Below are 115,343 nucleotides of genomic sequence, written 5' to 3'. Positions count from 1 at the left end.
ACCCTGGCTTCGCCAATACTTGTCCACGCTCAATTCCTTCACGGTCAACACCACGAAGCAGAGCTCCTATATTATCACCCGCTTGACCTTGATCTAAAAGCTTGCGGAACATTTCAACGCCTGTAACTGTCGTCTTAGACGTTGGACGAATACCGATAATCTCGATTTCCTCTCCAACTTTAATAATACCACGCTCAACACGACCCGTAACAACGGTTCCACGACCCGAAATCGAAAATACATCCTCTATCGGCATCAAAAATGGTTGATCAACTGGACGTTCAGGAGTTGGAATATAATTATCAACTTCACTCATTAAAAGACGAACGGCATCTTCACCAATGCTTTTATCCTTATCCTCAAGAGCTGCCAACGCAGAACCCTTAACAATTGGTATATCATCGCCTGGAAAATCATATTTGGATAAAAGTTCCCGAACCTCAAGCTCTACAAGCTCCAAAAGTTCTGCATCATCAACCTGATCAACTTTATTAAGAAAAACAACAATCGCTGGAACACCAACCTGACGCGCAAGCAAAATATGCTCACGTGTCTGAGGCATTGGACCATCAGCTGCCGAAACAACCAAAATAGCACCATCCATCTGTGCTGCCCCTGTGATCATGTTCTTTACATAATCAGCGTGTCCTGGACAATCAACGTGCGCATAGTGACGATTTTCTGTTTCATACTCAACGTGTGCTGTAGAAATAGTAATTCCGCGTGCGCGTTCCTCTGGGGCAGCATCAATTTGGTCATAGGCTTTAAATTCACCAAAATATTTCGTAATCGCTGCTGTCAACGAGGTCTTCCCATGATCAACGTGACCAATCGTACCAATATTAACATGCGGTTTTGTTCGTTCAAACTTGCTCTTCGCCATTGCTATTAATCTCTATGTTTTATTCCCTATTTTTGTTAGCACCTAGGGGACAGTCCTGCAAAATTGAGTCTGACCAGACTGTAACCAGCCCAATCACCACAACTCTTAGGCAAAGACCCCACCCAATCTATAAATGGAATATCCTCCATCATACCTATTTGCCCAATCACCAACAACCATTTGGAGCGGGTAGCGGGAATCGAACCCGCGTATTCAGCTTGGAAGGCTGCTGCTCTACCATTGAGCTATACCCGCATGACCCACGTACTAACTCTCCTTCGATGAATGGTGGAGGGGGTTGGATTCGAACCAACGTAGCATACGCAACGGATTTACAGTCCGCCCCCTTTAACCACTCGGGCACCCCTCCATTACACCGGTAAAGTCGCGCGATGAGATATCACGGCAACCATCTTGAATACCTCTTTAGTTCAATCTGATTGCGAAGTGGTTATGACGATTACTATTGTATCTGTCAACAGAATAAATACAATTTTGTACAAAATTCCTGCTCATAACTTTAAATCATAGATTTTTTCTCTCTATTTTTCTTATTAACACGCTATAAAGAAGTTATGAAAAAAACAACATCACAAAATTCTCATTATGCTCGTTTACGTCGCCGATATCGCGATACAAAAGGCTCTCCTTCTCGATCTTTTACACCCCTAAAGAAGAAAGCTGCTTCTTTACAGCAAGGGATAATCCATCTTTATGGCATTCACTCTGTTCAGGCTGCCTTAGAAAACCCAAAAAGAATTTTAAAATGTCTTTACGTTACACAAAATGCCTTAAAACGATTAAATATATCCGAATCAGATTATCCTTGCTCTGTTACATTATGCACCCCTAAATATCTTGATTCGCTTGTTGGAAGTGAGGCTGTTCATCAAGGTGTTGTTTTGGAAACTCTCCCCCTCAAACCATGTGAACTGTCGGAACTAACCAATACTGATTTGGTCATTGTCATGGATCAAATTACCGACCCACATAATGTTGGCGCTATTATGCGCTCTGCAGTTGCATTGAAAGCTAAAGCACTTATTACAACTTGCCGTCACTCTCCCCACGAAAGCGGTGTTCTTGCGAAAGCAGCATCTGGAGCTCTAGAAATGATTCATTATATTACCGTACGAAACCTCGCTGAAGCTCTTCAAGAACTTCATCAAACAGGTTTTACAAGCTTTGGTCTCGATTCAGAAGGTGACAAACCTCTAGAAACAGCATTAACAGGGAATAAAATTGCTCTTGTTTTAGGAGCAGAAGGTAAAGGTTTACGTAAAAAAACACGTGAAACCGTTTGTGCTTTAACACGCCTTGATATGCCTGGAAATATTAAATCATTAAATGTTTCAAATGCTGCAACAATAGCGCTTTATGTGGCACATAAATATCTTAGATTCTAGTTTTTAATTTTTTTTGTGAAACATCAAAAAAACCAACCAACAAAAAACCCGCAAGAAAGCCGCCAATATGAGCTTCCCATGCTATTGAGATATCATTTTCTTCAAATAAAATAGAAGAAATACCTATGATAAAATCAGCTGTCAGCCATACACTCATATAAACAAGCACCCCCTTAGAACATAGAGCTTTTTTGATGGACAATAAGGGTCCAAGAAGTTTTTCGTTCTGCACATTGATAGCTAGATAACCACTAGAAAAACCGTAACGTGCAATAGCACCCATCATTCCAGATACGGCACCTGAAGCCCCAATAAGTGATATGGTACTTTCTTGATGAAATGCAAAATAAGTCAAAACAGAAATAACTGCCGTTAACACCCAAAAAATTAAAAAACGTAAAACACCAAAATGCCTTGCTAAAGGAGAGCCAAAAACCAAAAGCCAAACCATATTAAGAGCAACATGTTTAAAACTACTATGCATAAATGAATAACTCACCATGGTATAACAAAATGCTACAGGATCTCTCTTAAATAATGCTGGTATAAATGAAAAAAACTCAAGACTTTCAACATAAACCTGATGAGAAAAAAAATACTGAGAAATGCAATAAAGACAAAAACAAAATGCTATCAAAACAACGATAATAAATGGAACATTCAACAAGGATTCTTTAGTTTTTTTCGGCAATCGGGAAACATCATTATGTTGGTGACTAGAAACTTTCATTATGTAAAATCTCGTATTCTTTTATGTAAAATCTCGTATTCTTTAGAGAATGGGTTATTCTTTATACAAAATAAATATACCACTCCCCGTGATGCAGAATCTTTTCAACGCCTCTCGAAGTCCCTTTTTAAATTTTCAATAGCTCTACATGGAAACACGTGTATTTTATACAAAAGATTTTAAATAATCTTAAATCTCGATTTTCCATTAATGTATCTTGCATTGCTTCTACTCTTTGAATGAAAAACGACATCTCTATGAGAAAAAAACTACCAATACAGCGTTCTCTAGATATACTAATTAGTGTTTCATGATGAATTACTCTCTTGATAGTCTGTTTCCCTCATAAATGCGAAAGCGTCAGTTCATCTCTTTAACAAATATAAATAAGCCTTTCATTTCAATCTCTAACAGATATAATTCAAGAACTCTCTCCTATGAAACACTGAAAAAATATGTTTGATTTTAAAAAGTTCATGAAGAAAATTTTTATTCCTTTCTTAGACAATCTTATTTACATATCCGCCACTTGTAACGCACAAGAGAACAGTTTGAATTAATTCAATATAAAAAATTTTAAATGAGACAATCATAGGAATTTAAAACTCTTATTAAGTTCTAAAATGATAAAGGACCATTATAAATCAATGTGTTATAAATAGATAACACACTCATCATTGAAGAGGAAGGTCTTGAGAATTTTGCTTGCAATCCTTTAACCAGACATCATAAATAGGATGCTCAACAGCATTCAAACCAGGACTATCTGCAAACATCCATCCTGTAAAAATACGTCGTATTTTTTTATCTAATGTCACTTCATTGACTTCAACAAAACCAGTTGTACGCGTTGGTTCATCTTTAGAGCTCGTATAACACGCACGTGGCGTTACCTGTAATGCACCGTACTGATAAAACTCACCAAGAGTAACTTCAAAACGTGTGGTCCGCCCGGTGATTTTGTCAAGACCCGCAAAAACAGCAATTCCATTGCTAATACGCTCAGCCTGCACTCCACTATTTAAGGATAAAAACACTAAAATTCCCATTAAAAAAAAATATAAAAAACGCTTCCCCCCTAACATAAAAAAATCTTATCATATCAAAATCAATCATACCTTAAAAATAATTCTTTTCATAACATAGAGTCAAATAAGATAAAAATACACGCGTACATTAAAACATTTTATTTTTTAGGTGACCACGCATCATAATCTTCATGCACACAAGAACGCTCTCTATTGGAGGTGATTGCCCCCTTTGGTCGATAGCTCTTACTTGTTCCTGTCATATTTGCAACATGAGGCTTTTCCCATTCATAGGGATGATAATCTTCCTGTGTTGGTGGACACTCACAGCGATGATGAATCCAACCGTGCCAACCTGGTGGAATAGTAGAGGCCTCAGAATAGTCTTTATAGATAACCCAACGGTGCGGATAACCATCCTTATGAAGTCCTCCTTCATAATATATATTTCCAAATTGATCTTCCCCTATCCGCTTACCTTTGCGCCATGTGAAAAAACGCGTACCAATGGTATTGCCATTCCACCATGTGAAGATTTGCTTAAAAAAACGAGCCATCTGCTATTCCATTCATTTAGTGCACTGATGAAATTAATCATTGAAATAAATTTGTTAACAATTGAAGTTACCGAAAAAGTTACTAGTAAATTCAGCTACAATTCCAATATGATAGAATAATGTGCTATCCCTTAATTTCAAGAAGATATCATATGTATGGCTTCTTCTCCACCTCATAAAATTTAATCTATCCCAAGTTTCATCTTAACCAATTCATTAACAGCTTGAGGATTTGCCTTACCACCTGTTGCTTTCATTACCTGTCCAACAAACCAACCAACTAAAGCAGGTTTGTGTTTTGCTTGCGCAACTTTATCAGAATTATTGGCAACGATCTTATCAACAGCTCTTTCAATAGCCTTTGTATCCGTTACCTGCTTCATATTTCGCTCTTCTACAATTTGACGTGCATCTCCCCCCTCATTCCAAATAATCTCAAAAAGATCTTTGGCAATTTTTCCAGAAATAACGCCTTCTTTTATGAGATCAATAATGCTTCCCAATTGATTTGGCGATACTGGTGACTCTTCAATCTCACGATTACTTTTATTTAAAGCCCCTAAAAGGTCATTAATCACCCAATTTGCAACTATTTTTCCATCACGCCCACGCGCTACTTCTTCAAAATAATCAGCAATAGCCTTTTCTGTCACAAGAATGGAAGCATCATACACTGTCAATCCCATTTCCTTAACAAAACGTGCTTTTATAGCGTCAGGTAATTCTGGTAAGTCTGCTGCCAAAGAATCCACAAATCCTTGATCAAATTCTAATGGTAAAAGATCAGGATCAGGAAAATAACGATAATCATGCGCTTCTTCCTTTGAGCGCATAGAGCGCGTTTCACCTTTAGCGGCATCAAAAAGCCGTGTCTCTTGATCTATGATGCCTCCATCTTCTAAAATTGCGATCTGACGACGCGCTTCATATTCAATCGCCTGACCAATAAAGCGAATAGAGTTAACGTTTTTAATTTCACAGCGCGTTCCAAAATTTTCACCAGGACGACGAACAGATACATTGACATCTGCACGCATAGAACCTTCATCCATATTGCCATCGCAAGTGCCTAAATAACGAACAATCGTACGCAATTTTGTCATATAGGCTTTGGCTTCATCTGATGAGCGCATATCAGGTTTGGAAACAATTTCCATAAGAGCAACACCAGAACGATTAAGATCTACAAAAGACATCGTTGGATGTTGATCGTGCATCGATTTTCCAGCATCCTGTTCAAGATGCAACCTCTCAATTCCCACTTCAATATCCTCAAATTGGCCATTCGAATCTGGACCAACAGATATGATAATCTTTCCCTCTCCCACAATGGGATAGCGAAATTGAGAAATCTGATACCCCTGCGGTAAATCTGGATAAAAATAATTTTTGCGATCAAAAACAGATTTTAAATTAATATGCGCCTTTAATCCTAACCCCGTTCGAACCGCTTGACGAACACATTCTTGATTAAGAACAGGCAACATACCTGGCATAGCTGCATCAATAAGTGATACATGGTTGTTCGGCTCTGCACCAAATTTGGTTGATGCTCCTGAAAAAAGTTTCGAATTTGATATGATTTGCGCATGAACTTCCATGCCAATGATGACTTCCCAATCACCTGTAACTCCAGAAATAAAACGCTTAGAATCAGGAGTACGCGTATCAATGATGCTCATTGCTAATCCACTACCAATATTTAAAATATACTCACGGCTTATCTAAAACCATTCTCTTAAGTGCAATCCTAGGATATAAATCTTGCAAAAAGCCCGATTCTACCGGGCTCGTTTTGTTTGCGTAAATATTAAGCTTTTTTAGAAGCCTTTTTCTTAGCTGATGTTTTCTCTGTAGACGTTTCCTTCACTGCAGATTTTTTCTTTGCCGGCTTCTCTTCAAGAACATCTGATTCGTCATATTCTTTCATCAACTCTTCAACCGTCACTTCTTTATCTGTGACTTTTATCTGTGCTAATAAATGATCAATGACCTTTTCTTCAAAAATCGGAGCACGTAGATTTTCAACAGCTTCCGGAGTCCTACGGAAAAAATCCATAATCTCTTTCTCTTGCCCAGGATACTGGCGAACCTGATCAAAAACGGCTGCTTTTAGCTCATCTTCACTAACTTTAACACCAACCTTCATTCCAATTTCAGAAAGCACCAAACCAAGACGAACACGACGTTGCGCAAGGACACGATATTCCTCCCGTGCCTTTTCCTCTGTAATACCTTCATCTTCAAAACTGCGCCCAGCCTTTTTCAAATCATCATTAACCTGAGCCCATATATTGTTAAATTCAATCTCTAAAAGTTCTTCAGGAATCTCAAAATTATAATCAGCATCTAAAGCATCAAGAATTTGGCGCTTAACTTTTTGACGTGTTACTGAACCATATTGGCTTTCAATCTGCCCACGAACAACCTCACGTAAGCGATCTAGGGACTCTAAACCAACCTTTTTCGCTGCTTCATCATCAATTTTTAATTCATCTGGTTTAAAGACAGCTTTGACAGTAATGTCAAACTCTGCTTCTCGTCCCGCCAAATGTGCCGCACTGTAATTATCTGGGAATTTAACAAAAATCGTTTTTGCATCCCCAGCTTTCACACCAACCAATTGCTCTTCAAAACCAGGAATAAATTGTTTTGACCCAAGAATTAGTTGTGCATCATTATCTGCCCCACCTTCAAATGGAATACCTTCAAGCTTACCTTGATAATCTATAGTAATACGATCACCTTCTTCAGCCCCCCCCTCTTTTAGGGAATAATTACGCGTAGAAGAAAGGACGCGATTGACTTGATCATCAATATCCTTTTCAGGAATAGCTGCAATTTCACGGATAACCTTAATATGTTCGAAATCTTTAATTTCAATTTTTGGTAAAACTTCATACTTTAAACTAAAAGTAAAATCGGCTTTGCCATCTAGAATTTTTTCATCTTCATCTATATCAATTTTCGGCTGTATCGCTGCACGTTCATTGCGGTCCGCTAAAACAGAACGGGGCGCATCACTGAGTATCTCATTGAGAATCTCCGCCATGAAGGATTTACCATACATTTTTCGCAAATGCCCACTAGGCACTTTACCGGGACGAAAACCATTAAGCTTAATCTTACCCTTAGTATCATCCAATCGTTCATTCAACTTTTCTTCTAAGTCTTTCGCTGGAACCACGATCTTAATTTCGCGCTTCAGTCCTTCATTAAGCGTCTCGGTAACCTGCATTAAACACCTTCATTTTTCTAATGAGAGGGATAAACCCACTCTAATAATCATTACGTTCTAACACTTCGAGTCTTACATTTACCATGAAGCGGAATTTCAGACACGTAGAAATCCATAGCACTTAAGGGATTTGCCTTGGTGCGGATGGAGGGACTCGAACCCCCACGGTCTCCCGCCAGAACCTAAATCTGGTGCGTCTACCAATTTCGCCACATCCGCTCAAACTTACAAGCTAATAACCTTATACAAGCGGCGTTTCTATACCATTAATTACAGAAAAAAAGCAAACAAATATATTAAAAAAAATAAAATCTACGCTTTTCATACATAACTGCTTACGCTAAAAGTCAATTATGTTAAAAACATTTGATATCCCAATTCATATCATCGGTGGCGGTCTTGCGGGGTGTGAAGCAAGCTGGCAAATCGCTCAGTCAGGAATTCCTGTTGTTTTGCATGAAATGCGACCCGAAAAAAAGTCAGATGCCCATAAAACAGATAAATTGGCAGAACTGGTTTGTTCAAATTCATTTCGTTGCGATGATTCATTAATAAATGCCGTGGGCCTTTTACATGCTGAAATGCGATTAGCGAAATCGTTAATTATGAAAGCTGCTGATGCCAACAAAGTCCCCGCAGGTAGTGCCCTTGCTGTTGACCGTGATGGATTTTCAAAAAACGTTACGACAATACTCGAAAACCACCCTCTTATAACAATCAAACGTGAAGAAGTTCAAGAAATTCCTAACGCTTGGAAACATGTTATCATTGCAACGGGTCCCCTTACCTCGCCTGCACTTGCTCAAGAATTACAAGCAATAACCGGTATAGAAGCTCTTTCTTTTTTTGATGCGATTGCACCTATTATCCATACCGATAGTATTGATATCAACATTTGTTGGTATCAGTCTCGCTATGATAAAATTGGTCCTGGGGGAACAGGAAAAGATTACCTTAATTGTCCCCTCAACAAAGAACAATATGAAACATTCGTTGAAGCGTTAAAAAATGCTGAAAAAACAGAGTTTCGTAACTTTGAAAAAACACCCTATTTTGATGGATGCCTCCCCATTGAAATTATGGCTGAGCGTGGAGTTGAAACGTTAAGACATGGTCCTATGAAACCTATGGGCTTAACCAATGCCCATAACCCTACAGTTAAACCCTATGCTGTCGTTCAATTACGTCAAGATAATAAACTTGGAACGCTTTACAATATGGTCGGCTTTCAAACAAAACTGAAATATGGTGAACAAATTCGCATTTTTAGAATGATTCCCGGTCTTGAAAAAGCAGAGTTTGCGCGTCTTGGTGGTCTTCACCGCAATACCTACCTCAACTCGCCAATCATTCTTGATCAAACCCTTCGTTTAAAACAAAAAAAGCAACTACGCTTTGCAGGGCAAATTACTGGATGTGAAGGTTATGTAGAATCAGCGGCAATAGGGCTTCTTGCTGGACGTTTTGCTGCTGCCGAATATCATCATATTTCTCCTTGCCTACCCCCACAAACTACAGCATTCGGAGCCCTTTTGAATCATATTACGGGGGGACACATCATAGATGAAAAAGCAGAAACACAGTCCTTTCAGCCAATGAATATCAATTTCGGACTCTTTCCCCCTATTGCTCCTATTAAACATTCAGGAAAACGCTTACCAAATAAAGAAAAAAAATTAGTAAAAAAACAAGCCATAACAGCGAGAGCTCTCAATGATTGTACTCAGTGGTTAGCAAATAAAGAATCAAAGAGTTCCTGTTTATAAAAAACACACGATTCGCCTCTCACCTACTGAATAGATCTTTATGTCTGTCGTGAAAAAATCATTCTAAAGCCTTTTAAAGACTGTCTGCCTCAATCAATAAATACTATCCTACATTTCATCATTTATTCAATTATGTAGGTGCTGTAAAATAATTTTTGGCTATAAAAAACCTTTACCGCTATCAACAATTTAATATGATTTAATGACTAAAGATAAAATAATCATATAAATATATTATGAATAATCAAAATTAAATAGATGAAAAATACACAAGCAATACTGTATTATTTCTATTAACAGTTTTTATATTACGTAATACATATTATTTTATAAGAATAATTTTTCTGTTTTTAACTTTCTCCCTCAAAATTTGTGATATTCTCTCATTTTTTTAACTCTTGTATGATGAAGAAAAAACGCTCGCTTGTATATCACAAGCAAAATAAAGATATGAAAAAAATATTTGTAGAATAGAGCTGAATCTATCTCTCCCCTCTCAAATGCCAAGAAAAATCACAATATTGAAAGCGAAATCTGAATATCATAAGATTCTTTGATTTCAGTCTCTCTTATAATAAATCAATAAAAATTATCCTCTTGGTGTATCACAAGAAAGGTTGGCGTATAAATAAAAGAAGAAAACTATTCCTTATGCACTCGTCTCAGATATCGAGGGCTAGTCGTAACATTATAGGAACTGGGAAAAATAAGTACGGTGGCACCAACATGCGCTTTTATTAAACGTAAATGGCGGTATATAATAACTTTTATACGCTTCACAGAGTGTTTTGCCTCATACTGTTTACGGGTCTTGTTTTGAAATAAACACCGTAACACTTTAGTGTAACAAAAATTAACATTACATTTTATAAGCCATAGCAGTACTTCATTAATACAGTGCAATATTTTATTGGAAAGGCAAAAAACAATATATTTCAAGCTGACAGTATTTTATGCAATACTTAAAATCATTTTCAAAAATACCAGCAACATATGAAAATAAAAAAGCACCGCAAAAACCTCAAAGTTTTATATGAAAACACACATAATACATGTGTAAAAAAAAACCCGCTTATAAATAAATCGGGTTTTTTAATATAGCTTAAATTATTTTTTATTAACTGCTTCTTTAAGGCTTTTTCCTGCAGAAAATTTAGGTACAGAACGCGCTGGAATATCGATTTCAGCACCAGTTGAAGGATTACGCCCCTTTGTTGCAGCACGATGAGAAACTTCAAAAGAGCCAAAACCTGGAAGACGAACATCTCCCCCTGAAGCCAAAGCTTCTGTTACAGAAGCCATAAAAGCATCAACAACAGCACCAGCTTGGGCTTTCGAAACACCTGCCTTTTCAGCAACGGAGCTAACCAATTCACTTTTATTCATAAAATATTTCCTTTCCCTATATTACCTGACAACATGACTAATCATGTTATTGGTTAGTTTATTGAAAAGTACAGCAAACAGAAGTCTTATTTTTATCCAAAACATTGTTTTTTAGCAATAATCACAGTTATTCACGGAATTTTTCACTTTTTCCAACAAAAAACAGAATAATAACCTCAACAACGCCTTCTGCCACCTAAAAAATGCCGTTATAAATAAGATAAGTGAATCAGTGTGCAATCTGTATTCCTTCACTATCATTGCTTTCTGATCGGATTGGAACAGCCACTGTAGAAGATTCTTTCCATTCAATAGTGTCTGGAAAACAAACCAAAGCGTGTTTTAAAACTTCACTCACATGAGTTACCGGAATAATTTCCATATTATTTTTGACATCATCAGGAATATCAACCAAATCCTTTGCGTTTTCTTCAGGAATAAGTACTTTTTTTATTCCTCCTCGAAGAGCTGCTAGGAGTTTTTCTTTTAATCCACCAATTGGTAAAACGCGTCCACGTAAAGTAATTTCACCAGTCATTGCTATATCTTTATGCACAGCTATTCCTGTAAGGACCGAAACAATTGCTGTCACCATTGCAATCCCAGCAGATGGGCCATCTTTTGGCGTCGCACCCTCTGGAACATGAACATGGATATCGCGCTTTTCAAAAAGTGGTGGTTCAATACCAAAGTCAACAGCACGAGAACGTACATAAGATGCTGCCGCTGAAATGGACTCTTTCATAATATCACGTAAATTTCCAGTTACAGTCATCTTACCTTTGCCGGGCATCATAACTCCTTCAATGGTCAATAACTCTCCACCGACTTCTGTCCACGCAAGTCCTGTCACAACACCAATTTGATTTTCTCCTTCAATCTGATTGTAATGATAACGTTTAACACCCAAAAAATCATGAATATTACTTTCTGTAACTTTTACAGATTTTTGTTGCGTTTTGAGAATTTTTGTAACGGATTTGCGGGAAATTTTCATGAGTTCACGCTCAAGATTACGAACGCCTGCCTCACGTGTGTAAAACTGAATAACCGATCTTAGTGCTCCATCAGAAATACTGAGTTCTTTTTTAGACAAACAGTGATCTTTTAGTGCCTTTGGTAAAAGATGCTGTTTAACAATTTCCATTTTCTCACATTCAGTATAACCAGCAATACGAATAATTTCCATACGATCCATTAACGGACCTGGAATATTAAGCGTATTGGCAGTTGTGATAAACATGACATCCGAAAGATCATATTCAACTTCCAAATAGTGATCAATGAATGTACTATTTTGTTCAGGATCAAGAACTTCCAATAAAGCGGATGAAGGGTCTCCACGAAAATCTTGTCCCATTTTATCAATTTCATCAAGCAAGAAAAGCGGATTAGATTTTTTTGCTTTTTTCATAGACTGGATAATTTTTCCAGGCATCGAACCAATATATGTTCGACGATGTCCGCGAATTTCTGCTTCATCCCGCACACCTCCCAATGAGATACGAACATACTCACGCCCCGTCGCCTTTGCAATAGAGCGCGCTAATGATGTTTTCCCTACACCAGGAGGACCTAACAAACAAATAATGGGACCTTTTATCTTTGACGCGCGACTTTGTACGGCCAAATATTCAATAATTCGCTCCTTAACTTTTTCAAGACCAAAATGTTCATTATTCATGACCTTTTCAGCAAAATCTAAATTGTTTTTAATTTTAGATTTTTTACCCCAAGGCATCGCTAATAACCAATCAAGATAGTTACGTACAACTGTCGCTTCTGCGGACATAGGAGACATATTCCGTAATTTTCTCAATTCTGCCCCAGCTTTTTCCTGTGCTTCCTTGGATAGTTTTGTATTCTTGATACGTTCTTCTAATTCAGAGAGTTCATCTCGGCTATCATCACCTGCTCCTAACTCTTTTTGAATAGCTTTCATCTGCTCATTGAGATAATATTCTCGTTGGTTTTTTTCCATTTGCCGTTTAACATGCGAACGAATACGTTTTTCAACCTGCAAAACAGAAATTTCTCCTTCCATAAAGGACAAAACACGTTCAAGACGGGCCCGTACAGGTAAGAGCTCTAATATTTCCTGTTTTTCTGCAAGTTTAATCATCAAATGAGAAGCAATCGTATCGGCAAGCTTAGAAGGATTATCAATCTGGCCAATCGCATTGACAACTTCAGGAGAGATTTTTTTATTAAGCTTTACATAGTTTTCAAAATAAGCAATCACTGACCTTGAAAGAGCTTCAATCTCAACATCACTCTCTCTAGGTTCTTCTGTAACAGTTGCAAAAGCCTGATGATAACCTTCACTTAAAGAAAATTGACTAATTTTTGCACGTGTAGTTCCTTCAACCAAAACCTTTACAGTACCATCAGGAAGCTTTAAAAGTTGAAGAATATTAGCAAACGTACCAATATGATAAATATCCTCTGATTTTGGATCATCATCAGAAGCATTTTTTTGTGTCACCAATAGTATTTGCTTGTCAACCGCCATCGTTTCTTCAAGAGCACGAATTGATTTTTCGCGGCCCACAAAAAGTGGAACAATCATATGGGGGAAGACAACAATATCACGAAGAGGTAAAACAGCATAAACCCCATCTCTTACTTCATCTGTCTTTTCATCAATATATTGCATAACTCTCCTTTCTGGAGCCTATGAGCTATCTACAACAACCAGCCCACCTTTAGAAAACCTCAGCTCTTCACAGTACATGAAGTGGTAATTACTAATACATAAATCAAGCATTATAATGATATTATTAGAAACACCCATCAAATACCGTTCATTACCACCTTTTATATTGTGCATCGCACAATGTCATGCTGATACATTTTCTTTATCGTCTGCACGCTCTGAGTAAATATAGAGAGGACGCGCTTTCCCATCAACGACATCACTCGAAATAACCACTTTTTGAACGCCTTCAAGAGCCGGTAGCTCAAACATTGTCTCAAGAAGGATCTTCTCCATAATAGAACGTAACCCACGAGCACCGGTTTTACGTTCAATTGCTTTCTTTGCAATAACACGTAAAGCATCTTCATGAAATGCTAACTCAACATTCTCCATTTCAAAAAGACGCTGATATTGCTTTACTAACGCATTTTTAGGTTGTGATAAAATTTGCATGAGAGCGTTAATATCTAAATCCTCTAAGGTAGCGACTATAGGAAGGCGCCCAATAAATTCTGGTATTAAACCAAACTTTATAAGATCTTCAGGCTCTAAATCACGAAAAATTTCACCAACACAACGCTCATCAGGAGCCTTAACGGTCGCAGAAAAACCAATAGAAGTTTTTTCACCTCGCCCTGAAATAATCCGTTCTAAACCTGCAAAAGCTCCCCCACAAATGAATAAGATGTTTGTGGTGTCAACCTGAAGAAACTCTTGTTGCGGATGCTTACGTCCACCTTGAGGAGGAACAGAAGCAATCGTTCCTTCCATAATTTTTAATAATGCTTGCTGAACTCCTTCCCCCGAAACATCTCTCGTAATAGAAGGATTATCTGCTTTACGAGAAATCTTATCAACCTCATCAATATAAACAATACCACGCTGCGCACGTTCAACATTATAATCTGCTGCTTGAAGAAGCTTAAGAATAATATTTTCAACATCCTCACCCACATAACCTGCTTCAGTCAAAGTGGTCGCATCCGCCATCGTAAAAGGCACATCAATAATACGTGCTAATGTTTGTGCAAGATAAGTTTTACCACAGCCCGTAGGACCAACAAGAAGAATATTTGATTTAGCTAACTCAATATCATTGCTTCTAGACTGATGCGCCAACCGTTTATAATGATTATGAACAGCAACAGAAAGAACACGCTTTGCATGCTGCTGACCAATAACATAGTCATCAAGAACTGTTATAATTTCCTGTGGCGTAGGGACACCATCACGCACCTTAATCCCAGAAGACTTATTTTCTTCCCGAATAATATCCATGCAAAGCTCTACACATTCATCACAGATAAATACAGTAGGCCCCGCAATGAGCTTACGCACCTCATGCTGACTCTTGCCGCAGAACGAGCAATAGAGAGTATTTTTTGATTCGTTCCCACTATTGCTAATTTTGCTCATTTTTCGTTCCTTTCACCACGATATATGAATACTTTGCCTTTTCAAAGGAGGCTTTTCATCATGAAAACTAAAAGACATATAGAAAACCATGCATGTCTCAATATTTTTAGGTGTTTCTTTTATTTTGCGATATTTTTTATAAAACTCTTTGATTTAAAGTAGTTGTTTTTTCTATAAAAATTCTTAATCTTTTTCTTCTTCTTTAGTTTCTGCACGATATTGTATAACATCATCAACTAAGCCAAACGCTTTGGCTTCTTCTGCTGTCATAAAATGATCGCGATCGAGAGTTCTCTCAATAACCTCATAACCTTGACCTGTATGTTGAACATAAATTTCATTTAAACGCCGTTTCATCTTTATAATATCTTGCGCATGTCGCTCAATATCTGAAGCTTGACCTTGAAAACCACCAGATGGTTGATGCACCATAATACGTGCGTTTGGCAATGTAAAACGATGACCTTTTGCTCCAGCTGTTAACAATAAAGACCCCATAGATGCCGCCTGCCCCATGCAAAGCGTAGAAACAGGAGGCCGAATAAACTGCATAGTATCATAAATAGCCATACCAGATGTTACGACACCACCTGGAGAATTAATATAAAGACTAATTTCTTTTTTAGGATTTTCCGCTTCCAAGAAAAGCAATTGTGCACAAACAAGCATCGCCATACCATCTTCAACAGGACCATTAATAAAAATAATTCGCTCCTTTAAAAGACGAGAAAAAATATCATAGGCCCGTTCACCACGATTGGTTTGTTCAATAACCATAGGAACAAGGCTTAATGCTGTTTTCATTGGATCACTCATATTTTCACTTTCCGTTCATATAACAACCGCTCTTTACACATTCAATGTTTTTATCCATACGTTAACATTACTCTCTTGCGCAAGCTACAATCAAGAGCTGTTTAAGATAGATTAAAATCTCAATAGTTAAAATAGCAATAATAACTCTACCTAAACAAATGATGAACATCAGAAATGCGAGATACCGCCAAATGGTAAAAACTTCCTTCCTGAGGTCTTTTCGTTGTCTTTGTCTTTCTGTGAATATGAAAGCCTATCAAGCGTGAATCTGTAAGCGGCTTTACACCAAAAGCAGGTTCAAAAATACGTCCAGCTTTTCGCCCAGTCCAATAATAAAAAGTTTCCTTTTCCTTTGCTTCATGAAAAAAAACCATATCATTTTGCTAATCGTGAAATACCATCATTGCCAAATATCGTAACGCCAAGACTTCCTGGTAAAATCGGCATTTTTTCTCTTTAACTAGAACGGTCTCCAAACACAACGCTTAAATCCAAGCCAATGAGAAATAACTTCTGTGCCTGCCCAGTAATCTTCAAATACTTTTATAATAGGGTTATTGGGCGGAAAATAAAGTGCAAAAACGCCTACTCTTGTATTATTTCCTTTTGCCAACCAAACCTTATCCGCATCTGGATGAAATTGTTTAACAAGGTAAACATCTGTATCTAACCAAACACCTTGTTGATATTTTATCAGCATAACACGAAAAAAAATCCGAGAACTGAACAATTGTACACCCTGGTTTATCATCAGAAAAATCGGGATCAAGGCGATAAATTGCTGAGCGTGATAAAATTGATTCGGCTTCATGCAACTCAACACCAGCAGAGAGATTATATTTTTTATCATAACTAAAAAGCTTAACGCGCTGTCCAGTTTTAATCATTGAGGAAAACAAAGCCTATCCACCAATCTTAATGTCCACTATACCCAAAAGTACAAATGTCCATAGATAATGTATCAAAAATATTCTAAACTTACGCGAAAGAGTTGTTCAACATCACGAACCCTATCAGCAAGAGCAAAAATCACTATTCTATCACCAGACAAAATACGTGTATCTGCCGAAAGCTGTATTATTGTCTTATTGCGATAAATTGCACCAATTCTCAAACCATCTGATAAATTGAGCTCTGATAATGACTTACCAACCAATGAAGATGTTTGCATCACTTCAGCTTCAATAATTTCTGCTCGGCCATTAAAAACTGAATGAACAGAACGAATACGCCCACGGCGCATTTGTTGCAAAATTCTCGATATTGTAACGCTATGGGGATTAAGATATGCATCCACACCAACAGCACGACTAAATTCTTGGTAGGCAACATTATTAATCAATACCATATTGGCTTTGCAGCCCAATCTTTTAGCAATAATAGCGCTTAAGAGATTAACCTGATCTTGATTGGTCAATGTAATCATTAAATCGGACTGATCAATTCCTGCCTCTTGAAGAATCACTGGATCTAACACGTTACCGTATAAAACTGTTGTTTTTTCAAGCTGATCAGCAATTGTTAGAGCTCTTTCTCTATGTGATTCTATAATCTTCAATTTTAATTTATGGAAACGCTTTTCAATAGCCTGTGCAACATAAAGTCCAATGTGACCACCCCCTGCAATAATCATGCGGTGGGCATCTTGTTCTTTATGACCAAAAAGCCCGACAGCACGACGCATCTGTTCACGAGCAGCAACAAGATAGGTTATATCACCAACGCGTAATTGCGTTTCTGAATGTGCAACCAATAATTCCGCACCACGTTTAATAGCGGTAACCGTCGTATGAAGATCTGGAAAAAGCTCTGTTAATTGACGCAAAGGTGTATTAATAACTGGACAATCTTCCATGCATTCCAAGGCTAGCGCAACAATATCATCATTACAAAAATAAAGAACATCTATTGCACCAGGTAAAGCAATACGGCGCAAAACCATTTCACCAACTTCAACTTCTGGCGAAATAACCACATCAATGGGAATATTTTCTCTGGAAAAAAGCGTCTTATAACGTGGTTCTAAATAAGATTGTGAGCGAATACGAGCAATCTTTGTGGGCACATTAAATAATGAATGTGCTACCTGGCAAGCTACCATATTGACTTCATCAAACAAAGTGACAGCAATCAACATATCAGCTTTGTCTGCATCTGCATCCAAAAGAACTTCAGGACGTGAACCGTGACCCACAAAACCTCTTACATCCAATGTATCGCGAATCTTTTCAATTAATCTCGTTTCAATATCAATAACAGTAACATCGTGATTTTCAGCAGCAAGACGCTCTGCTATCCCATAACCAACCTGTCCTGCTCCGCAAATAATAACACGCATCGCTTTAAGAAACTCCAAGCGCTTTAAGTTTACGGTGCAAAGCTGAACGCTCCATGCCTATAAATTCAGCAGTACGTGATATATTTCCGCCCAAACGTCCAATCTGCGCCACTAAATATCTCTTTTCAAACAATTCTCGTGCTTCACGTAACGGCAAATCCATTATATTTTCATCTGAATCCATCTGAAGGCGTGGCAAAGAATCACTTACTTCACTGGGAAGAAAGTCTGCTGTTATAGGACCGTCACCATCCCGCGCAAGAATAAGAAGACGCTCAATATTATTACGTAATTGCCGCACATTACCCGGCCAAGCGTGCGTTTGCAAAATAGCAATCACATCATCACTGATTGCACGCGGTTTAATTCCAACCTGCTGTGATATTGTTTTTACAAAATGATGTACAAGTTCTGGAATATCTTCACGACGCGCAGAAAGGGGCGGAACAGCAATAGGAACAACCGAAAGACGGTGGAAAAGATCTTCTCTAAAGCGCCCATCGGAAATGAGGTTTTTAAGATTTTGCGCTGTTGAAGAAATAATACGGACGTCCACCTTAACACGTTTTGTGCCGCCAACTCTCTCAAATGTCTGCCCCGTTAACACCCGAAGAATCTTACTTTGAGTCTCTCGTGGCATGTCAGCAATTTCATCAAGATATAATATACCGCCATGAGCTTCCTCTAAGGCACCGATTTTGCGCTCTCTTCCTTCCATTTCACTGCCAAACAGCTCTATTTCCATTCTTTCCGGAGTAATCGTTGCAGCATTTATTGTAACGAATGGCCCATTCGAACGCGTTGAGAGCGCATGAATAGTTCGTGCAACCGTCTCTTTTCCTGCCCCTGAAGGACCTGTTATCAGGATGCGACTATTGGTTGGTGCTACTTTTTCTATGATTTGGCGCAAATTTTTTACAACTGTCGATTTTCCGAGCAACTCTAATGTCTCGTTCGAACGCTTTCGCAATTCTAAAAGCTCACGTTTCAAATTTGAGTTTTCAAGTGTTCTCTCTGCAACCAATACAAGTCTATCAGCTTTAAAAGGTTTTTCAATGAAATCATATGCCCCTCGCTTTATAGCGGAAACAGCCGTCTCAATATTACCATGACCAGAGATCATAACAACCGGAAGAGCCGGATATTGCATTTTAATTTCATCAAGAAGTGCTAAACCATCGAGACGACTACCCTGTAGCCAAATATCCAAAAAAATGAGCTTTGGAATACGCTCACTAATTTGAGCCAATGCCTCATCAGAGTTACAAGCAACACGCGTTTCATAACCTTCATCATCTAAAATACCAGCAACAAGCTCACGAATATCTGCTTCATCATCAACAATTAAGATATCTGATACCATACTATTCCCCTATCTTATGTTATGGCTTGTATAATACTACCCTGCTTACCCCTATCCGCCAGAAATATCAAACGGATCATCGCGCCACGACCTTCATAAAAACTCTCCGGTGCATCATGCAGCTCCATGGAACCACCGTGATCTTCAATAACTTTGCGCACAATGGCTAATCCGAGCCCTGTTCCTTTTTCCCGCGTTGTTATATAGGGTTCTAATAACTTTTGTCTTTGCTCTTTAGGAAGTCCTTTCCCATTATCAACAACATCCACAACCACCCATTCCTCTTGACGATAAGAACGAACAAGAATATGACCGTGAATATTTTCCTCTCGCATAACTGAATCTATGGATTCGCTCGCGTTTTTGATGACATTGCAAAAAGCCTGTACAATGAGGCGGTTATCAAATGCACCTATAAGTGGTAGACTTCCTAAATCTTGCTCAAAATGAATATCATGTCGCGTCACTTCTATCAAGAAACATGCTTCGCGCAACAATTCTCGTATATCTAAAATATGCATTTGTGGTTTGGGCATACGTGCAAAAGAAGAAAACTCATCAACCATACGCCCAATATCTCCAACCTGTCGAATAATTGTCTCAATACACCGCTCAAAGACCTCTCTATCTTGTGTAATAACTTTGTTATAACGTTTACGAATGCGTTCAGCAGATAACTGAATGGGAGTGAGGGGGTTTTTAATTTCGTGTGCAATACGCCGTGCAATATCCGCCCACGCCGCTGTACGTTGTGCTGCAACAAGGTCTGTAATATCATCAATTGTTAGAACCCAAGATTGACCCTGTCCATCATCCTCTTCCATCGTAACTTGAACATTACAGACACGCTCTTTTCCTGCAACGTTTAAAGTAACCTGCTCACGATGATTTTTACGATCCAATGAACGTGCAAACTGAAAAACCTGCCAAATTTCAGCACTTAAAGATAAAAGACTTTGTCCAACAACATGTTCAGAGCGAATATCAAACATCGCTTCAATAGACCGATTAATAATTGTAATATCACCATTATCATCTATACCTGCTACCCCTGCTGTTACACCGGATAACACTGCTTCAGAAAAACGCCGTCTCTCATCAATTTGATCACGCACTGCAATCAACTCATTGCGCCGACTTTTCAATTCACTAACCATGTAATTAAAAGTTTTGGATAATTGCCCAATATCTCCGTCCTTCGCGCGTACCGGCACGAAAATTTCCATATTTCCAGTAGCGACATCATCAGCAGCACTAATAAGAAGACGAATAGGACGTACTAAGCGATCAGCGACAGCAATAGCGGCCCAAATAGCTGATAAGAATAAACTAAAAAAAAGACATAAATAAAGCATCCCAAATGCAATTTGCGTCAGCAGGCGATTTTCATTTAAATCACGGTAACGATCTGTATTGACTTCTGTCAAACGCAAAGCAGATAAAACACCCTTATCAACGTCACGCACTAAATATAAAAATGTGTTTGGAATGTTGGTAAATTTTAAAATAATACCAAAATAATCATGAACGCCTGGTTGAAAAGAAAAAGGCCTCGCACTGGTTGCACGTTCAATAAGATTGGAAGGAGGAATTGGCAGTTTATCTTCATCACCAAGAGCACTCGATACAAAAATAGCTCCGCTAGAACTTAACAAAAATGCACCACGCAAATTGCGTCCTATAGCATGACGCGTCAATTGCATCCTATATTCAGCTGGATTACGTTCTAAGAGTTTTTTGTTATCAAGTGCAAATGCCATCGCGTAGGATAAATTTTTTAAATTTTGAAGCATTTCATCTGCATAAGCATTTGCTAAATCAATAGAAGAGCCCACAATTTGCCGCGTTGTTGTATCAAACCATCGATCAAGTCCCAAATTTAGTGCTGGACCCGATACAAGAGCTACAGCAACAGCTGGCATTGTCGCAACAAGTGCAAACAATGAAATAAGGCGCACATGGAGACGCGATCCTGCACGCCTTGAACGCCAAGCACGAATGATCGGAATCATCTCATAAAAAACGATGACAATAAGCCCTAAAACCCAAAAACTATTAATCCCTATAAGAATAAGGGTTACTGTTCTACTGGGAACAACAGAGGTTAATCCAATAAGAATAATAAACGAAATAGAGGCCGTAAGTAAAGCCAATACGATAATTGTGATCCCTAAAAAAATATATACCTTACTTAAACGATACAAATCATCATTATAAGTATTTTTATCTATGTCTTGAAGATTTGTCACAGATGCTATATTCACCATGAGCTTACGTACCCTTATCCCATTATTCTCATATAACCTTTTGTAGCAAAAATTGACAATACTAATACTACATTTAAAATAGAGCAAACATAGTCAATGAGAAAGAATTTCTACATTTTGCAAAATATCTTTAAAATAAACTGCGTTCGACAATACTTTACGAAGGAAATGAGATGCGATTAACAAAACAAACAAATTATGCTCTTCGAATGCTCATGTATTGTGCAGATAATCAGGGAACTCTCAGTCGTGTTCCAGAAATTGCTAAAGCATATGCCGTTTCAGAACTTTTTTTATTTAAAATCCTTCAGCTGCTTGTTCAAGCAGGTTTTATACAAACAGTGCGTGGACGCAATGGTGGAGTTAGATTAGCTAAACCCGCAGCAGAGATTTCAGTCGCTGATGTTGTGAAAGTAACAGAAGACAGCTTCTCCCTCGCAGAATGTTTTGATACTGCAGAACCGACTTGCCCCTTGATCGATTTTTGTAGTTTAAATACCGCACTTCAAAAAGCATTAAATGCTTTTTTTGAGGTATTATCCGTGATATCCCTTGCTGATCTACAACAACCATCCTTTCAAAACCATTTTAAAATTAACGACAAAAAAGCAAACTAAGATTATAATACAAGGAGATTAAATATTTCTATTGCAGCAATAATATTAGCCGCTGGCCGCGGTGAAAGAGCAGGATATCCCCATAAAATTCCAAAACAATATCGACTTCTAGGACAAAAGCCGATTATTTATCATACCGTGCATTGTTTTGTCCAGCATCCAGCCATCACAACGATTATCCTTGTTATTCATCCAGAAGATCGTCAAACCTGTGAACAAACACTCACCGATTTTAAAGAGCGCCTTATTATCGTTGAAGGAGGCAATACACGTCAAATCTCCACCTTACATGGACTTCAGGCACTCAAAAAATTCAATCTCCAATATGTACATATTCATGATGGTGCACGCCCCTTTATCGAAAACAAGCTTCTTGATAACATTCACAACACTATCACGCCTCAAGAAGGTGTTCTTCCTGTTCTGCCCATCTCTGATACCCTTAAACGTGTAAATAATCAGCATGTTTTAGAAACAATTTCCCATACCCATCTTTATAGTGCACAAACTCCACAGTGTTTTCCCTTTGAACATATCTTAGCGGCCCATAAACAAGCAAAACAAGCTTACAAAAAAGAATTCACTGACGATTCTGCGATTGCCGAATGGTTTGGAATTCCTATGCGTACCGTTCCTGGGGATCCTCACAACATAAAAATCACATGGCCCAAAGATTTTGATACCGCCCATTTATATCTTCAGAAAAAAATGCAAATGTTTCCTGATATCCGTACTGGTAATGGTTATGATGTTCATTCTTTCGAGGAAGGAGATTTTCTTATATTATGCGGTATAAAAATCCCTTTTCATAAAAAATTAAATGGACACTCCGATGCAGATGTCGCTCTTCATGCATTAACAGATGCCCTTCTTGCTACCCAAGGTGCTGGAGATATCGGGACACATTTTCCTCCTTCTGATCCTCAATGGAAAAATGTATCATCAGAAATCTTTCTCCGTCATGCTCTTGGTCTTCTAAAACAAGCAGGGGGTCGTATTGCCAATGTTGATATTACAATTATCGCTGAAAATCCTAAAATTGGTCCCTATCGCCATGCTATGACAGAAAATCTTATGACAATACTTGCAATGACACCTGATCGAATCTCTATCAAAGCAACAACAAATGAAAAACTCGGTTTCATTGGTCGTAATGAAGGAATTGCTGCTCTTGCAACAGCGAGTGTTCTTTATCCAGGAGAAATTCCCCAATGACATATTGTTGTGAAAAACAAGCACGTGAAGTCATTAATATCTGTCGCCAAAAGGGTTTGTTGTTAACAACTGTAGAGTCTTGTACAGGAGGACTCATTGCAGCAAGCCTCACAAATATTGCAGGATCGTCAGATGTTCTCGATTGTGGATTTGTTGTTTATTCAAATGAATCCAAAACACGCCTTGTTAGCGTGTGTGCTGAACTTATAAAAACCTATGGTGCCGTTTCAAAAGAAATTGCTCTTGCAATGGCTGAGGGTGGATTAAAATATTCGCAAGCTGACATTGCAGTTTCTGTAACAGGAATTGCAGGTCCAGGAGGCGCAAGTTTAAACAAACCTGTAGGTCTTGTGCATTTCGCAGTTGCTTACAAAAATTATAAAACTCTGCACAAAGAAATGCGCTTTGGGAAGCTTAATCGTAAAGCTATCCGCCATGCAACTGTTGAAAATGCTTTTCAAATGATTCTGGAATTACTTCACTGAATTCCTCATACCAATTTCAAAACTCCCTATTCTACATTGGAGTTCATAATCATAAACATCAGAATGATTTATTATATCACAACTTAGAAATGAAAAACCCGAATATCATAAAATTATCTCCTGTCCTGTTTATGTTGAATCAATCAAACTTGGAAAACGAGAGAAGCCTATGGTATTAAGAGTTTTAATGCAATATGAATAACACTATATTATCATTATAAATCAATGTGTTATCTAATAATATTTGTAATGTTCTGTTTAAAGGATGTTTCCCTAAAAAAGAAAGAAATCATAAAGATGGAAATCGATTTTCATCTTTACGCCTTGATAAGTAAGCTGTATTGTTAAAAATAAAATAGAATAGACTATGTTACCGTAGAGCCATAAATCTGATGGGCACGTTTTTCAAAAGCATCTGTAAATTTACGAAACGCAATATCAAACATTGAGCCCGTCACGCGTCCAAGTATTTTACTTTTAAATTCATAATCAATAAAAAACTCTACATTACATGCGTTGGTATTTTCAATATTATGAAAGACCCAACGATTTTCGAGATATTTAAACGGACCATCAATATAGTTAACCTCTATTAAACCTTTTTTTGGCTGCAGAAAAACTTGGGTCGTAAAAGTTTCTCGAATAACCTTATAGCCAACGGTCATATCTGCAAGAATCAATGTCTTTTCCTCATATTCCTTGCGAGAACGTATTATTAAAGCCTCACACATAGGTAAAAACTCAGGATAACATTCAATATCTGACACAAGATCAAACATCTCACGAGCACTATGGGCAACTTGCCGATGTGTTGAAAAAGTTGGCATAATTATCTCTGTAAGGAAAATTTTTCATCACGCGCTTTTTGCAAAATGGCAAAATCATCTCCAGCATGATGAGACGAACGGGTTAGAGGATTGGAGGCCATATGTAAAAATCCTTTTACTTTACCAATCTTGGCAAAAGACTCGAATTCTTCAGGAGGCACAAAACGAACAACTGGATGATGTTTTCGCGTAGGCTGCAAATATTGTCCAATTGTCATAAAGTCCACATCAGCAGAGCGTAAATCATCCATCAATTGCAGAATTTCATTTCGTTCCTCCCCAAAGCCAACCATAATTCCTGATTTTGTGAAAATTGTTGGATCAAGTTCTTTAACGCGTTGTAATAAACGAATTGAATGAAAATAACGTGCCCCTGGACGAACCTTCAAATATTTAGAAGGAACTGTTTCTAAGTTATGATTAAAAACATCAGGCTTAGCAGCAACAACAATTTCTAAAGCACCATCCTTATGACGAAAATCAGGTGTAAGAACTTCAATTGTCGTTTTAGGAGTTTTTTGACGAATCGCATAAATAACTTTTGCAAAATGCTCAGCCCCACCATCAGCGAGATCATCACGATCAACAGATGTAATGACGACATGTTTTAATTCCATCCGTGCAACAGCATCGGCTACACGTTCTGGTTCATTATCATCAACGGCAAGTGGAATGCCTGTTGCAACGTTGCAAAAAGCACAGGCACGCGTACATATCTCACCTAAAATCATAAAGCTAGCATGCCGTTGGCTCCAACATTCGCCAATATTAGGGCAACCAGCTTCTTCACATACAGTCACTAACTTATGCGTACGTACAATACCATGTGTTTCCTTATAAATTGGTGATGTTGGCGCTTTTACACGAATCCAATCTGGCTTTTTTTGAACGTTTGTATCCGGACGATGTGCCTTTTCAGGATGACGCAAACGTCTATTTGTAACTCTATCAACAACCGTAACCATTTAAGCCTTTGCCTTATAAATACAAAGTAACAATCAAAAATATAAAATCTTTTATACAATCCAGTCATCAAGCATTTAAAACTTGACCATAAGCATCCAATACACTTTCTTTCATCATTTCCGATAAGGTCGGATGTGGAAAAACAGTGTGCATTAATTCTTCTTCTGTTGTTTCAAGATTCATGGCAATAACAAAACCCTGTATCAATTCTGTTACCTCAGCCCCTACCATATGGGCCCCAAGAAGCTGTCCTGTTTTTTTATCAAAAATCGTTTTTACTAACCCTTGATCTTCACCCAAAGCAATCGCCTTACCATTCGCAGAAAAAGAATAACGACCAATACGTATATCATAACCTGTTTCTTTTGCTGTAGCTTCTGAAAGCCCTACAGAAGCAACTTGCGGTGTGCAATAGGTGCATCCTGGAATTTTTTTCTTATCAAGCGGATGAACACTCTTTAAACCAGCAAGATGTTCAATACATATTACACCTTCTTCTTCTGCTTTATGAGCTAACATAGGAGGACCTGCCACATCACCAATAGCATAAATACCCGCAACCCCTGTCCAGCTCCATTCATCGGTTACAATGCACCCACGATCGGTTTTTATTCCCAAAGCTTCTAACCCAAGATTCTCAATATTACCCTGCACCCCAACAGCGGAAATCAACCGGTCAACAGTCATTGACTCTGTTTTGCCCTTAACATCAATATGTACAGACACAGAATCGGAAGATTTTTCAACCTTTGTTACTTTTGCTTGGCAAAGAATACGTAAACCTTTTTTCTCTAACTGTTTACGAGCAAATGTTGAAATTTCAATATCTTCAGCGGGCATGATATGGGGCATCATTTCAACAACAGTTACTTCAGCTCCCATATCACGATAAAAAGAGGCAAATTCAATGCCAATAGCCCCAGACCCTATAACCAAAAGCGATTTTGGCATTGCTGGCGGTATCATAGCTTCAAAATAAGTCCAAATGAGTTTTCCATCTGGCTCAATACCAGGAAGGACACGAGGACGTGCACCCGTTGCAATAATGATATGCTTTGCTTGATAAATCCCCTCCCCTAATGTTCCTTTAGGGATTGGATTTTGCGGTTGCATAACCGGTTTAGAGGATGAAGAAACCATAATTTCCGCAGGTTGGTTTCCTTTTGCTTCTTTCGTAAGCTTCGCTTCACCCCAGATAATATCAATTTTGTTTTTTTTCATTAAAAAACCAACACCAGCATTTAAACGTGCTGAAACGCTGCGTGAACGTGCCACAACATCTTTGACGTTAGCCTCAATTGAACCATTAATTTTTAGTCCATACTCTTTTGCATGTTCAGCAAAATGTTTCATTTCCGCTGAACGTAAAAGAGCTTTTGTTGGTATACACCCCCAATTTAAACAAATCCCTCCCAGATGTTCACGTTCAACAATCGCAGTCTTAAATCCACATTGCGCTGCACGAATTGCGGTTACATATCCGCCTGGACCTGATCCAATCACAATTACATCATAAAGATTTGCCACAGTAATTCCTCCATGGATATATATATAAAATGGATATGCACTTTTTGAACTTAAGACTGAAAATCAACATGATAAAATTGTCTCATGTTTTTTACTCTAAGCTTCACATAAATGCTTTACCAAAACCGAAGCAGCAATAACCTTGCTCTTCAAACTCTTTAAATTTACTTTCACTCTCTTAACACACTCTCTCACAATTTACGTGAAGAACTGTCATTCAAACCAACATTGCTAATGGATTTTCAATTATCTTCTTAAAAGTCTGCGCAAGCTCTGCGGCTAAAACACCATCGACAGCACGATGATCAGCAGAAAGTGTAACCGACATAACTGTCGCGATGGCTAATGCACCATTTTTAACAACGGCACGTTGCTCTCCTGCACCAATCGCAAAAATCGTCGCATGTGGTGGATTAAGGATAGCAGAAAAACTTTTTACACCATACATCCCCATATTTGATACAGCGGTTGTTCCTCCCTGATATTCTTCCATTTTTAACTTTTGCTCACGGGCACGCTTTGCAAAATCCTTCATCTCTTTGGAAATAAGCGATAACGGCTTTTCCTCTGCATGGCGAATAATCGGCGTAATTAATCCATTGGGAATAGAAACAGCAACCCCAACATCACAATGTTTATGATGAAGTATTCCACCTTCAAGCCAAGAGACATTTGCATCAGGAACCGCTTTCAAAGAAAGTGCGACAGCTTTGATTACCATATCATTGACAGAAAGCTTATAAGTAGGCTTAGCTTCTTCCTGAATCTTAACCATTGGTGCAGCAGTATTCAGTTGTGTACGCAGCGTTAATAACGCATCAAGTTCACAATCTACCGTTACATAGAAATGCGGGACTCTCTGTTTTGATTCTATCAAACGTGTAGCAATCGTTTTCCGCATATTATTATGGGGTGCGAAAGTATATTCATCCTCTTTAAAGAGTTTCAATATCTTTTTGTCAGAATCTCCTGCTGCGAACGCCTCTGCTATCTGTGATGAATAAGAAGCTTTAGAAATATCACCACTCACAGCTTTTTCTACATCACACTTGATAATACGACCATGCGGACCACTTCCAGAAATAAGAGATAAATCAAGACCTGCCTGAGAAGCTAATCGCCGTGCTAAGGGAGAAGCAAAAAGACGAGTCCTCTTTTTATCTTGCTGTATTGATTGCTGAGCTGATGATTCATGGGACATTTTTGTAACCTTTGTGTCCGTCTGCTTCAGAGAATCTATTTGTTTTACGCCCTCTGGTTCTTGTCTTGTACAAGAAGAGATCTCTTCTGCAACTTTTGCAGCTTCAGCCAGATCTTCACCTTCTTCTGCTAAAACAACAATCAAAGCATTCACTTTAACGCCTTGTGTTCCAGCAGGAACAACAATTTTGGCAACCGTGCCTTCATCAACGGCTTCGACTTCCATTGTCGCTTTATCCGTCTCAATTTCAGCAATAACATCACCAGAGGAAACCTTATCACCCTCCTTAATATTCCATTTTGTTAAATTCCCCTCTTCCATCGTAGGAGAAAGCGCTGGCATTGTAATTTTAATGGGCATTGTGCTTTCCTCCGTTATGCTCTGTTGTACGTCACAGCCTTAACGGCCTCAATAATTTCAGCAGTATTAGGCAAAGCCAACTTCTCAAGATTAGCAGCATAAGGCATCGGAACATCTTTGCCAGAAATCGTTGCAATTGGTGCATCAAGATAGTCAAAAGCCTGCTGCATAACACGCGTTGCTATTTCAGTTCCCACAGATGATTGAGGAAATCCCTCTTCAACTGTTACCAAACGACCTGTTTTTTTAACGGAAGAAAGAATTGTTGGAAGATCCATCGGGCGAATGGTTCGTAAATCAATCACTTCAACGTCAATACCAAGTTTTTCAATTTCTGGCAACGCTTGAACAGCGTAATGCATTCCAATCCCACATGCAACAATCGTCACATCTTGTCCAGACTTATGAATCCGTGCCCGACCAATAGGCAAAACAAAATCATCGAGTTGAGGAACCTCAAATTGATGCCCATACAAAATCTCATTTTCAAGAAAAATAACAGGATTATCATCACGAATAGCCGCTTTCAGCAAACCTTTTGCATCTGAAGCACTATAAGGCATGACAACTTTTAAACCTGGCACATGACCATACCATGCTGCATAGCATTGAGAATGTTGAGCGCCAACACGGGCAGCCGCGCCATTGGGGCCACGAAAAACCATAGGAGCGGTCATTTGTCCACCAGACATATAACGTGTTTTTGCTGCTGAGTTAATAATTTGGTCCATTGCCTGCATAGCAAAATTAAAGGTCATAAACTCGACAATGGGACGTAACCCTCCAAAAGCAGCCCCAACAGCCAACCCAGCAAAGCCGTGCTCTGTAATTGGGGTATCAATAACGCGCCGTTCCCCGAATTCTTCCAACAAACCTTGGCTAACCTTATAGGCACCTTGATATTGCGCGACCTCTTCCCCCATGAGAAAAACTTTTTCATCACGCCGCATTTCTTCAGCCAAAGCCTGATTAAGCGCTTCACGAACCGTCATTGTAACCATTTGTGTTCCCACTGGAATATCAAAATCAGGAGACGTATCAAAAGTAGGAATTTGCGGAACTGAAGAAGGCAGAGAAGAAGAGGACGCTTTAGGTTTTTCTGTTGTATCAGTAGGTTGCGAAATATCCTCAGCACGCTCACCTTCTTCTAACAAAACCGCAATAACAGTGTTAACCTTTACGCCTTCAGAACCTTCAGGCACAAAAACTTTACCAAGAGTTCCTTCATCAACAGCCTCTACTTCCATTGTAGCCTTATCCGTTTCAATTTCAGCAATAACATCGCCAGAGCTAACCTTATCACCTTCTTTCTTGAGCCATTTAGACAGTTTACCTTCTTCCATAGTTGGTGAAAGCGCCGGCATCAAAATATCAATAGACATACTTGCTTCCCTCACGTCAAACTAAAATATCAGTATAGAGCTCAGAAGCATCTGGCTCTTGATCACTTTGTGCAAAATCTGCTGCATCAGCAACAATTGCACGGACCTCTTTCTCAATAGACTTTAAATTATCTTCGCTGGCCCAACCTTGTTTAAGAATCCGACTTTTTACTTGATCAATCGGATCATGTTCCTCTTTTATTTTTTGGACTTCTTCCTTTGAACGATATTTTGCTGGATCAGACATGGAATGACCACGATAGCGATAGGTCTGCATATCAAGAATGATCGGCCCTTTACCCGAGCGTGCCCAAGAAATTGCTTCATCAGCAGCTCCTTTTACTGATCGAACATCCATACCGTTAACAACAATACCTGGAATTTCAAAAGAAAGCCCCCGACGAGAAAAATCAGTTTCTGCAGATGCACGTGAAACGGATGTTCCCATAGCATACTGATTGTTTTCAATAATATAAACAACGGGCAGCTTCCAAAGTGAAGCCATATTAAAACTTTCGTAAACCTGCCCCTGATTTGCAGCACCATCACCAAAATAAACCAATGTCACATTATCTTTACCAAGATATTGATTCGAAAATGCCAAACCTGAGCCAATGGAAACCTGTGCACCAACAATACCGTGTCCACCATAAAAGTTCTTTTCTTTAGAGAACATATGCATCGAACCACCTTTCCCTTTGGAAAAGCCCCCTTGACGTCCCGTTAATTCTGCCATGACACCACGTGGGCTCATCCCAACTGCTAACATATGTCCATGATCACGGTAAGACGTAATAACCTGATCACCTTCTTTGGCTGCCTTTAAAGTTCCTATAACAACAGCTTCTTGTCCAATATAAAGATGACAAAATCCCCCAATAAGCCCCATACCATAAAGTTGTCCTGCTTTTTCTTCAAAACGGCGTATTAAAAGCATTTCACGATAGGCATCAATTTCTTCCTCTTTTGTAAAATCTGCTATTGGTGCTTTCTTTGTGGTGCTTGATAATGCAGTGTGCGCTACCGACGCAGAATTTTTTTTAAGTCGTTCTGCCATATTAAACTCCCTTTTATGATTATTTAGGAATAACCTTTACGAACAAAAGTTACAAGTCTTATCAATCGGCTTAAACAATATCATTGCTGTTTGTTGTTTAAATTAAGCAATTTCTCATTTACCTTTGCTGTCATTTCAAGGCATTAAAATTGTCAATTCATTTGGCTTAGAAAAGTTTAAATTCTTTCGGACATACTCATCCAACATGTCCTTTTCGATATGCCCATTGCGTAAAAGAGAAATACGCTTTTCAATGAATTCACGCTCAGCTTCTATTTTATGAAGCTCCTTTTCTAATTCGCTAATATGTTGATTAACTTCACTGCGTGAATATAATCCATACTCACCATGATAAATATGGTAACTGAAATAGCTTAAAACACCCACCGTCATAAGAGGTAGTACAAAGCGTACTTTGATTGATCGACGTTTCTGCTTTGTCCACATAAAATAGTACAGTCTCTACAGCAAAAATTTCTTAATATTTTGCCTAACTATGCACGATTTTGATTAACACCTCATTACTTAATCTACACACGCAAATAATTTGTTATCACCAATTTATCCCCCCTGAAATACAATCAAAGTAAGCTGAATGCCTCACTTTTTATATGACAAATATTAGACATCCCACTAACTTGTGATTTTACACCCATCTTTGTCCTTAAAATTTCCTGTTAAAATGACTATAAAATCAATCAATATCCAAGGCATAATTATAAAAATAATCCCTAACCCAAAAGTAAATGGTAGAGTGATTATACTTAGTATATTTATAAAAAGCATTACAATGCCTGTTATAATTTTACCAACCATAAAACGATGAATTCCTAGTCCACCTAAAAAAACAAATGACCGCTAACGTCACTTTTGATTGTTGTGACTGACCTTCAGTCAAGATAGGGAAAATAGATTTAATGGTATCCCCTTTCACACACAAAATCATAGCGCTTACCATCAACCCCTGAAATGAAATAATCTCCTTGATCATGACCAATAATCTTACCTTTAATCTTACCTTTCATCTTCACCACCTATAAAATTGTTATTCATAAAGAAGTTTTTCTTCTAATATGATATATGTTAGATAAATCTCACTGCATGAATACAATCTGTATTCACCGTGATATATGACAATTTAAAAAGCTTAAAATTCCCCAACAACTTAAAATTCCCGCGATTATAAGTGGTAATACAAAGCACGCTGTTCGATTTGTACTTTTATTTTCTTCATATGAAATAGTACAGTCTTTTTCAATAGTTTTATTTAAATATTCATAATTTTCTTTAATATTTCACATTTAAAGACATATATTAAAATAATTTACATTATTAAATTAATATATTGACAATATTAAAAGTAAAGAAAGTGCCTCACTCTTTACTTTTTATATTATTCTAAAATTTCTACCAATCTATAATTTTATCCCCATTGTCATCCCTAAAATATCCGGATAAAATAACTATAAAATCAATAAATGACCAAGGCATAGTTATTAACAATATCCCTAATCCCAGAAACGGTATACTTAGTAGGCTTATAAGAAGCTTTACAATGCCCGTTCCAACTTTACCTGCCATAAAGTGATAAATTCCCAACCATCCAAAAAACCAACAAACAAGTGCTATCGCCAATCTTGATTTTTCTGACTGCGATTCACTCAAAAGAGGGAGAACAGATTTAACAACATTATCTTCATATACAAAATCAATGGTATCCCCTACCTTTGGTGTTTTTTTCTAACCAATCGAAACTCGAAAATTGATAACGCTTACCATCAGCCCCTGAAACGAAATAATCTCCTTGATCCTGACCAATAATCTTACCTTTCATCCTCGACCACCTATAAAGCCACTCCTCATGTGTTATTCATAAAGAGACTATTTCTTTTTATAGTATGTTGATTAACCTCACGGCGTAAAAAAAAACGCACAAGAACTGTGATAAACATGAAATTAAAATAGTTTGGAGCCCCCCAATAATCTAATGTTTTCTGCTGCTATAAGCAGCAACACAAAACACATCTTAATTGATTTACCTCGTTGTTTCACCCATATAAAATAGCACAGTCTTTTTCAATACTTTTACTTAACTGTGCATATTTTTCTTAACATCTCATATTAAAGAAATAGAGTACAATAACTTTGCATGATGCATGCTTAATATATTGATCAAAATAAAGCAAACTAAATTACTTTCTCTTATTATAAATAATTTTACAAATCTGTAATCTGATTCCCATTTTTATCCGTAAATTTTCCAGCAACAATGAGTATAAAATCAACAATTGCCCAAATACCAGTAATCACCAATCCAGCAAGAGATAAAGATAAAACAAGCATTAAAATACCCGTCCGAACTCTCCCCACCATAAAACGATGAACGCCAAAAATACCTGCACACCAACAAAGGAGTGCAAACATTATCTTTGAGTTCTCTGTATCTGGTCTCAACAATGGAAAAACAGAACTGACCACACCCCCTTCACAGACAAAATCAACAGTATCACCAATCCTTGCCGGTTTCTTTCCCAACCAATCCCAAGTCGCAAACTGATAACGCTTACCATCATCACCTGAAACGAGATACGTTCCTTGATCTTGACTAATAATTACACCTCTCATCTTAATCCCTATAAATTTAAATGCCTATAAAATGATTGCTCTACGCTTTTGATAAGAAATCTCAATTTCATAATCTAAATGATATTATATTTTCATATTTTGTACTCACAACGATCAACGATATATATCACCAGCATAACGTGCTTGCCCCCCCAGCATTTCTTCAATACGAATAAGTTGATTGTACTTTGCTAATCTATCTGAACGTGCAAGAGAACCTGTTTTAATTTGTCCACAGTTCGTTGCAACTGCAAGATCTGCAATGAAAGAATCTTCTGTCTCGCCTGAGCGATGAGATATAATGGCACGATAACCTGCTTTATGTGCGACTTCTACAGCATCAAGTGTTTCACTCAATGTTCCAATTTGATTAACTTTTATGAGAATAGAATTACCTACCCCCATTTTGATACCATCACGCAAACGTGCTGAATTTGTTACAAACAAATCATCGCCAACAAGCTGACATTTCTCTCCAATTGTGTCAGTGAGGAGTCTCCAACCTTCCCAATCATCCTCTGCCATTCCATCTTCAATCGTAATAATAGGATAACTTTTCACAAGATGTGCCAAATAATCTACCTGTTCTTGGATATCACGACATTTTCCCTCACCTTTATAAAAATATGAACCATTTTTATAAAATTCAGTGGAAGCACAATCTAAACCAAGTGCAATTTGCTCACCTGGTTTATAGCCACATGTTATGATTGATTCCATAATAAAATCAATTGCTTGATCTGCACTTTTAAATTGAGGTGCAAAACCACCTTCATCACCAACATTGGTATTATAACCCGCATCTTTTAAACGCTTTTTCAACACATGGAAAATTTCAGCACCATAACGGATGGCTTCTTTCACAGTGGGGGCTCCTACCGGAATAATCATAAACTCTTGAAAATCAATCAAGTTATCAGCATGAACGCCACCATTAATAATATTCATCATAGGTGTTGGAAGAATATGCGCTTGTGTACCACCAATATAACGATACAAAGGTACATTTAATGAGTCTGCGGCTGCTTTTGCAACAGCCAATGAAACACCAAGAAGTGCATTGGCACCAAGACGGGCTTTGTTTGGCGTTCCATCCAAAGCAATCATTGCTTGATCAATAGCGATTTGGTCTTTTGCATCTCGCCCACCAAGTTCTTCAAGAATTTCGCCATTAACTGCAGCTACCGCTTTTTCAACACCTTTTCCTTGATAGCGCAAACCACCATCACGAAGTTCTATAGCTTCATGCGCTCCTGTTGAAGCTCCCGATGGAACCAGAGCGCGACCGAAAGCTCCATTTTCCAAATGAACATCAACTTCTACCGTTGGATTACCACGACTATCAAGAACTTCACGTCCAATGATATCGACAATTATAGTCATATGTATTTCCTCATCCAATAAAAGCTACGATTCATTCCTAATATTGTATTCATCAAATGTTCTTTCTCTTCTCAATTTAACTTCTTTGACAGATAATCAAATTCCATTAAAGTCTCAAGTAATCTCTGTAAATCATCAACTTTAACCATATTAGGTCCATCAGAAGGGGCATGATCCGGATCTTGATGTGTTTCTAAAAAAATACCGGCAACCCCAACAGCAACAGCCGCACGTGCTAAAACTTCAACAAATTGACGCTGCCCACCAGATGATGCACCCTGCCCCCCAGGTTCTTGAACGGAATGTGTTGCATCAAAAATAACAGGAGCACCAAATGAACGTAAAATAGGCAACGAACGCATATCCGAAATAAGTCGGTTATAGCCAAATGATGTGCCGCGTTCACAAAGCATAACATTTGGATTACCACTGTGGATAACCTTTTTTAAAACATTCTCCATATCCCACGGAGCCAAAAACTGACCTTTTTTAATATTAATAATACACCCTGTTTTGGCGGCTGCGACCAAAAGATCTGTTTGACGACATAAAAAAGCAGGTATTTGTAAAATATCAACCGTAGAAGAAACAATTGTACATTGCTCTTCTGTATGTACATCAGTCAATATGGGACATCCAAACTCTTTTTTTAAATCAGAAAAAACAGCCATTGCTTTTTCAAGACCAATGCCACGTGCCGCATTCAAAGAGGTTCGGTTGGCTTTATCATAACTCGATTTATAAACAAATCCGATACCAAGCTGATCGGTAATTGTCTTAATACGACCAGCCATTTCAAAAGCATGATCCCGACTTTCCATCTGGCACGGTCCTGCAATTAATAAAAGAGGCATTTCATTTGAAAAAATAATATTTCCAACTTTCACATGGGCATTTGGTTTAATCATTTTATCCCTCAAAAGCAAAGTAACCAAATTTATGCATTAAACCAATCGGCTTTGTTCTACAGCGGCTTCAATAAAAGAAGAAAAAAGCGGATGTGGATCAAAAGGACGAGATTTTAGTTCTGGATGATATTGAACACCTATGAACCATGGATGATCTGCATATTCTATCGTTTCTGGTAAAATACCATCAGGAGACATCCCAGAAAAAATTAAACCACACTGTTCTAACTTGTCCTTATAAGCAATATTGACCTCATAACGATGACGATGTCGTTCAATAATCTTTGTCATCCCATAAATTTGAGCAATATGGCTTTCTTCTTTTAACTCAGCGGCAAAAGCACCAAGACGCATTGATCCACCGAGATCACCATTTCCTGTACGTTTTTCAAGAACGTCTCCTTTAAGCCATTCTGTCATTAAACCTACAATTGGATTTTCTGTTTCGCAAAACTCACTTGATGAAGCATCCTTAATCTGTGCAATATTGCGCGCAGCTTCTATACAAGCCAATTGCATGCCAAAGCAAATCCCTAAAAATGGCACTTTACGCTCTCGTGCAAATTGAATTGCTCGAATTTTCCCTTCTGCCCCTCGTGCTCCAAAAGCACCTGGCACTAAAACTCCATGGGCTTTTTGTAAAGCTGAGACAGAATCTTCTTTTTCAAGAAGTTGCGAATCAATCCACTCAATATTAACTTTTACTTTATTTGCTAAACCACCATGCGCAATAGCTTCGATAAGAGATTTATAAGCATCCTTTAAGCCTGTATATTTTCCTACAACAGCAATCGTCACTTCTCCTTCAGGATGGTGAATACGATTCGTAATATCTTCCCAATGCCCCATCTGAGGGGGAGGTGCCGAATCGATTCCAAAAGCGTAAAGAACTTCAGAGTCTAACCCTTCCTGATGATATGCCATGGGAACATCATAAATTGTTGGCATATCTAATGCTTGGATAACTGCATTGGAGCGGACATTGCAAAAAAGTGATAATTTGCACCGCTCTGTTTCTGGAATAGGCCGATCTGCACGCACAAGCAAAATATCAGGAGAAATACCAATTGATTGCAATTCTTTGACAGAATGTTGTGTTGGTTTCGTTTTTAATTCACCTGCCGAAGGAATATAAGGCATTAATGTAAGATGGACATAAACAACATTTTGTCGGGAGAGTTCATTACGAAGCTGACGAATCGCCTCTAGAAAAGGCATAGCTTCAATATCACCAACCGTTCCACCTATTTCACATAAAACAAAATCAAACTCTTCATTCCCCGTCGTAATGAATCTCTTAATTTCATCCGTAACATGAGGAATAACTTGAACTGTTGCCCCTAAATAGTCACCTCGCCGCTCTCGTTCAATGATATTGCGATAAATACGCCCTGTTGTAATATTATCTTGGCTATTCGCAGAACGCCCAGTAAAACGCTCATAATGGCCAAGATCAAGATCCGTTTCTGCACCATCATCGGTCACAAATACTTCACCGTGTTGATAAGGTGACATCGTACCTGGATCAACATTTAAATAAGGATCAAGTTTGCGAAGACGTACACGATAGCCGCGAGCCTGTAATAACGCTGCTAACGCCGCCGCTGCGATGCCTTTTCCAAGGGAAGAAACCACACCACCAGTAATAAAAACATAACGTGCCATGGGCTTATGGTGATAAGCAATTTATAATGATTTTTCCAGCAAAAAAATGCAAAAAGAAACAATTTTTCTTCTAAAATAAAAAAGGTGAAAAAATCACCTTTTTAAAAAGTCTATATTTTCTTAAAAAACTATTTTGTACTGTTATCCGGAACTGTATTTTCAAGAACCGGTGGAACTGGACTTTCTGCTTCAGGATTTGTGGACTGTTTCTGTTCTTGCGGGGAATTCGAAGTGCCTCCTAGCTGTTCAAGAATAGAAGGGGAAGACTTACCATCTGATGATGGGACTGATCCTGATCCTTTATTGATAGAATTCTGCTCTGAATTAACCGGTATACGCTTTAAAATATCAGAACTAGAATTTGATATATTACCCACCACGGTAAGTCCAATAGATACAACAAAAAAACAACAGGCTAAAATAGCCGTCAAACGTGTTAAAGGGTTTCGAGATCCACGGGTTTTCATCAACCCTGAGCTATTACTCACACCTAGCCCACCACCTTCTGAAGGTTGGATTAATATAATACCAACCAAAGTAATCACAATCAACAAATGAATAACGATAAGTACTGTTTGCATAAACCCTACTCTTCAAATAACTCTTTAATAGCTATTTACACATAAATAACACGCAATCCAAGGGAAAACTCAAATTTCTCTGCTATAGTTTACGACAAACATCGCAAATAGTTAAAAAATCAATCGCTTTTAAGCTTGCTCCACCTATCAAAGCCCCATTAACATGAGGAATGCTTAAAAGCTCAAATGCATTGGATGGCTTTACAGATCCACCATAAAGCAAACGTATCTTACTGCCCTCATCACCAAAACGAAAGCGCACCTTATCACGAATAAAATGATGTACTTTTGCAATATCTTCTGGAGTCGCTATATTGCCGGTGCCTATCGCCCAAACAGGTTCATAAGCGATAATGGTATTCTCTGCTGTTGCACCATCTGGTAAAGATTCTTCAAGCTGCTGCGCGAGAATATCCAGCACTTTGTTATTATTACGCTCCTCCAATGTTTCACCAATACACACAAGAGCCACAAGAGCTGCTCGCCACGCAGCTTGCACTTTGGCACAGACAATCGCATCATTTTCCTGATATACTATACGACGTTCTGAATGCCCAATAATGACATGACTTGCTCCTGCTTCTTTAAGCATAAAAGCTGAAATATCTCCGGTATAAGGACCATGATCATCAAAATGACAATTTTGTCCTCCCAAAAGGAGATTTTCACCATTCAGCATATCAGAAGCACGTGATAAAAGCGTTGCTGGGACACAAATAAGCGCCTCAAAAAGATGACAGAGATCAGAGTTAACGCCTGTAGCAATAGCACGCAACTCTCCAAGTGATTCACTCGTTCCATTCATTTTCCAATTCCCAGCAAGAAAAGGCCGAATATTTGGAGACATATTTTTACCTCAAGAACTCTTACAATCCATTGTTTATCTGTAGGTACCAAATTATAACATGAAAGCAAATCTTTAAAAGCTTGCATCTTTCGTCTCTTTATTGCAAATTCTATTACTGCTTTGATAATAATTTATGGTAAAAATGGGATTGAACAATGCTTGACGTCATAAGAAGTGCTACAAATTCTTGGATTTTCAGAATTTTCCTTGCTATTTTACTCTTATGCTTCATTCTTTTATGGGGGATACCGCAGTTACACACAAAAAGCGAAAGAGATCTTATTACTTCTGGAAAGTCCACAGTAACTGTCGATGATTATCGTCTCGCACTTGCCGATCAAAGTGCACGTTTAGCACAGGTGGCTCATCTTGGACGAATGTTTACAGCAAATGAAATGCAGCAATACCAAATTCCCGCTTTTGTGTTTAATCAATTACAACAAAATGTACTGCTTGATGAACAAGCCCGTAAAATGAAAATAAGTCTTTCAAAAGATACAATAGCTCATACGATTGGTTCTGATAAGATGTTCCAAGTCAATGGCACCTTTGATAAAAATTTATTTTATAACTACCTTCAGAATTTACGTATCAGTGAAAGTGCTTTTCTTAATTATTACACCAAACAAGAAAAGCGTAACCAACTTATTTCAGCTTTACTCTCTGATATGAAAGCACCAAATCTCTTTTATAAAGCACTTGCTCTTTATCAAGGAGAAATGCGTATTGCTGATTATCTCGTTATTGATCTAAAGGAAAAGCAAACAATTGCTGATCCTGATCACGAAACACTAAAAAAATGGTTTGAAGCACATCAAAGTCAATTTCGTGCTCCAGAATACCGCACTGTCTCTTTATTATCTATGGAGCTTAATGATTTCGTAAAACCTAAAGATATCTCAACAGATGAGGCGAAAGCCTATTATACACAAAATGCTTCACGTTTTGTAACGCCTGAAAAGCGTACTTTCGAGGAACTGCGATTCCCCTCGCGCGAAGAAGCCGATAATGCAGCAAAAAAAATAGCTGATGGATTGAGTTTTGATGAACTAGTAAAAGCTGAAAAAAAGACTCTGAATGATATAAAAAAAGGTCCTCTCGCAGAAAATGAACTTCCTAATCATCTAACATCTGAAATTTTTGAACTTCAACAAGGCCAAGTCAGTGCTGTGATAAATGACTTACAGGGACCTGTTATCATTCGCGTCACGCATATTGAACCCTCAGGCTCTCTTTCTTTTGAAAGTGTAGAAGAAAATATTCGCCAAACACTTGCCAAAAATCGTGCTACTGATGATATCCGTAAAAATTATGTAGCCATTGAAAATGCTCGTTTTGAGGGTGCTTCTCTCAAAGAGCTAGCTGACCAATATAAATTATCTTTGCGCACAATTACTATCGATAAAACGGGAAAAACGCTTGAAGGTGCAATACTCACGGATTTACCTCAAAAAGATATTTTACTGAATGCCATCTATCAATCAAACGAAGGAGTTGATCTTGATCCTCTCTCTTTTCAAAATGGTGGATATCTTTGGTATAAGGTTGATAAAATTATTCCTGCCCGCGATAAGACACTTGAAGAGGCTAAGCTAGATGTTCTTTCTCAATGGAAACGTGAGGAAATCCAACGTCTTCTTGATGAAAAAGCCCAAAATGCTCTCAAACAGCTCACGGAAGGAAAAAGTCTTGTTGCTCTTGCTCGTACCCTTGGTGTTACAAAACAAACAACACCACCCCTCCGGCGTCAAGACTCATCTGAAACTCTTGGCGTTGAAGGGATTAAAGCATTATTTTCTGCTCCTAAAGGCCATTATGGCATCATAAAAGGTCCGGTGTCAACAAACCGTATCATTTATCAAATAAAGACTGTAACCATGCCTAAAGATATCACTCCTCATACTCTTTCAACTGAGGTTCGCGCCAATATAGATATGATGATAAGAGAAGATCTCAAGCTAGAAATGCTACAAGTTGCCAATAAAGAACATCCTTTGGAAATTAATAGCACAAATTATAATCAGATCTTTAACGCTCTCCAATAAAAATATTGTGCCTAATTTAAAGAACTTATTTGATCAAGTTTCTATCAGCTCTTCGTCTATAGTTGAAGAGGTAAGATAGATCTCTTGTTTACATATCTTAGGATCAGCATTTGTATAATGATTAATTCTCTCGCAAATCAGTGCATGTATGGATTTGCGAGAAAATAGTCAATGGAATGTAGAGTCGTTTTTGCAATGCATTAAAAAATATCACCCATCCAAAGGTTGTAAAGATTGTTATCCATTAAGCTATAAATGTCATCCCTATCGTCATTCATTTATAGCTCATTGTATTGCTACTCTTAATATTCATTCATAAGGAGCGTATCGCTTCTTCCTTAAATGATTTCATTTTCACACCCAACTTATAATATACAAAAAAACTATTTTTAAAACTCATTATAAAAATGAAGAAATCTTCCTCTATTCAAGACTCTCCTTCAATATGAGAAAAAACGAGTTATCATTATAAATATATTCATAGATCATAACAGTCATCAATTATGATGTTATAATTTCTCAAAAATAAGAGTTTTTTATAGACTTATAGACTTCCAAAATAGCTTCTCTCATAAAATAGAAATTTTATTTCATTTGCAAATGAGATACAATCAATATACTTAAAAGTTCTTCATCAAACGAACCAATGTATTGAGCTTTATCTCATATTTTTCTTTCTCTGCATCTCACCCATCCAATACACTGCATAGAACATATTACTGATAAAGAAATACACCTTATTTTCAAGATCATAAAATTTCCTATTCTTTTGTACTCATAACAACCAAAACATCAACATTTTTTATAACAAAAAAATGGTTTGGAATCACAATAGCGCCTTTTATTTTCATATAAGAAAACTAGTCTATACGTTACGCATTCCAACGTGGTAATATTCTTTTACAATATCTTTGGAAAATTGCCGCTTATTGCTGCCCTTGTTATCAACCAATAGCGATATATCAATGGCAAAGTTGCACTCTCTTGAAAAAGAGCAGACCCCAGCTGTATAGCTTTTTGAAGAGAAGCCGGTACAATAACCAATGGAAGAAAAGCTGGCTTAAGAATTCTAGGTAAAGCACAAGAATACTCGTAAAATTGGGTATAATGATCGCGCGATAATGCTACCATAGCTTCAACAATACGACCCTTTTGTTGATCACTGAGACGGTGAGATTCCAAATCTTCCCTATTCACTCCTACAGCCTTTAATATATCAGTAGGTAAATAATATTGATAGCGTGGTTGTATGAATGATAAAAGACGCAATACACCGCTTAATCCTTGAGAAATCCCTCCATGTTCATAGATATCTGTAAACTCTTGTGCAGTATCAGGATCTAATATCTGACAAGAAAGCTGTAAAATTATGCTTGCTGTCTCACCACAATAATGCTCGAGATCATGAAGTGTTTCTATTGGATTGTGATAAAGATCTAAAATTTGTGCATTACAATAACGTAAAAAAGCTGTCTTAGGTAAGTTAAAAAGAGTTATCGCTTTCAATAAATCACTCAAAATTGGACTATTTCCGCTCGTTTGCATTTCACCATGAGCAATAGAATCATACCACCAACGTAACCGTATTTCTCCTATGAGGGGCTCATGTACACTTTCGCGAATACGAGAAACTTCAGCATTAAATGCGTAAAGAGCAGCTAATGCTTGGCGCTTTTTTTTAGGTGCAAATAAAACCGATATATAGCGATCACGATCTATGGTACGTAAAATATCAAGACAATAAGGAAGAGAGCCTATCATTCTATGAACCTATTAACATCCCTTTTTTAGCAATTAAATTAATATCTTTTTATTCATATTAAAAAATGAGGGATAAGCAAATACAGTTCAGAAAACAATGTGTCTCTTAATTGTATTATGAATTTAAATTTCTTTTCTAGTCACTTCTCGTTTTAGAAAGAAAAAATTAAATAAATAGTTTTTCTGATACAACTTATCTTATCAGACCTAAAGTTTTCATTTGCAGTAAAAAAAAGCTAAAAACTAATCGTAACATACATGGTAAAACTTAGAATAACAAACAACGCAAAACACTTTTTCACTGAATAGATAACAATGTTATTTTATAAAAAATGCACTAATCACAAAAACTTCATCAAATCATTGAGCTCTTCCCCTTCCTAAAGGAAAAAGATTCCTACCAATACCAATTTGTAAAAAATCCAATTACTCTCGGTGAGTTTCTATTACTATCAATACATTGATTTATAATCATAATTTATTGTTTTATATATTAAATTAGAATCTCAAATATTGCAGAATGCTTTCATTTCAAACCAATTCCGTGTTGAATCCAATCAAAACTATTCCCTTGCACGTCACAAGCGGGGCTGGATTGTAGGTAAAAACTGTATAAGAAAGAATTAAAAATGCCACTTATGAACTGTCTCAAGTGCCAAGAGTTGATCCCTCATGTGATTTATTAGGAACTACGAGCAAGCTCTACCTTGAATACTTGCAGTTGTATTTAAAAACACTTAAATGTGTTAAGTTATGTATATTCTATATCCCTTATCTTACCGCCTTAAACGACGGAATTTTACGGCCTGCAAAAATAATCACACAAGTCTTTCACACTAGGCGAGAGCATTTGTTTTATTAAACAATACTCTATTCTACCGCAAATAATAACGCTGCTACAGCGCGATCTTCAGCCAATAAAACATTAAATGTACGCACCGCTGCTCCCGTACTCATTGTATCTGATGAAATACGTTTTTCCCATAAAAGCATCCGTAACTCTTCAGGTAATCGCAATAATTCAATTCCAGTACCTATTAATAAAACCTCGATTTCAGAAGCTTCTTCTAAAATACGAGATATATCCCCTTGAGTGGGGATAGGCCCTGCCATGTCAATGCCATAAATACCTGATGGTACACAAATAATAGAACCTCTATGAGACATATCAGCAAAACGAAATCCACCATTTCCATAAGCATCAATAGATGCGCGACCTGGAAAATGTGCTTCACGAATTTGAATTGCATCGAACATGAACAAGCACCTTTTATTTTTGAATAATCCAATTGTCTTTGCTACTTCTCACCATAAAAATTAAAGTAAGGCTGATACAAACATTGATATTTTAACCATAGCCTAGTATTGAAGTGAAAATTTTTATATAAAACCCTAATCTTCTCATACAATAAATATATGAAAATTTGATAATAAACCGCGATCAAATCGCTATACCTGCTTAAATAAATTTATCTTTTAAAAAGTTTTCTCAGCTTATTTACTCACAAATTTCTTTTTATAGAAACGATGATCTTGTTTAAAAAACAGAAAAAATTGTGTAATACTCTATAAATAAAGCAACTATTTTAATAATCTCAAGAAAACAAAAATCCCAATTTTCTGTAGCTACTATAAAAGCCACTTTTCCAATGAAATTGTCTTGATTTTGCCAAGCTTTTTATAAAAATGCTTAAAAAATGTAATAAACTGCCATTACACCTTAAGATGCATTATCCTTTGATATAGCTTTTTTCTCTTTAGAGATACTCATGTTTTCTTTCGTTGTCGTTTTAGATTTAGACTTTTGTGGTGTTTTTGCTTTAGCGCTAAGTTTTGATTTTTTTTCTGCAATCGGCTCACCTTTAACGCGCACATCAGCTAATGTTGAGCGAATAACACGAATATTCATACTCTCACCAATTTCAACCTCTAATTCACCACTCTCGTCGTGAACCTTCGTAACCTTGCCGATAATACCACCACCCGTTATAACTGTATCACCACGACGTACTGCATTAAGCATTTCTTGGCGTTTTTTCATTTGGGCACGCTGTGGACGAATGATAAAAAAATACATAATTGCAAAAATTAAAATGAGCGGGATAGCGCTAACAAATGAAACTCCACCGGAAACATCGCCTGCAACTTGAGCATAAGCGTTCGTAATAAACATTTTTATCTCCTATAGTTAAACTTCAGGTATTTCCCACTCTATTAAAAAAATCCCGATTCAGAAAAAATTCTAAAGAATCTATCGCAAAAAGCAATGACTACACGATCTAATCTCAGTTTTACAAAAATGCAATAAATCCTTAAGAAACAGATTTATTTTCCTCTATTATACATCCTACAATATAAATCTCTTCACTAACTCAATAAATGATACAAAATAATTTTTCTAATGAAAAAACTTTAATTTATATAGATAATTCACCGTTTTTGATATCGAATGACAAACCTAAATACAGTGAAACGCTCTCATTTCATACCCGCTGAATGAATCAAAACGATTTTCTTGCACGCCACACACAGAAATGAGCCTGTAGATAAAAACTTTTTAAGAAAGACGTAAATATCTCTTTTCATACCTCTCTCAAATGCAAGAGCAGTCGGAACACTGGAAGCTGACAAACAGTATGATGCTATCGTCTTACACTTTCATAAACACAAAGATGGTAACATCTAACAACCCCAACGAACTGCTCTCCCTAAACCAATGATTTTTTGCTGCAATGTTATGGATTTAAGAAAATCAATTGTTTTTCATGAAGTTTCTATAAATCGTAAGATTATTCAAATTTAAAAGTCATCAATAAACTAGTTTTCTAAATATTTAAGGGGATCAACAGGTAATGAATTCTTACGCATCTCAAAATAGACACGTGGCGTTTTAACATTTCCAGAAACACCAGATTTAGCAATCTCATCACCGCGTCTTATCCTTTGTCCTTTGTTAACAACAAGCTTACTGTTACATCCATAAATAGTGATAATATTATTTTCATGTCGAATCATCACAACATTACCAAGCTCTTTTAATCCATCTCCCGCGTAAATAACAATACCATTTTCTGCTGCCTTTACCGAAGACCCTTCAGGCACTGCAATATCTATTCCCCGATTCATTACTGTTCCCTTTTTTTGACCGAACTGGCTTAATAAACGTCCTCGTACTGGCCAACGCATCTTAGAAATTCCTGTGGCTTGCGGAGTCGTCATATTATCGGTATTCGTAACAGTACTTGATAAACCAGTCTCATGATTTAATTGCATCATCTGTTTAGAAAAATTTTTCTCAGAACTTGATTTGTTCATCTTTGCAGAAGGTGGCGTTGTTACAGGCGCTTTATATATAGGAGAGGACTTCTTGTTTTTTATAGAGGACATCACTTGAGATTGGAATGGTGATTCTGTTGTTGATACTGCCCAATCGTTATTATTGTGTGCATTTGAAACTGCTAATGTACGCCTGCTTGGTACTACAAGGACCTGACCGATGTAAATGGAATCGCTGTTTATACCATTTGCTAATTTTAATGCCTCAACACTAACCCCTATTTGTCGTGCAATACTGAGCAGTGTATCTCCACTCTGGACAATATAAGAGTTCCGCCGAAAAATAGGAGATTTATCCATTTGTGAACGAGAAAGTGTCCCAAGATTACGTGGAGGGGACCCCATAACGCGACCATCAGAAGAAGCTATCCTACCTTGCCGTGGAGAATTATAGGGAGAATTGTCATCTTCCCACGAAACATCGCTTGATTCTACAGGTGGTAATTCAGTGCTTTGTATCATACCACTACCGTACGATAGCATTCGCGGATCTGTAGACATAGTGCTCGATATATTTGATTGAGATGATACCGTACGATGAGAGACAATATTGGAAAAACGCTGTGTACCAGAACTACAACCAGCGACAATAGTTAGCACTGCTAAAAAAATTATTCTCTGAAAATTATGCTGGAAAATATTATCCAAAGCTTTTAAACACATCGTTTTGCTCACTCATCAATAATCAACTCACTCCATTAAAGCTTTTTTAAATTACCGAAGAGTTAAAATGAGATGTTTTATTCATAAATATCTTTACATAAGATCAAAATGAATTTAACCTGGGCAATTTGCAGCAATTTCTTAACTTTTAAAAATTAAAGTATCTCTGCAATGCCTTTAATAAAAGGTTGGTAACGCACTTGAAACAGTTCTAAACACTCAAATCGGCTACCAATTTTTGTATAGCGCGTCACCGTTTGTACCCCTTCGTCAGGTCCTATCGCCTGAATGAGAATTCCATTTTCAGCTAAAAGTTCTAAAAATTCCTTGGGCTCATCAAAACGTGATGGCCAAATAAGAATGCGATCAAATGATCCCAAACCTGTCACGTTATGGCTTCCATCAATTTGCCGTATAACAATATTTTCAATTCCTAAAGTTTGAAATTTTTGGCGTGCCAAATCAACAAGCGTTTTATAACGATCAATCGTTGTCACACGGTCACTTAGACATGCCGTAAGAGCAGTACAAAAACCAGATCCTGTCCCAATTTCTAAGACTCGATGCCTTTTTTTCAACGATAGCGCTGAAAGAATTAAGAGTTGTTCTTCCAAACGTTCCATATATTCACCACACTCAAGGGGAATAACTTTATTATCATAAGCACTATTAAACCAAGGGGCAGAAACAAACTGTTGACGCGGAATTTTCTCTAATGCCGAAAAAAATCGCACGTCATCAATGCCTTTGCTACGCATTTTCAGTACAAGAGCGGCTAACTCCTCACGAAATTGTAAAATACCCTTTTGCCCCATAGTATCATTCAATCTCCAATGGAGGTGCACTTTTATCATACTGACAAACTGCTTCTTTTAAAATGGCAAAAACTTGCGTTTGCATATCATCACCTCTTGGCAATAAACGCATATTGTCTTTCCTTTCGTAAAATTAAGCAGTAATACAACGCATACCTCCCATATAAGGTTGTAAAACATCTGGAACAATGATTGATCCATCAGCCTGTTGATAATTTTCAAGCACGGCAATAAGACAACGTCCAACAGCTGTACCAGAACCATTAAGGCTATGAACAAAATGCAATTTTTTATCGCCTTCTTTACGGTAGCGCGCATTCATACGACGACCTTGAAAATCTCCACAAACTGAACAGCTAGAAATTTCACGATAACATTCTTGACCAGGAAGCCAAACCTCGATGTCATAGGTTTTACGTGCTGCAAACCCCATATCACCCGTAGAAAGAACCACTGTGCGAAAAGGCAAACAAAGCCGTTTTAATATATCTTCTGCACATTCCGTCATACGTTCTAATTCAATTAAAGACTGCTCTTCACTGGTAATCGAGACCATTTCAACTTTCCAAAATTGATGCTGACGCAACATACCGCGCGTATCACGACCGGCTGCTCCCGCCTCTGAACGAAAACAGGGAGATAAAGAAGCAAATCGCAGTGGTAAATCTGATATTTCAAGAATTTCATCGTTGACCAAATTGGTTAATGGCACTTCTGCTGTAGAAATAAGCCATCGACCATCTGTTGTACGAAAAAGGTCTTCAGCAAATTTTGGCAATTGTGCTGCTCCGTAAACAATCTCATCACGAACAAGAAGAGGTATTGAAAATTCTGTATAACCATGCTCATTGACATGCACATCAAGCATAAATTGGCCTAATGCTCGTTCTAGCCGTGCTAACGCCCCTGAAAGTACTGTAAAACGTGTTCCAGACAAACGACTAGCTCGTTCAAAATTCATCTGCTTGAGATCTTGACCAAGATCAAAATGTTCCTTTGGTGTAAAATTAAATGTTGGAGGTGTACCAAAATGTCGAATGACGACATTATCACTTTCATCTTTACCTTCTGGAACATCATCTAATGGAATATTTGGAAGAGCTGAAAGAATTTTCTCAAGACTCTCCGTCAGCTGTTTTTCTTCCGCTGTTGCAGAGGAAAGAAAGACTTTAATCTCTTCACCTTCAGCTCTAAAGCTTTCAGCCATTTGCTGATCAGATACCGCTAAAGCCTGTCCTATTTCCTTTGAAACCACATTGCGACGTTCCTGCGCCAATTGCACCTTAGCAATATGCGACCGACGCGCAAGATCAAGTTGTATTAACCTTTCAGCTTGTGGCTCAAGACCTCTACTTATGAGTGCTTTATCTAATTTCTCAGGATTGTCACGAATCCACTTAATATCAAGCATAAAAATTCCTCATTTATATTGTTTTTATTCATTTCTTATCGCATAAGATTATACACTTTTCTTAAGCGGATTTTCTTCTCTTTTCTATACTGTAAGCAATTAAAATTGAAATCTCGTAAAGTGCTATCGTTGGTAAAGCCACTGCAAACATCGTAAAAAAATCCGACGGCGTTATGATTGCCGCAATGATAAAAGAGAGGAGAATAGCCCATCTTCGTTTAGACGCCAAATCATGAGACGTTAAAAATCCAACTTTTGTTAAAAGACTGATGACAAGAGGTAATTGAAAAATTAAACCAAAAATTAGGATAAACGATGTCATAAAGCCCAAATAATCAGAAATACGCACTATAAACTCTATTTTTAAATGAACATCTGGAAGAAATTGTTGAGAAAGACTAAACCATAGTATTATTGGCGCTAATAGACTATAAACAAACGCTCCCCCAATACAAAATAAAATAGGCCCTCCAATGAGAAATGGTAAAAAAGCCATACGCTCATTTTTATAAAGCCCTGGTGCAATAAAACTATAAAACTGAAAAGCCGTATAGGGAAAAGATAAAATAATTCCCCCAAAAGCAGAAAGCTTCATCTTCGTTAAAAAAGTTTCCCATACTTGCGTTGATTGCAAACGAATACCCTCAGGATTACCCCCTGCTATTTTCATTGCCCACTGATATGGCCATAGTAAAAAATTAAAATATAATCTTTAATAAGAAAACACATCATAAAAGCGATCATAAATGCAACCAAAGCAGAAATAATCCGCTGACGAAGTTCAATTAAATGTTCTAAAAGTGGTGCCATATGGGCATCAACTTCATCTTTCTTAACATTCATGACACATCTTCTTTATCTTTATAAACAATAAAAATGCCTTCAGAATGATGAGAAGCTGTAGATATTGTCGTATCTTTATTGGTTACGTTTTGATCGCACTCCAAAATTTCTTTACCTTTTTCTGATTTATGGTGTGTTGCCTTAACATCCAAATTATCGTGGATATCTTCTAATGCATTTTGAATGGGATCAAAAGTTTCTGTTACCTTCTTGCTTGAAGCGCTAATATTCGAACATGTTTTTTGCAAATCATCGAGCTCGATTTGTCTTATTGCATCATCAAACTGATGACGAAGTTCATTTGCTGTTGCACACATATGAGCTCTTACCTTTGCTATTGTCTTTAATATTTTAGGTAAATCTTTCGGTCCAACGACAATGATGAGAACAAGTAAGATTACGACAAACTCTGGTCCATCAATCCCAAACATTTCTTAATTCGACTTCCTCATCAAAAAATAATGCACAACGATGATTGCGTTTTTGTTATTTGACACGCTGTTTTTTAGCAACAGATGCTTTGCTTCTTTTAGAAGCAGAAGAAGCCTTTCTGCACGCTGTTACATGTTTTACTGATAACGGCTGAGATTGTTGAGATTCTACATCAATTATTTGAGAAGTAGTAGCCATTTCAACTTTATCCTCAATGCTGTCATCTTCTTCCTTCATATTTTTTTTGAAGGCTTTAATTCCCTTAGCAACATCGCCCATTAATTCAGAAATTTTACCACGACCGAAAAGCACAAAGATAATTAATAAAATTATAATTAAATGCGTTGGTGAAAAAATATTACCCATTACTCTCTCTAACTTCATGCTTTTAAATTTGATTTCATTTATTCATGCTTCCTCTGAAGAAGGTATCAAATATAATATCTTACTTGTATATTTTCTTCTTAACTTAAAAGCAATCACACACTTTTATTGCAACAGAACTTTTTATTCTCTCATCCCTTTTTAGCGTATTATAACACAAACCATTCAAAAATGATAAACCGCTTCATACAAAATTCAAAAGGCTTAAAAACTTTTCTAAAGGAACTTCATCTGATCTCTTAGGCTACTCATCTTCCTGTAAATACTATAGCTCATGTCTTTCCTTTTAAACAATGTTGTACGTATCATAACAAACAGCTCCTCCAAATTATCCGTTACTGATAAAGATCATAACATGCTGTAAAAAAATTTACCTATTCAATTAAAAAAATTCAGAAAGAAAAATCTCTAAAAAACTTTCTTAACTCATCATCTGTCTCTTCAAAAACTATCATCTTACGCACAACATTTATTCTTCGCATTGGTAGGAATTTTATCATCCATTATTCCATATACAATACAAAATATGAGCCATCATCGCATTCGATCAAAGCAGGCGTGTAAATAAAAGCTTTTGGAGGAAAGAGTAAAAATGCACTTTATGAACCAGCTCAAGTGCCAAGAGGTATGACAACACTGCTAAAAATAAAAATGGTACCAGCTTGCGCCTTTATTCAGTAAAATACCTCCATATAACCAGCTCTCTGAACCGCTGCATGCCCTAACTATTACAAGTCTCCGGATTCTGGGCATGCGTTCTCATAATATTATGTGCTTAACCTGTCTCAGTATTGAAAACAGAATGGGCATTAATAGAAAATTACATTCAATCAAAAGCGTGGAATCGAAGCATAATCCATGTAAAAAGAATTTCTTATTCTAGTCTTTTTTATAAAATTATCTCATAAAGCCGCTAGATAATACAGTGTTAGAGATACATAAACCTATTTACTTGAGTTAAAAAACCTCATTATATTGAGATAGCTTGCAGAGCACATATCAATATTCAAAAGTTTATTTTAGCATCATACACAAAAATCTAACCATTTAGCGTATATAATGTAAAGCTTGGGCTCCGCTCCAATCAATGAGATTCATTCACATTTTTACAAAAATCTATCACTATAATACCAGCACATTGCTCTATCCATAATTTTACGCTCGCTAAAAAACTGCTAAATGTAACGGTGTTTTTATCAAGCATTTTAAATCCTTTAATCTTTAAACAAATAAATTTATGAATGAATTTGAAAGATAACTTTAATTTTTTCAACAAACTTTACTAATACTCTCGTTAATTGATTGTCTTTTATAGTTTTCCTGAAAGAGGGAGTGATCATAAAAAAACTTTTCTTACAATATAAATATCTCTATTGAAATGTTCGCCCTCTTCCTGTCTATACTTTCATATAAAAAAATTTAAAATCTTAACGATTAATCTCATACTATAAAAGTAGCTCAGTGAATAAATGCTCCCATAACATCAATATTTTTTCTGTAGTGTATAATTTGGGAGTGAGGATATTATTTGATTTCTACAAGAGTATTTTTTGGATATCAATTCTATTATTCTATGCTAATAATCCGGTACAGTTATACATATGATAGAGTTTACTCCATGAATTATCGGCATATTTATCATGCTGGCAATTTTGCTGATGTTTTTAAACACATTATTGTCACTCGCATCATAGAATATCTCAAACGCAAAGAAAAAGCTTTTCGCGTTATAGATACGCATGCTGGGATCGGTATTTACGACCTTTCTTCTTTAGAAGCATATAAAACAGGAGAATGGCGCGAAGGTGTCCAACAACTTTTTTCAACCCCTATCCCAGAAGATTTAAGAGCACTCCTTTGTCCATGGAGTGATATCATTGATGCCCTCAATAAAAAGGGGGGAGAAATTGTATTTTATCCTGGATCTCCTGTTCTTATTCGTCAATTATTACGGAAACAAGATCGCCTCACCGCAATAGAATTGCACAATGAAGATTATCATATTTTAGCAAAAAACTTTGCAGGAGATTATCAGACAAAAGTTTTGCATTTAGATGGTTGGCTTTCCTTAAATGCTCATGTACCACCAAAAGAAAAACGTGGGTTTATCCTTGTTGACCCTCCCTTTGAAAAAACTGGTGAATTTTCCCGCCTTATTGAGGGATTAACGAAAGCCTATCGTCGCTTTTCTGGAGGGATCTACGCTTTATGGTATCCTGTTAAATATGACAAAGAAATTGAAAGTTTTCTTCACGCGCTTTATCAAACAGGAATTCCTAAGATTCTACAGCTTGAAATGCGTATCCGAAAAAGTTCAAGTCCACCGACAATGAATGGAAGTGGTATGATTATTATTAACCCTCCCTACCTTTTGGAAGAAGAAATGAAAAAACTCAGCCCCTTTCTTATCAACCGTCTAGGACAAGATGAAAATGCCCAAATAACGCATAAGTGGCTTCGAAAAGAACATCTATTATGTTAGGCCTTTCTCTATATTTTTCTTAAATCAAATATCACGTTGTAAAATACAAAGGCATTAAATGATAAAATTCTTTGATTTTTGGGATAATATCAACATATCATAATGATAAGGTAATAACGATTAGCGTGAATTAATTTTTTCCCTTTTAGAAAGTCTATCCTTCTCAATCATCTTAGATTTCCTATTCCAATCATTTTAATGAATAAATTGGGCAAATTCATAAAGCTGTCTTAAATAAAAACTCTCATATTTTTTATGAAAAATCGGCTCTCTAAAATCATACTCTTATGCTATAAGATATATATAGAAAAAAATTAATAAAGACATAAATAATCGTTATCTAATAAAAAAGAATATTTCATATATTAAACAGAAAACATATTCTTAATAAACGAAATGGTCCTGAAAAATAATTCAAATTGTCCGCAAAATGAACGGGAAAAGCTTTCTTTTCTCTCTAACATTACGTGGAATAATGCCAATCAAAGCAATGAGAAAAATCAATTACAAGGTATCAAAGTCATACAAGAGTTTGTTAGACACCTTCCGCATAAGCCAGGGATTTACCGAATGATTGGTAAAAATGGTGATATTCTCTATGTTGGCAAAGCCCGTAATCTCAAAAAACGTGTTTCAAACTATACACGTGAACAAGGACACAATAATCGTATTACCCGCATGATTCGTGCAACATATCATATGGAATTTATCGTCACCCATACAGAAACAGAAGCACTCCTTTTAGAAGCCAATCTCATCAAAAGATTGCATCCACATTTTAATGTATTACTACGTGATGATAAAAGTTTCCCTTATATTATGATTACAGATGATCATCGAGTGCCGGCACTTTACAAACATCGTGGTGCTCGAACACGAAAAGCTCACTATTTTGGTCCTTTTGCTTCTGCTGGTGCAGTAACACAAACAGTTCATGTTTTACAACGCGCCTTTTTATTACGCACCTGTACTGATTCAGTTTTTGAAAATCGTACACGCCCCTGTTTGCTTTATCAAATTAAGCGATGTTCTGCACCTTGTACCCATGAAATTAGTGACAATGATTATAAAGAACTGGTGAGAGGAACAAAAGCGTTCCTTTCAGGAAAAAATCAATCTGTTAAAAACGATATGGTTCAAGCTATGCATAAAGCCGCAGAAAGTCTTGATTTTGAACAAGCAGCTTCCTATCGTGACCGCTTATCAGCCCTTTCTCACATACAAAGCCATCAAGGTATTAATCCTCAAACGATAAAAGAAGCGGATGTATTTGCAATTGCGCAAAAAGAAGGAATGACCTGTATTCAAGTGTTCTTTTTTCGCATGGGGCAAAATTGGGGAAACCGTGCCTATTTTCCTAAAGCAGACCCTTCTTTTTCCCGTACTGAAATTTTAGCAAGTTTTCTTGCCCAATTTTACGATGATAAACCACTTCCCAAGAGTATCCTTTTATCTGAAGAAATTGAAGAAAAGACACTTCTTACAGAAGCATTGAGTCTCAAAGCAAATCACAAAGTGTCTCTCTCTTTACCCAAACAAGGTGAACGGAAAACTCTTGTTAATCATGCCTATCTCAATGCTCATGAAGCACTTGAACATAAGCTTTCTGAAACAGCCTCCCATACAAAATTGCTTCAAGATCTTGCTAAAACATTCCAACTACCTTTTCCTCCACGCCGGATAGAAGTCTATGACAATTCTCATATCATGGGAACAAATGCTGTAGGGGCTATGATTGTGGCTGGTCAAATGGGATTTGTAAAAAATCAATATCGAAAATTCAACATTCGTTCAACAGATATCACGCCTGGCGATGATTTAGGCATGATGAAAGAAGTGATTAAACGAAGATTTTCACGCCTTATCAAAGAGCATGGTCTGCCAAATAGAAGTCATGACATAAAAGATGATGGTCTTTTTCCCATTTGGCCTGATCTTATCTTAATCGATGGTGGTGAAGGACAAATCAACAGTGTACATGCAATACTTTCTGAATTACAATTAAATGACCTCTTCACAGTTGTAGGAATCGCCAAAGGTGTTGACCGTCATGCGGGACGTGAACGATTTTTTATAAAAGATATCCCTCCCTTTACACTTCCTCCACGCGATCCTACCCTCTATTTTTTGCAACGTCTGCGTGATGAGGCACACCGTTTTGCAATTGGAGCTCATAGGATAAAACGAAAAAAAGCAACATTCAAAAACCCACTTGATGAAATCGAAAATATTGGTCCGACAAGAAAGCGTGCGTTGCTTCATCATTTTGGAAGTGCCAAGGCTGTTGCTAGCGCCTCACTTGAAGATTTAAAAAAAGTTACGGGAATCTCTATGACAATTGCACAAAAAATTCATAACCATTTTCATGAAAAATAGACTTGTTTCATAACCTTCGCCTTGTTACGTTTAGGAAATATATTCTCTTTCACAAGAATTAAAAATGGTTCCATGAAAAATCATACTTTTTCTTTTCCAAATATTTTAACTTATGCACGAATTGTTGCAGTCCCAATGGTTGTTGCATGCTTCTTTTTAGAAGGGCGACTACAATCAAGTGATATCACTCGCTGGATTGCTGTGTCCATTTTTATCGTTGCATCCATTACTGACTTTCTTGACGGTTACCTTGCTCGTATTTGGGAACAAACATCCAATATTGGTCGCATGTTAGATCCAATTGCCGATAAACTTCTCGTCTCTGCTTGTTTGCTCTTGCTTGCCGCAGACAGTACCATCGCTGGGTGGACACTATGGGCAGCTATTATCATTCTTTGCAGAGAAATTCTTGTATCAGGATTACGTGAATATTTAGCTGAGTTAAAAGTTAGTGTTCCTGTCTCTCGTCTTGCAAAATGGAAAACTTTTGTACAGATGATCGCTATTGTATTTCTTTTAGCTGGACCAGCCGGTAATAAAATTTTTCCTTACACAGTAGAGTTTGGCATTACTATGCTGTGGATTGCGGCCATCCTTACATTGTGGACAGGGTGGGATTATTTTCGTGCAGGTTTAAAACACGTTATCCTATGAAGAGTATGAGACTTATAATGATAATTTATCTTTTTGTACTTAAATAAGAGATGAGAATAGTATAAGATCGGCTTATTTTAAATCTATTAACGATAAATTAATAAAACACTTTTTTGCACATTACAAATAAGAGGACATGTAGATAAAAGCTCTTCAAAAAAAGAGTAAATAGATTTTATATTCTCGCAAAAGCAGTTGCAATATTAAAAGCTAAAAACACAATGAATGCTCCCTATGCTTCAAAAAAGTAAGCAAAAAACCGAAATATAGTGTTTCGGATTTTTGCTTCTTATATACGCTTTATTAACCAACAATTTCTACCTCAGAAAACCAAAAGGCGATTTCTGTTTTTGCTGTTTCAGCGCTGTCGGATCCATGGACAGAATTTTCACCAATCGATAAAGCATGAATCTTACGAATTGTCCCTTCTTCTGCATCACTAGGATTCGTAGCCCCCATTACTTCACGGTTTTTAGCTATTGCATTTTCGCCTTCCAAAACTTGTACAACGGTTGGACCAGAAGACATGAATTCAACCAATTCACTAAAAAAAGGGCGTTCTTTATGAACATCATAAAAATTTTCAGCCTCACGTTTGCTCATCCAGACACGTTTAGACGCAATAACACGCAAGCCTGCATCTTCAAGCATTTTAGTAATTGCACCAGTCAAATTACGATGGGTTGCATCTGGTTTAATCATCGAAAAAGTACGCTCTAAAGCCATTTAACCACCTTTATTTCATTTATAACATTCTCTCGCCATTTCTATAGCGAGCAAGAAGCCCTTTGCCAAGTGACTCTACAGAAATCTACACAAATTCTCAAAAATATAGAATGAATTATAAAGAAAACTTTAACAGAAATACCTGTAGCTGCTCATCCCATCATAAAGATGTGCTACCGACTCTCATTAAATATTGAATCTTCTTACATAATCTTAAAAGCCTCTCATCAACTTTATCATTGAAGCAATAAAAAGTCATAAGAAAAGCCAAACATGCAAAATATACACCTTTTTGAAAGCCTTCTTCTTTAAAAAGGACGAACCTAGACACTTCGATCTAGGTTTGAAAATCCTTCCACACACATCGAGATCAATCAAAAAATAACCATATAATTAAAAACTATAGCGTACACCTAAAATCCCCTGAAGGGACTGTTTTGTTTTACGTCCTTTAACATAATGGGCCTCACCATATAACTTTAACTTTTCACTCACTAAACTGCTTAAACCGATTCCTAACTTACCTGCATTCCCAGATAAGTCGGTGGTAAATGAATGCCCTTGATTAATCAACGTATGGTTGTCGTCTTTATACTCACGCAACCATGCTGCTGTAATATACGCAAATGATGAAGAATCCATGCGAGAAACAAATTCATACCCTAAAGATAAGCCAACCTCACTGCGTAATGAAGTGAAAGGGCGTATGTCACCTATCATGTCATTCGATAACTTGATTTCTTTACCCTCAACTTGCAACCAAGTAAATTGTCCATAAGGCTGGAGCCAACTGCTCTTTGACGTCTTAAGTCGATAACCGGCTTCAAAGGAGGTGCCCACCGCCCATTGCCTATAACTTCCTTCAACTGCTAAACCATTCGTTGAAACTGCCTTTAGAGTATTTTGATAATCATTATATTTTAAAAGACCGTCTAAATACCATCCACTATGATCCAAATAAGTGACATAAGCACCAATGCCATAAGTATTGATACCGCTGGTACCACCTCGTGCATGCACAATGCGTGCGTGGTCATAAATGCCAAAACCACCGATATAAAACTCTCCATTTTCCCACTCGCTTAAGCCATTGATCCCTAAGACTATACCGGTCTGATCGAGTTTAAAGTCTATATGCTCTGTAGCAATACTCTCTTTAGATTTGATCGCATAGGTCCATAAAGCTGCATTCTTTTTACTTTTATCTAGAACTCCTCTTCCCGCACGCACGGTTTGCATTTCATTGTGAAAAACCATCGCTGGAGCCACAGACATAGACAATACCGCATCTGTAGAGGGAGTGGTTAAAAAATGAGAAACTGAAAGTGTCTCACTTAATTGTGGAGAAGGTTGTTCTTTATGAACTGGACGTAAAATCATTTGATCGGCTAAAGATTGAGAAGATTCTGAAATAGCAGTCTGTTGCTCTTCATCAGAAAGAGGATGAGGATCTGCTGGATATTCTCCTTCAATAACTTGACTTCTAAGGTTTGAAACAGTTGGAGATACTGAAACACTAGAGACACTCTGTGCTTCTCTTAAATGACGTGGAGGCCGTTGCTTAGGTTGCTCTTTTTTAGTAGTTTTACGAGGACTGGTATTTTTTCCTCCGGAAGGAGCACTTTGATCAGACAATGCAAGAGGAACTTTCGTTTTCTTGTTTACACATTGTACCTCAGTGCTCGAACGTTCCGTACCTTCAGAGGCTCTACTTAAATACCAAATTGCAGAATAACCACTAGAACTAGCACATCTTCCTCTCTTCCGCAAAACATACTGATAGGTGCCACCATCGACAGCTGTAATGTCCTTGCCCAAAAGATCTTCCAGAGTAAAATCAGCTCCACCATCTTGGCTTCTATCGGTAACTAAAGGAATCTCAGTACCCAAACTATTTTTTTGTGAAAAAAGACCTGTAATTTCACGACCAGAATCTGTAACGCTTATTTTATGATTACCTGCGCTGTAATCAATTGACAAGTAATCACTCATATCCCCCGTGGGACTAATATTGAATCGAAAATGCAAACTTCCTGAAAGTCTTTCAACATGAAGTGAAATATGACGTGGATCATACGGAATAGAAGTAAAAATAACAGTCCCATCCTTCCCCCCTAAATCTTCAATGTCAATCTGAGGCTTTTCTCCTATATTCCGCTCACCAACCTCAAATATTGTTTCCTCAGCTCTTCCTTCTATAGGAATCTTTTTCTTAGTCGTATGATTTGTCCTATCACCAGCGAACAAATAAAGTTCTCCGTTCTTATTGACCCTTACTTCTCCAACGACTTCTTGTATCCCAACATGGAACCACGATTTGGCAGAATCCGTAATTGTTAAAGTATCCACAAACCCTTGAGGATATACTACTTGAACAGCCTGCCCCTTCAAAGTAGTATCATAAGATTCTCCATGCGCTAAAACATGCTGTCTACCATTCCCAGAGAGCTCTGTAGCCATTGATTTTCCTCCCTCTTTTCTTTCTCCCAAGTAAAGATTTTGTTCTCCGTTATTTCCTACTTTCGTATTCCAAACCCACGCTCCATCATACACATTCTGCTGTCCTACTGCCCCTTTACCACCAGAAACTGTGGTATTATATGCACTACTTTTTCTCTCCACGCTTATAAGATTAATACCTTTCTCTTCATGAACAAACTGCTTACCTCCAAGGATTTTAGCATCTATTGCATTTCCTCCACGTGTAACTATTTGCATCCCTCCTTTTTCAATAGTGGAACCTACAGAAGTTGCTCCATTTTCAACAATCTCAACGCTGCCATCTCCAATTTTAATATTATTACTGAGAAAACCCTTTGTAATCAGTGCTGAACCTTTTGGTATTTCTTTTCCATTTTCCACTTTATCTACTCTTGCTAGCTCTCCATTCCCACTCTCAACTGCACTTGCAACGTGTACAAGACAACTACTGATCATCAATACTGAAAAACTTAACTTGTATTTATATCGCATTATCCACACTCCACTCTCAATTATTTAGAAAAATATCCCGCGGCTACGTAGGTAACGCGTCTTAGATTGTATCATAATGTGTTTTATTTATGTTTAAAAACACTTTTAAGGTGTATTTTTTAATATAAACAACTTTAAGTTGTGCATATAAGCCGTTAGAAAGTTCTAACTTAAGGCAGAAAATATGAATAAAATTTAAGCTGTTCACTTGAGTTCAATGAACAGTTTTCAATATTTGAAGTTCGATGAAAAAATGCTCGTGCCTTTAAAGGAGAGTATAAAGATAGCCTCACTGTTTGAGAAGATCTCTACACTCTCGAGAAGACAAAATCGAGCATTATCTGTTTAAGCTTGTAAAACAATGATATTTGTAAAATTAATCAGCCATGTACACACATATTTAGAAACTATAGCGTAATCCTAAAATACCTTGAAGAGCATTTTTAATCTTACGTCCTTTTAGATAATGTGCTTCCGCATAAAGTGTTAGTTTATCATTGACCGAGCCGTTTAAACCAATTCCCAATTTACCCGCACTACCCGATAAGTCTGTGATAAATTTATGCTGGTTATTAATTGTCGCATGATTATTATTTATATTCTCACGCAACCAAGCAGCCATAATGTAAGCTGTTAATGAAGTTTCTGAATTCACAAAGAATTCATGTCCTGCAGTCAATCCAACTTCACTGCGGAATGAAATCAATGGGCTTAGATCACCTATCATTCCATTGGAAAGTTTTATTTTTTTACCTTCAACCTGCAAACCTGTTAGCTTGATATAAGGCTGCATCCAAGTATTCTGTGCCGGTACAAAATAACAACCAATCTCAAATGATCCACCTATTGCCCACTGATTGTAATGACTTTGAATAGCTAAATCATTCGTTGAAATGGCTTTCAAATTATCTCGGTAATAATTATATTTCAAAACACCATCCATATACCATCCGCGATGATCAAAATAAGTTGCATAAGTTCCAATGCTATAAGAGCTCAGATCGCTGTTACCACCTCGTGCATGAGAAACACGTGCTTGATCATAACTACCAAAACCACCAACATACAACTCTCCATGCCTTAATTCACTCAATTGATCAGCACCAACGACTAAACCTGTCTGCCCAAGCTTAAAGTGTGTATGGCCTGTCGCAATACGTTCTCTGCTTTTAATCGCATAAGTCCATAGTTCGATATCTTTCCTATTTCTGTTCCAAATTTTTCTACCATTCCGTACACTTTGCAACTCATTGTTAAAAATAACTCCAGGAACTACGGACGACGTTAACACTGCATCTGTAGAGGGTGTCGTTGATGTTCCCCCAGGAACAAAAGGATTTTCCGGATCTGGAATAGAGGTTTCTGGTCCACTGAGGCGGTCTGCAGATAAAAACCAAACTTTTCCATTTTCATCCTTTCTTTCTTTCAAATCATACATATAAGTTCCACCATCAATGGCATTAATTTTATCACCCTTAAGATCTGTCAGCGTAAAATGCGCTCCACCACTTTGATCTGTAATTAAATCACGCTTATTTGAAAAAGGATCCGTGATTTCAACTCCAGAATCAGCAACACTTATTGTATGATTCCCAGCACCTTTCTCAACCAAGAGATAATCACCACGGTTATGGGCAATCGTGGTATTAAACGCGAAATGTAAATTTCCTGAAAGATTATTTACGTGAAGCTGAGAATAATACGGATCAGAACCTGTAAACGCAAAAATAACACTCCCTTCACCACTTAATTTTTGTATCAAAGAACCTTTTCCATCAAACTCATCCGTGAGTGAGTACAGTTTTGTATCTTTTCCATTTAAAATAATATCTTCTACTGTGGTGCGATGTTGCTCATTCCCAGCATAAAGATGAAGCTTCCCAGAATGATTTACCTGTGTTTTGCCTTCTAATGTCGCTCCAGCATGTACCCATGATTTTGCTTCATCATTCATTGTTAAATTTTTTACAGAACCATCAGCGTATATTTCCTGAATAGCGCTCTCATTTAAAGTAACTCCAATAGCCTTACCGCCTTTTAAGATACGCTGTTTACCACCGCTAAAAACTTCTGTATCAAATGCAAAACCACCATTTTTAGCACTTTGAGATTTTTTTCCAACCTCTTGTACGCCCCCTCGCATAACTTTCGTATCCCAAACTTTTCCACCATCATATACTTTTTGTTGGCCTAGTGTTTCATCTTGACCATAAATGACTGTATGAGAAGCACTACTCCCTTTAACTTCTCCTCCAACATCCCCCTCCCCGAAAACAAGTTGCTTACCACCATAAATTTTAGTTCCCTCTACTTTTCCTCCATTTCCAACACTTTGTTGTCCGCCTTCTTTAACAACAGCATTTTTCGAAAAGCCTTGTTTTCCCTTTAAAGCCTGAACATTTTCAGTTCCACCATGTTCAATTTTACTATTCTCACTGAGACCTCCTGCATACACATAAAGCTCTGCACCATTTTTTACCGTGTTATTAATGGATCGTCCTGGGCTATCACTCTCGCCATCATTTGAAATGTATGCCTTACCTTCATTATCAAGGACATAATTTTCGAGCAGTGCCCCATCTTTAATGAAAATAAGTTCAGGTTTTTTAAAAAGCGCAGTATTTTGTTCTTGTACATTATATTCAACATTGTCACGACGACTGCTGTCAAGCTCCTGTTGATTCGCAAACACTCTAGCGCCATTATCTGTAGTAAAATTGCTAAGATTTTTTAAAAAGCCTAATTCATTGCGCGTCCTCATAATAACATCATTAGATACTCCAAGTATGCATCTTCCTGTTTTCATATCTTCATTGTATTGATCCTGAAATATTTTGCCATTTTCATAACTTGAAGATTGACAAAAAAGTGATGCTCTCCCCTCATTTGCAGCAGCAGCTTGTACAAAACAACTGCTCAACATGAATATCCAACAATGTCGTTTCCATTTATATTGTAGAGCCATATCCTCCCCCTTTCACGCCTGCATAGACACCAAACGTAATTAGCTCTACAAAATATATTTTCAACCTTAGATTGCAAACAATCCTTCTTAAACATCCTCCTTCTCTCATAAAAAACTGTTCTTTACAGTGTTTCAAATACTTTTTTAATCAAGAATATAAGAACGTTTTTATAGTGCTTCTTTAGCATTTCCCTAGAGTTTTCTTATCAAAGCAAAAAGTAATGCATAATAAAGTATATAAGGGCATACAGCTTATCATGAAAAGCGAAGCTGCATGCTCTGAAAAATTGTTCTCTGCCCCTTCATTAAAGACCTTTAAAAATAATCATACATTTAAAGATAACTAAAAAATAACCATATAATTAAAAACTATAGCGTACACCTAAAATACCCTGAAGGGACTGTTTTGTTTTACGTCCTTTAACATAATGGGCCTCACCATATAACTTTAACTTTTCACTCACTAAACTGCTTAAACCGATTCCTAACTTACCTGCATTCCCAGATAAGTCGGTGGTAAATGAATGCCCTTGATTAATCAACGTATGGTTGTCGTCTTTATACTCACGCAACCATGCTGCTGTAATATACGCAAATGATGAAGAATCCATGCGAGAAACAAATTCATACCCTAAAGATAAGCCAACCTCACTGCGTAATGAAGTGAAAGGGCGTATGTCACCTATCATGTCATTCGATAACTTGATTTCTTTACCCTCAACTTGCAACCAAGTAAATTGTCCATAAGGCTGGAGCCAACTGCTCTTTGACGTCTTAAGTCGATAACCGGCTTCAAAGGAGGTGCCCACCGCCCATTGCCTATAACTTCCTTCAACTGCTAAACCATTCGTTGAAACTGCCTTTAGAGTATTTTGATAATCATTATATTTTAAAAGACCGTCTAAATACCATCCACTATGATCCAAATAAGTGACATAAGCACCAATGCCATAAGTATTGATACCGCTGGTACCACCTCGTGCATGCACAATGCGTGCGTGGTCATAAATGCCAAAACCACCGATATAAAACTCTCCATTTTCCCACTCGCTTAAACTATTGATCCCTAAAACAATACCTGTCTGATCCAACTTAAAATCTATATGCTCTGTAGCAATACTCTCTTTAGATTTGATCGCATAGGTCCATAAAGCTGCATTCTTTTTACTTTTATCTAGAACTCCTCTTCCCGCACGCACGGTTTGCATTTCATTATGAAAAACCATCGCTGGAGCCACAGACATAGACAATACCGCATCTGTAGAGGGAGTGGTTAAAAAATGAGAAACTGAAAGTGTCTCACTTAATTGTGGAGAAGGTTGTTCTTTATGAACTGGACGTAAAATAATTTGATCGGCTAAAGATTGAGAAGATTCTGAAATAGCAGTCTGTTGCTCTTCATCAGAAAGAGGATGAGGATCTGCTAGATATTCTCCTTCAATAACTTGACTTCTAAGGTTTGAAACAGTTGGAGATACTGAAGCTGGAGACTTTTGACTCAAATTTCGGCGTTTTTCTCTTCGACGTGGAAATTTAATAGCATGTTCTTTTATAGCTGTAATAGTTGAAAAGGAAGAATCCTGTTGCTGTTGACTTAAATGCCGTGGAATTCTGCTTCTACGTGGCACACTATCCATGTAAACTGCAGTCAAATACCAAATTTTTCCCTCTTCATTCTCAATCTTTTTGTGTTTTAAGCCATAGGTATAAGTTCCACCATCAACAATTTGAATTTTTGCACTAGAAAAACTTTGTAGAGTAAAAAATGCTCCTCCACTTTGATCAACAATTAAATCAAGTTCTGTTGAAGAAGGATCAACAATTTCAATACCAGAATCTACGACACTTATTGTGTGAAAACCCCTCCCATTCTCAATAAAGAGGTAATCACCTTTTCCTTCTGCAAGACTGACATTAAAGCCAAAATGGAGACTGCCCGAAAGATCATCAACATAAAGCTGAGAGTAATACAAATCATCTTCAGAAGAGGTAAAAATGACTTTTCCTACACCGCTTAACTGCTGAATGTGTGTACTTTTGTCGTCAAACTCACTAGCAACGGAGTATAATTGAGCTTCTTCTCCATTTAAAGCAATGTTTTCTACTATAGTTTGTTGACTATCATCTCCAGCATCAAGATGGAGACCACCAAAATCCTGAACCTTTATTTCTCCTCTTAATATCGCACCAGGAGAAACCCATGAATTGGCATTAGCTTCAATCGTTAGATTCTTTACAATTCCACCCACATAGATTTCTTGAGCACCACCAGTGCGTAAAATTACTGTATCCGCCTCTCCCCCTGCTAATACCCGCTGTACTCCACCCCCGAAAACCTCAGTATTCACGGCTAAGCCGCCGGCTTTTTCTGCAAAGTTATCATCATCAGGAAACCATTTAGCAAGAGTTTGTATTCCTCCACTCATCACTTGTGTTCCCACAGCCAGCCCATCATCATACACATTCTGCTGTCCCAGTGTGTCACCTTGACCATAAATTGTCGTATTATAAGCAGTGCTCCCAACAATCCCACCATTTACATAACCATCTCCCCAAATAAGCTGATTACCACCGTAGATTGTAGCCTGCAATGCGGATCCTCCTCCCTCCACTCTTTGTTTTCCACCTTCGTAAATAATCGTAAATTCTGAAATCCCCTGTTCCCCTACAATCTCTGAACCACCATTTTCAATTGTTGTATTCTTAACAAAACCACCTGCTTCAACATAAAGTGTTCCAGATTCCTCAACTGTAGCGTTAATGGATTGCTTAAGAGCACTTCCATCATCAGAGATATAAATTACGCGATCATCACCAAGCAAAAAGCTTTGTAAAATGCCTCCTCCCTCACTAATACTGTAATCAATTACATCAGAGATACTAAAATCTTTTGAAGATGTCTCTTCTTTTTCAGGAATCTTATCTATAGACGGCTCCGCATGAGGTGAGGGGATTACAGGAGTAGAAGTTGTTTCCAACAGTGCCAAATACCACATTTTTCCGCCGTTATGACCTTTCGTCTTTAGATCATACAGGTAGGCTCCACCGTCAATCGTACTAGTCTTTTCACCAGAAAAATCTGTCAGAGTAAAATGCGCATTTCCGCTTTGATCATGAATTAGATCAAGCTCCAAAACTAAGTTCTGATTTTGTAGATGAGCATCGGTCATTTCAACACCAGAATCGATCACGCTTATGGTGTGATGCCCTTCCCCATTTTTTATAAGGAGATAATCACCGCGCTGCTCTGCAAAATTGGTATTCAGTCTAAAATGTAAACTCCCTGAAAGATGACCGACCTCAAGTTTAGAGTAATGTGGATTCAACACGGTAGAAGTAAAAATAACGCGTCCATTCCCGCTTAAATCCTCAATCAAAGAGCTTTCGCCATCCATCTTGGAAGAAATAGAGTACACTGTAGTATCTTTGCCATTTAAAACAATTTTTTCTACTTCAGTACGAGATCGCTCAGCACCAGCATAAAGATAAATCCGTCCAGAATCATGAATCATGGTGCTTCCTTCTAATGTTGCACCAGAATGTAACCACGATTGTGCTTGATCCTTAACCGTTAAATCTTTTACATAGCCTCCTAAATCTATTGCTTGGAAAGCATTCCCTTGTAAGAGAACGCCAATCGCGATTCCTCCCGCTAAAACGTGTTGTTCTCCACCAGAAAAGATCTTCGTATCAAATGCAAAACTGCTATAATGGTCAAGATCTTCTTCCACATAAAGATTTTGTACCCCTCCTTCCATGATCTTTGTGCTAAAAACCTCTCCATCATCGTACACATTCTGGTATCCTCGCACTCCATTTTTACCAGAAACGACGGTGTCATAGGCGCTACTCCTTACCATCTCACCTTTGATATCAGACTTTCCTGAAACAAATTGCTCACCACCGTAAATTGTAACCCCTTCAGCCTTTCCCCCATCTTCAATCTTTTGTTTTCCCCCTCTCTTAACTGTACTATCCTGTGAAAGCCCCTGTGTTCTAATAAGCTCAGTACCGCCTCTTTGAATTGTCGTATACAAGCTAAAACCACCGTTATAAACGGAGAGCTTCCCACCATCTTTAACTATATTACCAATTGAAGTTTCTCCATTGCTATCAACTTTCTCACTGTTACTATCAAAGCTAGGATCAGCAATCGTAACAATCATTCCCTTTTCAATTGTGAATTCTGTGAGATCATTCGATAATGAAGCCATAGCAGATGATTGCAAGCTCAAATCAGAAAATAAAGAGGTATTTTCCTCATCAAGAGCGTAATTCGCATCTAAATACCAAATTTTACCGGTTCCTTTATCGTTTCTATGTTTCAAACTGTACTTATAGGTTCCGGCATCAATAGCTCTGATTTTTTCACCAAAAGTATTTGTCAGAGTAAAATGAGCATCTCCACTGTGATCAGAAATTAATTTAAGCTTTTTGTGAGAAGAATTTGTGACCTCATCCCCAGAATCAGTAATACTTATTGTATGATACCCAGAGCTATTTTCTTTAATGACAAGATAATCACTACGGCGCTTGGCAAAGTTGACATTAAAATCAAAATGGAAAGAACCTGAAAGATCATCAATATTAAGCACAGAGTAATACTTATGAGACCCAGAAGACGTAAAAATAACTCTACCGTTTCCTTTTAAATTCTGGATATTAACCTGAGTTTTTTTGCCGTTATCTTCAGAAGCAATAATGTATAGCTTGGCATCTTCTCCATTTAAATTAAGATTTTCCACTTCCGTAACAGCTTCACCATTCCCAGCATAAAGATAGAGGTTGCCAAAATCATTAACATTTGTATCCTTATCTAATATTGCACCAGCAAAAACCCATGATTGTGCTTGATGATTAATTGTTAGATCATCCGCATATCCAGAATCATATATCTTCTGAGTAGCTCTATCGTATAAAGTAACTTCGCTCGCATTCCCTCCTGCAAAGATATTCTGCATACCATTTTTAAAAAGTTCGGTACTCAATGCAAAAGCCCCCTCATTGATTGTAAAATCCTCATCTTCTGTATCAGCTGTATCAGCATCTTCTGAAAAGCCGTTATTAGAATTCTCTTTACCATCAAGATTCTGGACTCCTCCTTTCATAACCTTTGTGTCAACAGCCATCCCTCCACTATAAACACTTTGTATTCCTGGCATTTCATCTTCAGCATAAATTTCGGTGTTATAAGCACTACTTTCTTTATCTTTACGCAACAAACCATCTCCCAGAATCCCCTTACCAAAAATAACCTGCTCACCACCATAGATTTTAGCCCCTTCAGTATTTGCACCACTTTCAACAATTTGTTTTCCACCTTTTTTAACAATAGCATATTCTGAACTGCTCAGCTTTTGAACGAATTCAATACCACCACTCTCAATTGTCGTATCCCTGCTAACACTTGCTGCATCAATATAGAGTTTTCCACCTTCTTGAACCGTATTATTGATGGAATAGCCTGCATCTTCATAGCTAAAGCTATTTACTTCAGAACCTTCAGAGTTGCGATTAGTAATATAGACAGTAGCGCCACCACTTATTATTGAATTTGTGAGTACTTCAAAGAATAGGTTTTCTAATCTATCCCTTTCATCTTCTGAAGACTTATTTCCTTCTACTGTCTGTTTATTCTCTATTCTTTTTGATCCCCCCTTCTTTTCTTTTAATCCCCTCACTTCTGATAACAAATTTCTTGTCTCTTCTAGATTTTCACTAATATTTACTGGCATTAATAACTTTTCTTTTGGTGTCGCTACTCCATCTGCACTCGCAATCTTGACAAAAAAACCACTGGTCATTAATGCACAAAAACTTAATTTCAATTTGCGTTGCATTATTCACACTCCATAATTCCAAATTTTAATTCCCCATTTAGAAAAAAGTGCATAGACCAAAACAACACAATGCAATTGCTGCAACCTCATGTTTTTTAAGATAACAAAGCATTTGATGAATTAAACTCTGACAGATCAAATATACATCCTGTGTTTTAAAACATATGCACAACTAAAAGATTTAATTTCTTTTAGTTACGCTTAAAAAGTGTTATAATTACATCTATGAAAAATATTTTTGAGATATCAAAGATGATCTATAAATAAGATTGATCCCTCAATAGATAAAAATGGCTTAAACATTAAATGAGACAGTAATGTGAATGAGGGCAGCCTTTATGTCCACATATTTCCATCTTTTACAGGATTTAAAATAGTTTCTTTATTTTATTTAATTTTGATAAAAAAAATACTTATTGATGTTCATCAGTCTATATCACTGTTCTAATATATTTAAGAAACGCCATAATATCGACTCGACACTGATTTGAAATTTTTATAATTATATTCAGTTAATTCATATTTGATTTGTCATATAGTGAAAGGGACATTCTATTCATGTCTATAAACTTAGAAATGCAAGGTACAAGCAACAGAAATTCGCCTCGTCGCATTTTGTTTGCAAGCCTTATTGGACCAACAATTGAATTCTTTGATTTCTATGTCTTTGCTACTGCCGCAGCTCTCATATTTCCTCATGTGTTTTTTCCAACACAAAATGATCAGATTGCCATTTTACAATCTTTCCTGATCTTTGGAGCGGCCTTTTTTGCGCGCCCCTTTGGATCAATTGTTTTTGGACATTTTGGAGATAAAATTGGGAGAAAAGCAACACTTATCGCCTCTCTTCTCACAATGGGTCTTTCAACAGTCATTATTGGTTTTCTTCCTACTTATGAAACCGTTGGGTGGTTTGCCCCTTTCCTCTTAACCTTGTGTCGTATTGGACAGGGAATGGGATTAGGAGGAGAATGGGGAGGAGCTGTTTTGCTTGCAACAGAAAATGCCCCCCCAGAAAAGCGTGGCTGGTATGCGATGTTCCCCCAATTGGGCGTTCCAATCGGTTTGTTTTTATCCATTGCTGTTTATTTAGGTCTATTACACTTCCTTGATCATGATGAACTTTTAGCTTGGGGATGGCGTATTCCTTTTATTGCTTCAGTTTTTTTCATGATTATAGGATTATGGGTCCGTCTTTCAATCAATGAAACTGTTCAATTCAAAAAAACTCTTGAAAGTAGAGAACGTGTCAAAGTTCCTATCATTGATGTCTTTTTAAAATGTCCACGAATCCTATTTCTTGGAATATTTTCTGGTATGGCAACATTTGTTTTGTTTTACTTGGTCACTGCATATTTGTTAAGCTACTCAACAAACCATCTGCAATTGCCATTTTATCAAGCTCTCCAAGTCGAAATTGTTGGTGCTATTTTCTGTGGAATTTTTACTGTCATCACTGGAAGACTCGCTGATCGTATTAGACGTAGAACTTTGATGATTTGGATTACAATCATCACCGGTATCTATTCTTTTGCAATCCCTTATTTCTTAAATTCTGGAGTTATGGGAGTCCTTGCAATGTCTGTTATCGGTTTGTCTATCATGGGGATGATATACAGTCCTCTTGGTGCTGTTTTGGCTTCACCATACCCAACAGAAATTCGATATACTGGTTCTTCTATTACTTTCAACTTATCGGGTATCGTAGGAGCCTCTCTTGCACCTTATATTGCAGAATATTTGGTACAACATTTCGATACATCTTATATCGGCTATTATTTGCTTCTTGCTTCTTTTATTTCACTGATTTGCTTCGTGGGATTTACAGATGAGGAAATATCCAACTAAAATATAATAAAGAAAAATAAAATAAGTACTGGCAGCAAAAATGCTGCCAGTTTCATTTTTAAAGACATGGGTTGCGGTATTTTCCACCACAATATTCCCGCAAACAAGGCACTCAAAAAGAAAAATAAAAAATCTGCAATATTGCTCATATAAGCAACAGTAAACATTCTTGATAGGATATGTGTTGTTCCCAACCACGAAACGCAAAAAAAAGCCAATATCACAGCCCATAAAATAAGTAAAATTCGATCAATTATCATGATGCCGTTTCATTTTTTAATCGTCGGTCATATCTTTAATTTGCCTAAAAGAAAAATCACAATAAAAACCCAACGCCCTCCGCCTGATCCTTTTGCAATAAAAAGCGCTGGATTTACTATTCCTACCAATCCTATAAAAATCAGAACAACAGAAATGAGACGCATTAAACCTGTTTTTCCCAACAACGATCTTCAGTCTGTTGCCAATACGTTAAATTATGATTTTCCATTTTATATTTTTTCCACTGTGCACGAACAAGACTCAACTGCTCATCATTTCTACCATCAAATATCACAACAAGCCGTTGATAAGTATCAATATTCGAACACACGGCTCCCTCTATGAGAAAACGAATCTTTGAATCATTCGGATTTTCTTGTCCTGTCGTCAGAAATACAGGCTGAAAGTTTGAATATTGATCACACTCAGTTCCATGTCCAATAAATGATTCATCCGCATAAACCCATAAATGCATATCCATAGAATCGCGTTGTTCTTCACTTACACATTGTATTGTTACCTTACCAAAACGAGCCAATGCACGCTCTACAAGCGTTGGCAAAATGTCTTTCAGCGTTGACTGCGTCAAATGATAGAATAAAATATCCAACCTCTTAAGCCCTCACCACTCTTTATAAAAAGCTAACATCTTTTTTAGAGAAACTTCCATACCCCCAATATAAAAGGAAACGGTTCAAGATATAACCCCTCTTTTTTGATTGAAATGCATTATCTTTTTGCACGTGTCTTTAAAAGACAAAAATTTTTATTTTCAACGTTAATAAAAAAGTTTTTTAATTTATTTTCTAGATTTCTTTGTAGACTATAGTTGAAAATGAAATATAATATGCGGAAAATTTAAAGAGGACCTCATAAGCAATTTTATATTATTTATTTGGTAAAAATATCCAATTTATGGAAGGGTATTTTTTACACTTTATTACATTTTAACCGAAAGCAGTAAAAATATTTGCATCAAATTCAAAGACTGAGGATTTTTCCCAATTTATGCGTATCATTGAGTTCTACATCCTGAAACGTGTCCTTGTTTTGTTTAGTTCTGTCATGATTGCAGCAGTGGGCGTTAGTTGGACAGTACAAATTCTTGCACGGATAAACTTTCTCACAACAAGTAAACAAACACTCCTCACAGTCTTACAATTTTCACTCTCATTGGTTCCTTCTGTTATTTTTCTTGTCATTCCATTTGCATTAGTGATCGCAGTTACAACCATCCTTTCAGAAATGAATCAAGATTCAGAACTTGCTGTCATTAATGCCTCTGGTTTTCCTAAAAGTACTGTTTGGAAACCTATTCTTCTTCTTGCTATTGTTGCATCCTGTATCTCCTTTTCTATAGCTAATTTTGTTGTTCCTCAAGCGCGTCTTCATATGCGACAAATGCTAGCAAGCGCTCATTTTGATCTTATTAATCTATTCATTAGTGAAGGAAGCTTCCAAAAACTCGCCAATAACCTTTACATAGAAATTGGCGAACGAAATCCAAATGGAACACTTGAACGCCTTTTCATTGCCGACCAGCGTGATCCTAAGACTGATCTTTTTTATTATGCAACAGACGCATCCATTGTGAGCAATAAAAACGGCAGTTTTCTGGTTCTCAATAACGGTGAAATAGAAAGAGTCAACCATCAAAATAACAGTGTTTCAATCGTTCAATTTAGCTCATATACTTTTAGCCTAGGGGAGTTTATCCCCAGTGATAAAACGCCTACTCTTTATCCAAAAGATCGGTCCCTTTCTTATTTACAAAACCCTGACCCAAAAGATCCCTACTATCAACGAAAACCACTCCAATATAAAGCTGAGTTTCACCGCAGATTAACACAGTGGCTCTACCCTATTGTTTTTTCACTTATTGCATTAGCAGCGGCAGGGGATGTATGCTCCCATCGACAAGCTCGTCATTCCGCAATTTTCTCGGCAATTGCCCTTTCTTTTCTGGTGTATTGGATAGGATATTTTTTCGCAGAAAAAGCAAAGAATGATCTTGCATATGTTCCTCTCTTTTATATTATGCCTATAGGGACAAGTGCATTTGTCTTTTTTATGCTTTTAACGAATCATAAAATCGGACTCCCCACAAAAATTAATGAGATTATTCAAATCGCTTTTCAAAAAGTAATGAACAAATTTGAACATCGAAAATCTCACGATTCCTCGGATGAAATATCATGATTGGGTGGACACTTGGACGATATTTTTTTATACGTTATCTTAAAATAACTTGTTATTTCTGGGGAAGTATTTTTGTTCTTGCTCTTTTAATCGATTTCACAGAGAATTCCGGTAGGCTACCCTCCCTTCCGCATTATACAGCAAAAGATGCATTTTTCCTCTCTGTTTTACGCATCCCTTTTATCATGCAACAACTTATCCCTTTCATTGCACTCTTTTCTGCAATGGCAACGCTTATCTCGCTCAACAAAAAACTTGAACTTGTGGTGACTCGTTCAATCGGTGTTTCTGCATGGCAATTTCTTATGCCAGCTTGTTTGGGAGCTTTTCTTTTGGGATTATTTTCAATTCTTCTCATTAACCCACTTGCTGCATGGGGATTTTCTCAAGCAGAAAAAAAGATGACTGAATGGCGCAATAATAATGTACTAACACCTCTTCATAATACAAATATCCACTGGTTAACACAACGTACAAATTTAGGCAGAACAACCATTGGTGCTAAATTTATCACCGACCAAGAACTTTCTCTTCTCGATGCAACCTTTGTACAATACAAGGACAACGCAACCGTCAAAAATTGGATTAACGCCCCAAGAGCAACCTTGACTAATGGATCTTGGCTATTAACAAACGGAACAATCTATAAAATAGGGCATCCTCCTGAAAAATTTACCATGTTACAAATAAAAACCAATCTAAAACCTGAATTTTTAACGGAACGTTTAGCGAATCCCGCGACTATTCCGTTTTACCAATTGCCAAAAAAAATTATGATTGCACGTTCATTTGGCTATTCTGCTAATAATTTTGATATGTATTTCCAATCTTTGATTGCATTACCGGCATTGCTTGTGGCAATGACCCTCATTGCAGCAACTGTATCTTTAAATTTTACACGTTTTGGGCAATCTAGAACGTTGATTCTTGGTGGCATAATAGCTGGGTTTATGCTTTATGTTATTTCCGTACTCGTTCAAGCTTTTGGTAATGCTGGATATATTCCACCAATTATTGCAGCTTGGACACCCGTTGTTATTGCGTTATTCTTAGGAATCTCTTTTTTACTTCATAAAGAGGATGGCTAAGTGAAAGCATTAACACTTAAAAAAATTATTTTAACAAAATTAAGTGCTCTCGCTTTTAAAAGTGTTATGGGAGTTATTTTAGGGGGGGCTTTGTCTTATTGTGCGCACGCTCAAAGCCTTATGTCTCCTTCTCAAAGTTACATTCAAAATCCGGAACGCCCTCTTTTGCTCTCTGCGGATGAACTCATCTACAATCGTGATGAAAACACTGTTTCTGCACAAGGTAATGTCCAAATCGAATATGATGGCAATAAAGTTTTTGCTCAAAAAGTTATTTACAATCAAAAAACAGGGCGGCTTATAGCACAAGGTAACGTTGAAATTACTCAAAAGGATGGTAATAAAATTTATTCCAACCAAATTGATATGACCAAAGATCTTGGCGAAGGTTTTGTAAACGCCTTACGTATTGATACAGCTAACAATGTTCACTTTTCAGCCCAAAATGCTACACGCCAAAACAATCACATAACAATCTTTGAAAATGCAACCTATACAGCCTGTGAACCTTGCTCTTATAAACCAGATAGAGACGTTCTATGGAAAATCAAAGCAAGAAAGATCATATGGAATAATAGCATCAAAAAAATTCGGTTTGAAAATAGCAGTTTTGAAGTTCTTGGTGTACCGATTATAAAATTTCCAAATTTTGAGATCTATGATCCAACTGTCAGGCGTGCTAGCGGTCTGCTTACTCCTCATTTTTTTTATACTGATTATCTCGGTATGGGGATAAAGAACTCTTATTTTTGGAATCTCGCCCCCCATTATGATTTTACCCTTTCTTCTACGGTTTATACCCAACAAGGGCTTTTAACCGAAGGGGAATGGCGTCAACGTTTTAAAATGGGACGTTATAACATTCGTTTTGCTCATATATATCAAATGAAACCGCATAGATTTGATAATGACACAATTGATGCACAGTATAAAAACCGTTATATGCTGGCAACAAAGGGGGACTTTCATATTAATTCACACTGGACTTATGGATGGGATATTCTTGCACAATCCGATCGGCATTTTAGTCGTGCCTATAAACTTGAAAATTATAGCAATCCTACACAACTTTCTCAGATCTATCTGAGTGGTCTTGCAAGAAAAAATTATTTTGATATGCGCTTTTATCATTTTAAAGTTCAAAATTCAGTATTGAATGATCCTCATTATGAACGTCACTCTCGGCAAGCGTGGGTCCTACCACGCATCGATTATTTTTTCACCCCAGATGAACCCATTTATAATGGAGAGCTTACCTTCCATAGTAATATGCAATCAATTTATCGTCGTCATGCTGACTTCAGTTCTACCGACCAAAATGAAAACCCTCTCAACATAATAAGACTTTCTGGTATGGCTGGAAATAGTTTGCGTTTAACAAACGAGCTTCAGTGGAAAAAGCGCTTCAATACGCACAACGGCCTCATCTTAACCCCCCTTCTCTCTCTACGGGCTGATATTATTACAACCAATGTAAGCGAAAATCATACAGCTTCTATAGAAAATAATGCCTTATCCGCAATTCATGGTTCAACAATTCGTGGCATGGCAACAGCAGGGTTGGAACTACGCTATCCCTTTCTCATTACAGCTGATCATTCTACACATATTATAGAACCAACCGCACAAATTTTTATACGCAATAATGAACAATATATTGGACAAATTCCTAATGAAGATGCTCAAAGCTTTGTCTTTGATGCAACCACTCTCTTTCAACGGGACAAATTTTCTGGTTATGATCGTGTAGAAGGTGGCACAAGAGCCAATATAGGTCTAAGATATTCTGGAAGCTTTAATGACAATTGGTCTCTTTATGGTCTCATTGGACAATCCTTTCATTTGGCAGGAAAGAATTCTTTTGCAGAAAAGGACTTTGTCAATGTAGGTATTCACTCTAGCTTAGAGGCAAAACGTTCAGACTATGTTGCAATGTTTGGTGCGACCCATAAAAGTGGTTTTTCCTTAGAAACGCGCGGACGCTTTGACAAAAAAACAGGCAAAATCCGCCGTAGTGAAATCGAAGCATCACAAAAATGGGAAAAACTTTGGGCATCTATACAATATGCATATATCGCAGAACAACCAGATTATGAATATCCTCAAGAGCGTCAAGAAATTTCTTTTCAAACTGGACTTAAACTGGCAGATTATTGGTCCATTAATAGCAACGCCGGTTATGATCTCGTATCTGGTACATTTATAAAGCGAGGAATTAGCTTGAATTATACAGATGAATGTTTCGGACTAACATTCGGTTATCAACAAGTAAAAAATCCAGGGAGGAAAACACCTTTGCAAAATTTTAATTTCTCTCTTTCATTGCGTACAATTGCAGATATCGGAAAAAAGATAGATTAAAATTTATAAAGAGAATGTATAAGTGATTTAACTTATCATTGTTTTTATGAAAGAAAGCGTATATTTTAAGTTATTGATGAGAATTAATAAACAATGCGAAAGCCTATTTACATGAATAAATTGAAAAAGCGTGTTCTTGCTTTATTTTATATTGCGTCTTTGAGCGTAAGCAGCCTGCTAATAAATGAAAATTTGATTTCGACAGTCTTTGCGCAGACTTCTATTGTTGTTACAGTTAATGGCACCCCCATTACAAATTATGATATACAAAGGCGCATTGCTTTTCTCAGACTGCAACAAAAGCAGGGCAATTTGGTGGCACAGGCTAAAAAAGAGCTTATCGATGAAAAGCTGAAAAATATTGAAATAAAACGTCGTAATATTGAAGTAAGCAATGATGAAGTTGATAGAGCGTTTGAGAATTTTGCAACACAAAATAATATGACGATTGATCAACTCAACCAGATCCTGATCCAAACTGAGATTACTGTGCAACACTTTAAAGATTACATCCGTGGACAAATCGGATGGGGGCGTCTTGTTAGCGCACGCTATCAAGCTGAAACGGGTATGATTAGCGAACAAGAAGCTGTACGAAGAATATTAAAAAATGGTGGTGTTAAACCTTCAACCAATGAATATACATTACAGCGTATTGTTTTTGTCATTCCAGCACATCGTCGTTCAGAAATTTTTGAAAGACGTCAAAGAGAAGCAAACAACTTCCGTGCGCATTTCCGTGGCTGCGCAAAAGCTCACAATCAAGCAAGAGGTATTTTAGACGTTACGATCCGCCATTTAGGAAAGTTTCTAGAGCCCCAACTTCCCAATGCATGGGAACAAGCTATTCTTGCAACGCCTGCTGGAAAAATGACAAAATTACAAGAAACATCTGATGGGATCGAAGCAATTGCTGTCTGCAAAATAAAAAGAGTTTCTGATGATTATGTCGCTCGATTGATATTTTCTCTTCAAGATAGTAAAAAAAGAAGCCCGCAAAGACTTGAAGAATTAAGCAACAAATATTTAGGAGAACTGCGGCGAGTGGCACGCATTCAAAATTCATAATGGCTGCTCTTATTGTTAGCGGTGGCGATCCTGCCGGAATTGGCCCTGAAATAGTACTAAAAGCGTGGAATTTGCGTGTTACGCGCCAAATTCCGCCTTTTGTGCTTCTTGCTGACCCAGATGTTATTTGTTCGCGCGCTCATTTTTTACAGATTAATGTTGAGGTGGAATCTGTTTTAATCAATAATCCCGCTAAAAACTTTCAAAATGCTCTTCCTATCATACCATTAAAAAATAAACAAAGTAATCAATTAGGTGTCCCTTCATCGAATAATGCCGCAGGAATCATTGAATCAATTAAACGCAGTGTTCAATTGATTCAAAGTGGTCACGCATGTGCACTTATCACTTGTCCTATTGCAAAAAAGAATCTTTATGATGCTGGTTTTCAATTTCCAGGTCATACAGAATTTTTAGCCGATTTAGCCCATAAAGCTTTTCATAAATGTTATCATCCAGTTATGATGTTAGCAGGACCTCGATTAAAAACAGTACCAACAACTGTTCATATTCCATTTAAAGCTGTCCCTTCACAGCTTACCCGTGAATTAATTATTCAAACGGTACTTATTACTGAATGTGACTTAAAAACACGGTTTAAAATAACGTCACCCCGACTAGCTGTTGCTGGTCTCAATCCTCATGCTGGAGAAGGAGGTGCAATGGGAAAAGAAGATATTGAAGTTATCACTCCTGCTATTGAATATCTTAAAAAGAAAGGACTCAATATTGCAGGCCCGCTTCCTGCCGACACAATGTTCCATGAATGCGCAAGGAAGGCATATGACGTTGCCATTTGTATGTATCATGATCAAGCCCTTATCCCTGCTAAAACATTAGACTTTGATAGCACTGTTAATGTCACATTAGGTCTCCCTTTTATTCGCACCTCTCCAGATCACGGAACTGCTTTTGACATTGCTGATAAAGGGATAGCCTCTCCCGAAAGCTTTATTGCTGCTCTTAAACTTGCAAATCAACTTGCCCAAAATAGTTTCATACCATGCCAATAGATAATCTCCCTCCTCTACGCGAGGTCATTGATATATATGGATTACAAGCGCATAAATCTTTGGGGCAAAATTTTCTTTTTGACCTTAATTTAACATCTAAAATTGCTCATCACGCAGGTAATATAGAAGGAAAACCTGTTCTTGAAATTGGTCCTGGTCCTGGAGGTCTCACACGTGCCTTGCTAGCAAAGGGCGCCATTGTAACGGCAATAGAACGCGATGAGCGCTGCATGCCAGCTCTCTTAGAAATAGAAAAACACTATCCTAAAAAATTAAAAATTATTTGTAATGATGCACTGAAGCAAGACTTCTCAAAACTCTTTGAAACAAGCCCAGAAAAACCTCGTATTATTGCAAATCTTCCCTATAATATTGGAACACAACTCTTATTAAATTGGCTTTTGACTGAACCATGGCCCCCTTTTTATGAATCAATGACATTGATGTTTCAACGTGAAGTTGCCAAACGGATTACAGCTAAACCTCAATCTACTCATTATGGACGTCTTAGTGTCTTAACTGGCTGGCGTACTACTGCTAAAATTGCTTTTGATGTGCCCCCTCAAGCCTTCATACCAATACCTAAAGTAACTTCTTCCGTTGTTCATATTGTTCCGCGAACACAACCTCTTGCCTGCTCTGCACAAAAACTAAGCCTCGTCACAAAAACTGCCTTTGGACAAAGACGAAAAATGCTTCGTCAAAATCTCAAAACACTTGGAGGTGAAGTATTGTTAGAAAAAGCTGGAATTGATGGAACGCGCCGTGCTGAAACGCTCTCGGTTTCTGAATTTATAACTTTAGCACATCTAGTGCTCTAAAATGCACTTTTTGTTATGCAATCTTTTTTAATCAAGACATTTATCGATCTTTTCAGCAATAAGCCCATCAACAAAAGAGCCAAGATAAGAACAGCGCTCGCGTTTTGCGGTTTCAGCTAAATAAATTGATTTAATAAAAGATAAAGACTGATCTAAATCTTCGTTAATCACAACATAATCATAAGAACGCCAATGCTTTAACTCTGTTCGGGCATTTTCCAATCGTAAATTGATGATATCTTGACTATCTTCTGCTCGACGATGTAAACGCGAAACAAGCTCTTTCATTGATGGTGGAAGGATAAAAACAGATACAGTGTCTCCTAGCATCTTTTTTTGCAGCTGCTCGGTACCTTGATAATCAATATCAAATAACATGTCACGGCCAGTACTCAATGCGTTTTCAACAGTTTCACGTAAAGTGCCATAATAATTTCCATGAACTTCTGCCCATTCAATAAATTCATCTCTATCACGCTTATATTCAAACTCTTCCTTTGAAATAAAGTGATAATGTAGTCCATCCACTTCACTAGGACGTCTTCTCCTTGTGGTCATACTTACGGAAAGCTCTAATTGTCCATCTTTTAGAAGTAATCGAGAAATTGTTGATTTACCAGCACCTGAAGGTGAAGAGAGAATAAATAAAAAACCGCGGCGTTGAATTTTTATAGCACTCAATTTACTTTCAAAGACTGTCATTACATCACTCTACTTTGTTCATAAATGTTTCTCCAAAATTTGAATTATACATTATCTCAACCTTTCCCCTAATCAATGTGTTTTCTTAGCAGTTCTCAATGTTATTCTGCTCTTTTTTGAGATAAGTTATTAGCAGTGTATTCACTACTTTCTTAAAGATTTTTACCCATACGCTAATCCCACTTTTAACAGACAAGAAAATGATTTTTTATCATTCTCATAAAAAGTTTAAATAGAAAAATTTTACTATATTTTGGATTCTCATTTACGATGCAAAGATGTGTTACCATTATAAATTCAATGTCTTGCTTTTAATTCTCGCCACTTGCGAACATTCATATTATGTTCCTCTAAAGTTCGAGAGAAAACATGCCCTCCTGAACCATCAGCAACAAAATAAAGTGCATCACTGCTTGGTGGATGTGCCACCGCTTTCAATGAAGCTCGACCTGGATTTGCAATAGCTGTTGGAGGCAAACCATTAATTTTATAAGTATTATATGGTGTTTTCTTCTCAAGATCTGAACGATAAATTGCACGACCGGACGGTTTTCCTTTTCCTCCAAAGAGACCATAAATTACTGTTGGATCCGATTGAAGACGCATATGCTTTGTAAGGCGGTTATAAAATACCGCAGCAACCATTGGTCTTTCTGCTGCAATTCCTGTTTCTTTCTCAACAATTGAGGCTAATATAACAAATTCATCAATTGATTTAATGGGTAGATCAGGTGAACGCGTAGCCCATATAGCATGAATTAATTTTGTTTGTCCTTCACGCAATCTGTTTACAATCTCTTTACGCGTTGTCCCCCGAATAAAATGAACTGTATCCGTCATTAAACAGCCCTCTGGAGGCAAAATTTCTGGAAGGTCCCCAATCAAAATTTCATTCGCCGCTAATCGATCAAAAATTTGCTGAACCGTTAAACCTTCCGGTACTGTAAAAGTATACTCAATGGATTTTCCTTTCACAAGAATATCCATAATATCCTGCATTGAAGCATGGGCTGGAATTAAATATTCACCAGCCTTCAGATGCGTTGTTTTTTGGTGATAACCAACCCCATAAACAAAAATATCTGATGATCGAATGAAACCACGTTTTTCTAGCAATGAAGCAATTTCACGAATTCCTGTGCCAGGATGGATAAGAATAACTTGTTCTTCCTCAATTCCTCCCTTTTCTTCAAAAATACTTTTTCCAATATAAAGAGGAATACTTATGCCGAAAAGAATAATTATAATCAGCATGAGAAAAAAATGACCGAGAATAACCAACGGATTACGGACGATAGATGATTTCTTTCGTTTGTTATGTGTTAACATGTCACAATTATCTGCTCAATGATTCGAAGAGGAATCACTTACGTCCTTTAATGATTTTCCATTTTTCACATCGGACATAACCCCTCAATAGCGATTAAGGATAATATTATAATTTCTCATTCACCTTTATAATAAAGTAGAAAACTCAACAGCAGAAATTAAATAAAAATATTTATTATCCCCTAAAACGTCGCATCACCAACGATGCATTTGTTCCACCAAATCCAAAAGAATTGGAAAGTATCGTATCAATCTTTCGTTCGCGTGGTTTGTGCGGTACAAGGTCAATTTTCGTTTCAATCGATGGATTGTCAAGATTAAGTGTCGCTGGTGCTATATTATCCCGTATAGCTAGAATACAAAAAATAGCCTCAGCAGCACCGGCAGCACCAAGTAAATGTCCGATAGATGATTTCGTTGATGACATAGAGACTTGTGGTGCATAATTTCCTAAAACACGCTCAACAGCTGCTAACTCTATGGAATCAGCCATCGTTGATGTACCATGCGCATTAATATAATCAAGTTCACTCACATTGACTTGTGCACGCTTAAGAGCGGACATCATACTACGCTGAGCCCCTTCACCACTTTCTGAAGGTGCTGTAATATGGTAAGCATCACCGGATAAACCATAGCCAATCATCTCTGCATAAATACGTGCTCCTCGTTTTTTAGCATGTTCCAGCTCTTCTAAAACAACAACTGCCGCTCCTTCCCCCATCACAAAACCATCACGATCAGTATCATAAGGACGTGACGCCCGTTCAGGATCATCATTGCGACAAGTAGAAAGAGCTCTACAAGCTGCAAAACCTGCAAGAGATATCCGATTTATCGGAGATTCGGCCCCTCCTGCCACCATAACATCTGCATCACCAAACATAATCAAACGTGCCGCATCACCAATCGCATGCGCCCCTGTCGAACAAGCCGTTACAACAGAATGATTAGGCCCCCGTAAACCATATTGGATAGATACATAACCAGAAGCAAGATTAATTAAACGACCCGGAATAAAAAAAGGAGAAACACGACGTGGGCCCTTATCACGAAGCGTATAACCAGCTTCAACAATACCCTCAACTCCCCCAATCCCCGAACCAATTAATACACCTGTACAAATCTGATCTTCATCACTCTTAGGAAACCATTCAGCATCTGCAAGCGCTTGGTTAGCAGCAGCCATTGCATATATAATAAATGCATCAACCTTACGTTGCTCTTTAGGTTCCATATACAAATCAGCATTATAGGTCCCCTCTGTTCCATCCCCTAAGGGAATACGCGCAGCAATCTGGCATGGCAAATCTGACACATCAAATTCAGTGACACGTCGGACACCACTACTTCCTTCAAGAAGTCGTTTCCAACTATATTCAATATTACCAGCTAATGGAGATACCAATCCTAAACCAGTAACAACAACACGTCTCATAACTTCTAACCTTGAACTAAACTCCACCTCTCAAAGCTCTCTTTCCAAAAGAGCTCCAAAGAATATAGGCAAAAGCAATTTATGCCTTTGCCCTTTAGTAATCATGCAGAAGCTTTATCAATGAACTTGACTGCATCACCAACTGTGAAAATCGTCTCAGCAGCTTCATCTGGAATTTCTACCCCAAACTCTTCTTCAAAAGCCATAACGAGTTCAACTGTATCAAGACTATCAGCCCCTAGATCATCGATAAAGCTTGCATTTTCTACAACTTTATCAGCATTAACCCCAAGATGTTCCACAATAATTTTCTTAACGCGCTCTACTGTATCACTCATGTTGAAATCCTCGAATTTATATTTTCCTATAATTTGGTTAACTATATCGGCTCATCTAATCAAGCAATAGATGCATTACTTTAAAAGATTTTAGCAATGATTTAAAACATCCTGTGGATATCCCCTACAAAATGAACCAATTTGACATTCCGACATCAATTGATCAACGGCCATGTTAAAGAAATAGATGCATCTTTCTATTTCAATCTTTACTATCTAAAATAATACAACTCATAAATCAATGTGGAATAAAATAAATACTCAAATCATTGCCATTCCACCATTGATATGGAGTGTTTGACCTGTCGTATAGGCTGCTTCATCGCTCGCTAAATAAACAGCAGCAGCGGCTATTTCTTGCCCACTCCCCATACGCTTCATTGGAATCGCAGCCATAATGGCCTCTTTTTGCTTTTCATTAAGCTTGTCTGTCATTGCAGATTTAATAAATCCTGGAGCAATACAATTGACAGTGATGTTTCGCGAAGCAATTTCTTGTGCCAATGCTTTAGAAAAACCTATCAAGCCTGCTTTTGCAGCACAATAATTCGTTTGTCCCGGATTTCCCACAACACCAACAACAGATGTAATGTTAATAATCCTTCCATAACGGCGGCGCATCATAGAATGTATTAATTCACGCGTCAAAAGAGAAGCAGCTGTTAGGTTAACTTCTAAAACATCATCCCAGTCTTTATCTTTCATACGCACAAAAAGACCATCCCTAGTGATTCCCGCATTGTTAACCAAAATATCGACGCCATCCATTTCTCTTTCTGCAACTTCAGCCAATTGTTTAATCGATTGGCGTTCAGAAAGATTAGCGGGAAATACAAAAACATTCTGTCCTAATTCTGCCGCCACTTCTCTAAGCTTTTCTTCACGTGTTCCATGAAGTCCAACAATCGCTCCTTGTGCATGAAAGCAGCGTGCAATTGCCTCACCAATTCCTCCCGAAGCCCCCGTTACAAAAGCTTTACGTCCTGTTAATCTAAACATTTTTTTTAACTCCTTATAGATTAAACGCCAAGCATGCCTAGCGCTGATTCTATTTCATCAACCGTTCCAATTGTTACCCCCTTTATATCTTTGTTAATACGACGCGTTAAACCTGTTAATACTTTTCCAGAACCAACTTCAAAAAGCGTATCAACCCCATTAGCAGCGATCCATTCTATTGTTTCACGCCATCGCACCCTTCCAGTCACTTGTTGGATAAGAAGAGTAGCAATACGCTCTGGATTACTCTCAGGTGCAACAGAAACATTGGCAATCAAAGGAACAATAGGGGGCATTTTGTTAACAGTCAAAAGTGCTTTCTTCATGGCAGCAGCAGCAGGTTGCATTAAAGGTGAATGAAAAGGTGCAGAAACTGGAAGAAGAAGTGCACGTTTTGCACCTTTTGTTGATGCAATCTCTACCGCTGTCTCAACTGCTTTTGCTTTACCTGAAATAACAATTTGCCCACCACCATTATCATTAGCAATCTGACATAGTCCTTCTCCAGAAACAGTTTCACAAATTTCTTCCACAATGTGCTCTTCCAAACCAATCAGTGCTGCCATAGAACCTTCACCAACCGCAACAGCAGCCTGCATAGCATTGCCACGAATACGCAAAAGTCTTGCCGTATCTGTGAGAGTAAATGTACCAGCAGCACAAAGAGCCGAATATTCACCTAGAGAATGACCAGCAACAAACCTTACCTTTTCTTCTATACGAAGCCCTAATTGTTTCATCACACGAATAACAGCCATGGATACAGCCATTAATGCCGGTTGTGCATTTGCTGTTAACGTTAAAACATCTGCTGGTCCTTCAAAAATGATCTTTGATAATTTCTCACCCAAAGCATCATCAACTTCCTCGAAAACCATCCGTGCGGCAATAAATTGCTCTGCAAGCGCCTTCCCCATACCAACAAGTTGACTTCCCTGCCCTGGAAAAATAAAAGCTGCACCCATTTATCAACTCCTAAAATTGTATCATTAAATTATTTTCTTTTGACCTTATTCATCTGCACAAATCAAGATAAAGCCTTTTATTTAAAACGAATGCCACTCTTAAAATTATATTTTAAGGGCGGAATTTGATATAAAAACTTAGGAAAATAAGGTGCTATAAACTGAATAACACCCAAACTTATGAGACTTCCTAAAATTGCACCTGCTAAAATATCAAAGGGATAATGTACACCCACAAAGATGCGCGCCCAGGAGATCAAGCACAAAAACACCGTGGCAAATTTAAAAGCAACTTTGTATTGGTAAAGGTAAAAGTTAGCTGCATAAGATGCAATGGTCAAGGCATGATTACTAGGAAAAGAAGCTGTTGCACGATGTTGAATAAGCGGTGTCGTCAACCCTACAACGAATGGGCGCGGATGAAAATAAAAAAGAGAAATGAGATAACCTATAAAAAGAGCCGCACAAATACTCATGCAAATGCTTAGCACGACACATCGTTCCCTCTCCCCACCGCAAAACCACAACGCACAAAGATGGAGAGGAATAATATAAATTAAAAACTTTGCACAAAAAATACTAAATAAAACTACAATCGACCAAGCTTGATGATTGCCGACAAACATTTCAAAGAGTGTAACATCAATCTGGTTTAAAAAGTCCATTTTTCTCTCCTTTATATTACAGTACTATCTTTTTATAGAAGAGGGAAATATATCAAGATTTAATAAATCAATTTTTTTATGTGCATAAACTTGCTATTTTAAAAGATAACCTGTAGATATGAAATATTTGTTGCCGGCACTTTAGCTGGAGGTTGAACGGAGGGCTGTAAAATGTCAGTAGGAAATACAATGTTTCCGGCCTCCCGTGTCTCCGCTCTGAGATGTCTCGAATCGTAAACGCGTCCTTTCTTCTTTGGGTTTCCAAAAAAGACAAGTCGCAGAGGCTTTGCGCTAAAACCGGTAAGATTTAATTGAAGAAAGGCAAAACAATGGCTCTTTATGAACATATGTTCCTTGCCCGACAAGACATTACACCGCAGCAAGTTGATGAACTTTTGAGTCTCTACAAAGGTGTCATTGAAGCACATGGTGGAAAAGTTGGGCGTATAGAAAATTGGGGACTTCGTCCTCTTGCTTACCGTATTCGTAAAAACCGTAAAGCTTATTATGCCTTGGTTAATATTGATGCACCAGCTTCAGCAATTGCTGAAGTAGAGCGTCAGATGCGCATCAATGAGGATATTTTGCGTTATATGACCATTCGCGTAGAAAAACACGAAAAAGAAAAATCTGCTATGCTCTCACACCTTGATCGCAATAGTCACATTGGACACGATGAAGAGCGTCCTCGTTTTCCACGTCGTCAACGTGAAAATGCTATAGAAGGAGTAGAAGGATGACCGATAGTAATCAAAACTCTGCGCGTCGCCCCTTTCATCGTCGTCGTAAAACATGTCCTTTTTCAGGGACCAATGCTCCAAAAATTGATTATAAAGACATCAAGTTGTTACAGCGTTATATTTCCGAACGTGGAAAAATTGTTCCTTCACGGATTACTGCTGTTAGTCAGAAAAAACAGCGTGAATTAGCTAGCGCTATCAAACGTGCTCGCTTTTTAGGCTTACTTCCGTACGTTATAAAGTAAAAGATTAATACACTATGCAACTGGAGAGTTTCTCCAGTTGCTTTTCTTAGATGTTTTTAAAAAATAGCTTGTTGTATCCTATGTTAAGCTATTAAATATCAAAGTTGGGGCGTTGACACACCTCTAACTGCAGAAAGCAGGACAGCAATAAATGAAAAAAAATCGTACCTATGAGATATTAACCGGTATTTTGGCAGGATTATTTGCTGTTGTGATAGGAATGGCAATCATCAGTGTTGCAAATATCGTGCCCTTTTTTTCTCTTCTTCTTGGTTGCTTTCTTTCATTGCCAATTTTTATTATTGCGTTCGGTCAAGGAACATTAGCCAGTCTCATCGCCCTCATAAGTGCCACTGTTGTTCTTATCGTAACCACTAATACCTATATTGCTCTTGGCTTTATGTTCTTATTTTTCCTTCCTGCTGTCTATGCTTCTTGGCTTCTTGGGCTTGCACGACCAGCGCAAAAAGAAAATGAACTGATATGGTATCCATTATCATCGGTTATTTTTCATTTAACTAATTTTATCGCTCTTATAGCAACTTTCATTGGGCTCTATGTTCAAACCCGTCCTTCCACACCCATTATTGCAAAAAAAATCACCGAAACCATAGCACAAACTCTGCAACAAGCGCAGTCAATAAAAGAAGCCGATATACGCGCTTTTAGTGAGCTTTTAATAACGCATACAGCAACTTTTACTGCTTTTTCTTTAACTATTTATAGCTTGGTTTTTCTTATTGGTAACCTTTACTTTTCCATGATAGCAGCACAACACATGAAATGGCTGAAAAGACCCCGTGATGATTGGAGTCAAACTCTCCGCCTTCCAATTTCTGGAATTGTTATTTTCATTATTGTTTGCATAGCATCAATGGTTGAGTTAAGCGCTTCTCTTAACTTGAGTACCTGTGTCTTTAGTACTGCATACACTGTCATCATATTAATTAGCGGTCTAGCATATCTTCACAATATTACAAAAGGGGTAAACGGTCGGATTATTATACTTTCTCTTGTTTATATTGCTATTTTAACAGTTGTTTTTGCTCCACCTATTTTTTTCATGATGCTTTTGATGGGAATTTGGGCTGCTATTCAATACAACTTTCAATCACGCAAAAAACTCTCCTAAATTTATTTGTTCGAAAGGAAAAACTATGGATATTATTCTACTTGAGCGCATTCCTCGTCTGGGTCAGATGGGTGATATTGTCTCAGTTAAAGATGGTTATGCACGTAATTTTCTCTTGCCTCAAGGTAAAGCTTTACGCGCAAATGAAGCTAATAAAAAACATTTTGAGATACAACGTGCACAACTTGAAGCGCGTAATCTTGAACGCAAAAGCGAAGCACAAAAAATTGCTGAAAAACTTGATGGTCAATCATTCATTGTTGTTCGTTCTGCTGGTGAAACAGGACAACTTTATGGTTCTGTGTCAACACGTGATATTGCTGAAATCATAACAGATGAAGGCTTTTCTATTGGGAGAAATCAAATCGAACTTAACCATCCAATAAAAATGATCGGTCTTCACACTATCACTCTTAGCTTACATCCTGAGGTTCAAATTTCTGTGATTATTAATGTTGCGCGTTCTACCAGTGAAGCACAACGCCAAGCAGAAGGTGAAACTCTCACTTCGGCTAAGGAAATATATAATATTCAAGAAGAATTATTAGAAGAAAGTCAGGAAAAATTATTGGCAGAAGAAATTAATGAAAACGATATAAACAGTTCTCATCAAGAATCTTAATTGCTATTTTTGCTTTCTGTTTTATATTTTTTATTCCATTTTAAATATTGCTCATAAAATACTCACACTTTAAAATTGAGTATTTTATGGCTATCATGCGTAAAGAACCTAATTTTATGAAAGAATTAGAAATATATTATTTAAAGACATTACATGCTGAGAATGATAATATCACTAAGAGGAAATGTCTTTTGTTTTTCAACACATAAAGCAAAAATAATTTAAAGTTCTACCCTTAAGGGCAAGGTTTATATGAGCGGTAAGTTGGTTATATCCTCACATTATCTGAAATAATTTCAGTTATAAAAAAGTAATTCTATTTATACAGATATTGGAATTTTAAGGTCACATAACTTCAAAATACTTAAATTTAGAGTACCAAAACTTCCACTTTAAAACCACATATTATAACATAAAATAGATAGACGTTATATAAATAATACACAAATGATAAATGAGCAACGAAAAGAGAGTTTTGAAAAACTATATAATTTTAACTGAAAATGAAGATTTATAGCTCTATTCTTTTAATTATACGATTTTCAATTTATCGCCTAAAGTAGCTAGACTTGGAATTTTAGTGGAAAAATATTATGGAAGAAACTAACGTTGTTAATGTCAGCTCTTCAAAAAAAGAAGATTCTCCTTCTTTTCGGCAACTTCCGTATAATATTGAAGCTGAACAGGCATTGCTTGGTGCCATCTTTATCAACAATGATTCTCTTGACCGCGTTTCAGATTTTTTAAAACCAGAACATTTTTTTGAACCATTGCATCAAAAAATTTATCATATTTTATCTCACCTTATTAAAACAGGAAAGCGTGTAGATCCAGTTACAATCAAGCCCTATATCCAAATGGAAGACAAAATTGGAGATATGACTGTATACCAATATGTTGTTCGTTTAGCCACAGAGGCAGTCACTATTATTAACGCTGAAGATTATGGACGCGTCATTTACGATCTTTTTATCCGCCGATCTTTAATTAACCTTGGAACTCAAGTTGTCAATACAGCCTTTGATGCTCCTGTAGAGCTCACGCCTACCCAACAAATTGAAACTGTTGAAAATCAGTTATTTGAGCTAGCAGAAAAAGGGAAATATGGAGGTGGATTTGAAAATTTTAATGAGGCTATCAAAAAAGCTATCGATATGGCAAGTGCTGCGAAAAAGCGCTCTTCACAATTATCAGGGATAGCCACTCATATTAAAACACTTGATGAAAAAATGGGAGGATTACAAGCATCTGACTTAATTATCCTTGCGGGACGCCCTGGTATGGGTAAAACCTCACTGGCTACCAATATTGCCTTTAATATTGCTAATGCTTATAATCGTAATGCCAATATCCAAGAAAATGAAGGCGGCATTGTAGGTTTCTTCTCACTTGAAATGTCCTCAGAACAGCTTGCAACACGTATTATTTCTGAACAAACAGAAGTCTCTTCTTCTGATATTCGGCGTGGTAATATTTCAGATGAACAATTTTCAAAAATTATTCGTGCGGTGAACCAACTACAAAAGGCACCACTTTATATTGATCAAACTGGGGGAATATCAATTACGCAATTAGCTGCTCGTGCGCGGCGTCTCAAACGACAACATGGTTTAGATATCTTGTTTATTGACTATATCCAACTCATGACAAGCAGTTCAAAGCGTTCATCAGAAAATCGTGTTCAAGAGATCACAGAAATTACCACAGGATTAAAAGCATTAGCGAAAGAATTGAACATTCCTATTATCGCTCTCTCTCAACTTTCACGTCAAGTAGAAAATAGAACAGATAAACGTCCACAACTCTCCGATTTACGTGAATCTGGTTCAATTGAGCAAGATGCCGACATCGTTCTGTTTGTCTATCGTGAAGAATATTATTTCAAAAATGAAGAACCCAAATTAGGTACTTTGGAACATCAAAAATGGCAAGATGAAATGGATAAAATTATGGGAAAAGCTGATGTTATTGTTGCGAAACAACGCCATGGGCCGACAGGAATCGTGCCACTTGCCTTTCAATCTGATTTCACACGCTTTAGCGATCTGGCAGATAGCAATTATCTTCCAGAACAAATTGGTTAAATCACCATGGTACGGAAACGTATTCAATTTATCTGTCAAAATTGTGGAAGCGTCCATTCTCGTTGGGCAGGGAAATGTAGCGCCTGTGGAGAATGGAACTCTCTTGTTGAAGAAAATATAAATGGCGGCATAGGAAGTGGTCCTAAGCAAAATGCTCGTAAAGGACGCATCGTCACACTCACATCTCTTTCTGGAAATATCGAAGATGCTCCACGTATTCATTCTGGTATTGCTGAACTTGATCGTGTTACCGGTGGGGGCTTTGTCCGTGGATCAGCACTCCTTGTTGGTGGTGATCCAGGTATTGGTAAATCAACATTGCTGACACAAACAGCTGCTGCTTTATCACGCAAAGGATATAATGTCATCTATATTTCAGGTGAAGAGGCTATTGCGCAAATTTGTCTGCGCGCACAAAGGCTTGAAGCTGACAATACAGAAATGAAACTTGCTGCTGAAACCAATGTTGAAGATATTCTGGCAACCTTAAGCGAACATAAAAACCTTGATATGGTGATTATCGATTCGATTCAAACCCTATGGTCAGATACCGCAGATTCATCACCTGGTACTGTAACACAAGTACGTATCGGTGCTCAAGCAATGATCCGCTTTGCCAAGAAAACAGGAGCCGCCGTTGTTCTTGTTGGTCATGTTACAAAAGATGGGCAAATTGCTGGTCCTCGAGTTGTTGAACATATGGTTGATGGCGTTCTCTATTTTGAGGGTGAAGGAGGACATCATTATCGCATTCTTAGAACTGTAAAAAATCGCTTCGGACCAACAGATGAAATTGGTGTCTTTGAAATGTCTGATAAAGGATTACGCGAAGTGATAAATCCATCTGAATTGTTTTTAGGGGAACGTAATGCAAAAGCACCTGGCGCTGCTGTTTTTGCGGGAATGGAAGGAACACGACCGATACTCGTAGAAATTCAAGCGCTTGTTGCTCCTTCTTCTCTTGGAACACCAAGACGTGCGGTTGTCGGATGGGATGGAAATCGTCTTTCTATGATTCTTGCCGTTTTAGAAGCCCATTGCGGCATTCGTTTTGGACAGCATGATGTCTATCTAAATGTGGCAGGTGGATATCGCATATCAGAACCCGCTGCTGATTTAGCTGTAGCAGCTGCTTTGGTATCTTCTCTTGCCAATATTCCTTTGCCAACGGATTATGTCTATTTTGGTGAAGTTAGTCTTTCAGGAGCTACCCGCGCTGTTGCACATTCAGCACAGCGCATCAATGAAGCAAAAAAACTCGGCTTTCAAGGAGCATTTCACCCCACGACAACAACCGAAATGATGAAGTCACTCAATTTTCAACAAAAAACTTTCTCCGACCTTCCCGAACTCGTTGCTACTCTTACCGTAAGTAAAAAATGATCTGCACCACAGATATGATAGTATAGAAAAAACTCTATAAAATACAAAAGATCCTTGCTATAAGAACAAAAAATGGCATAACAAAAAAAATTATTTTATACTGACTTAAAAGAGCCCAACTTTATGTATAAGGAACAAACAAATGATCATAACAATCCTTGATGGAATTGTCGTAGTAATCATCCTGTTGTCCGCTTTTCTTGCTATGCTTCGAGGATTTTCACGTGAAATGTTATCGTTGATTTCTTGGGCAGTTGCAGCTGTTACGACACTGTTTTTATTCAAGCCTGTCTTACCTTTTTTTGAACACTATCTCTCTAATAAAATGGTTGCATTGATCACAACATTGGTCACAATCTTTATTATTGTTCTCATTATTACTTCAATTATTACAATGAAGATCTCTGATTTTATTATTGATAGTCGAATTGGTATCCTTGACCGTGCTATTGGTTTTATTTTCGGAGCACTTCGCGGTTTACTTATCATGGTCATCGGTATGTTGCTGATTAATGCACTGATTAAACCCGAGCTTCAAGCGAATTGGTTAAAAAATGCAAAAATGAGACCTATTTTAGATTCAGTGGGACAAAAAGTTTGGGAAATACTCCCAAAAGATATTGGATCTGTTCTCGAAAAGGCAGAAAATTTGTTTAAAGACAGCAATAAACATACGTATGAGCAACACTCTCATGAAAAGATAATTTTGAAAAAATAGTGAATAGTTTTTCATGAGGAAAGAGAATTAAATGATGTAAAACGTGATATTAATGATTCCCCCATATCACAACTGAAAGAATATGATGATAAAAAGCAATGTTTTCTGTCAAGAAGTTTCATTAGATGATGATACCCTTCATGAAGAATGTGGGGTTTTTGGTATTCTTGGGCATGAAGATGCAACAACATTAACAGCTCTTGGACTCCACGCACTTCAGCATCGTGGGCAAGAAGCAGCTGGTATTGTTTCCTACCATAATAAAATGTTTCATCAAGAAAAGCATTTAGGTCTTGTGGGTGATCACTATACAAATCCTACAACACTTGCACGCTTACCAGGAAATCGCGCTATTGGACATACCCGTTATTCAACAACTGGAGAAGTAGCATTACGCAATGTTCAACCCCTTTTTGCTGAATTAAAAGTTGGAGGTATAGCTATCGCGCATAATGGTAATCTTACCAATGGTCTTACATTACGCCGTGAACTCATCGCTTCTGGAGCTATCTGTCAATCAACATCAGATTCAGAAGTTTTTCTCCATCTTATTGCCCGCTCACGTTATGAATCGTCCTCCGATCGTTTTGTTGATGCAATTCGGAAAGTAGAAGGTGGGTATGCTATGTTAGCGCTCACGCGTACAAAGCTTATTGCTGCACGCGATCCAACAGGAATTAGACCCCTCGTGATGGGTGAGCTTGATGGTAAGCCTATCTTTTGTTCTGAAACTTGTGCTCTTGATATTATTGGAGCAAAATATGTTCGTGATGTTAAAAATGGAGAAATCATCATATGCGAAATACAAAAAAATGGGGAAATTACGCAAAAAATTATAAAACCAGAAAATGAAAAACCAGAAAAACTTTGCTTGTTTGAATATGTTTATTTTGCCCGTCCTGACTCCATCGTTGGAGGGCGTAGTGTTTATACAACACGCAAAAATATGGGGATCCGTTTAGCACAGGAAGCTCCTTGTGAGGGTGATGTTGTGGTTCCTGTTCCTGACGGAGGAACCCCTGCTGCAATTGGCTATGCACAAGAAATTGGAATTCCCTTCGAGCTTGGTATTATTCGTAATCACTATGTTGGCCGTACCTTTATTGAACCAACACAACAAATTCGCGCTTTTGGTGTCAAGTTAAAACATTCTGCAAACCGTCCTGTAATTGAAGGAAAACGTGTTATCTTGGTTGATGACTCTATTGTACGTGGAACAACATCCCTTAAAATTGTGCAAATGCTCCGCGATGCAGGAGCAAAAGAAGTTCATATGCGCATTTCTAGCCCTATGATTTTCTATCCCGACTTTTATGGTATTGATACACCTAAAGCCGAAAACCTTTTAGCGAATCAATATCCAGATTTAAAATCTATGTGTGATTTTATTGGAGCAGATTCATTAGAATTTCTTTCAACGGATGGATTATATCTTGCTGTAGCAGGGGAAAAACGCAATAACGCCGATCCACAATTTACTGACCATTATTTTACTGGATATTATCCTACGCATCTGGTTGATCAAGAAAATCTCTCCAAAATTCATCAATCATCTGTTCTAAAAACAAGAGATTAATGATGATAAAACGTGACTTTAGTCTCCACGGACGTGTTGCACTTGTTACTGGCGCATCAAGAGGAATTGGCTATCATTTGGCACTCGAGCTTGCTGCACGCGGCGCTCATATTATTGCTCTTGCACGAACAGTCAGTGGACTTACTGAATTAGACAATCAAATCCGAGAAAAAGGGGCTCACGCAACCCTCGTTCCGCTCGACTTGCATCATATGGAAAACATCGATGCTCTTGCTATCTCAATTGCCAAACGCTGGAAAAAACTTGATATTATCGTTGCAAATGCAGGAATCCTTGGAACGCTCTCACCAATAGCGCATATAGAAAACACGGTATTTGAAGATGTTTTTCAAATAAATCTTTTCAGCCAATGGCGCTTAATGAAAGCCGTTGAGCCTTTATTACGTGAATCTAACTCTGGACGAGCCATCCTATTATCCTCAAGCGTTGCGCATGTTGCACGCCCTTTCTGGGGTGCTTATGCAGCCTCTAAAGCTGCTTTAGAGATGATTGCCCGCTGTTGGGCAGAAGAACTCAAACAAACCCCTATTAAGATTAATTGTGTCAACCCTGGTGCCACACGCACTGCCATGCGCGCTAAAGCTATGCCCGGTGAAGATCCACAAACTCTCCCTTCACCAGAAAAGGTCGCAAAAAAGATAGTACATTTGTTATCACCTGATTTAAAGGAAACTGGAAAACTCTTTAATGTCCATAAAAATCGGTTTGTCGATTATCATGTACCTGATTGATCCTCATCTGAGAAGTAAATCTTTTGATTTCTCTCTCTTCTTCCTGTGCTTCTCAATAGAAGAATAAAATACTTTATGATTCTTGAATAGCTTTTTTAGCATCAGCCTTTTTCTCTTCTAAAGCAGCGCGTTTATTATAAGCGATAAAACTACAGGGGAGAAAAATCATATAGCTAACAGCTGTAATTAATAAAGTTTTCCATGTGTACGCCGCAAGAAAACCGACATAAATAACAATGACTAACATGCACGGTATAACGATATCGCGCCTTAAATTTTGATCAATTGTTTTTGCATTCCATACTGGTAAACGACTAATCAAAAGAAAAGCAATAATTACAGTATAAAGACTAAAAAATAATGCCCACCCCCAATTGGGAACCAAACCAAGAGCACCTAAATAGGTAGGCAATAAAAGGAGTAATGCTCCTGCTGGTGCTGGAACGCCAACAAAATAACTTTTCTGCCACTTAGGTATATTGGTGTTATCCAACATCACATTAAAACGTGCTAATCGCAAACAACAAGCAACACAATAAACAAGGGCTGCAACCCAACCAATGTGATTTGCTTGATTCAAGATAAAGGAATAAACAATAAGTGCAGGGGTAACACCAAAATTTATAACATCAGCAAGAGAATCCATCTGTGCCCCAAAAGATGAACTACCATCTATTAAACGGGCAATGCGACCATCAGCACCATCTAAAACTGCGGCTAAAAGCACCATTAAAATAGCAGCTTCATAACGATGTTCAAAAGCCAAACGAATGCTGCTCATCCCTGCACAAATTGCTAAAATAGTAATAATATTGGGAATGACATACCGCATTGATGTAGGTGAACGCCGCCGATTTGCAACATCATCATGCTGCCCCTCAGGATTGAATGAAGAAAATGGCGAAAAATTTTTCATTGTGAGTCCTAATCATATCTGAAGTCCGTTGTGGCGCTCTTATCATCAAAAGAACCCAAAACTGTTTCTCCAGCAATTGCTGTCTGCCCAACTGCAACACGCAATTTCATTTCGGTTGGTATATAAATATCAAGGCGAGAACCAAAACGAATCAATCCAAATCGCTCACCAGTCATAACAGCATCGTTTTCTTTTGACCAACAAACAATCCGACGAGCAACCATTCCCGCTATTTGTACGATACCAATTTTACCATGTTTGCTATCAATTACCACCCTATTACGCTCATTAAACTGGCTAGCTTTATCAAACTCAGCATTGGTAAATCGACCTGGATGATAAACGATAGACTCTACTGTACCACTGATAGGAATACGATTAATATGGCATGAAAAAACATCCATAAAAATGGAAATACGGATCATTTCATCTTTCCCTAATCCTAATTCCTCAGGTGGAACACATGATTCCACAAATGAAATACGCCCATCTGCAGGCGACATAACCCAATTTGAATTCAAAGGGATCACACGACCTGGATCACGGAAAAAGTATATACACCACACCGTGAGAACGAGACCAAACCAAAACAACGGACTCCATATCCAACCAAGAATGAGCGAAATAACAAAAAACGCTACAATAAAAGGATAACCCTCTTTATGAATTGGTACAAAGCTATTATGGAAAGATTGCAGAATACTCATATAATTTCCTATTCATCGTAAACTTAAACAAGCAACAAATCTTTTTGTTCCTCTTGTGTCTTTTTATGTATTTAATCAATCACTCCATATAAAGATATAGATTACATTTTGCCCTATTTATTTTTTACGATTAACAACACTCGTCTCATCTTCTTCACGCATTTTACGTAATTTTTCTTCAGCTTTCGATGCTTCAAGCTGCTTATTCCACATTGAAGCATATAAACCTTTCTTGCGTAAAAGCTCTGTATGCGTCCCATTTTCAATAATACGACCACTTTTAAGAACCAAAATTTCATCAGCATTGATAACAGTAGAAAGACGATGAGCAATAATCAATGTTGTACGTCCACGGCTTACAATATCCAATGCTTGTTGAATTTCCTGTTCCGTCGCCGTATCAAGAGCCGCTGTTGCTTCATCTAGAATAAGAAGTGGGGGGGCTTTTAAAAGTGTCCGTGCAATAGCCACACGTTGTTTTTCACCACCTGATAATTTGAGACCTCGCTCTCCTACCATAGACTGAAAACCTTCCGGTAAAATTTCAATAAATTTTGATATTTGTGCCATTTCAGCAGCTTTACGCATCTCTTCATCTGTAGCACTTGGACGCCCATAGCAAATATTATAGGCAATTGTATCATTAAATAACACCGTATCTTGTGGGACCATGCCAATCACTTCACGCAAACTCTTTTGTGTTACGTCACGAATATCCTGCCCGTCAATTGTGATAGAGCCCGCATCAACATCATAAAACCGAAAAAGCAACCGAGAAATAGTGGATTTACCTGCACCCGATGGACCGACAATGGCGACTGTTTTTCCTCCAGGAACTTCAAAATCAATATCTCTGAGAATCTGACGTGTCGAATCATAGGAAAACTTTACCTGATGAAAACGAATGGTCCCATCGCTTATCTCTAACGGTTTAGCATCTGACTTATCAACGATCTCCTGCTGAACATCTAAAAGATCAAACATTGCTTCAATATCTGTTAAACCTTGTCGAATATCACGATAAATTGAACCAATAAAATTCAATGGAATGGAAAGTTGTATTAAAAGTGCATTAATAAAAACAAAATCTCCTAAAGTTTGTGTCTTATAAAAAACTTCATAAGCTGACATCAGCATTATGGTCGTCATTCCAATACCAAAGATAAGGGACTGACCAAAATTAAGCCAGCTTAACGATGTCCAAATCTTTGTTGCGGCTTTTTCATAACCTACCATAGAAGCATCAAACCGATCAGCTTCTAGAGTTTCATTGCCAAAATATTTGACCGTTTCAAAATTCAAAAGAGAATCAACAGCGCGAGTATTCGCTTCAGTATCTGCCGTATTCATTTGTTGCCGAATACGAATGCGCCAATCACTCGCCTTAATGGTAAACAAGATATATAATCCAACCGTTATAGCAACGATGAGAAGATAATGCCACCCATAACTTATGTAAAACACAAGCGCCGTTAGCATAAATTCTAAAACTGTCGGTACTGTGTTCAGAATTGAAAATCTTACGATCGTTTCAATTCCTTTTGTACCACGCTCAATCACACGAGAAAGCCCACCAGTTCGGCGTTCCAAATGAAATCGCAAGGATAACTCATGCATATGTACAAAGGTTTTATATGCTAATTGACGAACAGCGTATTGACCAACAGTGGCAAAAAGGGAATCGCGTAATTGATTTAATCCAGCCTGCATAACACGTGCGACATTGTATGCCAAAACGAGCATGATGGGAATAATCCAACTAGATGAGAACCATTCAGGTAGCTGAAAGCTTGAATCAAGCACATTCGTAGAATATTTAAAGAAATACGGTACAGATATGAGAACGAACTTAGCCAAAACAAGATAAAATATTGCCCACAGCACTCGCATTTTTAGATCACGCCGACCTACTGGCCACATATAGGGCCATAAATTGTAAAGTGTGTGCAGAGTTTTCCCTGTATCTGATGATACAGTTTTTGTCATTTCATTGCGTTTCATAAAGTCCTTACTTCTCTACCATCTACACAAACAGGAAAAACACCCCCCTGTGGTTGTTTATAGGTTTATCTCTTCATTACGCTTCCAATAAGCTATACCTACTCGCTGTTTGAAGTTAGACTGTTTTTGAAAAAGGAACAAGAAATAATCCACTGTACGATTTATTATTTTTATCTGTATTTTCATACCACTCTGCTGCAAATAAATTTTCAACTTTTACATATTTTTTTTTCAATTCTGCCTGAAGCCACTTTTTTGTTTTACCAATCTCTTTAAGTCCATCATCAATAACTTCACCATTTTCTATTAAAATCGTCGATTTCTTCCCTTCTTCCTTTTTAATGACAGTGCAATCACCATTGGTTTCCAAACGAACAAAAGCAGCTTCATGTAAGTGACACCCTTTAAGACGTAACATCGTAACAAGATCATTAACATTGATCCCTAAGTTCTTAATCTTATCCATTTGGAAAACCCCATCTAAAACTAATGTAACATTCCGCCCAGCAATAAGACGACGAAAAAAAACTAAATAGCGTGCAAAAAAATTAAAAGATGTAATCAAGGTTTGCCAGATGAGTAAAACAAGCAATAATTGAATGCTACTAATATTCTGATTATAAATAACTCCTCCAATAATACCTCCCATGACAAAATTACTGACCAAATCAACTGGTGTCATCTGACTAAGACTCCCACGACCCGTTGTTCTAAAAATAAATAAGAAGGCAACAAGACCTACAGCCAACTTAAGCGCGATATATCCATAATGATATAAAAATTCCATCAAACTTTCTCCCTTTATTTATTAAGCTGCTGGAATAGGAAAATTAGAATCGTTTTATTTCCCACACAGTTATGCGCTCACCACTCTGCGGATCCTTACTATCTTTTAAAAGAACCCCCTCGGCTGCAAGCTCATCACGAATTGTATCCGCAGCTTCCCACTCTTTATTATGGATAAGTCGTAGTCTTTCGGCAATGCGCTGATCAATAAATTTTGCATCAAGGAAAGTTTTTCTTATAAATAATGGGCAGTCTATTTCTTTAATCCATTCTTGTCGTAACAGTCCTAATAAATTCATCCCATTAGCAAGAGCCAAAGCATCCTCTTCTTTATAAAACTTTCGCAAAAGAGTCAGTGCTTTTGGAGTATTAAGATCATCACTGAGTGAATCTATCAAAGTATCATCAATTGCTTCATTGTTTTCCATCGCACTCTTTTTGCTGCGGAGCAGTTCATACCAACGATACAGTTCACTGCTCGATTGCGTTAAACGCTGCGCTGTCCAATTTAATGGTTCACGATAATGTGTTTGCAGCATCGAAAAACGCGCCGATAAACCAGCCCAATTTTTCTTCATTTCATCGGTTAACATACCATTAAACTGCAAAAAATTATTCTCTAAAACAGAACGAATGGTTATGAAATTGCCAAAGCTTTTCGACATCTTTTTGCCTTCAACTTGTAAAAAACCATTATGCATCCAAAAATTCGCCATTCGCTCCGTCCCAAAAGCTGAACAACTTTGTGCAATCTCATTTTCATGATGAGGAAAAATTAAATCAAGTCCACCACCATGGATATCAAAAATATTCGCGGTCGGATCATCACAGGTTAAACCACCGCCATAGGGCGCTAATAACTTTGCCATTGACATCGCAGAACATTCAATATGCCAACCTGGACGACCTAAAACAGGAATTCCGGCCGGCGATTCCCAGCCTGGCTCCCCTTCCTCAGAAGGTTTCCATAAAACAAAATCCATCTCCTCCCTTTTATAAGCAGCAACATCAATACGTGCTCCCGCCCTCATTTCATCTAAAGAACGATTTGCAAATACTCCATAATGAGGAGGATTTTTTATGCTACTTACAGAAAATAATATATGATTTTCCGCTTTATAAGCGTGCCCTTTTTCAAGCAGTCTTTCAATTAAAGAGCGCATCTCTTCTAAATGCTCGGTTGCGCGCGGCTGGCTGGTTGGCAATAGGCAACCAAGTGTTATTGTATCTTGTTGAAACTGGGAATATGTACGTTCTGTTAATTGACGAATAGCGTCATTCAATGACAAGTTTGGATATTCGCAAGCTGCTCGTGCATTAATTTTATCATCAACATCTGTAATATTACGTGCATATAGAACATGCTCTTTGCCATAAACATGACGCAATAAACGAAATAAAATATCAAAAACAATAACAGGGCGTGCATTTCCTATATGTGCATAATCATAAATTGTCGGTCCACAAACATAAAGACGTACTCTTGTCGTATCTATTGGTGTAAAATTTTCTTTTTTACGTGTCAGCGTATTATAAAATCGCAACTCTTTCATTATTAACTCCATGGACGATATTATGCACCGCTCCTTTTAGACGTATCTTATCTCAAATTATCATATTACGCGGTTTAGCTAAAAACTTTTATCTTATAGTAAATTCTTCTTTCTATTGTATTCACGGCTGTATCCATCATTTATCATAAAAACAATCTCTTTTATTTGATTGAACACAAGCATTCTATAGATAGAGAGCTTTTCCCTCCTTGAAGAAAACAAGTTTAGAAAAAATTTCATAGGCAATGGCATATTTATGTGAAAAATAGATTACAGGAAGCAAATCTTAAAATTTTAACCACACAAAGCTTCATCAGTATTTTCAATATTCCACAATGGGTTCCTTACTGTCTCTTCCGCCCTATATTCTATAATCAATCATTGATAATAATATCGCAATTAACCTTAACATCGTTCTCATGGCCAATTATTTCGTCTGTACAGAGTTTTATTCAAAGAAAGCAATAAAAATAATGCGTAATAAATTGAGAAAAATCATTATTTTAATATTTTTTGTCATTTCAATGCCAACCTTTGCGCAACAATCTCCACCTTATGAGAAAAAATTACTTCGCCTCGCAGAAATTTTGGGATCCTTGCATTCTCTCCAAAATCTTTGCGAGCCTCCAACAAACCAATGGTATGATTATATGAATGCACTGATTGAAGCAGAACACCCTATTTCACAAAGACGTGCTTATTTTTATGAAGCGTTTAATGAAGCGTATCGTGCTTTCTCAGAAAATTATCATCATTGTACACAAGCAGCCATTGAAGCCAATCAAAGATACATTGAGGAAGGAAGAATCCTATCCGAAAACCTCCTCATGCATTATAAATAATTAATCTATACAAAAAGTATCTCTCTCAATTTAAGCGATATCAATCAATGATACTCCTCTCACAAATGCGGGGAACAATAAACCAGCTCTGAAAATAGAGAGACTTTTAAAGAATAATGCCTTGATATGTTTTTATTCTTATGAGTAGCTTTTCCCCATATAAAATCGTTCTTTGGCTTCCTCCCCACACCTCAAAGGATGAGTATTGTTAACTAAATTTGCTCTGTAAATAATCTAGGTTCTTGTTGAACAAGATTCCTCTTAGCTTCCCACTCATGTGATTTTCCTCATTAACACTCTATAAAAAAGCCTAAGAATACTCATCACGCACTAAAAAAACATTTATGTTATGTGTCAAAGAGGCTAATCTGCCTTACATCACATCACCACTCTAAAGATGGTATTTTATGGCATAACAGGATAAAACCTATAAAGCTTAATTTTCTTACACCAAAGTTTCCATAAATTTAACAGGCTCTCCTTGTGAAGGTGTGACAATTTCACCTTCCCACATAACGCGCATACCACGGATAATAGTCCCAACAGGCCAACCTTTAACTTTTTGACCATCATAAGGTGTCCAACCGGCACGCGAACCAATTAAGCTATTCGTAATAATTTCTTCTCTCTTAAGATCAACAATGGTCAAGTCAGCATCGTACCCCACAGCAAGGCGCCCTTTACAGCTTATACCAAAAATACGACTAGGGCCATGTGAAGTAAGATCAACAAAACGTTCAAGAGATATTTTTCCTGCATTCACATGTGTCAACATAATTGCTGCTGTCGTTTGCACCCCTGTCATTCCTGAAGGTGAAGAGGGATAAGGTTGAAGTTTTTCTTCAAGAGTATGAGGTGCATGATCTGAGCCTAGGACATCAATAATCCCTTGTTGAACACCGTACCAAAGAGCTTCACGGTGGTGCGACTCACGAATAGGCGGATTCATCTGAATTAATGTACCAAGTTCCTTATAATCATCAGCCGTGAGAGTCAAATGATGTTGTGTCACTTCAATTGTTGCAACATCCTTATGTTTTTTTAGAAAATCAATTTCTTCTGCTGTCGAAAGATGTAACACATGAATCCGCGCCTTCGTCTCATGGGCAATTTTTACCAAACGCTGGGTACATTTTAATGCTGCAACTTCATCACGCCAAATTGGATGTGACGATGCATCGCCTTCAATACGCAATATTTTACGCTCTTTGAGCCTCGCCTCATCTTCAGAATGAAAAGCTACACGACGGCGTGTATTCTTCAAAATAAGGCGTACACTTTCATCATCATCAACCAAAAGATCACCAGTAGAGGACCCCATAAAGACTTTAATTCCAGCCGCCCCAGGAAGTCTTTCTAACTCAGAGAGTTCACAGGCATTTTCACGTGTTCCTCCAACCCAAAATGCAAAATCACAATGCATTCGATGAAATCCGCGTTTAACCTTATCGCTTAATGTTTCTTCTGATGTTGTCAATGGATTGGTATTAGGCATTTCAAAAACTGCCGTAACACCCCCTAACACAGCAGAATACGAGCCACTTTCCAAATCCTCCTTATATTCATTTCCTGGCTCACGAAAATGCACTTGGCTATCAATAATTCCTGGTAAAATATGAAGTCCCGTACAATCAATGACCTCACTAGCCGATGCACATGTAAGGTCACCTATTTCAGCAATACGACCATTTGTAACACCAATATCACGCTTGCTTCTTCCATCATGATTCACAAGTGTTGCACCTTTAAAAATTGTATCAAATGTTTTAAACATAGCCATGCTCCTTACATATTGCTCACTTATCGATTATGTAACTTTGAGCAGAAAGGCAAGAACCATGATTGAAAAACAAAATGCCATTTGCTTAAAAAACCGCGGGCTTATTCAAATTACAGGCGAAGAAGCAACAGATTTTCTACAATCCCTGATCACGACAGATGTAAAAAAAATCAGCCCACAGGAACTTTTCCCTGGAGCCCTTTTATCCCCACAAGGAAAGGTTCTTGCTGATTTTCTTATCGGAAAAAAAGAAGATGGTTACCTGATTGATATCAGGATGCCTTTAGCTGATACGCTTCACCAACGCCTGTTGCTCTATAAGCTGCGTAAAAAAGTAGAAATTACACAACCATTACAAGAGCCTGTTACAGTTTCTTTGAATAATGAATCAGATACTTTAAATTTTGATTCAAGTTTTGTTGATAAACGCTTCCCACAACAAGAAAAAATAATACGAATCTATGGCAAAAAACCTTTTTTGACTTCAGAATATCATGACATATGGAATCAATTGCGTATCCGTTACGCAATTGCAGAAAGTGGTCAAGACTATGAAGTTGGCAAAGTCTTTCCTCATGATATTAATTACGATCAAATCAATGGACTTGCATTCAATAAAGGATGTTATATTGGACAAGAAATTGTTTCACGAATGCATCACCACCGTGCAGCACGTCGCCGTATTTTTATTGTAAAAGGCCAGTGTGAATTAACCCCTCAATCTAGCATTGAAGCAGGAACAAAAGTGCTTGGCTACTTGGGAACATGTGTAGAAAATGAGGCTCTCGCTTTAATGCGTATTGACCACGTCAAAGATTCTATGGACCATAACATCCCCTTTACTGTAAAAAACATTCCTGTCACGATAAACATTGCTGAAAATATGAATTTTACCTTTCCTGAAAATACTATAGAAAATACGCATGGCTAAAGCTGAATTATTAAAAAATAGAGAAGCACGCGCTTGGCAAAGAATGCTCTCTGGACGCAGACTTGATCTTCTCAACCCTTCTCCTTTTGATGTTGAAATTGAAGATATTGCCCATGGGCTTTCTCGTGTGGCACGTTGGAACGGTCAAACACGAGGAGAGCATACCTATTCTGTTGCACAACATTCACTTTTGGTTGAACAAATATTTCAAAAACTTTTTACACAATCAGGAAGCAACGAATGTCTTTATGCTCTTCTTCATGATGCTCCAGAATATGTCATCGGCGATATGATTTCCCCCTTTAAAGCTGTCATAGGAAAACAATATGAACGCATTGAAAAGGGCATCCAAGATGCTATCCACATGCGCTTTTCCCTTCCCGTTGACCTTTCTCAAAAACTTTTAAAAAAAATCAAACAAGCCGACCGTATCGCTGCATATTATGAAGCGATTACGCTTGCTGGATTTAATACAGAAGAAGCGCTTCGCTATTTTGGCTCTCCCAATAATATTTTACCCGATGATCTTAATTTATATCCCTATTCTATCCAGCAAATTGAAAACGCATTTTTAACTCGCTTTAATGACTTGGATTCCCAAAGATTATAGACTCTCCGCATTGTTTATTCCTTGTCATTATAGACTCATCACGCTGATTTATAATAATAATTCATTGTTTTTTCATGTTGAATGAGAGCCCTTAATATCGTAAGATTCCCTCATTTCAAATCTGTTTATATTGAATCAATCAAAATCATTCTCTTGCACGTCATAAGCAGAGCCAGCATATGGATAAAAATTTTTAAAGAAAGGATTTAAAATGCCTCTAATGAACCGTCTCAAGTTCCAAGGGCTGTCGCAACATTGAAAATTAGCAAAGCGTATGATGGTGCCTGCTCTCTTATGAAGTGTAAAGATGGTAGTGCTCTATAAATTGTACCCTTCATAGGGGCTTTGCCCTTATACTATGCACGGATGCCGTCGCAAAATAGGATTAAGTACTTCAAGAAAGCTTTCTTTTAAAAAAGCACAGCTCAAATTGCATACAAAATATATGAAATAATGCACATTCATTATCAAAATAACAAATGTTCTCTTGTTAAAATTTTCATCTTAAACTGAAGTTTATTTTAGTTTATAAACTTCATTATCCGCTGGGAAAGCACGAGATGTGACATCCTCTGCATAATTCTTTATTGCAGTTTTCATGGCTTGTTCAAGGTCTCCATAACGGCGTACAAATTTTGGCACATGAGCACCATAGCCCAACATATCTTCCATAACCAATACTTGTCCATCACACTGATTGGATGCACCGATACCGATCGTAGGGATAGAAAGCTTTTCTGTCAGTTTTACTGCTAAAGGTTCTACAATCCCTTCTAAAACAATAGCAAAAGCACCTGCCTCCTCAATTGCAGCCCCATCGGCTTCAATTCTTTGCCAATCCCTCTGTTTTCGTCCTTGTGTTTTGAACCCACCAAAAAGATTCACCGCCTGGGGTGTAAGACCAATGTGCCCCATCACTGGAATGCCACGTTTACACAAAAAATCAATTGTTTTCGCTATATAAACACCACCTTCAAGCTTAACTGCACCACACCCCGTTTGAGCAAGAATACGCGATGCATTTAAAAAAGCTTGCTCTGGACTTTCCTCATAAGAGCCAAAAGGCATATCAATAACCACAAGAGCTTTTTGAGATCCACGCACCACAGCTTGCCCGTGTAAAATCATCATATCTAAATTAACAGGAAGCGTTGTCTCAAACCCATATACAACCATACCAACGCTATCACCAACCAAAAGGATATCGCAATATGGATCAGCAATCCGCGCAGTATAAGCTTGATAGGCTGTTAAAGAAACAATTGGCTGCTGTCCCTTTCTTGCACGTATTTCGGAAGATGTTATACGCTTTACGGTTTTATGTACACTCATTTTCCGCCCTTCTCTTGCAATATATATTGATCAATCAGCCTTACCTCACCAAAGCGGACAGTAAGAAGTAAAACTGCTGGTTTATTCAATGTTCCTTTAACCACGCATAAAGTTTCCATATCCCGTAAATCTATTGCTTCAATGATTGCACGCGTTTCTTGTTGTAAAATATCACGAACAGTTTTGCATAATTTATCAACCGACCGCTCACCTTCATGGTAAAGCTTTTCAGCAGCTTTCCCACTTTCAGGAATAATTTTGGCAGCTTTACGATCTTCTAATGTTAAAAACTGATTGCGTGAAGAACAGGCTACACCATCTGACTCCCGTAGAATAGGAACTCCAACAATTTCAATAGGAAAAGCCAAATCTTCAACCATACGCCGAATAATTAAAATTTGTTGAAAATCCTTTTCCCCAAAAAAAGCCTTATCTGGTTGGACAATGTTAAAAAGTTTAGCAACAACGCTTGTTACACCACAAAAGTGCCCTGGACGTAATTTTCCCATCAAAATACGTGATAATTTTTTCACTTGCACAATTGTATCATTTCCCGGTGGCCACATTTCATCTACAGAAGGGGCAAAAACACATTCAATACCTCCTTTTTTCAATAAAGCACTATCGCCCTTCAAATCTCTTGGATATTGAGAAAAATCTTCATGAGGTCCAAATTGCTTTGGATTGACAAAAATAGAAACCAATACGCGATCACACATTGCTCTTGCATACTGTACTAATGCAAGATGACCATCATGCAAGGCTCCCATTGTTGGAACAAAACCAATCGAAAAACCTAAACGTCGTTCCTCTGAAGTATATTGGCGGACTTCAGCTATTGTCTTTAAAACTTTCATTTTTCCATTCAATTATCATCAAATCAACAAATTAATGCTTGTATACCAAATTGGCGCTCAAACAATTGTATCAAATTCATGCGCACTGACGGCTGCTTTATATCTCGTGGCTCCCAGACATGACGCATAAGAAAAAAACCCGTCAGTATAAAACCATTTATTATATCGCTAGAATCAGCAGGACGAGTCGTTCTCTGCACAAGAAACTGTGGTAGAATGAGAAGCTTTTTTTTCCAAGGTTCCCCTGCTTCTTCACAGACAGCCCGTCCAGATTTTGGTGATACGTAATGAAGCCTTTCCTGACGACCTGTTGCAGCACAACAAGATAAATCAAGACCAAAACCAAGTTCTTCAAGAAGCCGCATTTCAAAACGTACAAGCAATTCTGCATTTACAAATGGTTCATCAAAATTCTGCATAAAAAGGTGTAAAATATCATATAAAATGGGGTGCGGATCACGTTCGGGAAGGAGCCGCAAATGAAAAGCTATCAATTGCAAAGCATAAAGAGCTTCTGGTAGACAGATTAATCGTGCCGCATGTAAATCAAGAGCTTCAAGCCGAAAAAGTCCCAAATGTTCCTCTAAACGAGCCCACCATTCAGCCTCCACAAAATTTCCAGGTTGAAGAAGGGCTGCCATACGACGCGACCGTCCCCCTTTTACCACTCCCATATAACGACCATGTTCACGTGTCATAACCTCAAGAATAACACTTGTTTCACCATATTGGCGTGTACCAAGAATAACGGCTTGTTCCTTCCACTTCATTTTATTTTAATTATTTTTAAAAATCTTATTTTAAAAAATCCAATCCCATTTCGCAATAACGTTCTGGATCGGTATCCCAATTATCGCGCACTTTCACAAAAAGAAAAAGATGAACCTTTTGATCCATAATTTCCATGAGTTCTTTACGTGCTGCTTGACCAATCGCTTTAATTGTATTGCCTTTTGCTCCTAAGACAATTTTTTTCTGACTCTCACGCTCGACATAAATAACTTGATTAATTTTAACGGAACCATCTGAACGCTCTTCCCAGCTTTCTGTTTCAACCGTTGAGGAATAAGGAAGTTCATCATGAAGACGAAAAAAAAGTTTTTCACGCGTAATTTCAGCAGCAAGATGACGCATGGGCATATCGGAAATTTGATCTTCCGGATAATACCATGGTCCCTCCTGCATCATGTTACTCAACGCATGAAGTAAATCCTTGCAACCAGAACCGTTTAGAGCAGAAATCATAAATGTTTGTGCAAACTTTACACGTTCATTTATTTTAGTGGTTAACGCTAGAAGAGATGATTTAACAACTGTATCAACCTTATTAAGAACAAGAACTTTTTCTTGTTTCATATTGTTTACAATATCTAACATCATATCAACTTCATCCGAAAGACCACTTTGAGCATCAATTAAAACGAGCAGAACATCAGCGCTCTTAGCCCCTCCCCAAGCAGCAGAGACCATGGCACGTTCTAAGCGCTTATGGGGACGAAAAACACCCGGCGTATCGACCAACACAATTTGCACATCATCATGAATGACAATACCGCGGATTAAAGTGCGTGTTGTCTGTACCTTATGCGTTACAATTGAAACCTTTGTTCCAACCAATTGATTAACCAATGTCGATTTACCAGCATTAGGCATCCCAATAAGCACAACAAACCCAGAATGCGTTTTCATAACATCACTCATGATCATTTTTTTCTACTGTTTTCCATACACCCTCTCGTCGCAAAATTTTTTCAGCTGCCATTCTTTCAGCATATCTTTTGGAGCTTCCCTGTCCAATCTCTGAAGCAAACCCAGAAATACTTACCTCTACCATAAAAACAGGGTCGTGATCTGGACCTGAACGTTTTATAACCTGATAATGTGGTTGTGCATTGCCTTGGATATGCGCCCATTCCTGTAATTCTGTCTTGGCATCACGTCGACCAGCATCCATTTTCTTTGCCCGACTTTGCCAATATTTTTGAATAAAAGGGCGAACGCTTTCCAATCCTCCATCGAGATATATCACGGCAATCAAAGCTTCCACGACATCTGCATGCATATTGATGAGTCGACGCCCCTCGAAATTTTTCATCTCAAAACCAACACGAATCATATCAGGCAACCTCATTTCACGCGCAATATCAGCACATGTCTGCGCATTAACCAGATGATTCAAACGAACTGATAATTCACCTTCACTTGCCTGAGGAAAAAGTTGGTACAGCATTTCTGCAATCAAAAGCCCTAAAACCCGATCCCCTAGAAACTCTAGTCGTTCATAATTCCCCTGTTCTAAATCTTGTACACTCGAGTGTGTTAATGCCTTCTTTAACCTCCCTTCATCTTTAAAACGATGCCCCGTCAGCTTGAAAAGCTGATCAATCATTAGACGTTTCATCGTTGTTTCCTTGCTTGATAAGCGGCAAATCATGAACCGTATTTATTAAAGAAAACAAACGCTTCCAACGCACATCAAATGGCCAGCGCCAAATCTGCCAAGCACTTGAACCGTTACTGATAGAAAAGAAAATCACGCTCGCGCGACCAATAAGATTTTCTTCTGGAACATAGCCTACATCTAAACGACTATCATCTGAATTGTCGCGGTTATCTCCCATCATAAAGTAATGTCCTTGAGGAACTTCAAAGACTTTTGTATCATCAACTTTCGGGATGAAAGCTAAATCAAGTGTATCATAACTGACACCGTTAGGCATTGTCTCGCGATAAACCTTAACAGGATAATTAACCTCTGTTATATCAGAATTATCAATCTCTCCCATAAAGTGACGTGAAACAGCCTCATCATTAATATAAAGAACACTTTGACGAACTTGTATACGATCACCTGGTAGCCCAACAACGCGTTTTATATAATCAATCTTCGGATTACTTGGTAAGCGAAAAACGACCACATCTCCACGTTGAGGTTGAGATAACCAAATCCGTCCCGAAAAAAGAGGAGGAGAAAAGGGGATGGAAAAACGAGAATACCCATATGCATACTTAGAGACAAACAGATAATCTCCCACCAACAGAGTAGGACGCATTGAACCGGAAGGAATACTAAAAGGCTGGAAAAAAAGTGTCCGAATAAACGCTGCTAAAAGCAAAGCCTGTACTAAAACAGAAATAAATTCACGAAGCCCACCTTTTTTTTCTTTTTTATGCACTTTATCTTTTTGGATCATCACCAACTGCCTTCTCATCACAGATATAATTTTTTTCATCATAATATTCAAACAACAAAAGCACAATCTCTCACACCATCTATCCACGTGGAAGTGCTTCGATAATAATAAATGCCTGTGCCCAAGGAAAATCATCTGTTATGCTAAGATGAATAACTGCCTCATGATGAGGGGGTAATAACTTTTGAAGTTGCACTTGCGCACGATTTGTTAATTGCATTATTGGTTTACCAGATGGCAAATTAACTACCCCCATGTCTTTCCAATTGATACCACAAGCGATTCCCGTTCCTAAGGCTTTAGCACATGCTTCTTTAGCAGCAAATCTTTTTGCATAGGAAGAGGAACTTTTTTTGAGATTTTCGGATCTATTTCTTTCAATATCTGTAAAAATACGTTGGATAAAACGCTCACCATAACGAACCAACATTTTCTCAATACGTCGTATATCAACCAGATCAGTTCCAAGACCAACAATCATAAGATATTACCCGATCTTTCTTACGATGAACGCTTCTCTAAACGCCTTTTTTTATAATCTTTTGATATCGCTTTTCTTTAAAACGAACCGTTGCTCTGTAAACACCTATATAAGATAACCCACCAAAAACAATACCTAAAAGAGTTCCACCTAAAATCATAGGACTCATAATTGTGTCCCATGCGCCTTTAAAGAGAAGAGAGAAATTTGACAATGTCAAACCATTAAATAGAGCACGAATTTGCGAAAGAGAAATCTCTTTGACATCACTAAAAAGTGATAAACAAAAATACCCTACTTTATAATCAGCCATGACAATCAATAAAAATGTGAGTGGATTAGAAAAAATTGTCCCAATGATTGCGGCAGCAAAGTTTGCACGCAAAAGCCAAGAAAAAAATATTGCCAAAATAATATGCAGCCCAAAGAAAGGGGAACAAGCTAAAAAAATGCCAATAGCAACCCCTAATGCTACTTCATGCGGTGTTGCTGATATACGCAAAATACGTTTACGTATGTAGCAAAATGAGCGAGAAAATGAACGACGTGGCCATAACCAAAGCCGAATACGCGTTACAAAATCTATTGGTTCTCGACGACGAAAAAGCATATGACTCTCAATATACATCTTTTGATAATGAAATAATCTATCTCATCAAAATTAATCTTTTTAAGTTTTTGCACAAAAAAAATAGAACGACAATTAAATATTTCGACTGCCTGGTTTAATCGCTGGAAGAACAGAAAGCTCTGCAGGAAGTGCATCACTAGCATAAGAGGTTATCTCGTATTCAGCAAGCGCAATCAATGGAACTCCAACATTGACCTTACCACCAGAACGATCAAGGATACATGCACTGGCCAGTACCTCTGCTCCTGCTGCAACGATCGCCTCAACAGTCTCACGAATGGAAAGACCCGTTGTCACAATATCTTCAATAATAACAACCCGTGCACCCTTCTTGATTTCAAAACGACGCAATTCAAAGATGCCATTTACACGTTCTACCCAAAGAGAAGGAACACCAAGGTGACGTGAAGTTTCATAGGAAGGAATAAGACCGCCAATTGCGGGACCAACAACATAATCAATTTTTTCCTCGACAGATTTTTTGATTTTTTCAGCCAATCCACGACATAACTTTTCCGTCAAGTCAGCATGCATGAATACTTTCGCTTTTTGCATATAAGTCGCACTATGGCGACCTGATGTTAAAATAAAATGCCCTTCTAGAATAGCATCTGCTTGTTTAAAAATATCAATGACATCTTGTGTATTCATTGCAAAATCTTTCTTTTTATCCATGAACCCGCCGTACTGTACTGACTGAACTTGCCTCTTTTAACTGAGAAAAAATACGATTCAAATGTTTTAAATCCCAAACTTCTAGATCAATCATAATTTCTGTAAAATCTGGTGCTGTACGAATAAAAGATAAATTTTGGATATTGGCATCGTTAGCAGAAATTATTTGTGTAATTTCAGCCAAAGAACCAGGACTATTTACAACCAAAATATTCATCCGTGCAGGAAAACGTTCATTCATTTGGGCATCAATATCCCAGCGGACATCAATCCATCGTTCTGGCTGATCATCATACGCCATCAAAGCTGAAGATTGTATTGGATAAATAACGATCCCAGCCCCTGGCTGCATAATACCAACAATCCGATCTCCAGGTACTGCTCCTTCCGGTGAAAAACGTACGGGTATATCTCCACGGGTTCCTCTAATAGGCAATGCTTTAGATTGATGATTCTCGACCATTGCATTCTTTTCATTTTCTGGAACTTTAAAAATCATACCTTGAGCATTTTCAATATTAAACCAACCTTCTTCCCCAGGCTTAAAAGATGACTTTTGTACTACACGGTGATCTTGATAATCAGGATAAACCGCTTTAATCACATCAGCGGAAAACAGCTCTCCACGCCCAACAGCAGCCAATACATCCTCTACATCCTTACGTGCTAAACGTGGCAAAACTTTCTTCAAAATGTCTTTTGAAAATTGTTTTCCCATATACTCAAATGAACGCTCGAGAATACGATATCCTAAACCCGAATATTGTTTACGTACCGCTGCACGGCTTGCTCGTCGAATAGCTGAACGTGCTTTACCTGTGACAACAAGAAATTCCCATGCAGCTGGCGGAATTTGAGCGTGTGAACGAATAATATCAACCTCATCACCATTTTTTAATTTGGTCATTAAAGGCATAATACGACCATTAATTTTTACGCCCACACAAGAATCACCGATATCTGTATGAACGGCATAAGCAAAATCAATAGGCGTAGCTCCTTTAGGAAAAGCAATTAATCGGCCTTTCGGCGTAAAACAAAAAACTTGGTCTTGAAAAAGCTCAAGTTTTGTGTGTTCTAAAAACTCTTCTGGATTATCTCCATCAGACAAAGATTGTATCGTTTGGCGCAACCATGCATAGGCATTCGTTTCGCTTGATAACTTCAAAGTCGAATAATTGGAACCGTGCTCTTTATATATGGAATGAGCAGCAACCCCATATTCAGCAACTTCATCCATAGCAGCCGTTCTAATTTGCAACTCAACACGTTGTCTTGAAGGCCCCACAATTGTTGTATGAATAGAACGATAATCATTTTGCTTTGGTATAGAGATATAATCTTTAAAACGACCAGGAACCATTGGCCATGTCGTATGAATGACACCAAGAGCACGATAACAATCATTCAGGGATTCAACAATCACACGAAATCCAAAAATATCCGATAACTGTTCAAACGATAATGCTTTACTTTCCATTTTGCGAAAGACTGAATAAGATTTTTTCTGACGGCTTTTAACATCTGCTTTAATGCCATGCTCTAAAAAAAGCTTTGTCAATTCATTTTCAATTGTGGAAAGCAGGTCACGGTTGTGTTTCAATAATTCAGAAAGTCGATTGGTAATCGTACGATAACCTTCTGGATTTAAATAAAAGAAAGAAAGATCCTCTAATTCCTCGCGCATATCCTGCATACCCATACGTCCTGCAAGTGGCGCATAAATATCCATTGTCTCCTCAGCAATTCGCCGACGTTTGTCATCACGCATAGCACCAAGGGTACGCATATTATGAAGACGGTCAGCAAGTTTGACTAAAAGAACACGAACATCATCAGAAATGGCAATAAGAAGTTTACGAAGATTTTCTGCCTGTACGGCTTTCTTTGATACAAGATCAAGCTTATTAAGCTTTGTAAGTCCTTCAACCAACTTCCCAATTTCAGAACCAAAAAGCTGATCAATTTCTGCTCGTGTAGCGCTTGTATCTTCAATTGTATCATGCAAAAGAGCAACAGCAATCGTTGCCTCATCCAACCGCATATCTGTCAAAATAGCAGCAACTTCTAAAGGATGAGAAAAATAAAGATCACCTGAAGCACGCTTTTGATGTGCATGCTTTCTCATTGCATAATCATAGGCCCTATTTAAAAGAGCCTCATCTACGTCAGATTTGTAACGTTGAACACGTCCAACAAGCTCACACTGACGCATCATACGAGCATATCCTTTATCTTTTCACACCACTAATCCTTATTGAACACGTCCTATCAATAAAAGACAAGGAAAATAACAGCTTCTTACAAATAAGGTATTTTTACTCTTGTAATATAAACTGTCGCAATTAATAATCGTCACTTTTTTCTGGAACAACCAAACCTTCAATACCCGCTAAAAGCTCTTCTTCTGACATATGATCAAATGAAGTACCTTCTTCTTGCAACGATGTATTAAA

92 protein-coding genes, 3 tRNA genes and 5 pseudogenes (2 of these 100 cut by a window edge) are annotated in these 115,343 nt (G+C 37.6%); 28 read left to right on the top strand and 72 right to left on the bottom strand.

Going from position 1 to position 115,343, the window contains the following annotated elements; all coding sequences use genetic code 11:
* The 3 genes from tuf to QHG57_RS05265 form a co-directional block, all read right to left on the bottom strand.
* Positions 1-883: the 5' portion of an elongation factor Tu gene (tuf, locus tag QHG57_RS05275; RefSeq protein WP_330167429.1), read on the bottom strand. Its footprint begins 293 nt before the window's first position; only the first 883 of its 1,176 coding nucleotides appear in the window; it begins with the start codon at positions 881-883; its stop codon lies off the left edge, out of view.
* 181 nt (positions 884-1,064) lie between these two features.
* Positions 1,065-1,138 (bottom strand) — tRNA-Gly (locus QHG57_RS05270).
* A gap of 31 nt (positions 1,139-1,169) precedes the next feature.
* Positions 1,170-1,253, bottom strand: a tRNA-Tyr gene (locus tag QHG57_RS05265).
* Between the two features lie 205 nt (positions 1,254-1,458).
* On the opposite strand from QHG57_RS05265, the gene QHG57_RS05260 reads away from it, so the two are divergent.
* The gene (locus QHG57_RS05260; protein WP_330167428.1) at positions 1,459-2,289 is read left to right on the top strand and encodes a TrmH family RNA methyltransferase; all 831 of its coding nucleotides are present in this window, start codon (positions 1,459-1,461) and stop codon (positions 2,287-2,289) included.
* Here the strand turns inward: QHG57_RS05260 and QHG57_RS05255 are convergent.
* The 6 genes from QHG57_RS05255 to QHG57_RS05230 all read right to left on the bottom strand — a co-directional run bounded on the left by QHG57_RS05255 (position 2,279) and on the right by QHG57_RS05230 (position 8,061).
* The gene (locus QHG57_RS05255; RefSeq protein WP_330167427.1) at positions 2,279-3,019 is read right to left on the bottom strand and encodes a rhomboid family intramembrane serine protease; all 741 of its coding nucleotides are present in this window, start codon (positions 3,017-3,019) and stop codon (positions 2,279-2,281) included. The genes QHG57_RS05260 and QHG57_RS05255 overlap by 11 nt on opposite strands.
* Before the next feature lie 674 nt (positions 3,020-3,693).
* A complete protein-coding gene (locus QHG57_RS05250; protein ID WP_330169579.1) occupies positions 3,694-4,068 on the bottom strand; it encodes a DUF2155 domain-containing protein in 375 nt (124 codons plus the stop codon).
* Between the two features lie 137 nt (positions 4,069-4,205).
* A complete protein-coding gene (locus QHG57_RS05245) occupies positions 4,206-4,604 on the bottom strand; it encodes an NADH:ubiquinone oxidoreductase subunit NDUFA12 (protein ID WP_330167426.1) in 399 nt (132 codons plus the stop codon).
* Positions 4,605-4,786: 182 nt separating this feature from the next.
* Positions 4,787-6,286 carry an Asp-tRNA(Asn)/Glu-tRNA(Gln) amidotransferase subunit GatB gene (gene gatB / locus QHG57_RS05240; protein ID WP_330167425.1) on the bottom strand — a complete coding sequence of 500 codons (1,500 nt, stop codon included), beginning with the start codon at positions 6,284-6,286 and terminating at the stop codon, positions 4,787-4,789.
* Positions 6,287-6,414: 128 nt separating this feature from the next.
* Positions 6,415-7,842: a trigger factor gene (gene tig / locus QHG57_RS05235; protein WP_330167424.1), complete on the bottom strand. Its 1,428-nt coding sequence runs from the start codon at positions 7,840-7,842 to the stop codon at positions 6,415-6,417.
* A gap of 136 nt (positions 7,843-7,978) precedes the next feature.
* A tRNA-Leu gene (locus tag QHG57_RS05230) sits at positions 7,979-8,061 on the bottom strand.
* Between the two features lie 134 nt (positions 8,062-8,195).
* Here QHG57_RS05230 and trmFO point away from each other — a divergent pair.
* A complete protein-coding gene (trmFO, locus tag QHG57_RS05225; protein ID WP_330168863.1) occupies positions 8,196-9,608 on the top strand; it encodes a methylenetetrahydrofolate--tRNA-(uracil(54)-C(5))-methyltransferase (FADH(2)-oxidizing) TrmFO in 1,413 nt (470 codons plus the stop codon).
* A gap of 1,107 nt (positions 9,609-10,715) precedes the next feature.
* Here the strand turns inward: trmFO and QHG57_RS05220 are convergent.
* The 8 genes and pseudogenes from QHG57_RS05220 to QHG57_RS05185 form a co-directional block, all read right to left on the bottom strand.
* Positions 10,716-10,994 (bottom strand): HU family DNA-binding protein, encoded by a 279-nt coding sequence (locus tag QHG57_RS05220; RefSeq protein WP_012231443.1) that lies wholly within the window; start codon positions 10,992-10,994, stop codon positions 10,716-10,718.
* A 229-nt stretch (positions 10,995-11,223) separates the two neighbouring features.
* The gene (lon, locus tag QHG57_RS05215) at positions 11,224-13,650 is read right to left on the bottom strand and encodes an endopeptidase La (protein WP_330168862.1); all 2,427 of its coding nucleotides are present in this window, start codon (positions 13,648-13,650) and stop codon (positions 11,224-11,226) included.
* A gap of 183 nt (positions 13,651-13,833) precedes the next feature.
* The gene (gene clpX / locus QHG57_RS05210) at positions 13,834-15,108 is read right to left on the bottom strand and encodes an ATP-dependent Clp protease ATP-binding subunit ClpX (protein WP_330168861.1); all 1,275 of its coding nucleotides are present in this window, start codon (positions 15,106-15,108) and stop codon (positions 13,834-13,836) included.
* 183 nt (positions 15,109-15,291) lie between these two features.
* A complete protein-coding gene (gene clpP / locus QHG57_RS05205) occupies positions 15,292-15,924 on the bottom strand; it encodes an ATP-dependent Clp endopeptidase proteolytic subunit ClpP (RefSeq protein ID WP_330168860.1) in 633 nt (210 codons plus the stop codon).
* A 146-nt stretch (positions 15,925-16,070) separates the two neighbouring features.
* Positions 16,071-16,875: pseudogene (locus tag QHG57_RS05200) on the bottom strand (glycosyltransferase family 32 protein).
* Between the two features lie 10 nt (positions 16,876-16,885).
* Positions 16,886-18,262 carry a Trk system potassium transporter TrkA gene (trkA, locus tag QHG57_RS05195; RefSeq protein WP_330167420.1) on the bottom strand — a complete coding sequence of 459 codons (1,377 nt, stop codon included), beginning with the start codon at positions 18,260-18,262 and terminating at the stop codon, positions 16,886-16,888.
* 4 nt (positions 18,263-18,266) lie between these two features.
* Positions 18,267-19,625 carry a nitrogen assimilation response regulator NtrX gene (gene ntrX, locus QHG57_RS05190; RefSeq protein ID WP_330167419.1) on the bottom strand — a complete coding sequence of 453 codons (1,359 nt, stop codon included), beginning with the start codon at positions 19,623-19,625 and terminating at the stop codon, positions 18,267-18,269.
* Positions 19,626-19,639: 14 nt separating this feature from the next.
* Positions 19,640-21,889: a sensor histidine kinase NtrY-like gene (locus QHG57_RS05185; protein WP_330168817.1), complete on the bottom strand. Its 2,250-nt coding sequence runs from the start codon at positions 21,887-21,889 to the stop codon at positions 19,640-19,642.
* Positions 21,890-22,065: 176 nt separating this feature from the next.
* Between QHG57_RS05185 and rirA the strand changes: the two genes are divergently transcribed.
* From rirA to QHG57_RS05170, 3 genes are read left to right on the top strand one after another with little or no spacing between them, the layout of a single operon-like run.
* Positions 22,066-22,509, top strand: coding sequence for an iron-responsive transcriptional regulator RirA (gene rirA, locus QHG57_RS05180; protein WP_330167418.1), 444 nt, complete (start codon positions 22,066-22,068; stop codon positions 22,507-22,509).
* 24 nt (positions 22,510-22,533) lie between these two features.
* Positions 22,534-23,724: a bifunctional 2-C-methyl-D-erythritol 4-phosphate cytidylyltransferase/2-C-methyl-D-erythritol 2,4-cyclodiphosphate synthase gene (locus QHG57_RS05175; protein ID WP_330168816.1), complete on the top strand. Its 1,191-nt coding sequence runs from the start codon at positions 22,534-22,536 to the stop codon at positions 23,722-23,724.
* The gene (locus QHG57_RS05170) at positions 23,721-24,209 is read left to right on the top strand and encodes a CinA family protein (protein WP_330167417.1); all 489 of its coding nucleotides are present in this window, start codon (positions 23,721-23,723) and stop codon (positions 24,207-24,209) included. Before QHG57_RS05175 ends, QHG57_RS05170 begins: the two co-directional genes overlap by 4 nt.
* Before the next feature lie 365 nt (positions 24,210-24,574).
* Here the strand turns inward: QHG57_RS05170 and QHG57_RS05165 are convergent, their stop codons facing one another.
* The 15 genes and pseudogenes from QHG57_RS05165 to tpiA form a co-directional block, all read right to left on the bottom strand.
* Positions 24,575-25,036 carry a type II toxin-antitoxin system RatA family toxin gene (locus tag QHG57_RS05165; protein ID WP_330167416.1) on the bottom strand — a complete coding sequence of 154 codons (462 nt, stop codon included), beginning with the start codon at positions 25,034-25,036 and terminating at the stop codon, positions 24,575-24,577.
* A 2-nt stretch (positions 25,037-25,038) separates the two neighbouring features.
* Positions 25,039-26,001 carry a lipoyl synthase gene (gene lipA / locus QHG57_RS05160; protein ID WP_330168859.1) on the bottom strand — a complete coding sequence of 321 codons (963 nt, stop codon included), beginning with the start codon at positions 25,999-26,001 and terminating at the stop codon, positions 25,039-25,041.
* Positions 26,002-26,068: 67 nt separating this feature from the next.
* Entirely contained in the window at positions 26,069-27,529 is a 1,461-nt protein-coding gene (gene lpdA / locus QHG57_RS05155; RefSeq protein ID WP_330167414.1) for a dihydrolipoyl dehydrogenase, read from the bottom strand.
* Between the two features lie 217 nt (positions 27,530-27,746).
* Positions 27,747-29,090 carry a pyruvate dehydrogenase complex dihydrolipoamide acetyltransferase gene (locus QHG57_RS05150; RefSeq protein WP_330167413.1) on the bottom strand — a complete coding sequence of 448 codons (1,344 nt, stop codon included), beginning with the start codon at positions 29,088-29,090 and terminating at the stop codon, positions 27,747-27,749.
* A 14-nt stretch (positions 29,091-29,104) separates the two neighbouring features.
* Positions 29,105-30,472 carry a pyruvate dehydrogenase complex E1 component subunit beta gene (locus QHG57_RS05145; protein ID WP_330168858.1) on the bottom strand — a complete coding sequence of 456 codons (1,368 nt, stop codon included), beginning with the start codon at positions 30,470-30,472 and terminating at the stop codon, positions 29,105-29,107.
* A gap of 16 nt (positions 30,473-30,488) precedes the next feature.
* Positions 30,489-31,529 carry a pyruvate dehydrogenase (acetyl-transferring) E1 component subunit alpha gene (gene pdhA, locus QHG57_RS05140; RefSeq protein WP_330167411.1) on the bottom strand — a complete coding sequence of 347 codons (1,041 nt, stop codon included), beginning with the start codon at positions 31,527-31,529 and terminating at the stop codon, positions 30,489-30,491.
* 135 nt (positions 31,530-31,664) lie between these two features.
* Positions 31,665-31,976, bottom strand: a complete 312-nt coding sequence (locus tag QHG57_RS05135; RefSeq protein ID WP_330167410.1) for an FtsB family cell division protein — start codon at positions 31,974-31,976, stop codon at positions 31,665-31,667.
* A 186-nt stretch (positions 31,977-32,162) separates the two neighbouring features.
* A pseudogene (locus QHG57_RS05130) lies at positions 32,163-32,542 on the bottom strand (TM2 domain-containing protein).
* A 394-nt stretch (positions 32,543-32,936) separates the two neighbouring features.
* Positions 32,937-33,363: pseudogene (locus QHG57_RS05125) on the bottom strand (TM2 domain-containing protein).
* A gap of 383 nt (positions 33,364-33,746) precedes the next feature.
* A complete protein-coding gene (locus QHG57_RS05120) occupies positions 33,747-34,154 on the bottom strand; it encodes an NINE protein (RefSeq protein ID WP_330167409.1) in 408 nt (135 codons plus the stop codon).
* A 114-nt stretch (positions 34,155-34,268) separates the two neighbouring features.
* Complete coding sequence (gene eno, locus QHG57_RS05115; RefSeq protein WP_330167408.1) at positions 34,269-35,537, bottom strand: phosphopyruvate hydratase; 1,269 nt, start codon at positions 35,535-35,537, stop codon at positions 34,269-34,271.
* A gap of 71 nt (positions 35,538-35,608) precedes the next feature.
* Entirely contained in the window at positions 35,609-36,445 is an 837-nt protein-coding gene (kdsA, locus tag QHG57_RS05110; RefSeq protein ID WP_330167407.1) for a 3-deoxy-8-phosphooctulonate synthase, read from the bottom strand.
* A 36-nt stretch (positions 36,446-36,481) separates the two neighbouring features.
* On the bottom strand, positions 36,482-38,110 hold the full coding sequence (gene pyrG, locus QHG57_RS05105; RefSeq protein ID WP_330167406.1) for a CTP synthase: 1,629 nt from the start codon (positions 38,108-38,110) through the stop codon (positions 36,482-36,484).
* 128 nt (positions 38,111-38,238) lie between these two features.
* The gene (secG, locus tag QHG57_RS05100; protein WP_330167405.1) at positions 38,239-38,691 is read right to left on the bottom strand and encodes a preprotein translocase subunit SecG; all 453 of its coding nucleotides are present in this window, start codon (positions 38,689-38,691) and stop codon (positions 38,239-38,241) included.
* Positions 38,692-38,773: 82 nt separating this feature from the next.
* The gene (tpiA, locus tag QHG57_RS05095; RefSeq protein WP_330167404.1) at positions 38,774-39,538 is read right to left on the bottom strand and encodes a triose-phosphate isomerase; all 765 of its coding nucleotides are present in this window, start codon (positions 39,536-39,538) and stop codon (positions 38,774-38,776) included.
* 155 nt (positions 39,539-39,693) lie between these two features.
* Between tpiA and QHG57_RS05090 the strand changes: the two genes are divergently transcribed.
* A complete protein-coding gene (locus tag QHG57_RS05090) occupies positions 39,694-41,583 on the top strand; it encodes a peptidyl-prolyl cis-trans isomerase (protein WP_330168857.1) in 1,890 nt (629 codons plus the stop codon).
* Between the two features lie 900 nt (positions 41,584-42,483).
* On the opposite strand, the gene QHG57_RS05085 is transcribed toward QHG57_RS05090, so the two are convergent.
* The 9 genes and pseudogenes from QHG57_RS05085 to tatA form a co-directional block, all read right to left on the bottom strand.
* Positions 42,484-43,344, bottom strand: coding sequence for a phytoene/squalene synthase family protein (locus tag QHG57_RS05085; RefSeq protein ID WP_330167402.1), 861 nt, complete (start codon positions 43,342-43,344; stop codon positions 42,484-42,486).
* A gap of 870 nt (positions 43,345-44,214) precedes the next feature.
* A complete protein-coding gene (locus tag QHG57_RS05080; RefSeq protein ID WP_330167401.1) occupies positions 44,215-44,601 on the bottom strand; it encodes an Mth938-like domain-containing protein in 387 nt (128 codons plus the stop codon).
* A gap of 463 nt (positions 44,602-45,064) precedes the next feature.
* The gene (gene yajC, locus QHG57_RS05075; RefSeq protein WP_330167400.1) at positions 45,065-45,517 is read right to left on the bottom strand and encodes a preprotein translocase subunit YajC; all 453 of its coding nucleotides are present in this window, start codon (positions 45,515-45,517) and stop codon (positions 45,065-45,067) included.
* 644 nt (positions 45,518-46,161) lie between these two features.
* Positions 46,162-47,343 carry a peptidoglycan DD-metalloendopeptidase family protein gene (locus QHG57_RS05070; RefSeq protein WP_330167399.1) on the bottom strand — a complete coding sequence of 394 codons (1,182 nt, stop codon included), beginning with the start codon at positions 47,341-47,343 and terminating at the stop codon, positions 46,162-46,164.
* Positions 47,344-47,498: 155 nt separating this feature from the next.
* On the bottom strand, positions 47,499-48,158 hold the full coding sequence (locus QHG57_RS05065; RefSeq protein ID WP_330169578.1) for a protein-L-isoaspartate(D-aspartate) O-methyltransferase: 660 nt from the start codon (positions 48,156-48,158) through the stop codon (positions 47,499-47,501).
* Positions 48,159-48,291: 133 nt separating this feature from the next.
* Positions 48,292-49,569, bottom strand: a complete 1,278-nt coding sequence (serS, locus tag QHG57_RS05060; protein WP_330167398.1) for a serine--tRNA ligase — start codon at positions 49,567-49,569, stop codon at positions 48,292-48,294.
* Positions 49,570-49,630: 61 nt separating this feature from the next.
* Positions 49,631-50,412, bottom strand: a pseudogene (gene tatC, locus QHG57_RS05055) (twin-arginine translocase subunit TatC).
* Complete coding sequence (locus QHG57_RS05050) at positions 50,409-50,843, bottom strand: twin-arginine translocase TatA/TatE family subunit (RefSeq protein ID WP_330167396.1); 435 nt, start codon at positions 50,841-50,843, stop codon at positions 50,409-50,411. The pseudogene tatC and the gene QHG57_RS05050 overlap by 4 nt, the downstream one beginning before the upstream one ends.
* Positions 50,844-50,898: 55 nt before the next feature.
* The gene (gene tatA / locus QHG57_RS05045; protein ID WP_330167395.1) at positions 50,899-51,210 is read right to left on the bottom strand and encodes a twin-arginine translocase TatA/TatE family subunit; all 312 of its coding nucleotides are present in this window, start codon (positions 51,208-51,210) and stop codon (positions 50,899-50,901) included.
* A 1,636-nt stretch (positions 51,211-52,846) separates the two neighbouring features.
* Between tatA and QHG57_RS05040 the strand changes: the two genes are divergently transcribed.
* The 3 genes from QHG57_RS05040 to pgsA all read left to right on the top strand — a co-directional run bounded on the left by QHG57_RS05040 (position 52,847) and on the right by pgsA (position 56,740).
* Complete coding sequence (locus QHG57_RS05040) at positions 52,847-53,710, top strand: 23S rRNA (adenine(2030)-N(6))-methyltransferase RlmJ (RefSeq protein WP_330168856.1); 864 nt, start codon at positions 52,847-52,849, stop codon at positions 53,708-53,710.
* Positions 53,711-54,106: 396 nt separating this feature from the next.
* Positions 54,107-56,086 (top strand): excinuclease ABC subunit UvrC, encoded by a 1,980-nt coding sequence (uvrC, locus tag QHG57_RS05035; protein ID WP_330168855.1) that lies wholly within the window; start codon positions 54,107-54,109, stop codon positions 56,084-56,086.
* A 72-nt stretch (positions 56,087-56,158) separates the two neighbouring features.
* On the top strand, positions 56,159-56,740 hold the full coding sequence (pgsA, locus tag QHG57_RS05030) for a CDP-diacylglycerol--glycerol-3-phosphate 3-phosphatidyltransferase (RefSeq protein WP_330167392.1): 582 nt from the start codon (positions 56,159-56,161) through the stop codon (positions 56,738-56,740).
* A gap of 303 nt (positions 56,741-57,043) precedes the next feature.
* Here the strand turns inward: pgsA and ndk are convergent, their stop codons facing one another.
* From ndk to bafA (QHG57_RS05010), 4 genes are all read right to left on the bottom strand, one after another.
* Positions 57,044-57,466 carry a nucleoside-diphosphate kinase gene (gene ndk / locus QHG57_RS05025; protein WP_330167391.1) on the bottom strand — a complete coding sequence of 141 codons (423 nt, stop codon included), beginning with the start codon at positions 57,464-57,466 and terminating at the stop codon, positions 57,044-57,046.
* A gap of 393 nt (positions 57,467-57,859) precedes the next feature.
* Entirely contained in the window at positions 57,860-60,439 is a 2,580-nt protein-coding gene (gene bafA / locus QHG57_RS05020; RefSeq protein WP_330168854.1) for a BafA family autotransporter, read from the bottom strand.
* A gap of 400 nt (positions 60,440-60,839) precedes the next feature.
* Positions 60,840-63,404, bottom strand: coding sequence for a BafA family autotransporter (bafA, locus tag QHG57_RS05015; protein WP_330168853.1), 2,565 nt, complete (start codon positions 63,402-63,404; stop codon positions 60,840-60,842).
* Between the two features lie 362 nt (positions 63,405-63,766).
* Positions 63,767-69,244, bottom strand: coding sequence for a BafA family autotransporter (bafA, locus tag QHG57_RS05010; protein WP_330168852.1), 5,478 nt, complete (start codon positions 69,242-69,244; stop codon positions 63,767-63,769).
* Positions 69,245-69,802: 558 nt separating this feature from the next.
* Between bafA (QHG57_RS05010) and QHG57_RS05005 the strand changes: the two genes are divergently transcribed.
* Positions 69,803-71,092 carry an MFS transporter gene (locus QHG57_RS05005; protein WP_330167387.1) on the top strand — a complete coding sequence of 430 codons (1,290 nt, stop codon included), beginning with the start codon at positions 69,803-69,805 and terminating at the stop codon, positions 71,090-71,092.
* On the opposite strand, the gene QHG57_RS05000 is transcribed toward QHG57_RS05005, so the two are convergent.
* From QHG57_RS05000 to QHG57_RS04990, 3 genes are read right to left on the bottom strand one after another with little or no spacing between them, the layout of a single operon-like run.
* Entirely contained in the window at positions 71,089-71,352 is a 264-nt protein-coding gene (locus tag QHG57_RS05000; RefSeq protein WP_330167386.1) for a hypothetical protein, read from the bottom strand. The genes QHG57_RS05005 and QHG57_RS05000 overlap by 4 nt on opposite strands.
* Before the next feature lie 27 nt (positions 71,353-71,379).
* Entirely contained in the window at positions 71,380-71,517 is a 138-nt protein-coding gene (locus tag QHG57_RS04995) for a hypothetical protein (protein WP_330167385.1), read from the bottom strand.
* Positions 71,517-71,963, bottom strand: a complete 447-nt coding sequence (locus QHG57_RS04990) for a DNA polymerase III subunit chi (RefSeq protein WP_330167384.1) — start codon at positions 71,961-71,963, stop codon at positions 71,517-71,519. Before QHG57_RS04990 ends, QHG57_RS04995 begins: the two co-directional genes overlap by 1 nt.
* A 398-nt stretch (positions 71,964-72,361) precedes the next feature.
* Here QHG57_RS04990 and lptF point away from each other — a divergent pair, with 398 nt between their 5' ends.
* The 6 genes from lptF to rsmA all read left to right on the top strand — a co-directional run bounded on the left by lptF (position 72,362) and on the right by rsmA (position 79,903).
* Positions 72,362-73,552 (top strand): LPS export ABC transporter permease LptF, encoded by a 1,191-nt coding sequence (gene lptF, locus QHG57_RS04985; RefSeq protein ID WP_330167383.1) that lies wholly within the window; start codon positions 72,362-72,364, stop codon positions 73,550-73,552.
* Positions 73,549-74,640: an LPS export ABC transporter permease LptG gene (lptG, locus tag QHG57_RS04980; protein WP_330168851.1), complete on the top strand. Its 1,092-nt coding sequence runs from the start codon at positions 73,549-73,551 to the stop codon at positions 74,638-74,640. Before lptF ends, lptG begins: the two co-directional genes overlap by 4 nt.
* Positions 74,641-77,001: an LPS-assembly protein LptD gene (locus QHG57_RS04975; protein WP_330167381.1), complete on the top strand. Its 2,361-nt coding sequence runs from the start codon at positions 74,641-74,643 to the stop codon at positions 76,999-77,001. It abuts the gene before it with no gap.
* A gap of 111 nt (positions 77,002-77,112) precedes the next feature.
* Positions 77,113-78,069, top strand: coding sequence for a peptidylprolyl isomerase (locus QHG57_RS04970; RefSeq protein ID WP_330167380.1), 957 nt, complete (start codon positions 77,113-77,115; stop codon positions 78,067-78,069).
* Complete coding sequence (gene pdxA / locus QHG57_RS04965) at positions 78,069-79,082, top strand: 4-hydroxythreonine-4-phosphate dehydrogenase PdxA (RefSeq protein WP_330168850.1); 1,014 nt, start codon at positions 78,069-78,071, stop codon at positions 79,080-79,082. Before QHG57_RS04970 ends, pdxA begins: the two co-directional genes overlap by 1 nt.
* Complete coding sequence (gene rsmA, locus QHG57_RS04960) at positions 79,073-79,903, top strand: 16S rRNA (adenine(1518)-N(6)/adenine(1519)-N(6))-dimethyltransferase RsmA (RefSeq protein WP_330167378.1); 831 nt, start codon at positions 79,073-79,075, stop codon at positions 79,901-79,903. The genes pdxA and rsmA overlap by 10 nt, the downstream gene beginning before the upstream one ends.
* 27 nt (positions 79,904-79,930) lie before the next feature.
* Here the strand turns inward: rsmA and gmk are convergent, their stop codons facing one another.
* The 7 genes and pseudogenes from gmk to QHG57_RS04925 form a co-directional block, all read right to left on the bottom strand.
* Entirely contained in the window at positions 79,931-80,605 is a 675-nt protein-coding gene (gmk, locus tag QHG57_RS04955; RefSeq protein ID WP_330167377.1) for a guanylate kinase, read from the bottom strand.
* Positions 80,606-80,902: 297 nt separating this feature from the next.
* Positions 80,903-82,012 (bottom strand): annotated as a pseudogene (mltG, locus tag QHG57_RS04950) (endolytic transglycosylase MltG).
* 97 nt (positions 82,013-82,109) lie between these two features.
* The gene (fabF, locus tag QHG57_RS04945) at positions 82,110-83,372 is read right to left on the bottom strand and encodes a beta-ketoacyl-ACP synthase II (RefSeq protein ID WP_330167376.1); all 1,263 of its coding nucleotides are present in this window, start codon (positions 83,370-83,372) and stop codon (positions 82,110-82,112) included.
* 101 nt (positions 83,373-83,473) lie between these two features.
* Positions 83,474-83,710, bottom strand: coding sequence for an acyl carrier protein (locus QHG57_RS04940; protein WP_004860281.1), 237 nt, complete (start codon positions 83,708-83,710; stop codon positions 83,474-83,476).
* A 261-nt stretch (positions 83,711-83,971) separates the two neighbouring features.
* Positions 83,972-84,709: a 3-oxoacyl-[acyl-carrier-protein] reductase gene (gene fabG / locus QHG57_RS04935; protein WP_330167375.1), complete on the bottom strand. Its 738-nt coding sequence runs from the start codon at positions 84,707-84,709 to the stop codon at positions 83,972-83,974.
* Positions 84,710-84,729: 20 nt separating this feature from the next.
* Positions 84,730-85,674 (bottom strand): ACP S-malonyltransferase, encoded by a 945-nt coding sequence (gene fabD / locus QHG57_RS04930; protein WP_330167374.1) that lies wholly within the window; start codon positions 85,672-85,674, stop codon positions 84,730-84,732.
* Positions 85,675-85,751: 77 nt separating this feature from the next.
* On the bottom strand, positions 85,752-86,339 hold the full coding sequence (locus QHG57_RS04925) for an undecaprenyl-diphosphatase (protein WP_330167373.1): 588 nt from the start codon (positions 86,337-86,339) through the stop codon (positions 85,752-85,754).
* A 329-nt stretch (positions 86,340-86,668) separates the two neighbouring features.
* Between QHG57_RS04925 and rpsF the strand changes: the two genes are divergently transcribed.
* The 9 genes from rpsF to QHG57_RS04880 all read left to right on the top strand — a co-directional run bounded on the left by rpsF (position 86,669) and on the right by QHG57_RS04880 (position 95,591).
* Positions 86,669-87,079 (top strand): 30S ribosomal protein S6, encoded by a 411-nt coding sequence (gene rpsF / locus QHG57_RS04920; protein WP_330167372.1) that lies wholly within the window; start codon positions 86,669-86,671, stop codon positions 87,077-87,079.
* The gene (gene rpsR, locus QHG57_RS04915) at positions 87,076-87,324 is read left to right on the top strand and encodes a 30S ribosomal protein S18 (RefSeq protein ID WP_330168849.1); all 249 of its coding nucleotides are present in this window, start codon (positions 87,076-87,078) and stop codon (positions 87,322-87,324) included. Before rpsF ends, rpsR begins: the two co-directional genes overlap by 4 nt.
* A 151-nt stretch (positions 87,325-87,475) precedes the next feature.
* On the top strand, positions 87,476-88,456 hold the full coding sequence (locus QHG57_RS04910) for a hypothetical protein (protein WP_330168848.1): 981 nt from the start codon (positions 87,476-87,478) through the stop codon (positions 88,454-88,456).
* A gap of 25 nt (positions 88,457-88,481) precedes the next feature.
* Positions 88,482-89,078, top strand: coding sequence for a 50S ribosomal protein L9 (gene rplI / locus QHG57_RS04905; protein WP_330167369.1), 597 nt, complete (start codon positions 88,482-88,484; stop codon positions 89,076-89,078).
* 593 nt (positions 89,079-89,671) lie between these two features.
* Positions 89,672-91,162 (top strand): replicative DNA helicase, encoded by a 1,491-nt coding sequence (locus QHG57_RS04900; RefSeq protein ID WP_330167368.1) that lies wholly within the window; start codon positions 89,672-89,674, stop codon positions 91,160-91,162.
* 6 nt (positions 91,163-91,168) lie between these two features.
* Positions 91,169-92,545, top strand: a complete 1,377-nt coding sequence (radA, locus tag QHG57_RS04895; protein ID WP_330167367.1) for a DNA repair protein RadA — start codon at positions 91,169-91,171, stop codon at positions 92,543-92,545.
* 142 nt (positions 92,546-92,687) lie between these two features.
* Positions 92,688-93,263 carry a CvpA family protein gene (locus tag QHG57_RS04890; RefSeq protein ID WP_330167366.1) on the top strand — a complete coding sequence of 192 codons (576 nt, stop codon included), beginning with the start codon at positions 92,688-92,690 and terminating at the stop codon, positions 93,261-93,263.
* 85 nt (positions 93,264-93,348) lie between these two features.
* Positions 93,349-94,839 (top strand): amidophosphoribosyltransferase, encoded by a 1,491-nt coding sequence (gene purF, locus QHG57_RS04885; RefSeq protein WP_330168814.1) that lies wholly within the window; start codon positions 93,349-93,351, stop codon positions 94,837-94,839.
* A 2-nt stretch (positions 94,840-94,841) separates the two neighbouring features.
* Positions 94,842-95,591, top strand: a complete 750-nt coding sequence (locus QHG57_RS04880) for an SDR family NAD(P)-dependent oxidoreductase (protein WP_330169577.1) — start codon at positions 94,842-94,844, stop codon at positions 95,589-95,591.
* A 73-nt stretch (positions 95,592-95,664) separates the two neighbouring features.
* On the opposite strand, the gene pssA is transcribed toward QHG57_RS04880, so the two are convergent.
* From pssA to cysS, 5 genes are all read right to left on the bottom strand, one after another.
* Positions 95,665-96,507, bottom strand: a complete 843-nt coding sequence (gene pssA / locus QHG57_RS04875) for a CDP-diacylglycerol--serine O-phosphatidyltransferase (RefSeq protein ID WP_330167365.1) — start codon at positions 96,505-96,507, stop codon at positions 95,665-95,667.
* A gap of 8 nt (positions 96,508-96,515) precedes the next feature.
* Complete coding sequence (locus QHG57_RS04870; protein ID WP_330167364.1) at positions 96,516-97,214, bottom strand: phosphatidylserine decarboxylase; 699 nt, start codon at positions 97,212-97,214, stop codon at positions 96,516-96,518.
* A 117-nt stretch (positions 97,215-97,331) separates the two neighbouring features.
* On the bottom strand, positions 97,332-99,215 hold the full coding sequence (locus tag QHG57_RS04865) for an ABCB family ABC transporter ATP-binding protein/permease (RefSeq protein ID WP_330168847.1): 1,884 nt from the start codon (positions 99,213-99,215) through the stop codon (positions 97,332-97,334).
* 115 nt (positions 99,216-99,330) lie between these two features.
* A complete protein-coding gene (locus QHG57_RS04860; protein WP_330167362.1) occupies positions 99,331-100,002 on the bottom strand; it encodes a DUF421 domain-containing protein in 672 nt (223 codons plus the stop codon).
* A 43-nt stretch (positions 100,003-100,045) separates the two neighbouring features.
* Complete coding sequence (gene cysS, locus QHG57_RS04855) at positions 100,046-101,554, bottom strand: cysteine--tRNA ligase (protein WP_330168846.1); 1,509 nt, start codon at positions 101,552-101,554, stop codon at positions 100,046-100,048.
* Positions 101,555-102,027: 473 nt separating this feature from the next.
* Between cysS and QHG57_RS04850 the strand changes: the two genes are divergently transcribed.
* Positions 102,028-102,396 carry a TIGR02301 family protein gene (locus QHG57_RS04850; RefSeq protein ID WP_330167360.1) on the top strand — a complete coding sequence of 123 codons (369 nt, stop codon included), beginning with the start codon at positions 102,028-102,030 and terminating at the stop codon, positions 102,394-102,396.
* 445 nt (positions 102,397-102,841) lie between these two features.
* On the opposite strand, the gene QHG57_RS04845 is transcribed toward QHG57_RS04850, so the two are convergent.
* On the bottom strand, positions 102,842-104,170 hold the full coding sequence (locus QHG57_RS04845; protein WP_330167359.1) for a dihydroorotase: 1,329 nt from the start codon (positions 104,168-104,170) through the stop codon (positions 102,842-102,844).
* A 64-nt stretch (positions 104,171-104,234) separates the two neighbouring features.
* Between QHG57_RS04845 and ygfZ the strand changes: the two genes are divergently transcribed.
* Together ygfZ and QHG57_RS04835 are read left to right on the top strand one after the other, a co-directional pair.
* Positions 104,235-105,107 (top strand): CAF17-like 4Fe-4S cluster assembly/insertion protein YgfZ, encoded by an 873-nt coding sequence (ygfZ, locus tag QHG57_RS04840; RefSeq protein WP_330167358.1) that lies wholly within the window; start codon positions 104,235-104,237, stop codon positions 105,105-105,107.
* Positions 105,100-105,717, top strand: a complete 618-nt coding sequence (locus QHG57_RS04835) for an HD family hydrolase (RefSeq protein WP_330167357.1) — start codon at positions 105,100-105,102, stop codon at positions 105,715-105,717. Before ygfZ ends, QHG57_RS04835 begins: the two co-directional genes overlap by 8 nt.
* Positions 105,718-106,233: 516 nt before the next feature.
* On the opposite strand, the gene panB is transcribed toward QHG57_RS04835, so the two are convergent.
* The 11 genes from panB to rpoZ form a co-directional block, all read right to left on the bottom strand.
* Complete coding sequence (gene panB / locus QHG57_RS04830; RefSeq protein ID WP_330167356.1) at positions 106,234-107,049, bottom strand: 3-methyl-2-oxobutanoate hydroxymethyltransferase; 816 nt, start codon at positions 107,047-107,049, stop codon at positions 106,234-106,236.
* Positions 107,046-107,906, bottom strand: a complete 861-nt coding sequence (gene panC, locus QHG57_RS04825; protein ID WP_330167355.1) for a pantoate--beta-alanine ligase — start codon at positions 107,904-107,906, stop codon at positions 107,046-107,048. The genes panB and panC overlap by 4 nt, the downstream gene beginning before the upstream one ends.
* Positions 107,907-107,929: 23 nt before the next feature.
* The gene (recO, locus tag QHG57_RS04820; protein ID WP_330167354.1) at positions 107,930-108,676 is read right to left on the bottom strand and encodes a DNA repair protein RecO; all 747 of its coding nucleotides are present in this window, start codon (positions 108,674-108,676) and stop codon (positions 107,930-107,932) included.
* A 25-nt stretch (positions 108,677-108,701) separates the two neighbouring features.
* The gene (gene era / locus QHG57_RS04815; protein WP_330167353.1) at positions 108,702-109,607 is read right to left on the bottom strand and encodes a GTPase Era; all 906 of its coding nucleotides are present in this window, start codon (positions 109,605-109,607) and stop codon (positions 108,702-108,704) included.
* Positions 109,600-110,307, bottom strand: coding sequence for a ribonuclease III (rnc, locus tag QHG57_RS04810; protein ID WP_330167352.1), 708 nt, complete (start codon positions 110,305-110,307; stop codon positions 109,600-109,602). The genes era and rnc overlap by 8 nt, the downstream gene beginning before the upstream one ends.
* Positions 110,288-111,100, bottom strand: a complete 813-nt coding sequence (lepB, locus tag QHG57_RS04805) for a signal peptidase I (RefSeq protein ID WP_330167351.1) — start codon at positions 111,098-111,100, stop codon at positions 110,288-110,290. The genes rnc and lepB overlap by 20 nt, the downstream gene beginning before the upstream one ends.
* Before the next feature lie 79 nt (positions 111,101-111,179).
* Entirely contained in the window at positions 111,180-111,581 is a 402-nt protein-coding gene (gene acpS / locus QHG57_RS04800; RefSeq protein ID WP_330167350.1) for a holo-ACP synthase, read from the bottom strand.
* 37 nt (positions 111,582-111,618) lie between these two features.
* Positions 111,619-112,191, bottom strand: coding sequence for a DUF2062 domain-containing protein (locus tag QHG57_RS04795; protein ID WP_330168845.1), 573 nt, complete (start codon positions 112,189-112,191; stop codon positions 111,619-111,621).
* 93 nt (positions 112,192-112,284) lie between these two features.
* Positions 112,285-112,863: an orotate phosphoribosyltransferase gene (pyrE, locus tag QHG57_RS04790; RefSeq protein ID WP_330168812.1), complete on the bottom strand. Its 579-nt coding sequence runs from the start codon at positions 112,861-112,863 to the stop codon at positions 112,285-112,287.
* Positions 112,864-112,879: 16 nt separating this feature from the next.
* Positions 112,880-115,105 carry a RelA/SpoT family protein gene (locus QHG57_RS04785; protein ID WP_330167348.1) on the bottom strand — a complete coding sequence of 742 codons (2,226 nt, stop codon included), beginning with the start codon at positions 115,103-115,105 and terminating at the stop codon, positions 112,880-112,882.
* Between the two features lie 127 nt (positions 115,106-115,232).
* A protein-coding gene (gene rpoZ, locus QHG57_RS04780; RefSeq protein ID WP_273723642.1) for a DNA-directed RNA polymerase subunit omega crosses the window boundary here: on the bottom strand, positions 115,233-115,343 show its 3' end. The gene runs 288 nt beyond the window's last position; 111 of the gene's 399 nt are visible here — the last part of the coding sequence; its start codon lies off the right edge, out of view; it ends in the stop codon at positions 115,233-115,235.

It is taken from the genome of Bartonella grahamii subsp. shimonis, from assembly GCF_036327415.1.
GTDB classification, from domain to species: domain Bacteria; phylum Pseudomonadota; class Alphaproteobacteria; order Rhizobiales; family Rhizobiaceae; genus Bartonella; species Bartonella shimonis.
This window is presented reverse-complemented; position numbering and strand designations above follow the sequence as displayed.

Coding starts and splice junctions, on each gene's coding strand:
- QHG57_RS05260 (WP_330167428.1), top strand. CDS start 1,459: ATGAAAAAAACAACATCACAAAATTCTCATTATGCTCGTTTACGTCGC.
- QHG57_RS05255 (WP_330167427.1), bottom strand. CDS start 3,019: ATGAAAGTTTCTAGTCACCAACATAATGATGTTTCCCGATTGCCGAAA.
- QHG57_RS05250 (WP_330169579.1), bottom strand. CDS start 4,068: ATGGGAATTTTAGTGTTTTTATCCTTAAATAGTGGAGTGCAGGCTGAG.
- QHG57_RS05245 (WP_330167426.1), bottom strand. CDS start 4,604: ATGGCTCGTTTTTTTAAGCAAATCTTCACATGGTGGAATGGCAATACC.
- gatB (WP_330167425.1), bottom strand. CDS start 6,286: ATGAGCATCATTGATACGCGTACTCCTGATTCTAAGCGTTTTATTTCT.
- tig (WP_330167424.1), bottom strand. CDS start 7,842: ATGCAGGTTACCGAGACGCTTAATGAAGGACTGAAGCGCGAAATTAAG.
- trmFO (WP_330168863.1), top strand. CDS start 8,196: ATGTTAAAAACATTTGATATCCCAATTCATATCATCGGTGGCGGTCTT.
- QHG57_RS05220 (WP_012231443.1), bottom strand. CDS start 10,994: ATGAATAAAAGTGAATTGGTTAGCTCCGTTGCTGAAAAGGCAGGTGTT.
- lon (WP_330168862.1), bottom strand. CDS start 13,650: ATGCAATATATTGATGAAAAGACAGATGAAGTAAGAGATGGGGTTTAT.
- clpX (WP_330168861.1), bottom strand. CDS start 15,108: ATGAGCAAAATTAGCAATAGTGGGAACGAATCAAAAAATACTCTCTAT.
- clpP (WP_330168860.1), bottom strand. CDS start 15,924: ATGAGTGATCCAATGAAAACAGCATTAAGCCTTGTTCCTATGGTTATT.
- trkA (WP_330167420.1), bottom strand. CDS start 18,262: ATGCGTGTTATTATTTGCGGAGCAGGACAGGTTGGTTATGGGATAGCA.
- ntrX (WP_330167419.1), bottom strand. CDS start 19,625: ATGGTATCAGATATCTTAATTGTTGATGATGAAGCAGATATTCGTGAG.
- rirA (WP_330167418.1), top strand. CDS start 22,066: ATGCGATTAACAAAACAAACAAATTATGCTCTTCGAATGCTCATGTAT.
- QHG57_RS05170 (WP_330167417.1), top strand. CDS start 23,721: ATGACATATTGTTGTGAAAAACAAGCACGTGAAGTCATTAATATCTGT.
- QHG57_RS05165 (WP_330167416.1), bottom strand. CDS start 25,036: ATGCCAACTTTTTCAACACATCGGCAAGTTGCCCATAGTGCTCGTGAG.
- lipA (WP_330168859.1), bottom strand. CDS start 26,001: ATGGTTACGGTTGTTGATAGAGTTACAAATAGACGTTTGCGTCATCCT.
- QHG57_RS05150 (WP_330167413.1), bottom strand. CDS start 29,090: ATGCCCATTAAAATTACAATGCCAGCGCTTTCTCCTACGATGGAAGAG.
- QHG57_RS05145 (WP_330168858.1), bottom strand. CDS start 30,472: ATGTCTATTGATATTTTGATGCCGGCGCTTTCACCAACTATGGAAGAA.
- pdhA (WP_330167411.1), bottom strand. CDS start 31,529: ATGGCAGAACGACTTAAAAAAAATTCTGCGTCGGTAGCGCACACTGCA.
- QHG57_RS05135 (WP_330167410.1), bottom strand. CDS start 31,976: ATGTGGACAAAGCAGAAACGTCGATCAATCAAAGTACGCTTTGTACTA.
- QHG57_RS05120 (WP_330167409.1), bottom strand. CDS start 34,154: ATGAGAGGTGTAATTATTAGTCAAGATCAAGGAACGTATCTCGTTTCA.
- eno (WP_330167408.1), bottom strand. CDS start 35,537: ATGACTATAATTGTCGATATCATTGGACGTGAAGTTCTTGATAGTCGT.
- kdsA (WP_330167407.1), bottom strand. CDS start 36,445: ATGATTAAACCAAATGCCCATGTGAAAGTTGGAAATATTATTTTTTCA.
- pyrG (WP_330167406.1), bottom strand. CDS start 38,110: ATGGCACGTTATGTTTTTATTACTGGTGGTGTGGTTTCTTCCCTTGGA.
- secG (WP_330167405.1), bottom strand. CDS start 38,691: ATGCAAACAGTACTTATCGTTATTCATTTGTTGATTGTGATTACTTTG.
- tpiA (WP_330167404.1), bottom strand. CDS start 39,538: ATGTCTCCAAATATTCGGCCTTTTCTTGCTGGGAATTGGAAAATGAAT.
- QHG57_RS05090 (WP_330168857.1), top strand. CDS start 39,694: ATGCTTGACGTCATAAGAAGTGCTACAAATTCTTGGATTTTCAGAATT.
- QHG57_RS05085 (WP_330167402.1), bottom strand. CDS start 43,344: ATGATAGGCTCTCTTCCTTATTGTCTTGATATTTTACGTACCATAGAT.
- QHG57_RS05080 (WP_330167401.1), bottom strand. CDS start 44,601: ATGTTCGATGCAATTCAAATTCGTGAAGCACATTTTCCAGGTCGCGCA.
- yajC (WP_330167400.1), bottom strand. CDS start 45,517: ATGTTTATTACGAACGCTTATGCTCAAGTTGCAGGCGATGTTTCCGGT.
- QHG57_RS05070 (WP_330167399.1), bottom strand. CDS start 47,343: ATGTGTTTAAAAGCTTTGGATAATATTTTCCAGCATAATTTTCAGAGA.
- QHG57_RS05065 (WP_330169578.1), bottom strand. CDS start 48,158: ATGGGGCAAAAGGGTATTTTACAATTTCGTGAGGAGTTAGCCGCTCTT.
- serS (WP_330167398.1), bottom strand. CDS start 49,569: ATGCTTGATATTAAGTGGATTCGTGACAATCCTGAGAAATTAGATAAA.
- QHG57_RS05050 (WP_330167396.1), bottom strand. CDS start 50,843: ATGTTTGGGATTGATGGACCAGAGTTTGTCGTAATCTTACTTGTTCTC.
- tatA (WP_330167395.1), bottom strand. CDS start 51,210: ATGGGTAATATTTTTTCACCAACGCATTTAATTATAATTTTATTAATT.
- QHG57_RS05040 (WP_330168856.1), top strand. CDS start 52,847: ATGAATTATCGGCATATTTATCATGCTGGCAATTTTGCTGATGTTTTT.
- uvrC (WP_330168855.1), top strand. CDS start 54,107: ATGGTCCTGAAAAATAATTCAAATTGTCCGCAAAATGAACGGGAAAAG.
- pgsA (WP_330167392.1), top strand. CDS start 56,159: ATGAAAAATCATACTTTTTCTTTTCCAAATATTTTAACTTATGCACGA.
- ndk (WP_330167391.1), bottom strand. CDS start 57,466: ATGGCTTTAGAGCGTACTTTTTCGATGATTAAACCAGATGCAACCCAT.
- bafA (WP_330168854.1), bottom strand. CDS start 60,439: ATGCGATATAAATACAAGTTAAGTTTTTCAGTATTGATGATCAGTAGT.
- bafA (WP_330168853.1), bottom strand. CDS start 63,404: ATGGCTCTACAATATAAATGGAAACGACATTGTTGGATATTCATGTTG.
- bafA (WP_330168852.1), bottom strand. CDS start 69,244: ATGCAACGCAAATTGAAATTAAGTTTTTGTGCATTAATGACCAGTGGT.
- QHG57_RS05005 (WP_330167387.1), top strand. CDS start 69,803: ATGTCTATAAACTTAGAAATGCAAGGTACAAGCAACAGAAATTCGCCT.
- QHG57_RS05000 (WP_330167386.1), bottom strand. CDS start 71,352: ATGATAATTGATCGAATTTTACTTATTTTATGGGCTGTGATATTGGCT.
- QHG57_RS04995 (WP_330167385.1), bottom strand. CDS start 71,517: ATGCGTCTCATTTCTGTTGTTCTGATTTTTATAGGATTGGTAGGAATA.
- lptF (WP_330167383.1), top strand. CDS start 72,362: ATGCGTATCATTGAGTTCTACATCCTGAAACGTGTCCTTGTTTTGTTT.
- lptG (WP_330168851.1), top strand. CDS start 73,549: ATGATTGGGTGGACACTTGGACGATATTTTTTTATACGTTATCTTAAA.
- QHG57_RS04970 (WP_330167380.1), top strand. CDS start 77,113: ATGAATAAATTGAAAAAGCGTGTTCTTGCTTTATTTTATATTGCGTCT.
- pdxA (WP_330168850.1), top strand. CDS start 78,069: ATGGCTGCTCTTATTGTTAGCGGTGGCGATCCTGCCGGAATTGGCCCT.
- rsmA (WP_330167378.1), top strand. CDS start 79,073: ATGCCAATAGATAATCTCCCTCCTCTACGCGAGGTCATTGATATATAT.
- gmk (WP_330167377.1), bottom strand. CDS start 80,605: ATGACAGTCTTTGAAAGTAAATTGAGTGCTATAAAAATTCAACGCCGC.
- fabF (WP_330167376.1), bottom strand. CDS start 83,372: ATGAGACGTGTTGTTGTTACTGGTTTAGGATTGGTATCTCCATTAGCT.
- QHG57_RS04940 (WP_004860281.1), bottom strand. CDS start 83,710: ATGAGTGATACAGTAGAGCGCGTTAAGAAAATTATTGTGGAACATCTT.
- fabG (WP_330167375.1), bottom strand. CDS start 84,709: ATGTTTAGATTAACAGGACGTAAAGCTTTTGTAACGGGGGCTTCGGGA.
- fabD (WP_330167374.1), bottom strand. CDS start 85,674: ATGGGTGCAGCTTTTATTTTTCCAGGGCAGGGAAGTCAACTTGTTGGT.
- QHG57_RS04925 (WP_330167373.1), bottom strand. CDS start 86,339: ATGGACTTTTTAAACCAGATTGATGTTACACTCTTTGAAATGTTTGTC.
- rpsF (WP_330167372.1), top strand. CDS start 86,669: ATGGCTCTTTATGAACATATGTTCCTTGCCCGACAAGACATTACACCG.
- rpsR (WP_330168849.1), top strand. CDS start 87,076: ATGACCGATAGTAATCAAAACTCTGCGCGTCGCCCCTTTCATCGTCGT.
- QHG57_RS04910 (WP_330168848.1), top strand. CDS start 87,476: ATGAAAAAAAATCGTACCTATGAGATATTAACCGGTATTTTGGCAGGA.
- rplI (WP_330167369.1), top strand. CDS start 88,482: ATGGATATTATTCTACTTGAGCGCATTCCTCGTCTGGGTCAGATGGGT.
- QHG57_RS04900 (WP_330167368.1), top strand. CDS start 89,672: ATGGAAGAAACTAACGTTGTTAATGTCAGCTCTTCAAAAAAAGAAGAT.
- radA (WP_330167367.1), top strand. CDS start 91,169: ATGGTACGGAAACGTATTCAATTTATCTGTCAAAATTGTGGAAGCGTC.
- QHG57_RS04890 (WP_330167366.1), top strand. CDS start 92,688: ATGATCATAACAATCCTTGATGGAATTGTCGTAGTAATCATCCTGTTG.
- purF (WP_330168814.1), top strand. CDS start 93,349: ATGATAAAAAGCAATGTTTTCTGTCAAGAAGTTTCATTAGATGATGAT.
- QHG57_RS04880 (WP_330169577.1), top strand. CDS start 94,842: ATGATAAAACGTGACTTTAGTCTCCACGGACGTGTTGCACTTGTTACT.
- pssA (WP_330167365.1), bottom strand. CDS start 96,507: ATGAAAAATTTTTCGCCATTTTCTTCATTCAATCCTGAGGGGCAGCAT.
- QHG57_RS04870 (WP_330167364.1), bottom strand. CDS start 97,214: ATGAGTATTCTGCAATCTTTCCATAATAGCTTTGTACCAATTCATAAA.
- QHG57_RS04865 (WP_330168847.1), bottom strand. CDS start 99,215: ATGAAACGCAATGAAATGACAAAAACTGTATCATCAGATACAGGGAAA.
- QHG57_RS04860 (WP_330167362.1), bottom strand. CDS start 100,002: ATGGAATTTTTATATCATTATGGATATATCGCGCTTAAGTTGGCTGTA.
- cysS (WP_330168846.1), bottom strand. CDS start 101,554: ATGAAAGAGTTGCGATTTTATAATACGCTGACACGTAAAAAAGAAAAT.
- QHG57_RS04850 (WP_330167360.1), top strand. CDS start 102,028: ATGCGTAATAAATTGAGAAAAATCATTATTTTAATATTTTTTGTCATT.
- QHG57_RS04845 (WP_330167359.1), bottom strand. CDS start 104,170: ATGTTTAAAACATTTGATACAATTTTTAAAGGTGCAACACTTGTGAAT.
- ygfZ (WP_330167358.1), top strand. CDS start 104,235: ATGATTGAAAAACAAAATGCCATTTGCTTAAAAAACCGCGGGCTTATT.
- QHG57_RS04835 (WP_330167357.1), top strand. CDS start 105,100: ATGGCTAAAGCTGAATTATTAAAAAATAGAGAAGCACGCGCTTGGCAA.
- panB (WP_330167356.1), bottom strand. CDS start 107,049: ATGAGTGTACATAAAACCGTAAAGCGTATAACATCTTCCGAAATACGT.
- panC (WP_330167355.1), bottom strand. CDS start 107,906: ATGAAAGTTTTAAAGACAATAGCTGAAGTCCGCCAATATACTTCAGAG.
- recO (WP_330167354.1), bottom strand. CDS start 108,676: ATGAAGTGGAAGGAACAAGCCGTTATTCTTGGTACACGCCAATATGGT.
- era (WP_330167353.1), bottom strand. CDS start 109,607: ATGAGTGATGTTATGAAAACGCATTCTGGGTTTGTTGTGCTTATTGGG.
- rnc (WP_330167352.1), bottom strand. CDS start 110,307: ATGAAACGTCTAATGATTGATCAGCTTTTCAAGCTGACGGGGCATCGT.
- lepB (WP_330167351.1), bottom strand. CDS start 111,100: ATGATCCAAAAAGATAAAGTGCATAAAAAAGAAAAAAAAGGTGGGCTT.
- acpS (WP_330167350.1), bottom strand. CDS start 111,581: ATGATTGTTGGTCTTGGAACTGATCTGGTTGATATACGACGTATTGAG.
- QHG57_RS04795 (WP_330168845.1), bottom strand. CDS start 112,191: ATGCTTTTTCGTCGTCGAGAACCAATAGATTTTGTAACGCGTATTCGG.
- pyrE (WP_330168812.1), bottom strand. CDS start 112,863: ATGAATACACAAGATGTCATTGATATTTTTAAACAAGCAGATGCTATT.
- QHG57_RS04785 (WP_330167348.1), bottom strand. CDS start 115,105: ATGATGCGTCAGTGTGAGCTTGTTGGACGTGTTCAACGTTACAAATCT.